Annotated in this window: 109 protein-coding genes, 1 other RNA gene and 1 riboswitch (2 of these 111 running past the window's edge); of the genes, 68 read left to right on the top strand and 42 right to left on the bottom strand. The window is 61.9% G+C overall.

The annotated features are described in order from the left end of the window. The 8 genes from mreB to tldD form a co-directional block, all read left to right on the top strand. Nucleotides 1-727: the 3' portion of a rod shape-determining protein MreB gene (gene mreB / locus ACXX81_RS18410; RefSeq protein ID WP_002555108.1), read on the top strand. Its footprint begins 311 nt before the window's first position; only the last 727 of its 1,038 coding nucleotides appear in the window; its start codon lies off the left edge, out of view; the stop codon is at nt 725-727. 139 nt (nt 728-866) lie between these two features. Further along, entirely contained in the window at nt 867-1,958 is a 1,092-nt protein-coding gene (mreC, locus tag ACXX81_RS18405) for a rod shape-determining protein MreC (protein ID WP_209990667.1), read from the top strand. Next, nucleotides 1,958-2,446 (top strand): rod shape-determining protein MreD, encoded by a 489-nt coding sequence (gene mreD / locus ACXX81_RS18400; RefSeq protein ID WP_209988618.1) that lies wholly within the window; start codon nt 1,958-1,960, stop codon nt 2,444-2,446. Before mreC ends, mreD begins: the two co-directional genes overlap by 1 nt. 51 nt (nt 2,447-2,497) lie before the next feature. After that, entirely contained in the window at nt 2,498-3,094 is a 597-nt protein-coding gene (locus ACXX81_RS18395) for a Maf family protein (RefSeq protein ID WP_231422524.1), read from the top strand. A 70-nt stretch (nt 3,095-3,164) separates the two neighbouring features. Next, the gene (rng, locus tag ACXX81_RS18390) at nt 3,165-4,622 is read left to right on the top strand and encodes a ribonuclease G (RefSeq protein WP_209988625.1); all 1,458 of its coding nucleotides are present in this window, start codon (nt 3,165-3,167) and stop codon (nt 4,620-4,622) included. Nucleotides 4,623-4,698: 76 nt separating this feature from the next. Continuing rightward, nucleotides 4,699-8,514 (top strand): YhdP family protein, encoded by a 3,816-nt coding sequence (locus ACXX81_RS18385; protein ID WP_458572165.1) that lies wholly within the window; start codon nt 4,699-4,701, stop codon nt 8,512-8,514. Nucleotides 8,515-8,560: 46 nt separating this feature from the next. Beyond that, a complete protein-coding gene (locus tag ACXX81_RS18380) occupies nt 8,561-9,409 on the top strand; it encodes a carbon-nitrogen hydrolase family protein (RefSeq protein WP_458572164.1) in 849 nt (282 codons plus the stop codon). 16 nt (nt 9,410-9,425) lie between these two features. After that, nucleotides 9,426-10,868, top strand: a complete 1,443-nt coding sequence (tldD, locus tag ACXX81_RS18375) for a metalloprotease TldD (protein WP_458572163.1) — start codon at nt 9,426-9,428, stop codon at nt 10,866-10,868. 45 nt (nt 10,869-10,913) lie between these two features. Here tldD and yjgA read toward each other — a convergent pair whose 3' ends face one another. Further along, complete coding sequence (gene yjgA / locus ACXX81_RS18370) at nt 10,914-11,435, bottom strand: ribosome biogenesis factor YjgA (RefSeq protein WP_004372117.1); 522 nt, start codon at nt 11,433-11,435, stop codon at nt 10,914-10,916. 108 nt (nt 11,436-11,543) lie between these two features. Here yjgA and pmbA point away from each other — a divergent pair, with 108 nt between their 5' ends. From pmbA to ACXX81_RS18340, 6 genes are all read left to right on the top strand, one after another. After that, nucleotides 11,544-12,890, top strand: a complete 1,347-nt coding sequence (gene pmbA / locus ACXX81_RS18365) for a metalloprotease PmbA (RefSeq protein ID WP_458572162.1) — start codon at nt 11,544-11,546, stop codon at nt 12,888-12,890. A gap of 150 nt (nt 12,891-13,040) precedes the next feature. Beyond that, nucleotides 13,041-13,436 (top strand): FagA protein, encoded by a 396-nt coding sequence (locus ACXX81_RS18360; RefSeq protein ID WP_209988639.1) that lies wholly within the window; start codon nt 13,041-13,043, stop codon nt 13,434-13,436. Beyond that, a complete protein-coding gene (locus ACXX81_RS18355; protein WP_209988642.1) occupies nt 13,429-14,805 on the top strand; it encodes a class II fumarate hydratase in 1,377 nt (458 codons plus the stop codon). Before ACXX81_RS18360 ends, ACXX81_RS18355 begins: the two co-directional genes overlap by 8 nt. Nucleotides 14,806-14,831: 26 nt before the next feature. Then, nucleotides 14,832-15,260: a DUF2753 family protein gene (locus tag ACXX81_RS18350; RefSeq protein ID WP_209988645.1), complete on the top strand. Its 429-nt coding sequence runs from the start codon at nt 14,832-14,834 to the stop codon at nt 15,258-15,260. A gap of 1 nt (nt 15,261) precedes the next feature. Continuing rightward, the gene (locus ACXX81_RS18345) at nt 15,262-15,873 is read left to right on the top strand and encodes a superoxide dismutase (RefSeq protein ID WP_209988648.1); all 612 of its coding nucleotides are present in this window, start codon (nt 15,262-15,264) and stop codon (nt 15,871-15,873) included. Nucleotides 15,874-15,906: 33 nt separating this feature from the next. Next, on the top strand, nt 15,907-16,800 hold the full coding sequence (locus ACXX81_RS18340; RefSeq protein ID WP_209988650.1) for a ZIP family metal transporter: 894 nt from the start codon (nt 15,907-15,909) through the stop codon (nt 16,798-16,800). A gap of 25 nt (nt 16,801-16,825) precedes the next feature. Here the strand turns inward: ACXX81_RS18340 and ACXX81_RS18335 are convergent, their stop codons facing one another. The 10 genes from ACXX81_RS18335 to ACXX81_RS18290 form a co-directional block, all read right to left on the bottom strand. Next, nucleotides 16,826-17,098: an HPr family phosphocarrier protein gene (locus tag ACXX81_RS18335; protein WP_209988654.1), complete on the bottom strand. Its 273-nt coding sequence runs from the start codon at nt 17,096-17,098 to the stop codon at nt 16,826-16,828. Nucleotides 17,099-17,114: 16 nt separating this feature from the next. After that, a complete protein-coding gene (gene rapZ / locus ACXX81_RS18330; RefSeq protein WP_209988657.1) occupies nt 17,115-17,972 on the bottom strand; it encodes an RNase adapter RapZ in 858 nt (285 codons plus the stop codon). A 2-nt stretch (nt 17,973-17,974) separates the two neighbouring features. Continuing rightward, on the bottom strand, nt 17,975-18,430 hold the full coding sequence (gene ptsN, locus ACXX81_RS18325; protein WP_004372099.1) for a PTS IIA-like nitrogen regulatory protein PtsN: 456 nt from the start codon (nt 18,428-18,430) through the stop codon (nt 17,975-17,977). A gap of 9 nt (nt 18,431-18,439) precedes the next feature. Further along, nucleotides 18,440-18,745, bottom strand: coding sequence for a ribosome hibernation-promoting factor, HPF/YfiA family (hpf, locus tag ACXX81_RS18320; RefSeq protein ID WP_003171804.1), 306 nt, complete (start codon nt 18,743-18,745; stop codon nt 18,440-18,442). 76 nt (nt 18,746-18,821) lie between these two features. Then, complete coding sequence (locus ACXX81_RS18315) at nt 18,822-20,315, bottom strand: RNA polymerase factor sigma-54 (protein ID WP_209988663.1); 1,494 nt, start codon at nt 20,313-20,315, stop codon at nt 18,822-18,824. A gap of 184 nt (nt 20,316-20,499) precedes the next feature. After that, complete coding sequence (lptB, locus tag ACXX81_RS18310) at nt 20,500-21,225, bottom strand: LPS export ABC transporter ATP-binding protein (protein ID WP_004372092.1); 726 nt, start codon at nt 21,223-21,225, stop codon at nt 20,500-20,502. Continuing rightward, a complete protein-coding gene (gene lptA / locus ACXX81_RS18305; protein ID WP_032870591.1) occupies nt 21,225-21,758 on the bottom strand; it encodes a lipopolysaccharide transport periplasmic protein LptA in 534 nt (177 codons plus the stop codon). The genes lptB and lptA overlap by 1 nt, the downstream gene beginning before the upstream one ends. Continuing rightward, nucleotides 21,745-22,317: an LPS export ABC transporter periplasmic protein LptC gene (gene lptC / locus ACXX81_RS18300; protein WP_004372088.1), complete on the bottom strand. Its 573-nt coding sequence runs from the start codon at nt 22,315-22,317 to the stop codon at nt 21,745-21,747. Before lptC ends, lptA begins: the two co-directional genes overlap by 14 nt. Nucleotides 22,318-22,325: 8 nt before the next feature. Beyond that, nucleotides 22,326-22,850, bottom strand: coding sequence for a KdsC family phosphatase (locus ACXX81_RS18295; RefSeq protein ID WP_057006865.1), 525 nt, complete (start codon nt 22,848-22,850; stop codon nt 22,326-22,328). Beyond that, nucleotides 22,851-23,825, bottom strand: coding sequence for a KpsF/GutQ family sugar-phosphate isomerase (locus ACXX81_RS18290; protein WP_209988666.1), 975 nt, complete (start codon nt 23,823-23,825; stop codon nt 22,851-22,853). A gap of 305 nt (nt 23,826-24,130) precedes the next feature. On the opposite strand from ACXX81_RS18290, the gene ACXX81_RS18285 reads away from it, so the two are divergent. The 10 genes from ACXX81_RS18285 to hisC all read left to right on the top strand — a co-directional run bounded on the left by ACXX81_RS18285 (nt 24,131) and on the right by hisC (nt 32,248). Then, a complete protein-coding gene (locus ACXX81_RS18285; protein WP_003216128.1) occupies nt 24,131-24,940 on the top strand; it encodes an ATP-binding cassette domain-containing protein in 810 nt (269 codons plus the stop codon). Next, nucleotides 24,940-25,737 carry a lipid asymmetry maintenance ABC transporter permease subunit MlaE gene (gene mlaE / locus ACXX81_RS18280; protein WP_005784853.1) on the top strand — a complete coding sequence of 266 codons (798 nt, stop codon included), beginning with the start codon at nt 24,940-24,942 and terminating at the stop codon, nt 25,735-25,737. Before ACXX81_RS18285 ends, mlaE begins: the two co-directional genes overlap by 1 nt. Beyond that, on the top strand, nt 25,737-26,204 hold the full coding sequence (gene mlaD, locus ACXX81_RS18275) for an outer membrane lipid asymmetry maintenance protein MlaD (RefSeq protein ID WP_003171814.1): 468 nt from the start codon (nt 25,737-25,739) through the stop codon (nt 26,202-26,204). The genes mlaE and mlaD overlap by 1 nt, the downstream gene beginning before the upstream one ends. Nucleotides 26,205-26,215: 11 nt before the next feature. Beyond that, nucleotides 26,216-26,863, top strand: a complete 648-nt coding sequence (locus ACXX81_RS18270) for an MlaC/ttg2D family ABC transporter substrate-binding protein (RefSeq protein ID WP_209988670.1) — start codon at nt 26,216-26,218, stop codon at nt 26,861-26,863. Continuing rightward, nucleotides 26,860-27,165: an STAS domain-containing protein gene (locus ACXX81_RS18265; RefSeq protein WP_209988673.1), complete on the top strand. Its 306-nt coding sequence runs from the start codon at nt 26,860-26,862 to the stop codon at nt 27,163-27,165. The genes ACXX81_RS18270 and ACXX81_RS18265 overlap by 4 nt, the downstream gene beginning before the upstream one ends. A gap of 114 nt (nt 27,166-27,279) precedes the next feature. Then, nucleotides 27,280-27,519, top strand: coding sequence for a BolA family protein (locus ACXX81_RS18260; RefSeq protein WP_209988675.1), 240 nt, complete (start codon nt 27,280-27,282; stop codon nt 27,517-27,519). 23 nt (nt 27,520-27,542) lie between these two features. Further along, a complete protein-coding gene (gene murA, locus ACXX81_RS18255; RefSeq protein WP_004372068.1) occupies nt 27,543-28,808 on the top strand; it encodes a UDP-N-acetylglucosamine 1-carboxyvinyltransferase in 1,266 nt (421 codons plus the stop codon). A gap of 301 nt (nt 28,809-29,109) precedes the next feature. Further along, complete coding sequence (hisG, locus tag ACXX81_RS18250) at nt 29,110-29,745, top strand: ATP phosphoribosyltransferase (protein ID WP_003188599.1); 636 nt, start codon at nt 29,110-29,112, stop codon at nt 29,743-29,745. Between the two features lie 127 nt (nt 29,746-29,872). Next, complete coding sequence (gene hisD, locus ACXX81_RS18245; RefSeq protein ID WP_057006862.1) at nt 29,873-31,192, top strand: histidinol dehydrogenase; 1,320 nt, start codon at nt 29,873-29,875, stop codon at nt 31,190-31,192. A gap of 3 nt (nt 31,193-31,195) precedes the next feature. After that, nucleotides 31,196-32,248 (top strand): histidinol-phosphate transaminase, encoded by a 1,053-nt coding sequence (gene hisC, locus ACXX81_RS18240; protein WP_458572161.1) that lies wholly within the window; start codon nt 31,196-31,198, stop codon nt 32,246-32,248. Nucleotides 32,249-32,373: 125 nt separating this feature from the next. Here hisC and ACXX81_RS18235 read toward each other — a convergent pair whose 3' ends face one another. Continuing rightward, on the bottom strand, nt 32,374-33,648 hold the full coding sequence (locus tag ACXX81_RS18235) for a uracil-xanthine permease family protein (protein ID WP_004372057.1): 1,275 nt from the start codon (nt 33,646-33,648) through the stop codon (nt 32,374-32,376). Nucleotides 33,649-33,650: 2 nt separating this feature from the next. Next, nucleotides 33,651-34,289 carry a uracil phosphoribosyltransferase gene (gene upp / locus ACXX81_RS18230; RefSeq protein WP_004372055.1) on the bottom strand — a complete coding sequence of 213 codons (639 nt, stop codon included), beginning with the start codon at nt 34,287-34,289 and terminating at the stop codon, nt 33,651-33,653. Nucleotides 34,290-34,454: 165 nt separating this feature from the next. Here upp and ACXX81_RS18225 point away from each other — a divergent pair, with 165 nt between their 5' ends. The 3 genes from ACXX81_RS18225 to ACXX81_RS18215 all read left to right on the top strand — a co-directional run bounded on the left by ACXX81_RS18225 (nt 34,455) and on the right by ACXX81_RS18215 (nt 35,836). After that, nucleotides 34,455-35,012 (top strand): hypoxanthine-guanine phosphoribosyltransferase, encoded by a 558-nt coding sequence (locus tag ACXX81_RS18225; RefSeq protein ID WP_004372053.1) that lies wholly within the window; start codon nt 34,455-34,457, stop codon nt 35,010-35,012. Nucleotides 35,013-35,015: 3 nt separating this feature from the next. Beyond that, nucleotides 35,016-35,483 carry a WbuC family cupin fold metalloprotein gene (locus ACXX81_RS18220; RefSeq protein ID WP_231422535.1) on the top strand — a complete coding sequence of 156 codons (468 nt, stop codon included), beginning with the start codon at nt 35,016-35,018 and terminating at the stop codon, nt 35,481-35,483. Between the two features lie 65 nt (nt 35,484-35,548). Continuing rightward, the gene (locus tag ACXX81_RS18215; RefSeq protein WP_458572160.1) at nt 35,549-35,836 is read left to right on the top strand and encodes a PA4642 family protein; all 288 of its coding nucleotides are present in this window, start codon (nt 35,549-35,551) and stop codon (nt 35,834-35,836) included. A 56-nt stretch (nt 35,837-35,892) separates the two neighbouring features. On the opposite strand, the gene mqo is transcribed toward ACXX81_RS18215, so the two are convergent. Beyond that, entirely contained in the window at nt 35,893-37,401 is a 1,509-nt protein-coding gene (mqo, locus tag ACXX81_RS18210) for a malate dehydrogenase (quinone) (protein WP_231422536.1), read from the bottom strand. 727 nt (nt 37,402-38,128) lie between these two features. Next, complete coding sequence (locus ACXX81_RS18205) at nt 38,129-38,362, bottom strand: hypothetical protein (RefSeq protein ID WP_231422537.1); 234 nt, start codon at nt 38,360-38,362, stop codon at nt 38,129-38,131. A 181-nt stretch (nt 38,363-38,543) separates the two neighbouring features. On the opposite strand from ACXX81_RS18205, the gene ACXX81_RS18200 reads away from it, so the two are divergent. After that, nucleotides 38,544-39,131, top strand: a complete 588-nt coding sequence (locus ACXX81_RS18200) for a YajG family lipoprotein (protein WP_209988702.1) — start codon at nt 38,544-38,546, stop codon at nt 39,129-39,131. Nucleotides 39,132-39,191: 60 nt separating this feature from the next. Here ACXX81_RS18200 and ACXX81_RS18195 read toward each other — a convergent pair whose 3' ends face one another. Further along, on the bottom strand, nt 39,192-39,401 hold the full coding sequence (locus ACXX81_RS18195) for a hypothetical protein (RefSeq protein ID WP_209988705.1): 210 nt from the start codon (nt 39,399-39,401) through the stop codon (nt 39,192-39,194). Nucleotides 39,402-39,580: 179 nt separating this feature from the next. On the opposite strand from ACXX81_RS18195, the gene ACXX81_RS18190 reads away from it, so the two are divergent. Further along, nucleotides 39,581-39,838: a hypothetical protein gene (locus ACXX81_RS18190; RefSeq protein ID WP_209988707.1), complete on the top strand. Its 258-nt coding sequence runs from the start codon at nt 39,581-39,583 to the stop codon at nt 39,836-39,838. Nucleotides 39,839-39,869: 31 nt separating this feature from the next. On the opposite strand, the gene ACXX81_RS18185 is transcribed toward ACXX81_RS18190, so the two are convergent. Then, nucleotides 39,870-41,033, bottom strand: coding sequence for a 1-acyl-sn-glycerol-3-phosphate acyltransferase (locus ACXX81_RS18185; protein WP_209988710.1), 1,164 nt, complete (start codon nt 41,031-41,033; stop codon nt 39,870-39,872). A gap of 133 nt (nt 41,034-41,166) precedes the next feature. Here ACXX81_RS18185 and ACXX81_RS18180 point away from each other — a divergent pair, with 133 nt between their 5' ends. The 4 genes from ACXX81_RS18180 to ACXX81_RS18165 all read left to right on the top strand — a co-directional run bounded on the left by ACXX81_RS18180 (nt 41,167) and on the right by ACXX81_RS18165 (nt 43,224). Further along, the gene (locus ACXX81_RS18180) at nt 41,167-41,349 is read left to right on the top strand and encodes a CPXCG motif-containing cysteine-rich protein (protein ID WP_458572159.1); all 183 of its coding nucleotides are present in this window, start codon (nt 41,167-41,169) and stop codon (nt 41,347-41,349) included. Between the two features lie 11 nt (nt 41,350-41,360). Next, nucleotides 41,361-41,621: a putative signal transducing protein gene (locus ACXX81_RS18175; protein ID WP_209988716.1), complete on the top strand. Its 261-nt coding sequence runs from the start codon at nt 41,361-41,363 to the stop codon at nt 41,619-41,621. Nucleotides 41,622-41,658: 37 nt separating this feature from the next. After that, nucleotides 41,659-42,279 carry an SOS response-associated peptidase gene (locus ACXX81_RS18170; protein WP_209988718.1) on the top strand — a complete coding sequence of 207 codons (621 nt, stop codon included), beginning with the start codon at nt 41,659-41,661 and terminating at the stop codon, nt 42,277-42,279. 126 nt (nt 42,280-42,405) lie between these two features. Then, nucleotides 42,406-43,224: a M48 family metallopeptidase gene (locus ACXX81_RS18165; RefSeq protein WP_209988721.1), complete on the top strand. Its 819-nt coding sequence runs from the start codon at nt 42,406-42,408 to the stop codon at nt 43,222-43,224. A 122-nt stretch (nt 43,225-43,346) separates the two neighbouring features. Here ACXX81_RS18165 and ACXX81_RS18160 read toward each other — a convergent pair whose 3' ends face one another. The 3 genes from ACXX81_RS18160 to ACXX81_RS18150 form a co-directional block, all read right to left on the bottom strand. Then, on the bottom strand, nt 43,347-43,931 hold the full coding sequence (locus ACXX81_RS18160; protein ID WP_004372026.1) for a TMEM165/GDT1 family protein: 585 nt from the start codon (nt 43,929-43,931) through the stop codon (nt 43,347-43,349). Nucleotides 43,932-44,018: 87 nt separating this feature from the next. Then, a riboswitch (yybP-ykoY riboswitch) is annotated at nt 44,019-44,139 on the bottom strand. A 50-nt stretch (nt 44,140-44,189) separates the two neighbouring features. Further along, nucleotides 44,190-45,188, bottom strand: coding sequence for a methyltransferase (locus ACXX81_RS18155; protein ID WP_458572158.1), 999 nt, complete (start codon nt 45,186-45,188; stop codon nt 44,190-44,192). 31 nt (nt 45,189-45,219) lie between these two features. Continuing rightward, a complete protein-coding gene (locus ACXX81_RS18150; RefSeq protein WP_458572157.1) occupies nt 45,220-46,182 on the bottom strand; it encodes a 2-hydroxyacid dehydrogenase in 963 nt (320 codons plus the stop codon). 88 nt (nt 46,183-46,270) lie between these two features. Here ACXX81_RS18150 and ACXX81_RS18145 point away from each other — a divergent pair, with 88 nt between their 5' ends. From ACXX81_RS18145 to ACXX81_RS18120, 6 genes are all read left to right on the top strand, one after another. After that, on the top strand, nt 46,271-46,903 hold the full coding sequence (locus ACXX81_RS18145) for a LysE family translocator (RefSeq protein ID WP_209988730.1): 633 nt from the start codon (nt 46,271-46,273) through the stop codon (nt 46,901-46,903). Between the two features lie 145 nt (nt 46,904-47,048). Continuing rightward, on the top strand, nt 47,049-48,731 hold the full coding sequence (locus tag ACXX81_RS18140; protein WP_231422540.1) for a fatty acid--CoA ligase: 1,683 nt from the start codon (nt 47,049-47,051) through the stop codon (nt 48,729-48,731). 331 nt (nt 48,732-49,062) lie between these two features. Continuing rightward, nucleotides 49,063-50,922: a DUF1302 domain-containing protein gene (locus tag ACXX81_RS18135; protein ID WP_209988735.1), complete on the top strand. Its 1,860-nt coding sequence runs from the start codon at nt 49,063-49,065 to the stop codon at nt 50,920-50,922. 44 nt (nt 50,923-50,966) lie between these two features. Beyond that, nucleotides 50,967-52,331: a DUF1329 domain-containing protein gene (locus tag ACXX81_RS18130; protein WP_209988739.1), complete on the top strand. Its 1,365-nt coding sequence runs from the start codon at nt 50,967-50,969 to the stop codon at nt 52,329-52,331. 223 nt (nt 52,332-52,554) lie between these two features. After that, entirely contained in the window at nt 52,555-55,284 is a 2,730-nt protein-coding gene (locus ACXX81_RS18125; RefSeq protein WP_209988745.1) for a winged helix-turn-helix domain-containing protein, read from the top strand. A 276-nt stretch (nt 55,285-55,560) separates the two neighbouring features. Then, on the top strand, nt 55,561-56,334 hold the full coding sequence (locus ACXX81_RS18120) for a YiaD family glycine zipper/OmpA-like lipoprotein (protein WP_209988747.1): 774 nt from the start codon (nt 55,561-55,563) through the stop codon (nt 56,332-56,334). A 69-nt stretch (nt 56,335-56,403) separates the two neighbouring features. On the opposite strand, the gene ACXX81_RS18115 is transcribed toward ACXX81_RS18120, so the two are convergent. From ACXX81_RS18115 to ACXX81_RS18100, 4 genes are all read right to left on the bottom strand, one after another. Further along, nucleotides 56,404-56,985, bottom strand: a complete 582-nt coding sequence (locus ACXX81_RS18115) for a BON domain-containing protein (RefSeq protein WP_004371998.1) — start codon at nt 56,983-56,985, stop codon at nt 56,404-56,406. Then, nucleotides 56,982-57,575, bottom strand: coding sequence for a phosphoheptose isomerase (locus ACXX81_RS18110; RefSeq protein ID WP_007904374.1), 594 nt, complete (start codon nt 57,573-57,575; stop codon nt 56,982-56,984). The genes ACXX81_RS18115 and ACXX81_RS18110 overlap by 4 nt, the downstream gene beginning before the upstream one ends. 92 nt (nt 57,576-57,667) lie before the next feature. Continuing rightward, nucleotides 57,668-58,039 (bottom strand): YraN family protein, encoded by a 372-nt coding sequence (locus tag ACXX81_RS18105; RefSeq protein WP_209988748.1) that lies wholly within the window; start codon nt 58,037-58,039, stop codon nt 57,668-57,670. After that, nucleotides 58,039-59,850 carry a penicillin-binding protein activator gene (locus ACXX81_RS18100; protein WP_458572156.1) on the bottom strand — a complete coding sequence of 604 codons (1,812 nt, stop codon included), beginning with the start codon at nt 59,848-59,850 and terminating at the stop codon, nt 58,039-58,041. Before ACXX81_RS18100 ends, ACXX81_RS18105 begins: the two co-directional genes overlap by 1 nt. A 175-nt stretch (nt 59,851-60,025) precedes the next feature. Between ACXX81_RS18100 and rsmI the strand changes: the two genes are divergently transcribed. The 21 genes from rsmI (at nt 60,026) to ACXX81_RS17995 (ending at nt 83,674) form a co-directional block, all read left to right on the top strand. Then, nucleotides 60,026-60,931 (top strand): 16S rRNA (cytidine(1402)-2'-O)-methyltransferase, encoded by a 906-nt coding sequence (gene rsmI, locus ACXX81_RS18095; RefSeq protein WP_209990670.1) that lies wholly within the window; start codon nt 60,026-60,028, stop codon nt 60,929-60,931. Between the two features lie 96 nt (nt 60,932-61,027). Further along, nucleotides 61,028-61,380, top strand: an RNA gene (gene rnpB, locus ACXX81_RS18090) — RNase P RNA component class A. A 354-nt stretch (nt 61,381-61,734) separates the two neighbouring features. Further along, nucleotides 61,735-62,190: a division/cell wall cluster transcriptional repressor MraZ gene (mraZ, locus tag ACXX81_RS18085; protein ID WP_004371993.1), complete on the top strand. Its 456-nt coding sequence runs from the start codon at nt 61,735-61,737 to the stop codon at nt 62,188-62,190. Beyond that, complete coding sequence (rsmH, locus tag ACXX81_RS18080) at nt 62,187-63,134, top strand: 16S rRNA (cytosine(1402)-N(4))-methyltransferase RsmH (RefSeq protein WP_373460486.1); 948 nt, start codon at nt 62,187-62,189, stop codon at nt 63,132-63,134. Before mraZ ends, rsmH begins: the two co-directional genes overlap by 4 nt. Beyond that, nucleotides 63,131-63,424: a cell division protein FtsL gene (gene ftsL / locus ACXX81_RS18075; RefSeq protein WP_004371991.1), complete on the top strand. Its 294-nt coding sequence runs from the start codon at nt 63,131-63,133 to the stop codon at nt 63,422-63,424. Before rsmH ends, ftsL begins: the two co-directional genes overlap by 4 nt. Next, nucleotides 63,424-65,166 carry a peptidoglycan D,D-transpeptidase FtsI family protein gene (locus ACXX81_RS18070; RefSeq protein ID WP_231422549.1) on the top strand — a complete coding sequence of 581 codons (1,743 nt, stop codon included), beginning with the start codon at nt 63,424-63,426 and terminating at the stop codon, nt 65,164-65,166. The genes ftsL and ACXX81_RS18070 overlap by 1 nt, the downstream gene beginning before the upstream one ends. Beyond that, on the top strand, nt 65,166-66,629 hold the full coding sequence (locus ACXX81_RS18065) for a UDP-N-acetylmuramoyl-L-alanyl-D-glutamate--2,6-diaminopimelate ligase (protein ID WP_458572155.1): 1,464 nt from the start codon (nt 65,166-65,168) through the stop codon (nt 66,627-66,629). Before ACXX81_RS18070 ends, ACXX81_RS18065 begins: the two co-directional genes overlap by 1 nt. Beyond that, entirely contained in the window at nt 66,622-67,992 is a 1,371-nt protein-coding gene (locus ACXX81_RS18060; protein WP_209988753.1) for a UDP-N-acetylmuramoyl-tripeptide--D-alanyl-D-alanine ligase, read from the top strand. The genes ACXX81_RS18065 and ACXX81_RS18060 overlap by 8 nt, the downstream gene beginning before the upstream one ends. Further along, nucleotides 67,992-69,074 (top strand): phospho-N-acetylmuramoyl-pentapeptide-transferase, encoded by a 1,083-nt coding sequence (gene mraY, locus ACXX81_RS18055; protein WP_004371987.1) that lies wholly within the window; start codon nt 67,992-67,994, stop codon nt 69,072-69,074. Before ACXX81_RS18060 ends, mraY begins: the two co-directional genes overlap by 1 nt. Before the next feature lie 6 nt (nt 69,075-69,080). Further along, complete coding sequence (murD, locus tag ACXX81_RS18050) at nt 69,081-70,427, top strand: UDP-N-acetylmuramoyl-L-alanine--D-glutamate ligase (protein WP_322212679.1); 1,347 nt, start codon at nt 69,081-69,083, stop codon at nt 70,425-70,427. Next, on the top strand, nt 70,424-71,647 hold the full coding sequence (ftsW, locus tag ACXX81_RS18045; RefSeq protein ID WP_004371985.1) for a putative lipid II flippase FtsW: 1,224 nt from the start codon (nt 70,424-70,426) through the stop codon (nt 71,645-71,647). Before murD ends, ftsW begins: the two co-directional genes overlap by 4 nt. After that, nucleotides 71,637-72,707 (top strand): undecaprenyldiphospho-muramoylpentapeptide beta-N-acetylglucosaminyltransferase, encoded by a 1,071-nt coding sequence (gene murG / locus ACXX81_RS18040; protein WP_209988756.1) that lies wholly within the window; start codon nt 71,637-71,639, stop codon nt 72,705-72,707. The genes ftsW and murG overlap by 11 nt, the downstream gene beginning before the upstream one ends. A 13-nt stretch (nt 72,708-72,720) precedes the next feature. After that, a complete protein-coding gene (gene murC, locus ACXX81_RS18035; protein WP_209990680.1) occupies nt 72,721-74,145 on the top strand; it encodes a UDP-N-acetylmuramate--L-alanine ligase in 1,425 nt (474 codons plus the stop codon). Then, entirely contained in the window at nt 74,142-75,098 is a 957-nt protein-coding gene (locus tag ACXX81_RS18030; RefSeq protein WP_458572154.1) for a D-alanine--D-alanine ligase, read from the top strand. The genes murC and ACXX81_RS18030 overlap by 4 nt, the downstream gene beginning before the upstream one ends. Before the next feature lie 3 nt (nt 75,099-75,101). Then, nucleotides 75,102-75,971 carry a cell division protein FtsQ/DivIB gene (locus tag ACXX81_RS18025; protein WP_231422546.1) on the top strand — a complete coding sequence of 290 codons (870 nt, stop codon included), beginning with the start codon at nt 75,102-75,104 and terminating at the stop codon, nt 75,969-75,971. Between the two features lie 15 nt (nt 75,972-75,986). Then, a complete protein-coding gene (ftsA, locus tag ACXX81_RS18020; protein ID WP_057006830.1) occupies nt 75,987-77,249 on the top strand; it encodes a cell division protein FtsA in 1,263 nt (420 codons plus the stop codon). A 132-nt stretch (nt 77,250-77,381) separates the two neighbouring features. Beyond that, entirely contained in the window at nt 77,382-78,578 is a 1,197-nt protein-coding gene (gene ftsZ / locus ACXX81_RS18015) for a cell division protein FtsZ (RefSeq protein ID WP_057006829.1), read from the top strand. Nucleotides 78,579-78,690: 112 nt separating this feature from the next. Next, nucleotides 78,691-79,602 (top strand): UDP-3-O-acyl-N-acetylglucosamine deacetylase, encoded by a 912-nt coding sequence (lpxC, locus tag ACXX81_RS18010; protein ID WP_003171886.1) that lies wholly within the window; start codon nt 78,691-78,693, stop codon nt 79,600-79,602. A gap of 481 nt (nt 79,603-80,083) precedes the next feature. Then, nucleotides 80,084-81,505, top strand: a complete 1,422-nt coding sequence (ltrA, locus tag ACXX81_RS18005) for a group II intron reverse transcriptase/maturase (protein ID WP_458572153.1) — start codon at nt 80,084-80,086, stop codon at nt 81,503-81,505. A 274-nt stretch (nt 81,506-81,779) separates the two neighbouring features. Further along, on the top strand, nt 81,780-82,514 hold the full coding sequence (locus ACXX81_RS18000) for a hypothetical protein (RefSeq protein WP_245229093.1): 735 nt from the start codon (nt 81,780-81,782) through the stop codon (nt 82,512-82,514). A 152-nt stretch (nt 82,515-82,666) separates the two neighbouring features. Beyond that, nucleotides 82,667-83,674, top strand: coding sequence for a hypothetical protein (locus ACXX81_RS17995; protein WP_458572152.1), 1,008 nt, complete (start codon nt 82,667-82,669; stop codon nt 83,672-83,674). Between the two features lie 43 nt (nt 83,675-83,717). On the opposite strand, the gene ACXX81_RS17990 is transcribed toward ACXX81_RS17995, so the two are convergent. The 6 genes from ACXX81_RS17990 to ACXX81_RS17965 form a co-directional block, all read right to left on the bottom strand. Next, nucleotides 83,718-85,214 (bottom strand): sensor domain-containing diguanylate cyclase, encoded by a 1,497-nt coding sequence (locus tag ACXX81_RS17990; RefSeq protein WP_458572151.1) that lies wholly within the window; start codon nt 85,212-85,214, stop codon nt 83,718-83,720. A gap of 87 nt (nt 85,215-85,301) precedes the next feature. Continuing rightward, nucleotides 85,302-86,618, bottom strand: coding sequence for an OprD family porin (locus tag ACXX81_RS17985; protein ID WP_209988759.1), 1,317 nt, complete (start codon nt 86,616-86,618; stop codon nt 85,302-85,304). 106 nt (nt 86,619-86,724) lie between these two features. After that, nucleotides 86,725-88,089 carry a heavy metal sensor histidine kinase gene (locus tag ACXX81_RS17980; protein ID WP_209988763.1) on the bottom strand — a complete coding sequence of 455 codons (1,365 nt, stop codon included), beginning with the start codon at nt 88,087-88,089 and terminating at the stop codon, nt 86,725-86,727. After that, the gene (locus ACXX81_RS17975; RefSeq protein WP_004371973.1) at nt 88,079-88,756 is read right to left on the bottom strand and encodes a heavy metal response regulator transcription factor; all 678 of its coding nucleotides are present in this window, start codon (nt 88,754-88,756) and stop codon (nt 88,079-88,081) included. Before ACXX81_RS17975 ends, ACXX81_RS17980 begins: the two co-directional genes overlap by 11 nt. 9 nt (nt 88,757-88,765) lie before the next feature. Then, nucleotides 88,766-91,852 (bottom strand): multidrug efflux RND transporter permease subunit, encoded by a 3,087-nt coding sequence (locus ACXX81_RS17970; protein WP_458572150.1) that lies wholly within the window; start codon nt 91,850-91,852, stop codon nt 88,766-88,768. Further along, entirely contained in the window at nt 91,849-93,015 is a 1,167-nt protein-coding gene (locus ACXX81_RS17965; protein ID WP_458572149.1) for an efflux RND transporter periplasmic adaptor subunit, read from the bottom strand. The genes ACXX81_RS17970 and ACXX81_RS17965 overlap by 4 nt, the downstream gene beginning before the upstream one ends. 212 nt (nt 93,016-93,227) lie before the next feature. On the opposite strand from ACXX81_RS17965, the gene ACXX81_RS17960 reads away from it, so the two are divergent. The 3 genes from ACXX81_RS17960 (at nt 93,228) to ACXX81_RS17950 (ending at nt 95,781) form a co-directional block, all read left to right on the top strand. Further along, nucleotides 93,228-93,461, top strand: a complete 234-nt coding sequence (locus ACXX81_RS17960; RefSeq protein WP_209988770.1) for a hypothetical protein — start codon at nt 93,228-93,230, stop codon at nt 93,459-93,461. A gap of 133 nt (nt 93,462-93,594) precedes the next feature. After that, entirely contained in the window at nt 93,595-94,422 is an 828-nt protein-coding gene (locus ACXX81_RS17955; RefSeq protein WP_231422993.1) for a transporter substrate-binding domain-containing protein, read from the top strand. A 201-nt stretch (nt 94,423-94,623) separates the two neighbouring features. Then, entirely contained in the window at nt 94,624-95,781 is a 1,158-nt protein-coding gene (locus ACXX81_RS17950) for a transporter substrate-binding domain-containing protein (RefSeq protein ID WP_458572148.1), read from the top strand. Between the two features lie 9 nt (nt 95,782-95,790). On the opposite strand, the gene ACXX81_RS17945 is transcribed toward ACXX81_RS17950, so the two are convergent. The 5 genes from ACXX81_RS17945 to ACXX81_RS17925 all read right to left on the bottom strand — a co-directional run bounded on the left by ACXX81_RS17945 (nt 95,791) and on the right by ACXX81_RS17925 (nt 100,486). Continuing rightward, on the bottom strand, nt 95,791-96,534 hold the full coding sequence (locus ACXX81_RS17945; RefSeq protein ID WP_231422995.1) for a YkgJ family cysteine cluster protein: 744 nt from the start codon (nt 96,532-96,534) through the stop codon (nt 95,791-95,793). 108 nt (nt 96,535-96,642) lie between these two features. Then, nucleotides 96,643-97,125 (bottom strand): GNAT family N-acetyltransferase, encoded by a 483-nt coding sequence (locus tag ACXX81_RS17940; RefSeq protein ID WP_458572147.1) that lies wholly within the window; start codon nt 97,123-97,125, stop codon nt 96,643-96,645. Nucleotides 97,126-97,128: 3 nt separating this feature from the next. Then, complete coding sequence (locus ACXX81_RS17935; RefSeq protein WP_209988784.1) at nt 97,129-98,031, bottom strand: chemotaxis protein CheV; 903 nt, start codon at nt 98,029-98,031, stop codon at nt 97,129-97,131. A gap of 136 nt (nt 98,032-98,167) precedes the next feature. Next, a complete protein-coding gene (locus tag ACXX81_RS17930) occupies nt 98,168-99,142 on the bottom strand; it encodes a 2-hydroxyacid dehydrogenase (protein ID WP_209988787.1) in 975 nt (324 codons plus the stop codon). A 375-nt stretch (nt 99,143-99,517) separates the two neighbouring features. Further along, complete coding sequence (locus ACXX81_RS17925) at nt 99,518-100,486, bottom strand: LysR family transcriptional regulator (RefSeq protein ID WP_209988790.1); 969 nt, start codon at nt 100,484-100,486, stop codon at nt 99,518-99,520. Between the two features lie 181 nt (nt 100,487-100,667). Here ACXX81_RS17925 and ACXX81_RS17920 point away from each other — a divergent pair, with 181 nt between their 5' ends. From ACXX81_RS17920 to ACXX81_RS17905, 4 genes are read left to right on the top strand one after another with little or no spacing between them, the layout of a single operon-like run. Further along, complete coding sequence (locus ACXX81_RS17920; protein ID WP_458572146.1) at nt 100,668-102,125, top strand: efflux transporter outer membrane subunit; 1,458 nt, start codon at nt 100,668-100,670, stop codon at nt 102,123-102,125. Further along, nucleotides 102,122-104,257, top strand: a complete 2,136-nt coding sequence (locus tag ACXX81_RS17915; protein ID WP_458572145.1) for an FUSC family protein — start codon at nt 102,122-102,124, stop codon at nt 104,255-104,257. Before ACXX81_RS17920 ends, ACXX81_RS17915 begins: the two co-directional genes overlap by 4 nt. After that, a complete protein-coding gene (locus ACXX81_RS17910; protein ID WP_209988799.1) occupies nt 104,247-104,447 on the top strand; it encodes a DUF1656 domain-containing protein in 201 nt (66 codons plus the stop codon). The genes ACXX81_RS17915 and ACXX81_RS17910 overlap by 11 nt, the downstream gene beginning before the upstream one ends. A 10-nt stretch (nt 104,448-104,457) precedes the next feature. Next, nucleotides 104,458-105,318, top strand: coding sequence for an efflux RND transporter periplasmic adaptor subunit (locus ACXX81_RS17905; RefSeq protein WP_458572144.1), 861 nt, complete (start codon nt 104,458-104,460; stop codon nt 105,316-105,318). A gap of 211 nt (nt 105,319-105,529) precedes the next feature. Here the strand turns inward: ACXX81_RS17905 and ACXX81_RS17900 are convergent, their stop codons facing one another. The 7 genes from ACXX81_RS17900 to ACXX81_RS17870 all read right to left on the bottom strand — a co-directional run bounded on the left by ACXX81_RS17900 (nt 105,530) and on the right by ACXX81_RS17870 (nt 111,618). Further along, nucleotides 105,530-106,432, bottom strand: coding sequence for an HlyD family secretion protein (locus ACXX81_RS17900; RefSeq protein WP_231423000.1), 903 nt, complete (start codon nt 106,430-106,432; stop codon nt 105,530-105,532). After that, on the bottom strand, nt 106,429-107,181 hold the full coding sequence (locus ACXX81_RS17895; RefSeq protein ID WP_458572143.1) for an ABC transporter ATP-binding protein: 753 nt from the start codon (nt 107,179-107,181) through the stop codon (nt 106,429-106,431). The genes ACXX81_RS17900 and ACXX81_RS17895 overlap by 4 nt, the downstream gene beginning before the upstream one ends. A gap of 7 nt (nt 107,182-107,188) precedes the next feature. After that, the gene (locus ACXX81_RS17890; protein WP_209988811.1) at nt 107,189-108,319 is read right to left on the bottom strand and encodes an ABC transporter permease; all 1,131 of its coding nucleotides are present in this window, start codon (nt 108,317-108,319) and stop codon (nt 107,189-107,191) included. Continuing rightward, complete coding sequence (locus ACXX81_RS17885; protein WP_458572142.1) at nt 108,319-109,692, bottom strand: TolC family protein; 1,374 nt, start codon at nt 109,690-109,692, stop codon at nt 108,319-108,321. Before ACXX81_RS17885 ends, ACXX81_RS17890 begins: the two co-directional genes overlap by 1 nt. A 232-nt stretch (nt 109,693-109,924) precedes the next feature. Next, nucleotides 109,925-110,326: a DUF4440 domain-containing protein gene (locus ACXX81_RS17880; RefSeq protein ID WP_209988815.1), complete on the bottom strand. Its 402-nt coding sequence runs from the start codon at nt 110,324-110,326 to the stop codon at nt 109,925-109,927. Then, the gene (locus tag ACXX81_RS17875) at nt 110,327-111,139 is read right to left on the bottom strand and encodes an SDR family oxidoreductase (RefSeq protein ID WP_209988818.1); all 813 of its coding nucleotides are present in this window, start codon (nt 111,137-111,139) and stop codon (nt 110,327-110,329) included. A 14-nt stretch (nt 111,140-111,153) separates the two neighbouring features. Beyond that, on the bottom strand, nt 111,154-111,618 hold the full coding sequence (locus tag ACXX81_RS17870) for a multidrug transporter (RefSeq protein ID WP_209988821.1): 465 nt from the start codon (nt 111,616-111,618) through the stop codon (nt 111,154-111,156). Between the two features lie 603 nt (nt 111,619-112,221). Here ACXX81_RS17870 and ACXX81_RS17865 point away from each other — a divergent pair. Then, on the top strand, nt 112,222-112,663 hold the 5' end (the start) of the coding sequence (locus ACXX81_RS17865) for a dermonecrotic toxin domain-containing protein (RefSeq protein ID WP_458572141.1). 2,072 nt of this gene lie beyond the right edge of the window; only the first 442 of its 2,514 coding nucleotides appear in the window; the start codon lies at nt 112,222-112,224; its stop codon lies off the right edge, out of view.

Raw genomic sequence — 112,663 nt, 5'->3', positions numbered from 1 at the left:
CAGCCCTCGTGTGCTGATCTGTGTTCCGTGCAAATCCACGCAGGTGGAGCGCCGTGCCATCCGTGAATCGGCCCTGGGTGCCGGTGCCCGCGAAGTGTTCCTGATCGAAGAGCCGATGGCCGCTGCAATCGGTGCCGGCCTGCCGGTGGAGGAAGCACGCGGTTCGATGGTGGTGGATATCGGTGGCGGTACCACCGAAATCGCCCTCATCTCCCTGAACGGTGTGGTATATGCCGAATCCGTGCGCGTGGGCGGCGACCGCTTCGACGAAGCGATCATCACTTATGTGCGTCGTAACTACGGCAGCCTGATCGGCGAATCCACCGCCGAGCGTATCAAGCAGGAAATCGGTACGGCCTACCCAGGCGGCGAAGTGCGCGAAGTCGATGTTCGCGGTCGCAACCTGGCCGAAGGCGTGCCACGCGCCTTCACCCTGAACTCCAATGAAGTGCTGGAAGCGCTGCAAGAGTCCCTGGCCACCATCGTTCAGGCAGTGAAAAGTGCGCTGGAGCAATCGCCACCGGAGCTGGCTTCCGATATCGCCGAGCGCGGCCTGGTACTGACCGGTGGTGGCGCCTTGCTGCGTGACCTCGACAAGCTGCTGGCCCAGGAAACCGGCCTGCCGGTGATCGTCGCCGAAGACCCGCTGACCTGCGTTGCCCGTGGCGGTGGTCGTGCACTGGAAATGATGGATAAACACACCATGGACCTGCTCTCCAGCGAATAAGATCGGCTGGTTGCGCCATGCTTCGCCCGCAGGCAGCACTTTGCAGTGCTGCCTGTCGGCGTTTATCTTCTTCAATCTGCATCCAGGCCGGTTTGATGCCGTATGAATAAAGAGAACATTTGCCCGGGAGGAGCGGCCTATTAAACCGCTTTTCGCCAAAGGCCCCTCATTGGGCGTGCGCTTGCTGGTGCTGGTCGTGCTTTCGGTCGCGCTGATGGTGGTCGACGCCCGCTTTGCGCTGCTCAAGCCCGTGCGCAGTCAAATGTCGCTGGTGTTGATGCAGACCTACTGGATCACCGACCTGCCGCAACGGCTTTATCAGGGGGTGGCAAGCCAGTTCGGCAGCCGCACCGAGCTTGTCGCCGAAAACGAAAAACTCAAGACTGAAAACCTGCTGCTGCAGGGACGCATGCAAAAGCTGGCGGCCCTCACTGAGCAGAACGTTCGGCTGCGCGAGTTGCTCAATTCTTCCGCGTTGGTCAACGAGAAGGTCGAAGTGGCCGAGCTGATCGGCATGGATCCCAACCCCTTCACCCATCGCATCATCATCAACAAGGGTGAGCGCGACGGTGTGGTGCTCGGCCAGCCGGTGCTCGATGCCCGTGGCCTGATGGGGCAGGTGGTCGAGTTGATGCCCTACACCTCCCGCGTCCTGTTGCTCACCGACACCACCCACAGTATTCCGGTGCAGGTCAACCGCAACGGCCTGCGTGCGATTGCCAGCGGCACCGGCAATCCCGAGCGCCTGGAGTTGCGTCACGTGGCTGACACCGCCGATATCAAGGAGGGCGACCTGCTGGTCAGCTCCGGTCTTGGCCAGCGGTTCCCAGCGGGTTACCCGGTGGCGACGGTCAAGGAAGTGATCCACGATTCCGGTCAGCCGTTCGCCATTGTGCGTGCCGTGCCGACTGCCGCCCTGAACCGCAGCCGTTACCTGCTGCTGGTGTTCAGCGATAACCGCACCCCGGAAGAGCGCGCCAACGATGCCGCGCAGGCCCAGGAAGCGGAAGACAAGCGCAACGGCACCCTGCCGGTCACGCCCGCCATCGTGCCCAAACCGGCCTTTGTAGGGCCACCGGCGCCGGCAAATCTTCCTGCAGCGGCGCCTGTGGCGACACCCGCCAAGCCCGCCACGCACAGCACTCGTCCGGCCAAACCGGCAGCCAGCACCACGCCTGCCGCGAAGCCGCCTGCCGGCGCTGCGACCACTACGCGACAGAGGGAGGAATAATGGCCAGTACTCATTCGCGCAATGGTTGGGTGGTGTGGCTGACGTTCGCCGTCGGCTTGCTGCTCAGCGTATCGCCGCTGCCGCAGTTCATGGAGATCCTGCGCCCGTTGTGGCTGGCCTTGCTGATGGCGTTCTGGGCGTTGCACCTGCCGCACAGGGTGGGCATGGTCACTGCGATGTTCCTGGGCTTGGCGGAAGATGTGCTCTATGGCACCTTGCTTGGCCAGAACGCGCTGATCCTGACCCTGATTACTTTTCTGGTGCTGTCGTTGCAGCAGCGTTTGCGCATGTTCCCGATGTGGCAGCAGTGCCTGGTGATTCTGGTGATCTTCGGCCTGGCGCAGTTGGTGCAACTCTGGCTCAGCGCCTTGACCGGCAACCGCCAGCCAACGCTGGCGCTGGTATTGCCGGCCCTGGTCAGTGCGCTGTTGTGGCCCTGGGTCAGTTTTGGCCTGCGTGGTCTGCGTCGCCGCTACAAAATCAATTGAATGGATTGCGAGGCTCTGCCTGGTTATCGAACCCCACAGGGAGAGTCTGCAATGAATTCGCTTTATCTGGCCTCGGGTTCTCCCCGACGGCGTGAACTGCTGACCCAGATCGGTGTGCCCTTCACTGTGGTCAGCGCCGCCATTGACGAAACACCTCTTACCAATGAATCACCCGTTTCCTACGTCGAGCGTCTTGCGCGCGGCAAGGCAACGGCGGGTTTCGCCGTGCTTGAAACACCCTTCAATGCCTGTGTGCTGGGGGCTGACACGGCGGTGATTGTCGATGGCCGGATTCTCGGCAAACCCGTGGACCAGGCCGATGCCCTGGCGATGTTGATGGCCCTCGCGGGAAATGAACACGAGGTGCTGACCGCCGTTGCCCTGACGGAGGGTCAGCGCTGCGAAACCCTATGCGTCAGCAGCCGTGTACGTTTTCGCGAGATTGGCGTCGAAGAGGCCACCGCCTACTGGCACAGTGGCGAACCCCGGGACAAGGCGGGTGGCTATGCTATCCAGGGGCTGGGGTCGGTGTTTGTTGCCGGGCTCAATGGCAGCTATTCCGCCGTGGTCGGGCTGCCGGTGTGCGAAACCGCGCAACTGCTTAGCCGATTCGGCATACCCTGTTGGCAAAACCTTACCGTGCGCTGAACGCCGTATTACAGCGCCAAGCCTTGAGCGATCGGTCACTATTGTGAAAACGCCAGAACGAGACCCAGCCATGAGTGAAGAGATTCTGATCAATATCACGCCGATGGAATCGCGCGTGGCAGTGGTAGAGAACGGTGTTCTGCAAGAAGTGCATGTCGAGCGCACCCAGAAGCGCGGGATCGTCGGCAACATCTATAAAGGCAAGGTGGTGCGCGTGCTGCCGGGGATGCAGGCGGCGTTTATCGACATCGGCCTGGACCGGGCGGCATTTATTCACGCGTCGGAGATTTCTCTGCGCGAAGGGCCCGCGGTGGAGAGCATCAGTGCCCTGGTGCATGAAGGGCAGAGCCTGGTGGTGCAAGTCACCAAGGACCCCATCGGCTCCAAAGGCGCGCGGCTGACGACACAGCTGTCGATTCCTTCGCGTTATCTGGTGTACATGCCGCGTACCGCCCATGTCGGCATTTCCTTGAAGATCGAAGACGAAGGCGAGCGCGAACGCCTGAAAAAAGTGGTCAGCGACTGCGTGGCGGCCGAAGGCATCAAGGAAGCCGGCGGCTTCATCCTGCGCACCGCCGCCGAGGGCGCCGGTGCCGATGAAATCCTCATGGACATCCGCTACCTGCGGCGTCTGTGGGACCAGATCGGCGAGCAGATCAAGACCATCGGCGCGCCCAGCGTCATCTATGAAGACCTCGGCCTGGCGCTGCGTACCCTGCGCGACCTGGTCAGCCCGAAAATCGAAAAAATTCGCATCGACTCGCGCGAAACCTTCCAGCGCACCACCCAATTTGTCGCCGAACTGATGCCGGAAATTGCCGACCGCCTGGAGCATTACCCTGGCGAGCGGCCAATCTTCGACCTGTATGGCGTCGAAGACGAGATCCAGAAAGCCCTTGAGCGCAAGGTGCCGCTCAAGTCCGGCGGCTATCTGGTGGTGGACCCGGCGGAAGCCATGACCACCATCGACGTCAACACGGGGGCCTTTGTCGGCCATCGCAACCTGGAAGAGACCATCTTCAAGACCAACCTTGAAGCGGCCACCGCGATTGCCCGCCAGCTGCGCCTGCGCAACCTGGGCGGGATCATCATCATCGACTTCATCGACATGGAAGATGAAGAGCACCAACGCCAGGTGTTGCGCACCCTTGAGAAGCAATTGGAGCGTGATCACGCCAAGACCAACATCATCGGCATCACCGTGCTGGGCCTGGTGCAGATGACCCGCAAACGCACCCGCGAAAGTCTCGAACAGGTGTTGTGCGAACCCTGCAGCAGTTGCCAGGGGCGCGGAAAATTGAAAACCCCGGAAACGGTTTGCTACGAGATTTTCCGGGAAATCCTGCGCGAGGCACGGGCCTACCAGGCTGAAGGTTATAGAGTGCTGGCTAACCAGAAAGTGGTCGATCGGCTGCTGGACGAAGAGTCCGGCAACGTCGCTGAGCTGGAGGTGTTTATCGGGCGCACGATTCGCTTCCAGGTCGAAACCATGTATTCCCAGGAACAATACGACGTGGTGCTGCTCTGATCCCCAATCGCTTGTTTTCTTCGAGCCCTGCAGACCTTGCTCTGCCGTCCGCCCACCGCTTTGAGGGTCGCCTGACATGGAGCGTCTGATACGCTTTTTTGCCGCTTTGACCCGCTGGGGCCTGGGCCTGTGTGCGCTGCTGCTGGTCTTGGCGGCGGTGTACGTGAGCCTGGGGCGTGAATTGACCCCGTTGGTGGCCGAATACCGTGCCGAGATCGAGGCCAAGGCCCAGTCGGCGGTGGGCATGCCCCTGCGTATCGGCAGCCTGGAAGGGCGCTGGAGCGGCTTTGCTCCCGTGTTGCTGGCTCACGATGTGATGGTCGGCGAGGGCAACAGCGCCTTGCGCCTGGACCAGGTCGAAGTGGTGCCGGATATCTGGGCCAGCCTGATTGCCCGTGAAGTGCACCTTGCCCACCTGCAAGTCAGCGGCCTGCAATTGAGCGTCAAGGAAGACAAGGATGGCCACTGGGCCCTGCAGGGCTTGCCGCTGCCGGACGACCAGCCGCTGGACCCGCAGCAGTTGCTCGAGCGCATGCAGCGGGTCAAGCGGGTGTCGGTGCTCGACAGCCAGGTCACCCTGCAACCCTTCGATCAGGCGCCGGCGACCCTCACCTACGTTGGCCTGAGCCTGCACACCGGCACCGATCGCCAACGCCTGGATGCGCGCCTGACCCTTCCCGATGGCCAGCCGCTGGCCCTCAACCTGCGCACGCGCATCCGTGCCAGCCAATGGCAGGACGGCGAAGTCCAGGCTTACCTGAGCCTGCCCCAGAGCGATTGGGCCAAGTGGATTCCCGCCCGCCTCACTCAGCAATGGACACTCAGCGAGTTCAAGTCCGGCGGAGAATTTTGGCTGACCTGGGCCAAGGGCACCGTGCAAAGCGCTGCGGCGCGTCTCAACGCTCCCGAGATAAAAGGCAGTTATGCCGGGCGCAAGCCGGTGCATATCGAGAATTTTGCCCTGACGGCGTACCTGCAGCGCAGTGACACAGGCCTTAAGGTGCTGTTTGATTCGCTGGCGATGAACCTCGGCGACAACCGCTGGGAATCGCGCCTGCAATTGCAGCAGGCGCTGGCGACCGACAAGGCTCCGGAAACTTGGAAGTTGCAGGCCGATCGTGTGGACCTGACCCCGATTACTCCCCTGTTGAATGCCCTGGCGCCGCTGCCTGAAGGCTTCGCCAAAACCATCGCACACCTCAAGGCCACCGGCCTGCTGCGCAATGTGCTGGTGGATTTCCGCCCGGAGGACAGCACCGACCAGAAACTCAGCTTCGCCGCCAATCTTGAGCGCGTGGGTTTCGATGCCTATTCCGGCGCGCCGGCGGCGCGCAACGTGTCCGGCAGCATCAGCGGCGACCTGGGCCAGGGCGAGTTGCGCATGGACAGCAAGGATTTTTCCCTGCACCTGGACCCGATCTTCGCCAAGCCCTGGCAATACATCCAGGCCAATGCGCGGCTGACCTGGAAGCTGGATAAACAAGGCTTCACCCTGATCGCCCCGTATATCAAGGTGCTGGGCGAAGAAGGCAAGGTGGCCGCCGACTTCCTGATTCGCCTGCATTTCGATCATAGCCAGGAAGACTACATGGACCTGCGGGTGGGCATGGTCGATGGCGATGGGCGCTTTACGCCCAAGTACTTGCCGGCGGTGCTGAGCCCGGCTCTGGATGAGTGGCTGCGCACTGCGATTCTCAAAGGCGCGGTCGACCAGGGTTTCTTCCAGTATCAGGGGTCGTTGAACCATAACGCGTTGCCGGCTTCGCGCAACATCAGTCTGTTCTTCAAGGTGCATGACGCCGAGCTGGCGTTCCAGCCGGGCTGGCCTCATGTCAGCAAGGTCAACGGCGAGGTGTTCGTCGAGGAAAGCGGCGTGCGCATTCTGGCCAGCAAGGGCCAGTTGCTCGACACAAAGGTCAAGGACGTCTACGTCAATATTCCCCATGCCCCTGCGGGCAAGGACAGCCACCTGCTGTTGACCGGTGGTTTTTCCGGCGGCCTGGGCGATGGCCTGAAAATTTTGCAGGAAGCGCCGATTGGTACGGCGTCGACCTTTGCCGGATGGAAAGGCGAGGGCGACCTGCAAGGCAAGCTGGACCTGGATGTGCCACTGGCCAAAGGCACCGAGCCGAAGATCGTGGTGGACTTCCAGACCGACAAGGCCCGCCTGCAGTTGGCCGATCCGACCCTGGACCTCAACCAACTGAAGGGGAATTTCCGTTTCGACAGTGCCAAGGGCTTGAGCGGCGATCAAATCAGCGCCCAGGCGTTCGATCGGCCCATCAGCGCGCAGATCTTCGCCGAAGGCAGGCCGGGTGCTATCAGCACCCGCGTGGTCGCCAAGGGTCAGGTCACGGTCAAGCGGCTGACTGACTGGCTGAACGTTACCCAGCCGCTGCCCGTATCCGGCGATATCCCCTACCAGTTACAAGTCATCCTTAATGGCGCAGACAGTCAGTTGATGGTCAATTCCGACCTCAAGGGTGTGGCGGTGGATCTGCCGGCGCCGTTTGGCATGCCAGCGAGCCAGGGCCGAGACAGCACGTTCCGCATGACCCTGCAGGGCGCCGAACGGCGTTACTGGTTTGATTACGGGGAGCTGGCGAACTTCACCTTTGCCGCACCCCCGGACAACTTCAATGAGGGGCGCGGCGAGTTGTTCCTCGGTGATGGCGATGCAGTGCTGCCGGGTGCGAAAGGCCTGCGCATTCGCGGCGTGCTGTCGGAGCTGGATATCGATCCGTGGAAGAAACTGGTTGGCCGTTACGCCGGTAATGACCCGGGTGGCAGCGCCAAGCAACTGCTCAGTGGCGCGGATTTCAAGGTCGGCAAGCTGACAGGCTTTGGCAAGCAGTTCGATCAGGTCAGCCTGCTGCTGGACCGCAAACCGGCGGCCTGGGGCCTGCAACTCGACAGCCAGCAGGCCAAAGGCTCGGTGAACCTGCCGGATGCGAAGGGCGCGCCCATCGCGATCAACCTGCAGTACGTAAAACTGCCTGCGGTTGACCCGACCGTGCAGGCGGATGAAAACGCGCCGGACCCGCTGGCCGACATCGACCCCAAGGACATTCCCGCGCTGGATATCAACATCGAGCAGTTGTTGCAGGGCCCGGACCTGATCGGTGCGTGGTCGCTGAAAATTCGGCCGACGGCCAAGGGCCTGGCCTTCAACAGCCTGGACCTGGGCCTCAAGGGCTTGCAGCTCAAGGGCGCGGGCGGTTGGGAAGGCACGGCCGGCGACAGCAGCAGTTGGTACAAAGGGCGCCTGGACGGCAAGAATATCGCCGATGTGCTCAAGGGCTGGGGCTTTGCGCCTACCGTGACCAGTCAGGAGTTTCACCTCGATGTGGACGGCCGCTGGCCGGGTTCGCCGGCGTGGGTCGGGCCAAAGCGGTTCTCCGGCATGCTCGATGCCGATTTCCGCCAGGGTCAATTTGTCGAAGTCGAGGGCGGTGCCCAGGCGTTGCGCGTGTTTGGGCTGCTCAACTTCAACTCCATCGGTCGTCGCCTGCGCCTGGACTTCTCCGACCTGCTCGGCAAGGGCTTGAGCTATGACCGGGTCAAAGGCCTGCTGGCGGCCAGTGATGGCGTGTTTGTAACGCGAGAGCCGATCACCATGACCGGGCCTTCGACCAACCTTGAACTCAATGGCACCCTGGACCTGGTGGCCGACCGCGTGGATGCCAAGCTGCTGGTGACCCTGCCGGTGACCAACAACCTGCCGATTGCGGCACTGATTGTCGGCGCGCCAGCCATCGGTGGTGCGCTGTTTCTGATCGACAAGCTGATCGGTGACCGCGTTTCGCGCTTCGCCAGCGTGCAATACACCGTGCAAGGGCCGTGGAAGGATCCGAAGATTACCTTCGACAAGCCTTTCGAAAAGGCCAAGTGAGACTTGATGGAGTAGCCTGTGGCTATTCTTTTATGGAGTATCGGCCATGACGTTTGCGGTAATTCAGATGGTCAGCCAGAGCGACGTGCTGGCCAACCTGGCCGAGGCCCGGCGCCTGCTGGAGCAGGCCGCCCAAGGCGGTGCCCGGCTGGCGGTGCTGCCGGAAAACTTCGCCGCCATGGGCCGCCGCGACGTGGCCGATATCGGCCGAGCCGAAGCCTTGGGCGAAGGCCCGATCCTGCCATGGTTGAAACAGGCCGCCCGCGACCTCACCTTATGGATAGTGGCCGGCACATTGCCGTTGCCGCCCAGGGATCAACCGAATGCCAAGTCCACTGCCTGCTCGCTGCTGATCGATGATCGCGGTGAGGTGGTTGCCCGTTACGACAAACTGCACCTGTTCGACGTCGACGTGGCGGATGCCCGGGGTCGCTATCGTGAATCCGACGACTATGCTTTTGGCAGCACTGTAATAGTGGCGGACACCCCCGTCGGGCGACTGGGCCTGACGGTGTGTTACGACCTGCGCTTCCCGGAGTTGTACAGCGAGTTGCGTGCGGCGGGCGCTGAGCTGATCAGCGCGCCCTCGGCCTTTACGGCGGTCACCGGCGCTGCGCATTGGGACGTGCTGATCCGCGCGCGGGCCATCGAAACCCAGTGCTATGTGCTGGCGGCGGTTCAGGGCGGCGTGCACCCGGGCCCAAGAGACACTCACGGACATGCCGCCATCGTTGACCCTTGGGGTCGCGTGCTGGCGCAACAGGACCAAGGCGAAGCGGTGTTGCTGGCCGCACGCGACAGCACGGAACAGGCGTCGATACGGGCGCGCATGCCGGTGGTGAATCACCGGCGCTTTTTCTCGCAGGGCGCGCAGCGACCTGCTTCAGAACGATGAATTTAAGGCCAAACCTATGAGCGAGTTGTTGTCCTCAGTCAGTGAACACCTCCTGGCACCCGGTGGCGTGACCATCGAAAGCTTGCAAACCGTGCTCGGTGACCTGGCCGGGCCAGGTATCGATGCGGCCGACCTGTATTTTCAGGGGCAGATTTCCGAGTCCTGGTCGCTGGAAGACGGCATCGTCAAGGAAGGCAGTTTCAACCTCGACCAGGGCGTGGGCGTGCGTGCGCAATCGGGCGAAAAGACCGGGTTTGCCTACAGCAACGCGATCACCCTCGAAGCGCTGGGCCAGGCTGCGCGTGCCGCGCGTTCGATCTCCCGCGCCGGCCAGAATGGCACAGTGCAGGCGTTCAGCACCCGGGATGTCGCCCAGTTGTACGGCCCGGATAACCCGCTCGAAGTGATCAGCCGTGCGGAAAAGGTCGAGCTGCTCAAGCGCATCGACGCCGCCACCCGTGCGCTGGACCCGCGAATCCAGCGAGTCACCGTAAGCATGGCCGGGGTGTGGGAGCGCATCCTGGTGGCGTCCACTGACGGCAGCCTGGCAGCGGATGTGCGCCCACTGGTGCGTTTCAATGTCAGCGTGATCGTCGAACAGAACGGCCGCCGCGAACGCGGAGGGCATGGCGGCGGCGGGCGCACCGACTACCGGTATTTCCTCGCCGACGACCGCGCCATGGGGTACGCCCGCGAAGCGCTGCGCCAGGCGCTGGTCAACCTGGAAGCCATTCCGGCGCCTGCGGGCACGTTGCCGGTGGTGCTGGGGTCCGGTTGGTCCGGTGTGCTGCTTCACGAAGCGGTGGGCCATGGCCTGGAAGGTGACTTCAACCGCAAGGGCAGTTCGGCCTATAGCGGGCGCATGGGCGAAATGGTTGCGTCCAAACTGTGCACGATTGTTGATGACGGCACGCTGGCCGGCCGTCGTGGCTCGTTGACGGTGGACGATGAAGGCACGCCGACCGAGTGCACCACCCTGATCGAGAACGGCGTGCTCAAGGGCTACATGCAGGACAAGCTCAATGCCCGCCTGATGGGCGTGGCGCGTACCGGTAACGGTCGTCGCGAGTCCTACGCTCACCTGCCGATGCCGCGCATGACCAACACCTACATGCTCGGCGGCGAAAGCGACCCGGCGGAAATCATTGCGTCGGTCAAGCGCGGGATCTATTGCGCCAATCTCGGCGGCGGCCAGGTTGATATCACCAGCGGCAAGTTCGTGTTTTCCACCAGCGAGGCGTACCTGATCGAAGACGGCAAGATCACCGCGCCGGTCAAAGGGGCGACCTTGATTGGCAACGGTCCGGAAGCGATGAGCAAGGTGTCGATGGTCGGTAACGACCTGTCGCTGGACAGCGGCGTGGGCACATGCGGCAAGGATGGGCAGTCGGTGCCGGTGGGTGTCGGCCAGCCAACGCTGAAGATTGATGCGATCACCGTGGGTGGCACGGGGTCGTAAGAGATGGAGCTTCGGGTGGCGCAGACCGCCACCCGGGGAAGAGGATCAGCGCAGGCCGCGTTGAGTCTCGTCCAGCTCACGGATGTACTTGAAGATTTTACGGCTGGTGGCTGGCGCCTTGTTATGCGCCTGCTCGTGCTGGGCCTGACGGATCAGGGAGCGCAGTTGCTGGCGGTCCGCGTCCGGGTAGTCCAGCACGAATTTCTCCAGCACGGCGTCATCGCCCGCAATCAGGCGGTCACGCCAACGTTCCAGGTTGTGGAAGCGTTCGTTGTACTGGCGAGTGGAGGCATCGGTTTGATCAAGCAGGGCCAGGATGGCGTCAATGTCCTGATCGCGCATCAATTTGCCGATAAACATGATGTGCCGTTTACGCGCGATATTCGCGCTGTGCTTGGGCGCATCGGCCAGCGCCCGGCGCATTTCGTCGGTCAGTGGCAGTTTGGCAATCAAATCTTTCTTGAGCGTTGTAAGGCGCTCGCCGAGGTCAACCAGCGCATGCAGCTCGCGTTTGACCTGGGTTTTGCTTTTCTCCCCATCGAGGGAGTCGTCGTAAGAATCAACCATGGTGGCAGTCCGCAAAGAAACGCCGCCATGATAACCAGTCGGGGGCCGCTTGTCCGGCCCGGTCGCTCGATGGCCTTAACCGAAAGCAGATTTTGAGTGGAGAAAACCATGAGTGCAGCCCAAAGCGTCGGTCCGCAAGCGTTACCGGCACTGCAGGAACAAGTCGAGCAGATCCTTGCCGAGGCCAGGCGCCAGGGGGCCGGTGCCTGTGAAGTGGCGGTGTCGCTGGAGCAGGGGCTGTCGACTTCGGTGCGTCAGCGGGAAGTGGAAACTGTCGAGTTCAACCGTGACCAGGGGTTTGGCATCACCCTGTACGTCGGTCAGCGCAAAGGCTCGGCGAGCACCTCGGCCAGCGGCCCGGACGCGATACGCGAAACCGTCGCCGCCGCCCTGGCGATTGCCAGGCACACTTCCGAGGACGAAAGCTCGGGCCTGGCCGACAAGGCGCTGATGGCCAGGGACGTGCAGGACTTCGATCTGTTCCACGCCTGGGACATCACGCCTGAGCAGGCGATCGAACAGGCGCTGACGTGTGAGGCCGCGGCGTTCGACGCAGATGCCCGCATCAAGAACGCCGATGGCACCACGTTGAGCACTCACCAGGGTTGCCGTGTGTATGGCAACAGCCATGGATTTATCGGTGGTTATGCGTCGACTCGTCACAGTTTGAGCTGCGTCATGATTGCCGAAGCCAATGGCCAGATGCAGCGTGACTACTGGTACGACGTAAATCGCCAGGGCGAGTTGCTGGCCGACCCGGTCAGCATCGGCCAGCGCGCAGCACAGCGCGCCGCGAGCCGCCTCGGTGCGCGCCCGGTGCCAACCTGTGAAGTGCCGGTGCTGTTTTCCGCAGAGCTGGCCGGGGGCTTGTTCGGCAGTTTCCTGGGGGCGATTTCCGGTGGCAACCTGTACCGCAAATCCTCTTTCCTTGAGGGGGCTATCGGTCAGACGCTGTTTCCGGAGTGGATGACCATCGATGAGCGTCCGCACCTGATGCGCGCGATGGGCAGTTCATCGTTCGACGGTGATGGCCTGGCCACCTATGCCAAGCCGTTCGTCGAGCAGGGTGAGTTGGTGTCCTATGTGCTGGGTACCTACGCCGGTCGCAAGCTCGGCCTGCCCAGCACCGCCAACGCTGGCGGCGTGCATAACCTGTTCGTGAGCCATGGCGATGAAGACCAGGCCGCGCTGTTGCGTCGTATGGGACGTGGCCTGCTGGTAACCGAACTGATGGGGCACGGCCTGAACATGGTCACCGGGGATTACTCGCGCGGCGCCGCGGGTTTCTGGGTGGAGAACGGCGAGATTCAGTTCGCGGTCCAGGAAGTCACCATCGCTGGCAACATGCGCGATATGTTCAAGCAGATCGTAGCGGTCGGGAATGATCTGGAGCTGCGCAGCAACATTCGCACAGGTTCGGTACTGATCGAGCGGATGACGGTGGCGGGCAGCTGACCCCCCTTTCGTCTCAAATAAAAAGCGCGCTATTCCACACGGATAGCGCGTTTTTTTTATGCCTGGATTGTCGACGGATCACGCTGCCGCCATTGCGTTGATTCTGATTATCATTTAATAATAAATATCATTACCGAATGAGAGTGGGTTATGAGTCGCGTCCTGCATGAAGATCCCTACCTCGAAAGTTGGCGCTGGATGAGCCGTCAGATTCGCTGCGGCCTCGATCCCAACGAGCCGCGCCTGATCGAGCATTACCTCAACGAGGGTCGTTACCTCGCGTGCTGTACGGCGACTCACCCGTGGACAATTGCTGAAACCTCATTCCGCTTGCTGATCGACACCGCCAGCGATATTGCCCTGCCGTGGCACTGGCGATCGCTGTGCCTGGATCAGGCCTGGCGCCCGCTGCGCGACCTGGAAAAACTTTCCAGCTGTGCCTGTCGCCTCAAGCGCTGGCAGGCGTTTGCCTGGCAATTGGCGACGTGCCAATTGCAGCCCTCCCTTTCTGTTTCTGACCTGGTGCAAGGATCCTCCGATGAGTAACACCCGTATCGAACGCGACAGCATGGGCGAACTGCACGTACCGGCCGAGGCTCTGTACGGCGCCCAGACCCAGCGCGCCGTGGACAACTTCCCGATCAGCCATCAGCGCATGCCGGCACCCTTCATTCGCGCGCTGATCCTGGCCAAGGCCGCCGCCGCCAAGGCCAATGTCGAGCTCAAACAGATCAGCGAAGGGCAGGGCAAGGCTATCGTCGACGCCGCCCAGGGTTTGCTCGAAGGCGACTTCATGCGCCACTTCCCGGTGGATATCTTCCAGACCGGTTCCGGCACCAGCTCCAACATGAACGCCAACGAAGTGATCGCCACCCTCGCCAGCCGCCTGCTGGGCGAGGGGGTCAACCCCAACGATCACGTCAACTGCGGGCAAAGCAGCAACGACATCATCCCCACCACCATTCACGTCAGCGCAGCAATGGTGTTGCATGAGCAAACGTTACCGGCGCTGCTGCATCTGGTGCAGGTTATCGAGCAGAAAGCCGAGCAGGTGCATCCGTTCATCAAGACCGGCCGCACCCATCTGATGGACGCCATGCCGGTACGCATGAGTCAGGTGCTCAACGGCTGGGCGCAGCAGCTCAAGGCCAACATCGGGCATCTGCAGGACCTGCTGCCCAGTCTGCAGGCCCTGGCCCAGGGCGGCACCGCCGTGGGCACGGGCATCAACGCACATCCCGAATTCGCCGCGCGCTTCAGTCAGCAACTGAGCAGCCTGACCGGCGTGAAATTCACCCCTGGCAAGAACCTGTTCGCGCTGATCGGCTCCCAGGACACCGCCGTTGCGGTGTCGGGCCAACTGAAGGCGACCGCCGTGTCACTGATGAAAATCGCCAATGACCTGCGCTGGATGAACTCGGGCCCATTGGCCGGCCTGGGCGAAATCGAACTGCAGGCTTTGCAGCCGGGTTCGTCGATCATGCCCGGCAAGGTCAACCCGGTAATCCCCGAGGCGACCGCCATGGTCGCCGCGCAGGTGATCGGCAATGACACGGTGATCACCATCGCCGGCCAGTCGGGCAACTTCGAACTCAACGTGATGCTGCCGATCATCGCCCAGAACCTGCTCAGCAGCCTCGAACTGCTGGGCAATTCCAGCCGTCTGCTGGCGGACAAGGCGATTGCCGGCTTCAAGGTCAACGAAGCCCGGCTCAAGGAAGCGTTGTCGCGCAACCCGATCCTGGTGACGGCACTCAACCCGATCATTGGTTACCAGAAGGCGGCTGAAATCGCCAAAAAGGCCTATCAGCAGGGTCGCCCGGTGATCGATGTCGCCCTTGAACACACTGACTTGCCGCGTAGCCAACTGGAGGTCCTGCTGGACCCGGAAAAGCTCACGGCCGGCGGCGTGTAATCACCGACCTGCTTTGGAGGCTCACCATGGAGCACTGGAAACGCACGATCGAACGGGCCAATCGCTGTTTTATGGCCGGTGAACTGGTTGACGCTCGCGAGGCCTACCTGCAAGCCTTGGCCCTGGCGCAAGTGTTGTTCGAACGCTGGGCGGATGCCGACGAAGCGGTGGCGGCCTGCGTCATTTCCCATCACAACCTGGCGGACCTGCACCTGCGCCTGAACCAGCCTGAGGAAAGCGCCGAATACCTCTGCGCGGTCCATCAGCGCCTGTTGCAGACCATGCAGGACCCGCGTCTGCCGCCGCAACTGCGTGAGGCGGCATTGCGCCAAAGCAGCAAAACCTACGTCGAACTGCTGAATTTCATCAGCGATCACGGTGAATACCCACGCACTCATCGCCTGCTGGGCGGTGCCGCGGTGCAACCGACCCCGTCTCAATACGGAGCACATTGATATGAGTTACACCTTGCCTGCCTTGCCCTACGCCTACGATGCCCTGGAACCGCACATCGATGCGCAAACCATGGAAATCCACTACACCAGGCACCATCAGACCTACATCAACAACTTGAACGCTGCGGTTGATGGTACTGAGTTTGCCGACTGGCCGATTGAAAAGCTGGTGTCCAGCGTCCAGCAGTTGCCCGAGAAGTTGCGCGCTGCGGTGATCAATCAGGGCGGGGGCCATGCTAACCACTCGTTGTTCTGGGCCGTCATGTCGCCCAAAGGTGGCGGCAAGCCCGAAGGCGCACTGGGCAAGGCGATTGATCAGCAATTGGGCGGCTTCGAAAGCTTCAAGGAGGCATTCACCAAAGCCGCGCTGACCCGCTTCGGCAGCGGTTGGGCCTGGCTGAGCGTTACTCCGCAAAAGACCCTGGTGGTGGAAAGCAGCGGTAATCAGGACAGCCCGCTGATGAACGGCAATACCCCGATCCTGGGTCTGGACGTTTGGGAGCATGCGTATTACCTGCTGTACCAGAACCGCCGCCCGGAATACATCAACGCCTTCTACAGCGTTATCAACTGGCCCGAAGTGTCTGCACGCTATCAGGCCGCCGTGGCCTGATATTTATCTCCATAACAAGACCTAAGGCCGACTATGGGTACTGGAACACTGGCGATCAGCAGCGTGCGATTGTTTCGCTATGCGTTTGGCTCGCTGCTGCTGCTGGCAGGCACTGCATTGCTGGTGGCCCACGGGCTGGCCTGGCTGGACCTGGAACCGCGCATCCTGCGTGCCCTGCAGGGCGGTGCGCTCTGCGCGCTCGGCACAGCTTTGGGCGCGGTACCCGTACTGGTAATCCGGCGCATGCCGGTGGCGTTGAGCGATACGCTATTGGGCTTCGGGGCGGGGGTGATGCTGGCTGCGACCGCCTTTTCGCTGGTGGTGCCGGGTATTTCCGCCGCCGAAAGCCTGGGGCTTTCGCCTTGGGCCGCCAGTGGCCTGATCAGTTTCGGCATCATGCTGGGCGCATTCGGGCTGTATTTGGTGGATCGCAAGGTTTCCGGCACCAGTCCGGAGATGTTGGTGGGCACACCGGATAAACCGGTCATCCCGCCTCGAATCTGGTTGTTTGTATTTGCCATCATCGCCCACAACATTCCGGAAGGCATGGCGGTGGGGGTGTCCGCCGGCGGCGGCATGCCGGATGCCGACAGCCTGGCGATGGGCATCGCGCTGCAGGATGTGCCGGAAGGACTGGTGATCGCGCTGGTACTGGCGGGAGCAGGTATGTCGCGGGTCAAGGCGTTCCTGATCGGCGCCGCTTCAGGCCTGGTGGAACCGGTGTTCGCCGTGCTCTGTGCCTGGCTGGTCACCCTTGCAGAAGTGCTGTTGCCATTGGGCCTGGCATTGGCTGCGGGCGCGATGCTGCTGGTGGTGACTCACGAAGTGATCCCCGAGTCGCGGCGCAATGGTCACGACAAGCTTGCCAGCCTTGGGTTGTGCCTGGGGTTTTGCTTGATGATGGTGATGGACACTGCCCTGGGTTAGGCCGCGCTGCTACTCAGGTTGGCGGTTATTCACCTTCGTCAAACTTGTTGTTGATCAACTCCACCAAGGCTGCCATCGCTTCCTCCTCCTGCTCACCTTCGGTTTTCAGATGAATCGTGGTGCCCTTGCTCGCAGCCAGCATCATGATTGCCATGATGCTTTTGCCATCGACCATCGACTCCGGTGTACGCCCGGCGCGGATCTGGCAAGGAAACTTCCCGGCAACGCCGACGAATTTGGCCGAAGCCCGGGCGTGGAGGCCCAGCTTGTTGATAATTTGAATTTCCAGAGCGGGCATCGCGGAGGTGTTCCTTTCAGCTTAGGTCGCGGTGGCGGACCTGAACGTTCTTGAGGGTTTGCTGCAGCACCAGGCCAAGACGTTCTGTCAGGTAGACGGAGCGGTGGTGACCGCCGGTGCAGCCGATGGCTATGGTGACATAAGCGCGATTGCTCGCGGCAAAGCGCGGCAGCCATTTGAGCAGGTAGGTGGAGATGTCCTGGAACATATCCTCCACATCCGGTTGCGCGGCCAGGTAATCGATCACCGGCTGATCCAGACCGGATTGTTCGCGCAACTCTGGCTTCCAGTAAGGATTGGGCAGGCAGCGCACGTCGAACACCAGGTCGGCATCCACCGGCATGCCGCGTTTGAAGCCAAATGACTCGACCAGAAAGGCGGTACCGGGCTCAGGCTGATTGAGCAGACGCAGCTTGATGGCGTCGCGCAGCTGGTACAGGTTCAGGTTGGTGGTGTTGATCTTGAGGTCGGCCAGATCAATGATCGGCCCCAGCAGCGTGGTCTCGTCTTCGATGGCCTCGGCCAGCGAGCGGTTCGGGCTGCTCAGCGGGTGGCGCCGGCGGGTTTCGGAGAAACGCTTGAGCAGCGTCTCTTCGTCGGCGTCCAGGTACAGCACATCACAATGAATATGCTTGCCGCGCACTTCTTCGAGCAGTTCAGGGAACCGCGAGAGGTGGCTGGGCAGGTTGCGTGCATCAATCGAAACGGCGACCAGCGGTTGCGCCAATTCGGTATGGATAAGCGCGCGTTCGGCCAGTTCCGGCAGCAGGCCGGCGGGCAAATTATCGATGCAATAAAAACCGCTGTCTTCAAGCACATTGAGTGCGGTGCTTTTACCCGAGCCGGAGCGGCCACTGACAATGATCAGGCGCATGGTTATTGCTCGTCCAGCACAACCTGATACAACGCCTCATTGCTGCTGGCGTTGCGCAGTTTATGACGTACTTCCTTGCGGTCGAGCATGCTGGCGATCTGCCGAAGCAGTTCCAGGTGAGCATCGGTGGCCGCTTCCGGGACCAGCAAAACGAAGAGCAGGTCGACCGGAGCGCCGTCGATGGCATCGAAATCAATGGGTCTTTCCAGGTGCAGCAAGGCGCTGACCGGTGTGTCGCAGCCTTTGAGTCGGCAGTGAGGAATGGCGATGCCGTTGCCAAAACCGGTGGAGCCCAGTTTTTCACGGTCGATCAGGGCCTTGAACACGACCTGCTCATCCAGCTCGGGCACTTCCCGGCTGATCAGGTTGGCAATGTGTTCGAGGGCTTTTTTCTTACTGCCACCCGGCGCGTTCACCAGGGAACGGCCGGGGGTCAGGATGGTTTCAAGTCGGATCATGGGGGGGAGTTAACGACCTGTACCTTGCATCAGGTGCAGATTCTTTTCCTTATGCTTTATGAGTTGGCGGTCGAGCTTGTCGTAGAGCGAGTCAATCGCCGCGTACATGTCTTCGTGTTCCGCATTGGCGACGAGCTTGGCATTCGGTACGTGCAGGGTGGCTTCGATTTTCTGCTTGAGCTTGTCGACCTCCATGATGACCTGCACATTGGTGATCTTGTCGAAATGCCCCGCAAGCTTGTTCAGCTTGCTCTCGGTGTATTCACGCAGGGGCTTGGTGACTTCCAGCTGGTGTCCACTGATGTTGACTTGCATACAGCTTCTCCTTCGTTGCCAGTGCATAAAGCGACAGGCGAAAAGCGCCTGCCACTGGAACGCTGTGGCCCGCCCGTCACATCAACCGCTTACGCTCGCTGGAAGGCGCGATCCCAAGGGATTCGCGATACTTGGCGACGGTTCGACGGGCGACCTGAATGCCTTGTGCCTCCAGTAAACCAGCGATCTTACTGTCACTCAATGGCTTTTTCTGATTTTCCGCGGCAACCAGTTTTTTGATGATTGCGCGAATCGCCGTGGACGAGCATTCGCCGCCTTCGGAGGTGCTGACGTGGCTGGAGAAAAAGTATTTCAGCTCATATATACCCCGCGGGGTATGCATGAATTTCTGTGTGGTGACCCGCGAAATCGTCGATTCGTGCATGCCCACCGCTTCCGCGATATCGTGCAGCACCAGCGGTTTCATCGCTTCGTCGCCGTACTCCAGGAAGCCGCGCTGATGCTCGACGATCTGGGTGGCCACTTTCATCAGGGTTTCGTTGCGGCTTTGCAGGCTCTTGATGAACCAGCGGGCTTCCTGCAACTGATTGCGCATGAAGGTGTTGTCGGCACTGGTGTCGGCGCGGCGCACAAAGCCGGCGTACTGCGGGTTGACCCGCAGGCGCGGCACGGATTCCTGGTTCAACTCCACCAGCCAGCGCTCGTTGTCCTTGCGGACGATCACGTCGGGGACCACGTATTCGGCTTCGCTGGATTCGATCTGCGAGCCCGGCCTCGGGTTGAGGCTCTGCACCAGCTCGATGACCTGGCGCAGTTCATCTTCCTTGAGCTTCATGCGACGCATCAGCTGGCTATAGTCACGGCTGCCCAACAGGTCGATGTAGTCGGTAACCAGGCGCTGGGCTTCAGCGAGCCATGGCGTCCTGGCGGGCAATTGACGCAATTGCAGCAGCAGGCATTCACTGAGGTTGCGCGCACCGATACCGGCGGGCTCGAACTGCTGGATACGGTGCAGGACGGCTTCAATCTCGTCCAGCTCGATATCCAGTTCGGGGTCGAAAGCCTCCAGAATTTCGTCGAGCGTCTCGTCCAGATAGCCCTGGTTGTTGATGCAGTCGATCAGGGTGACGGCGATCAGGCGATCAGTGTCGGACATCGGCGCCAGGTTCAACTGCCACAGCAGGTGGCTTTGCAAGCTCTCGCCGACGGAGGTGCGGGTGGTGAAGTCCCACTCGTCATCATCATTGCTGGGCAAGCTGCTCGCGCTGGTCTGGTAGACGTCTTCCCAGGCGGTGTCCACGGGCAGTTCGTTGGGAATGCGTTCGTTCCAGTCGCCTTCCTCGAGGTTGTCCACCGTGGGGGCAGTTTCCTGATAGGAGGGTTCCTGCACGTCCGGGTTGGGTTTTTGCTCGATGTTGTCGGCCAGTGGGTCTGCATTATCGAAGTCGTCGCCTTCTTCCTGGCGTTCGAGCATCGGATTGGACTCCAGGGCCTCCTGGATTTCCTGTTGCAGGTCCAGGGTCGACAATTGGAGCAGGCGGATGGCCTGTTGCAGCTGCGGTGTCATCGTCAGCTGCTGGCCCATTCTCAGGACTAGCGATGGTTTCATGGCAGGGGCTTAACACCTTATTCGCCGGCGCAATGCGCCATCCACGACAGGGCGCGCGAGCGCCAAACATAAGCAAATTATATGCCTGATATCAGGTGCTTTGCCTAGAGCGCGATGACAATAAAAATACTGAGGTTTTCATTGACTCGCGCGCTCGTCGGCGAACGCCCTGATACCACCGTGTCTACAGGCGGAACTCGTGACCCAGGTACACTTCCTTGACCAGTTCGTTGGCCAGGATAGTCGCCGAATCGCCTTCGGCGATCAGTTGGCCATCGTTGACGATATAGGCGGTCTCGCAGATATCGAGGGTCTCACGGACGTTGTGGTCGGTGATCAGCACACCGATACCCTTGGCCTTGAGATGATGGATGATCTGCTTGATGTCGCCGACCGAAATCGGGTCGACGCCGGCAAACGGTTCGTCCAGCAGGATGAACTTGGGTGCCGTCGCCAGGGCGCGGGCGATTTCCACGCGGCGACGCTCACCACCGGACAGACTCATGCCGAGGTTGTCGCGAATGTGGTTGATGTGGAATTCCTGCAGCAGGCTTTCCAGCTCCTGACGGCGGCCGTCGCGGTCGAGTTCCTTGCGGGTCTCGAGGATCGCCATGATGTTGTCGGCAACCGACAGCTTGCGGAAAATCGACGCTTCCTGTGGCAGATAGCCGATACCGGCGCGTGCACGACCGTGCATGGGCTGGTGGCTGACGTCGAGGTCGTCGATCAGCACACGCCCCTGGTCGGCCTGGACGAGGCCCACGATCATGTAGAAGCAGGTGGTCTTGCCGGCGCCGTTGGGGCCGAGCAAGCCGACGATCTGGCCGCTGTCGATCGACAGGCTGACGTCGCGCACGACCTGACGGCTTTTGTAGGCCTTGGCCAGATGCTGGGCTTTCAGGGTTGCCATTACTCGGCCTTCTTCTTCGGCTGGATAACCATGTCGATTCGCGGACGGGGTGCAGTGACCTTGGAGCCATTGGCGCGACCGGCGTTGGCGATCTGCTTCACGGTGTCATAGGTGATTTTTTCACCTTCCGTGGAGTTGCCATCGGGGCTCAGCACCTTGGCCTGGTCGATCAGCACGATGCGATTCTGCTGGGCGTGATACTGGATGGTCTTGCCGTAGCCCTTCATCGGGCCGGTATCGGCAGGGGCCTGCTTCTGCTCGAAGTAGGCCAGGTTACCCACCGACGTCACCACGTCGATGTCGCCAGCCGGGGTGCGGGTGAGGGTCACCGTGTTGCCGGTGATCTTCATCGAGCCCTGGGTGATGATGACGCCGCCGGTGTAGGTTGCGACGCCTTGCTTGTCATCGAGCTGAGCATCGTCAGCCGAGATGTGGATCGGTTGCTGGCTATCGTTCGGCAGAGCCCAGGCGCTCACGCTTCCCAGTGCTGCGCCCAGACCGAGCAAAATAGGGAGAGTTTTAACGAGCCTCATACTGTCCTCTTACGTTCGATAGCAGGTGTATCCTGCTTTCTTTCAAATACGCTTTCATTCCCTTGCCAGTCGATACACCGCCAGCGCCGTCGATTCTAACGTCTTGCTCGGTCTGCGCATATTGCCTTTGTGGGAATACGGTCATGCGACTGCTGGTAATGATGGTGTCGCGGTTCTGCGCGTCAGTTCGTGCGACGCGCACCGAGTCGATCAGTTCCACCTCGGTGCCGTCCGGGTTGACCTCGCCACGCTTGCTGGTCACGTGCCACGGGAACTCGGTGCCACGGTACAGATTCAGGTCCGGGTTGGTCAGCAGCGTGACTTCGGAAGCCTTCAAATGCTCGACCTTGTCCGATGTCATCTCGTACTGCACCTTGCCATCGGGCAGAAACTGCACGCTGTAGGCGTTGGTTGCGTAATAGTCGATAACCCCTTCGTCAACCTGCGCAACAGGCTGGTCGAGAAAGCGCTCCGGGCTGATATTCCAGTAGCCTACCGCGAGGAACAGCGCGGCAATGACCCCGAATAACAGGAAGTTGCGAATCTTTTTGCTCAGCATAAAACGCTCTATAGGTAGGCGGCGTGGGCCGCTTCAAGGCGGCCCTGGGCACGCAGGATCAGCTCGCAGAACTCGCGGGCGGCGCCTTCGCCGCCGCGGGCGGTCGTGACGCCATGGGCGTGTTCACGCACGAACGCAGCAGCATTGGCGACGGCCATGCCCAGGCCCACGCGGCGAATCACCGGCAGGTCCGGCAAGTCGTCACCCAGGTAGGCGACCTGCTCATAGCTTAGGTTGAGTTGGCCAAGAAGCTCGTCGAGCACCACCAGTTTATCCTCACGGCCCTGATACAGGTGAGGAATACCCAGGTTTTGTGCGCGGCGTTCCACAACGGGTGTTTTTCGACCACTGATAATGGCCGTTTGCACGCCTGCGGCCATCAACATCTTGATGCCCTGGCCATCGAGGGTGTTGAACGTCTTGAATTCGCTGCCATCTTCGAGGAAGTAAAGGCGGCCATCAGTCAATACGCCGTCCACGTCGAAAATCGCCAATTTGATGTGTTTGCCGCGTTGCAGCAGGTCGTCGCTCATTTACATCACTCCCGCACGCAGCAAGTCGTGCATGTTCAGGGCGCCAATCGGGCGGTCGTCGGCATTGACCACCACCAGCGCGCCGATCTTGTGGTCTTCCATGATCTTCAGCGCTTCGGCTGCCAGCATCTCGGGGCGTGCCGTCTTGCCGTGGGGCGTCATCACCGCATCAATGGTGGCCGTGTGGATATCGATGGTGCGGTCCAGGGTGCGACGCAGGTCGCCGTCCGTGAACACGCCGGCCAGTCGCCCGTCCGCTTCCAGAATAACGGTCATGCCCAGGCCCTTGCGCGTCATTTCCATCAGCGCATCCTTGAGCAGGGTACCGCGCTGGACGTGAGGCAGTTCATCCCCCGAATGCATCACATGTTCCACCTTGAGCAGCAGGCGACGGCCCAGGGCACCACCGGGGTGGGAAAACGCGAAGTCTTCAGCGGTGAACCCGCGCGCTTCGAGCAGCGCCACGGCGAGCGCATCGCCCATCACCAGGGTGGCGGTGGTGGAGGAGGTCGGCGCCAGGTTAAGCGGGCACGCTTCGTGGGTCACGTGTACGTTCAGATTGACGTCGGCGGCCTTGGCCAGCGTCGACTCCGGGTTGCCGGTGACACTGATCATCTGGATACCCAGGCGCTTGATCAGCGGCAGCAGGGTCACGATTTCGTTGGTGGTACCGGAGTTGGACAGGGCCAGGATCACGTCGTCGCGGGTGATCATGCCCATGTCGCCATGACTGGCTTCAGCCGGGTGCACGAAAAAAGCGGTGGTACCGGTGCTCGCCAGGGTGGCGGCAATCTTATTGCCGACATGGCCGGATTTGCCCATGCCGACCACCACAACGCGGCCCTTGCTGGCCAGAATCAGCTCACAGGCGCGTACAAAATCCGCGTCGATATGGGCCAGCAAGCCTTCTACGGCTTCAAGCTCCAGGCGGATCGTACGTTGTGCGGATTGAATGAGGTCGCTGGATTGGCTCATGTCTGAAGTCGTATAGCCTGACGAAAAGTCGGCGATTATAGCGGTAATGAACAATTCCCTCACGCTAGATCGTCAGGGTTTATTCGATAGGCGCAAATTTACACTCGGTTACATCCTCGCGGTTTTTTCGCTGTCCTGATTCTGAACGAGCGATGTTCCGGCCTTGGGGGCTCTGCACCAGCGGTGATATAGTTCGCCGCTTGTTCGGCCCGCCCAGCACACGCGGCTATTTATATTGCGCAAGCGTGTAAACGTTTGTCGTTCACGTGGTGTCTGAGTGTGAGTCCGCATCCCAAGGAGTTTAGATGAGTGCCGATAACGCCTACGCGGTCGAGCTGAAGGGCCTTTCCTTCAAGCGCGGGACGCGCAGCATCTTCAATAACGTCGATATTCGCATTCCCCGCGGCAAGGTCACGGGCATCATGGGGCCTTCCGGTTGCGGCAAGACCACCCTGTTGCGTCTGATGGGCATGCAGTTGCGGCCCAGCGCCGGCGAAGTGTGGGTCAATGGCCAGAACCTGCCGACGCTGTCGCGCAGTGATCTGTTCGACGCGCGCAAGCACATGGGTGTGCTGTTCCAGAGCGGCGCGCTGTTCACAGACCTGGACGTGTTCGAGAACGTGGCCTTCCCGTTGCGGGTGCATACCCAGCTGTCCGACGAGATGATTCGTGACATCGTGTTGTTGAAACTGCAGGCCGTCGGCCTTCGCGGAGCCATCGACCTGATGCCGGACGAACTGTCAGGCGGCATGAAGCGCCGTGTCGCGCTGGCGCGAGCCATTGCCCTGGATCCGCAGATCCTCATGTACGACGAGCCCTTCGTGGGCCAGGACCCGATCGCCATGGGTGTCCTGGTGCGCCTGATCCGTCTGCTCAACGATGCGCTGGGAATCACCAGTATCGTGGTCTCCCACGACCTGGCCGAAACAGCGAGCATCGCCGACTACCTGTATGTCGTCGGCGATGGCCAGGTGCTGGGGCAGGGCACGCCCGAAGAGCTGATGAACGCCGACAACCCGCGCATTCGCCAATTCATGACCGGTGATCCCGATGGTCCGGTGCCCTTTCATTTTCCGGCAGCGGATTACCGCTCAGACCTTCTGGGGAAGCGTTGATGCGCAAGACATCTCTTATCGAGAAGGTTCGCCTTTTCGGTCGGTCCGGCATCGATATCATCGAAGTGCTGGGTCGTTCGACCATTTTCCTGTTCCACGCCCTGCTGGGGCGCGGTGGCATCGGCGGTGGCTTTGGCCTGCTGCTTAAGCAATTGCACGCTGTGGGCGTGATGTCGCTGGTGATCATCGTGGTGTCCGGGGTTTTCATCGGCATGGTGCTGGCGCTGCAAGGCTTCAACATCCTTTCGAGCTATGGCTCGGAACAGGCGGTAGGCCAGATGGTTGCCCTGACGCTGCTGCGTGAGCTGGGGCCGGTGGTGACCGCGCTGCTGTTCGCCGGGCGCGCAGGTTCTGCACTGACCGCCGAAATCGGCAACATGAAATCCACCGAGCAGTTGTCCAGCCTGGAAATGATCGGTGTGGACCCGCTCAAGTACATCGTTGCCCCACGCCTGTGGGCCGGCTTCATTTCCCTGCCGCTGCTGGCGATGATTTTCAGCGTGGTGGGCATCTGGGGCGGCTCTTGGGTTGCCGTGGACTGGCTGGGCGTCTATGACGGTTCCTACTGGGCCAACATGCAAAACAGCGTGACCTTCACGGGTGATGTGCTCAACGGCATCATAAAGAGCATTGTCTTCGCGTTTGTCGTGACCTGGATCGCCGTATTCCAAGGCTATGACTGTGAGCCCACTTCAGAGGGGATCAGCCGTGCCACCACCAAGACCGTTGTGTACGCCTCGCTGGCGGTACTGGGCCTTGACTTCATTTTGACCGCCTTGATGTTTGGAGACTTCTGATGCAAAACCGCACTGTGGAAATCGGTGTCGGCCTTTTCTTGCTGGCTGGCATCCTGGCTTTACTGTTGCTGGCCCTGCGGGTCAGCGGTCTTTCGGCCAGCCCCACCGCCGATACCTATAAACTTTACGCGTACTTCGACAATATCGCCGGTTTGACTGTCAGAGCTAAAGTGACCATGGCCGGTGTCACCATCGGCAAGGTCACGGCAATCGATCTGGATCGCGACAGCTTCACCGGGCGAGTGACGATGCAACTGGACAAGAAGGTGGATAACCTGCCGACTGACTCCACAGCATCTATCCTCACTGCGGGTTTGCTCGGTGAGAAGTACATCGGTGTCAGCGTGGGTGGGGAAACAGCCCTGCTCAAGGATGGTTCGACCATCCACGACACGCAGTCGTCGCTGGTGCTTGAGGACCTGATTGGTAAGTTCCTGCTCAACACGGTCAATAAAGACGCCAAATGAGGAATCTGTTCATGATCTCTACCTTGCGACGTGGCCTGCTGGTACTGCTTGCAGCGTTGCCGCTGATGGCAAACGCGGCAGGTTCTGCCCACGACCTGGTGCAGGACACGACCAACAAGATGTTGGCTGACCTGACGGCCAACAAAGAAAAGTACAAACAGGACCCGAGCCAGTTCTACAACGCGCTCGACACCATCGTGGGCCCGGTCGTGGATGCCGAAGGCATCTCCCGCAGCATCATGACGGTGAAGTATTCGCGCAAGGCCACGCCGGCGCAGATGCAGACCTTCCAGGAAAACTTCAAGCGCGGGCTGTTCCAGTTCTACGGCAACGCCTTGCTCGAGTACAACAACCAGGGCATTACCGTGGCCCCGGCCGGCGACGAATCGGGTGACCGCACCAGCGTCAACATGAGCGTCAAAGGCAACAATGGCGCGGTGTACCCTGTGCAGTACACGCTGGAGAAGGTCAAGGGCGAGTGGAAGCTGCGCAACGTGATCATCAACGGCATCAACATCGGCAAACTGTTCCGTGACCAGTTCGCCGACGCGATGCAGCGCAATGGCAACGACCTGGACAAGACCATCAATGGTTGGGCCGGTGAAGTGGCCAAGGCCAAGGAAACCTCCGACAAAGAAGCCGGGAAGTCTGCGCAATGACCGAGTCGGCTGTTCGTATCGGCGCTGCCGGCGAGCTGTTCCTCAGTGGCGTGCTGGATTACCGTACCGGGCCTGACCTGCGCAAGCAGGGCCAGGCGCTGATCCAGGCCAGCAGCGCACCTGCGCTGGTGCTCGATTGCTCGGCGGTGACCAAGTCCAGCAGCGTAGGTTTGTCTTTGTTGCTGTGCTTCATGCGTGATGCCGAAGCGGCCAACAAGCCGCTCAGCATTCGTGCGCTGCCCGAGGACATGCGTGAGATCGCCGAGGTTTCCGGTCTGACCGAGCTGCTGGCGCATCCTTAATACACGTTATTACAGGAGCCCCCCGTCAGAGTCCTGCTATGCGGGGTTCGCAGGCGCGGGGCTTTTTTGTATGATGTGCGACCCGTGCGCACTGGGCGCCGATAGAGGTTGAACATGCAGGCCCTAGAAGTTAAGAGCTTTCTCGAAGGAAAGCTGCCGGGAATGACCGTAGAAGTTGAAGGCGAAGGCTGCAATTTCCAGCTGAACGTGATTAGCGATGAACTGGCGGCATTGAGCCCGGTCAAGCGTCAGCAGCAGATCTATGCCCATTTGAACCCATGGATCACCGATGGCAGCATCCATGCGGTCACTATGAAATTTTTCAGCCGCGCGGCCTGGGCCGAGCGCACCTGAGCCCCCAAGGCGTCGAGATTCTTATGGATAAATTGATTATTACCGGCGGTGCCCGCCTTGATGGCGAGATCCGCATCTCCGGTGCGAAAAACTCCGCCTTGCCGATCCTGGCAGCGACCCTGCTGTGTGATGGCCCGGTCACCGTGGCCAACCTGCCGCACCTGCACGACATCACCACCATGATCGAGCTGTTCGGTCGCATGGGCATCGAGCCGGTAATCGACGAGAAGCTCTCGGTCGAAATCGACCCGCGCACCATCAAGACCCTGATCGCCCCGTACGAACTGGTCAAGACCATGCGTGCGTCGATCCTGGTGCTGGGCCCCATGGTTGCCCGTTTCGGCGAGGCTGAAGTGGCCCTGCCTGGCGGTTGCGCCATTGGCTCGCGTCCGGTCGACCTGCACATCCGTGGCCTTGAAGCCATGGGCGCGGTCATCGACGTTGAAGGCGGCTACATCAAGGCCAAGGCGCCAGAAGGCGGCCTGCGTGGCGCCAATTTCTTCTTCGATACCGTCAGCGTCACCGGCACCGAGAACATCATGATGGCCGCGGCCCTGGCCAACGGCCGCAGCGTCCTGCAAAACGCCGCGCGCGAGCCGGAAGTGGTCGACCTGGCCAACTTCCTGATCGCGATGGGTGCCAATATCAGCGGCGCCGGCACCGACACCATCACCATCGACGGTGTAAAGCGTCTGCACTCGGCCACCTACAAAGTGATGCCGGACCGTATCGAGACGGGCACTTACCTGGTTGCCGCCGCCGTTACCGGTGGCCGCGTCAAGGTCAAGGACACCGATCCGACCATCCTTGAAGCCGTTCTGGAAAAACTCAAGGAAGCCGGTGCTGAAATCACCACCGGTGAAGACTGGATCGAGCTGAACATGCACGGCAAGCGGCCAAAGGCCGTTAACGTGCGCACTGCTCCGTACCCGGCGTTCCCGACCGACATGCAGGCGCAGTTCATCTCCCTGAACGCAATCGCCGAAGGCACCGGTGCGGTGATCGAGACGATCTTCGAAAACCGTTTCATGCACGTGTACGAACTGCACCGCATGGGCGCCAAGATCCAGGTTGAAGGCAATACCGCCATCGTCACCGGTATCGACAAGCTCAAGGGCGCGCCAGTGATGGCTACCGACCTGCGGGCGTCGGCCAGTCTGGTGATCTCGGCGCTGTGCGCTGACGGCGACACCCTCATCGACCGCATCTACCACATCGACCGTGGTTACGAGTGCATCGAAGAAAAACTGCAGATGCTCGGCGCGAAGATCCGCCGCGTACCGGGCTAGTCCTGGCGCCGTAAACACCGCCGCTGTTGTGGCAAGTGGGCTCCTGCGGCAAGCGGGCTTTTGTGGCAAGCGGGCTTTTGTGGCGAGCGGGCTTGCCCCGCGTTGGACTGCGCAGCAGTCCCGCTTTTTGCGATCGCTACGCAACCCAGCGCGTTGCAAGCCCGCTCGCCACAGTGAGGTGCTTGCCGTTAAGTGAGCGGTGTGCTGAATTTGTTTCAAGTCGAGGCTGTCACGGCCTCGATCTGTGTCTGGCGCCGTTTGCGACCAGACCGCAATTGCCTGATGAAGGACTGACGTTCCCATGTTGACCATCGCACTGTCCAAGGGCCGCATCCTTGACGACACGTTGCCCCTGCTGGCTGAAGCGGGCATCGTGCCGACCGAGAATCCGGACAAGAGCCGCAAGCTGATCATCCCCACGACCCAGGACGACGTGCGCCTGTTGATCGTGCGGGCTACCGATGTGCCGACCTACGTCGAGCATGGCGCGGCCGACCTCGGCGTCGCCGGCAAGGACGTGCTGATGGAATACGGCGGCCAGGGCCTGTACGAGCCGCTGGACCTGCGTATTGCCCTGTGCAAGCTGATGACCGCCGGCCGTGTCGGTGATGTCGAGCCTAAAGGCCGCTTGCGGGTGGCCACCAAGTTCGTCAACGTTGCCAAGCGTTACTACGCCGAACAAGGCCGCCAGGTCGATATCATCAAGCTCTATGGCTCGATGGAGCTGGCGCCGCTGATCGGCCTGGCCGACAAGATCATCGACGTGGTCGACACCGGCAACACCCTGCGTGCCAACGGGCTTGAACCCCAGGATTTCATTGCCGATATCAGCTCCCGGCTGATCGTCAACAAAGCATCGATGAAGATGCAGCATGCCCGTATCCAGGCGTTGATCGACACCCTGCGCAAGGCAGTGGAGTCGCGACACCGCGGTTGACTCACCCGCGCGGCCTTAGGTCGCGCCCGTCTATCCGCCTCATAGCCAGAATTCTCAGGTGCCCAAGCGGATCGACTGCTAACGTTCGGCGCCTGAGCATTTTTGCCAATCCTATGAGGCCCTCGCTATGACCACGTCCACTGCAATTGCCCGACTCAACGCTGCCGACCCGGATTTCGCCCATCATCTGGATCATCTGCTGAGCTGGGAAAGCGTGTCCGACGACTCGGTCAACGGGCGAGTGCTCGACATCATCAAGGCCGTGCGCGAGCGCGGTGATGCGGCGCTGGTGGACTTCACCCGCCAGTTCGATGGCCTGGACGTCAAATCCATGGCTGACCTGATCCTGCCGCGCGAGCGCCTGGAGCTCGCACTGACACGCATCACCGGCCCGCAGCGCGAAGCCCTGGAAGTGGCGGCGGCGCGGGTGCGCAGCTATCACGAAAAGCAGAAACAGGATTCCTGGAGCTACACCGAGGCCGACGGTACCGTGCTTGGCCAGAAGGTCACGCCACTGGACCGTGCGGGTCTGTACGTGCCGGGCGGTAAAGCCTCGTACCCCTCGTCGGTATTGATGAACGCGATTCCGGCCAAGGTGGCGGGCGTGACCGAAGTGGTCATGGTGGTGCCGACTCCGCGCGGCGAAATCAATGAGCTGGTGCTGGCGGCGGCCTGCATCGCCGGCGTTGACCGCGTATTTACCATCGGCGGCGCCCAGGCAGTTGCAGCCCTGGCCTATGGCACCGAGAGCGTGCCGAAGGTGGACAAGGTGGTCGGCCCCGGCAACATCTATGTGGCCACCGCCAAGCGCCATGTGTTCGGTCAGGTTGGTATCGACATGATCGCCGGCCCCTCGGAAATCCTGGTGGTGTGCGACGGCCAGACCGACCCTGACTGGATCGCCATGGACCTGTTCTCCCAGGCCGAGCACGACGAAGACGCCCAGGCGATTCTGGTCTGCCCGGACGCCGAGTTCCTCGACAAGGTCGCCGCCAGCATCGACAAGCTGCTGCCGACCATGGACCGCGCCGAGATCATCGAGAAGTCGATCAATGGTCGCGGCGCACTGATCCTGGTGCGCGACATGGAGCAAGCCATCGAGGTGGCCAACCGCATCGCGCCGGAGCACCTGGAGCTGTCCGTGGCCGATCCGCAAGCCTGGCTGCCGTCTATTCGCCACGCCGGTGCGATCTTCATGGGCCGCCACACCAGCGAAGCGCTGGGCGACTACTGCGCAGGTCCCAACCACGTGCTGCCCACCTCCGGCACAGCGCGTTTCTCGTCGCCGCTGGGGGTGTACGACTTCCAGAAGCGTTCGTCGATCATTTTCTGCTCGCCACAAGGCGCCTCCGAACTGGGCAAGACCGCCTCGGTGCTGGCCCGTGGTGAATCCCTCAGCGCCCACGCGCGCAGCGCCGAATACCGCATCCTTGAAGAGGGGAAATGACACATGAGCAAATTCTGGAGCCCCTTCGTCAAGGACCTGGTGCCTTACGTGCCTGGCGAGCAGCCCAAGCTGACCAAACTGGTCAAGCTCAACACCAATGAAAACCCCTACGGCCCATCGCCCAAGGCGCTGGCAGCAATGCGGGCCGAGTTGAACGACAACCTGCGCCTGTACCCGGATCCCAACAGCGACCTGCTCAAGCAGGCCGTGGCCAACCATTACGGGATCGATACCGACAAGGTGTTCCTCGGCAACGGCTCCGATGAGGTGCTGGCGCACATCTTCCATGGTCTGTTCCAGCACGACTTGCCGTTGTTGTTCCCGGATATCAGCTACAGCTTCTATCCGGTGTACTGCGGTCTCTACGGCATCACCTCCGCACCGGTGCCGCTGGACGAGCAGTTCCAGATTCGTGCGGCGGACTACGCCAGGCCCAACGGCGGGATCATCTTCCCCAACCCGAATGCCCCGACCGGCTGCGTGCTGGCGCTGGACGCCGTGGAGCAGATCCTCAAGGCCAACCCCGACTCGGTGGTAGTGGTCGATGAAGCCTATATCGATTTTGGCGGCGACACCGCCATCAGTCTGGTGGATCGCTACCCGAATCTGTTGGTCACTCAGACCCTGTCCAAATCGCGCTCACTCGCCGGTTTGCGCGTGGGCCTGGCCGTGGGCCACCCTGATTTGATCGAAGCGCTGGAGCGGGTCAAGAACAGCTTCAACTCCTACCCGCTGGATCGCCTGGCGATTGCCGGCGCGGCGGCGGCGTTCGAGGACCGCGAGTACTTCGCCAAGACCTGTCAACTGGTGATCGACAGCCGTGAGACGCTGGTGACGCAACTGGAAGGGAAGGGCTTTGAAGTGCTGCCGTCGGCGGCCAACTTCATCTTTGCCCGTCACCCACACCATGATGCTGCAGGCTTGGCTGCGAAGCTGCGTGAGCAAGGGGTGATCGTACGGCACTTCAAGCAGGCGCGGATTGCCCAGTTCCTGCGGATCAGCATCGGTACGCCTGAGCAGAACCAGGCGTTGATCGACGGGCTTGGCGAGCTCTGACAGGCGCTGAAATACAATGTGGGAGGGGGCTTGCTCCCGATGGCGGTGTTCCAGTCAAGTATGCATCGACTGACACTCCGCTATCGGGAGCAAGCCCCCTCCCACATTTGGTTTTGCGGTGTTAATTAGAGCAGCGGCTCATCCGGCTTCTTGTGCTTCCAGCCATCATTGCCCGGCAGCAGCAGGTTCAAACCAATCGCCACCACCGCACACAGGGCGATGCCCTTGAGGCCGAAGTCATCCGGGCCGGTGCCGGTGCCAACCAGCACGCCGCCAATGCCGAACACCAGGGTCACTGACACAATCACCAGATTGCGCGCCTCGCCCAGGTCGATCCGATGGCGGATCAGCGTGTTCATGCCCACCGCTGCAATCGAGCCGAACAGCAGGCACAGGATCCCCCCCATCACCGGCACCGGAATGCTCTGCAGCAGTGCGCCGAACTTGCCGATAAACGCCAGGCTGATAGCGAATACTGCCGCCCAGGTCATGATCTTCGGGTTGTAATTTTTGGTCAGCATCACCGCGCCGGTCACTTCGGCGTAGGTGGTGTTCGGCGGGCCGCCAAACAGGCCGGCGGCCGTGGTGGCAATGCCGTCACCCAGCAGGGTGCGATGCAGGCCGGGCTTTTTCAGGTAGTCGCGACCGGTCACGCTGCCCACCGCAATCACACCGCCAATATGCTCGATCGCCGGGGCCAGGGCCACCGGGACGATAAACAGGATCGCCTGCCAGTTGAACTCCGGCGCGGTGAAGTGGGGCAGGGCGAACCAGGGCGCGGCGGCGATTTTGGCCGTGTCGACCACACCAAAGTAGAAGGCCATGGCAAAGCCCACCAGCACGCCGGAAATGATCGGCACCAGGCGGAAAATGCCCTTGCCGAACACTGCAACGATCAACGTGGTCAGCAGCGCCGGCATCGAGATCATCATCGCCGTCTGGTAATGAATCAGCTCGGCGCCGTCGCCGGACTTGCCCATCGCCATGTTCGCCGCAATCGGCGCCATGGCCAGGCCGATGGAGATAATCACCGGGCCAATCACCACCGGCGGCAGCAGGCGATCGATAAAGCCGGTGCCTTTGATCTTCACCGCCAGGCCGAGAAAGGTATACACGAAACCGGCCGCCATCACCCCGCCCATGGTCGCCGCGAGCCCGAACTGGCCCTTGGCGAGAATGATCGGCGTGATAAACGCAAAGCTCGATGCCAGGAACACCGGCACCTGTCGCCCGGTGACCACCTGGAACAACAGCGTGCCCAGGCCTGCGGTGAACAGCGCAACATTTGGATCAAGGCCGGTGATCAGTGGCATCAACACCAGCGCGCCAAATGCCACGAAGAGCATCTGTGCGCCGGACAGGATCTGGCGCCAAAGCGGGTCGTTGAATTCATCCTGCATGTTCACGCGTCCTTCTGCTTGGTGCCGAAGATCTTGTCACCGGCATCGCCCAGGCCCGGGATGATGTAGCCGTGTTCATTCAGGCGCTCGTCGATGGACGCGGTGTAGATCTGCACGTCCGGGTGGGCTTTCTCGACGGCGGCGATGCCTTCGGGCGCGGCAACCAGCACCATGGCGCGAATGTCCTTGCAGCCGGCCTTTTTCAACAGGTCGATGGTGGCAACCATGGAGCTGCCGGTGGCGAGCATCGGATCGATGATCATCGCCAGGCGCTCGTCGATTTCCGGGACGAGTTTTTCCAGGTAGGTGTGGGCCTGCAGGGTTTCTTCATTGCGGGCCACGCCCACGGCGCTGACCTTGGCGCCCGGGATCAGGCTGAGCACGCCTTCGAGCATGCCGATACCGGCGCGCAGGATCGGCACTACGGTGATTTTCTTACCGGCAATTTTCTCCACCTGGACGGGACCGGCCCAACCGGGGATCTCGTAGGTTTCCAGGGGCAAATCCTTGGTGGCTTCGTAAGTCAGCAACGCTCCGACTTCCTGAGCAAGCTCACGGAAGTTCTTCGTGCTGATGTCGGCGCGGCGCATAAGGCCGAGCTTGTGCTGGATCAGCGGGTGGCGGATCTCGCGAGTGGGCATGGGAAAGGCTCCGGCGGCGGGCAAAAAAACCGGCCTAGATTAATCTATCCGAGGATGATGTCCTATAGACAATCAAGTACGTTAGTCCATAAAGGCTTGAACGTTGCCGCTCACATGCGTACCTTTGCCCGCTTTTCTTGCCACAGCACCCCCTTGGAGAGCGCCATGTCCGCTGATCTCGAGCATATCCGTCAAATCATGCGCGAGGCTGACTGCCTGTACAGCGAAGCGCAAGTCGAAGAGGCGATCGCCAAGGTTGGCGCGCATATCAGTCGCGAACTGGCCGATAGCAACCCGGTAGTGTTCTGCGTGATGAACGGCGGCCTGATCTTCGCCGGCAAGCTGCTGACCCATCTGCAGTTCCCGCTGGAGGCGTCCTACCTGCACGCCACCCGCTATCGCAATGAAACCAGCGGCGGCGACCTGTTCTGGAAGGCCAAGCCAGAAGTGTCGTTCATCGACCGCGACGTGCTGATCATCGACGACATCCTTGATGAGGGTCATACCCTGGGTGCAATCATCGACTTCTGCAAACACGCCGGTGCGCGTAAAGTGCACACCGCCGTGCTGATCGACAAAGACCACGACCGCAAGGCACGCCCGGACCTGAAAGCCGATTACGTCGGCCTGCCCTGCATCGACCGCTACATCTTCGGTTACGGCATGGACTACAAAGGTTACTGGCGCAACGCCAATGGCATCTACGCCGTCAAAGGGATGTAAGTCATGACCCGCTTTCTTGATCAGACGCTGTATGCCGAATTGGCCGAGAAGGCGGGCGCCAGCCCACGTGGCCGGCACCATCACAACTTTCACCAGATGGAAGAGCCGTGCCATCGCATGGCCGTCGGCCTGCAGCCCAGCACCTACGTGCCGCCCCATCGGCATTTGAGCGCCGATAAGGCGGAAACCCTGCTGGTGCTCAAGGGGCGCCTGGGTTTGCTGATCTTCAACGACACCGGTGAGGTGATCGCCAGGCGGGTGATGCAGGCCGGTGGCGAGTGCGCAGGTGTTGACTTGCCGCCGGGGGTTTTCCACGGGCTGGTGGTGCTGGAGCCCGACACGGTGATGTTCGAATGCAAGGCCGGACCGTATCGTCCGGTGGGCGAAGGTGAGCTGGCCAGTTGGGCGCCGCGTGAAGGCGATGCCGAAGTGGCGGCTTATCAAGCGTGGATGCTGGCCCAGTTCGACTAGGCGCTTCATCGCTTCCAAAGGTAGACTTCAGACCCCGTGAAAATGTCTGCAGGCTGGAGCCGGTAATGCGTAAAGATAAGAAACAGGTGATTGGTGACGAGATCGGCGACGACCAGATCAAGTTGTTCCTGGATTTCGAGCCGGTTGACGCGACTTCACCGTCTCTGCACAAGCTGATCAAGGCCTACCGTGGCCTGCGTATCGATGATTTCGAGCGCTTCCTTGGCTTTTTCAAGGCCGCCGGCCTGGATCTGGATGGCAAGGACGAGCATGGTCAGACCTTCGTCGACGTGATCAAGGACCAGCGCCACGCGCCCGAGTACATCGATCTGATCGAAAAAGCCCGCGGCTGATGACCCCGGCAAAAAAAAACGCCCCTGCGAGGGGCGTTTTTTATTGCGTTCAGGCCTCAAGCGTAGCTTTCAGCCTCGTCGCCTTGTTCAACCAGCTCCAGGCTGATGTTGTTCTGCGTGTTGATCCTGCGATACAGCTCGGCATCGGTTTCCAGCACTTTCTCACGTGCGGGGAAGATCTCGTGCAGCTTGACCGCCCATTCGCCGGCAGCTTTTTCCGGGAAGCAACGCTCAATCAGTTCCAGCATGATCGAAACCGTCACTGAAGCTCCCGGAGACGCACCCAGCAGTGCCGCCAGCGAGCCGTCTTTGGCTGCGACCAGCTCGGTGCCAAATTGCAGCACGCCGCCTTTCTTCGGGTCTTTCTTGATGATCTGCACCCGTTGGCCGGCCACTTCCAGGCGCCAGTCTTCAGCTTTGGCTTGCGGATAGAAGCGGCGCAGGGATTCCAGGCGCTGTTCCATGGACTGGCGCACTTCGCTGACCAGGTACCTGGTCAGGTCCATGTTGTCGCGCGCCACGGCCAGCATCGGGCCGATGTTGCCGGCGCGAATCGACATCGGCAGGTCGAGGAATGAACCGTACTTGAGAAACTTGGTGGTAAAGCCGGCGTATGGCCCGAACAGCAGGGATTTCTTGCCATCCACTACCCGGGTGTCCAGGTGTGGCACGGACATCGGTGGCGAGCCCACCGCCGCCTGGCTGTACACCTTGGCCTGGTGATGCTTGACCACGTCCGGGTTGTCGCAACGCAGCCACTGGCCGCTGACCGGGAAACCGCCGAAGCCTTTGCTTTCGTCGATGCCCGACGCTTGCAGCAGCGGCAGGGCCGCACCACCGGCGCCGAGGAACACGAACCTGGCGTCGACTTCGCGGCTTTCGCCGCTGTTCACGTCCTTGATGCTCACCGTCCAGCCGGCACCGTTGCGCTTGAGGCCGGTGACCCGCTTGCAGTACTTGACCTGGGCCTCAGGTGTACTGGTGAGGTGACCGAGCAACTGGTTGGTCAGGGCACCGAAGTTGACGTCGGTGCCGTTCATCACACGGGTGGCCGCGATTTTTTCATCCAGCGGGCGGCCGGGCATCATCAGCGGCATCCACTCGGCCATTTCGCCACGGTCTTCGGTGTAATGCATGTCCGAAAACGCATGGTGCTGCACGAGGGTTTCAAAACGCTTCCTGAGAAACGACACGCCGCTTTCACCCTGCACGAAGCTCAGGTGCGGCACCGGGCTGATAAAGGATCTGGCCGAGCCAAAGGTGCCCTTTTTGGTCAGGTACGCCCAGAACTGCTTCGACACCTCGAACTGGGTGTTGATATGCACGGCTTTCTTGATGTCGATGGAACCATCGGCAGCCTGCGGCGTGTAGTTCAGCTCACACAGGCCGGCGTGGCCGGTACCGGCGTTGTTCCACGGGTTGGAACTCTCCGCGGCACCCGAGTCCATCAGCTCAACGACTTCCAGCTTGAGGCCGGGGTCGAGCTCTTTGAGCAGCACGGCCAGGGTGGCACTCATGATGCCGGCCCCTACCAGTACTACGTCGACTGCTTCGTTATGCGCCATTTAACGCGTCTCCAAAATCTGCAGCACCAAATTGACGGCATGGCTGCCAGGAGTGACGGGGCGGTTCACGTGTTGCCCCAGGTTACCCATGGCCAGGATCGCCATGTCCGTTTCGCAATTCCTTGCAACTTCCAGCGCACGCTTGCTGCCGGGCTGATCTGCCTATGAACGCATTCATGGGCGCCTGTGGCAATTCGACTTATGGTCAAAGCGTGCGATTCGTGCAATCAATCCGTCGCGGACAGGCTCAAGCTCCGGTTATTGAGGCGTACTCGGTCCTGGGGGGTTGGGCTGTTCCAGACGCTGATGGTGCTTGTACAAACGCCAAACTATTCATTTGCTCGCCACACTCTTGTGAAGTTGTGAAAACCCGTTTTTTCACGCTCTTTTGAAGACGTGAACCTCAAAAAAGGGCTGCCTCAGCCTGGCACCTGGCCCGAAACACCTTTGCCGACACGCGGCAAAACGGGCAAACAACTCAAGTGGCCGAGCGCAATGGCAGCTCTGGCAGATGCGGTAAAGGCGGGTGGTCTGCAAGGAAAACAGCAAGCGCGCCAGCTTCACTCGATCTGTGTGGGCGGCTCTCTGTGGGCGATTCTTGGGTTAATGCCGAGGCATTAACGGTGCTGCGAGGCCCGATCAGGAGACGTCCTTATAATCGGGGGGAGATTGTAGCGAAGAACGCCGCAGAAATGGGCGTGTTTTATGACTTTTATTAGGCTTGTGGTCAGGAGGCCAACGCCTGGCGCGAATGTGCGTGCGCGACCCCCGGCCGAACCCGAGCGCTGGCGGGCAGTGGACGGTGCATCCAGCACAGGCGTGTCTCGGTGACTTCCACCCAGCCCTCGCCGACAGGTGGCAGGCTGCATTGCTTGAAGGCCAGGCAATGGCCCCTGGCGTCGAGCAGCGCGAACTGGCGATGGCGGGTGTGTGACATGAACAACGATTTGAGCAGGCGCATGGCGTGTACCGGTTGTGTTACATGCTTGAAGGTTGCCAGTCTGCCATGACACTGGAATGACGAATTTATGCGAAATTGTAATTTCGCCGTGGCTTCAGCTGCCGTTCAGGATCGCTGGTGAGTGGCGCGCGTGCACCGTTATACTGGCGGCCTGTTTGCATCTAGTCCTGGAGAAATGAGTATGTTGCAACGCCTGTTGTTCGGTTTGATCACTGTGACCAGTTTGACCCTGGTTGGCTGCGCCAACAGCCCGCAACAACTCAGCCCGCAACCCAAGATCACCACGCAGCTGGCGCCGGTGGGGCATGGTCAGCCGGTGTCGGTGCGTGTGGTGGACGGTCGTCCATCGCCAACCCTGGGCTCGCGCGGCGGCCTGTACCCGGAGACCGCATTGATTTCGGTGACCGGCCAGGACGTGCTGCCCAAGCTGCAGGCCCAGGCTGAAGCCGCCGTGCGCCTGCTGGGGTTCACGCCGACCACTTCGCCGGGTGCCCCCCAACTGACCGTTACCCTGGCCGAACTGAAATACCAGTCGCCCAAGGAAGGCCTGTACGTGACTGAAGCCTCCATCGGTGCCACGTTCAAGTCCGATGTCAGCGCCGGTACCCGTCGCTACAGCGGCCGTTACGCGGCGTCGCTCAACCAGCGCTTCGGCATGTCGCCGAACCAGGAAACCAACACCAAGCTGGTCAGTGACGTGCTCAGCGACGCGCTGACCCGTCTGTTCAAGGACCCCAGCATCGGCCAGTTGCTCAGCTCGCAGCAGTAAGCCGTTCACAAAAAAACCGGGCTCATCGCTGAGCCCGGTTTTTTTTCGCCGGGCGTTTCTTCACGCGGCGCTGTCGACGTGGAAGTCCAGCATGCTCACGCCCGTGAGCAGATCCATCTCCGGCCAATCCGCATGTTGATGCCCGCCCAGGGCGCAATACACCAGCCAGTGGCGGTCCTGAACGTTGAACGCCAAGCTGCCGATCAGCGCCTCCTGTTCATCACTTTGGGCGACCAGATACAACCGGTCCTGGTTCTGCGCATGCAACATGACAAGCTCCCGGGCGTTCGAAGGGCAACAGAATGGCTTGTTAAGGTGACGTTCAGGTGACGCTGTAAATTACTCGATACATTAATCGCAAGTGGACGGGATCGTTACAGGCGCAGGGCGCCACTACCGTTCAGGTGTGTCCGAATGGATATCAGCGTATGGGTTCACCGAGGTTTGCGATGGCGCTGCCCGCACTGTTGATCAATGTCATGGCTCTATTGCTGGCCGGCCTCGCGGCGGCGCTGCTGTTCGTTGCGCGTTTTTGCGAGCAGCGCGCAATGGCCGACCTCACCGCCCAGAGCGAAGAGCGCGCGATCGACCAACCCATGCTGTTTCTGGATGTGCGCATCGAGCGGGCGCATCGCCTGGCTTACCGTATAGGGTTTGCAGGTCTCGGGCTGGCGCTGGTCCTGTCCTGGCTCAGCACCCATTTTTAAGATCACTGCAATACCCCCTGTGTGAAGGTGCTTACAGAGGGATTCCGGCTTTGACGCGGTACTGGTTGCGCACCGGCGTTGCGTACTGCGTCACCAGGTAGGGCCGGTGTTCCGCTGGGCACTCATTCAAACGCCTTTCCCATTCCGTTTTCGCCTTGGCCAGCTCATCGGCCGGGAAGACTTCAGCCGCGGTCGGCACCTGCAACTGCGGGTCTGCATCGGCCCACTGCGCATACGCCAGGTAATGCACCGGGAACAACCGATAACCGCCGAGAATCTGCCGGTCCATTTCCACGGCCAGCAGCTTGGTGTCCTCGAAGCGCTCGGTGATCGGCGGTGCGAAGTTGATGTGCACGCGGCCCTTGTAGCCGGTGATACCCAGCGCGATGCTCACATCGTCCTCGCCCGGCGCCTTGCTGTAGGTGCCGGTGGTGGCGCGGATATACAGCTCGCGCGCCTTCGCGGTATCGCAGGGGTCGTACTCGTAGCTGATGGACACCGGCGTCAGGTTCAACGACTGGATGACCTCGGCAAACGGCTCATCCTTGCGGCTCACGTGGAACATCTTGAGGATCGCCGATTCAGTGCGATCATCCCCGTCCTTGGCGCGGCCTTCGGCCTGGGCGATCCAGATGGACTGGCAGTCATTGCGGATCGAATGATTGATGTAGGCCGACAGCAAATGATACGCCGCCATCTTTTCCTTTCGCCCGGTGATCGAGCGGTGCACGATGAAGCTCTTGTTCAGGCGCATCAGGTCGCTGACAAACGGCTTTTGCAGCAGGTTGTCACCGATGGCGATGCGTGGCGTCGGCAGACCGGCGTGGTACACGGCATAGTTGACGAACGCCGGGTCCATCACGATATCGCGGTGGTTGGCCAGGAACAGGTACGCGGTGCCGGACTTGAGCTGTTCGACGCCGGTGTAGGTCACGCCGTCGGTCGCGCGGTCGATGGTGTGGTCGACGTAGTACTCGACCTTGTCCTGCAGCGTGGCCACGGTGGTGACGCCGGCGAATTCACGGCGCAGCTTGCGGGCAATCATCGGCTTGAGCAGCCAGCCCAGGGTGCCGGCGAAGCGGGGGAAGCGGAAGTGGGTCAGGATGTCCAGAAAGGCCTTGTCGCTGAACAGACGTGCCAGCACTGCCGGGACTTCGCTGTCGTTGTAAGGTCGGATGGTATCGAATTCGCCCATCATGCTCTCTTGTTGGAAACGGCTAGGATAAGTAGAGGAAATACCAGGGTGCGGCGCGGGTAATTGGCCCGGCCGATCAATAGCCCTGTCAATAGACCGGCGATTATACGCACAAGTCACCTGGGAGACTGCGATGCTGGAAACTGAACCGTATGATTGTCCTTATTGTGGTGAGCCGGCGGAGGCGGTGCTGGATCTTTCCGGTGGCGATCAGCGCTATATCGAGGATTGCCCGGTCTGTTGCCGACCGATCAATTTCATCCTGCAAACGGATGGCCATGAATGGATGCTTGAAGTCCACGCCGAGAACGAATAGCAGGCACGCCCATGCAGCGAATCTACGAACCGGAAAACCTCATGGAAGGCGAGTTGCTGCAACAGATGCTCGCCAGCGAGGGCATCGAGGCACATCTGGTGGGGCGCCATCTGCTCGGGGGCACTGGCGAGTTGCCGATTTTCGGCCTGCTGGGTCTGGAGGTCGATAATGATCACGCTGCCTATGCCCGTGAGCTGATCACCGCCTATATCGGCGCGCAGCCCCTGCCCGGTGATGAACCCGACAGCTTTCCTGACGTGCTGGTCTGTTAGGCTGTCGGTCGGTTTACCCCAAGAGTCGTGTTGCCCCATGTGTGGACGTTATGCCCTGTTTCGCTGGAATCCCGGCTTTGCCGCCCTGCCGGGCTTTCCGGCGGACCAGCAGGCCCAGTGGAACATTTCCCCGAATGACTCAGTGCTGATCCAGCGCCAGAGCGAAGGCCAGCGCACCCTGGCGCGTGCCCGCTGGGGCCTGACCCCGCCGTGGCTGACTGATCTTTCCCGCACGCCGGCCCATGCCCGCGCCGAAACCCTGGCGGAGCAACCGATGTTCCGCGAGGCGTTTCGCCAGCGTCGCTGCCTGCTGCCGGCCAACGGTTTTTACGAATGGCGCGGTACCCAGCGCAAACGCCCGTACTGGTTGACGCCGGGGGAGGGCTCGACGCTGTTTTTCGCGGCGATCTGGGAAGCCTACCCGGTGCAGGAACAGGTGTGGCTGAGCACTGCGGTGGTCACCCAGGCCGCGCAAAGCCAGCGCCGGCCGCTGATCCTGGATGCTGCGGGCCAGGCGGCGTGGCTCGATCCCGAGACCCCGTTGCACGTATTGCAGGCGCTGCTGGCCAGTGAGCCCACCGCGTTGCGCGAAAGGGTCCTGGCCAATATGGTCAACGATCCCAAGCTCAACGGCCCGGAGTGCCTGACCCCGGCCTGACAGTTGCTGCCGTCGGTACACTCTTGTGGGATGTATCGGAAATACAGCAGTTAAACGTCGTGTGTATCTGGCGCGGATACACACGAGGGCCTACGATACGCGCCATGTTTTCAGGGAGCGTCTCGCATGAAAAAGTCATTGGCAGTAAGTGTATTGGCGGCGGCCATGCTGCTGGCCGGGTGTCAGTCGGTCAACACCACCAGCGGCGGCGCCGTGGGGGTTGAGCGCAAGCAATACATGTTCAGCATGCTGTCGAGTCAGGAAGTCGACCAGATGTATGCCCAGTCCTACCAGCAGACGTTGGGCGAAGCCAGTGGCAAAGGCCTGGTGGACAAAACCAGTGCCAACGCCAAACGCGTGCAGGCGATTGCCAATCGGCTGATCGCCCAGGCGCCCACCTTCCGTCCGGATGCGGCGCAGTGGAAGTGGGAAGTGAACCTGATCAAGAGCGACGAGATGAACGCCAACTGCGGGCCTGGCGGCAAAATCTTCGTGTACAGCGCATTGATCGACAATCTCAAGCTCACCGATGACGAGCTGGCCGCAGTGATGGGCCATGAAATTGCCCACGCCTTGCGCGAGCATGGCCGTGAAGCCATGTCCAAGGCCTATGGCATCCAGATGGCCAAGCAAGGCGCCGGTGCGATATTCGGCCTGGGCCAGGACAGCCTGGCGCTGGCCGATACCGTGGCCAACTACGGCATGACCTTGCCCAACAGCCGCAGCAATGAAAACGAAGCCGACCTGATCGGCCTGGAACTGTCGGCCCGCGCCGGCTACAACCCGAACGCGGCGATCACGCTGTGGAACAAGATGGCCAAGGCTTCCGAAGGCTCACCGCCCGAGTTCATGAGCACTCACCCGGCCTCCGATAGCCGGATCGCCTCGCTGCAGGCGGCCATTCCGAAAGTGATGCCGCTGTACCAACAGGCCAAAAAATCCTGATGTTCCAACGCTGATGAAGACCTGAGTGTGGGAGGGGGGTTGCTCCCGGTAGCAGTGGATCAGCCAAGGCATACCAGGCTGACGCACCGCAATCGGGAGCAAGCCCCCTCCCACATTTGGCGCTAGATCCACCCGCTGCTTTGCATGGCCTTGTACACCGCCACAATCGCCAGGATGAAAAACGCCGTCGCTGCCAACCGGCGAATCAGGGTCAGTGGCAGTTTCTCCGCGGCAAAATTCCCCGCCAGCACCACCGGTACGTTGGCAATCAACATGCCCAGGGTCGTGCCGATAATCACCAGCCATAGCTCCGGGTACTGCGCCGCCAGCATCACCGTGGCGATCTGCGTCTTGTCACCGATCTCCGCGAGGAAGAACGCAATCAGCGTGGTCAGAAACGGTCCGAACTTGCGCGTGGTGCTGGCCTCGTCATCGTCGAGTTTGTCCGGTACCAGCGTCCACAAGGCCGTGGCACAGAAGCTTGCGGCGAGAATCCAGTGCAGCACCGCGTCCGAGAAAAAGCTGCCAAACCAGGCGCCTACGGCACCGGCGGCCGCATGGTTGGCCAGGGTCGCGGCGACGATGCCGGCGATGATCGGCCAGGGTTTGCGAAAGCGTGCGGCAAGGATGAGCGCGAGCAGTTGCGTCTTGTCGCCAATTTCGGCCAAGGCAACGATTGCGGTGGGGACGAGCAGAGAATCCAGCATCAGGTAGGTTCCAGGGGCGGGTCGACACGGCTATGACACGAACAGCCTTCCCGCCCCGGGTAAGGTGTGCGTGTCATAGGTCTTGTCAAACCCCGGTCCGTCTGTGCGGACTCCTGGGTCGCATACGCCATGGTCTGTTGACCAAGTATGTTGACGTATGCCGGACGAGATTGAACTCGTGGGAGACTACTCCCCTAGGACGGAGCGGATTCTGCCTAGCCAGGACACATTCGGCAAGCCTTCTTTTTCAAACGCCCGTTAGGGACGCTTGGCGCGGTAAATGCGAAAACCGTTGCCCTCGGCCTTCACCGCACAGATGCCCAGGTGCTCTTCGATCAGCGGCTGATACTTCAGGAAGCTATTGGCGACAAGGCGAAGTTCGCCACCTTTTGCCAGGTGTTTTGCCGCTTTTCGCAGCAAGTTCTCGGTGGCGAAATAATCGGTGTGCACGCCGACGTGAAACGGCGGGTTGCTCAGGATCGCATTCAAACCCATCGGCGCGGCGTCGATTCCGTTGCCGGTCAGCACCTCGGCTTCCAGGCCGTTGGCCGCCAGGGTGAGGCGACTGCTGGCGGTGGCGAAGGCGTCTACATCCAGCATCGTCACGCTGTTGTGCGGGTAGCGACGCTTGACCGCAGCCCCCAGCACACCAGCGCCGCAACCGAAGTCCAGCAGATGGCCGCTCGGCAGCTTGTCCAGATGCGCCAGCAGCAACTCGGTGCCGCGATCAAGGCGCCCGTGGCTGAACACGCCTGGCAGGCTGACCACTTTCAGCGGGCCCTCGGCCAGCGGCACCTCGAACACCTGTGCCAGGCTTTCCAGTTCAACGGCCGGCGGCGCATTGACCACGGTGATCTGCCACAGTTGGCAATGCCGTGCGTTGTCCAGCTTGCGCGGTTTGCCGAATGGGGCCAGCTGCTTGGCGGCACTTTCGATACCGCCTTTTTTCTCTCCCACCAGAAACAGCTCGGCGCCGGGCAGGCGTGCGGCCACCGCATTGAGCAGGTAATCGGTGAGGTCCTTGGACTTGGGCAGGAAGATTACCGCCGCGTCGAACGCGCGCTCGGGTACATTCACGCCAAACGCGCTGCGCTCCGGGAAGCGTGCGTCGAGCGCCGCCTGGTCACCGGCGTGCCAGCACCAGCCGTGGGCATTGGGCAGACGACCGAGCAAGTCGTCAGCCGGCAAACCGACCAGCAGCAGGTTGCCTTGAAAAAGTTCGGGCTGGCGAAGCAGCACTTCACTGCGCGGATCCATGGTCTGCTCCTTGAAAAAAGGGCGCAGTCTATCAACTGACGACCCGCAGCGGGGCGCCGTCGAAAAAGCCTCGGGCGTTTTCCGCCAGTTGGCCGACGATGCGCTGGCGCGCCTCGCGGCTGCCCCAGGCGTTATGCGGCGTGACGATCAACCGAGGAATATCGCCGGCCAGCAGCGGGTTGCCATTGGCCGGCGGCTCCACGCTCAGCACATCCGTGGCGGCACCGCCCAGATGGCCGCTGCGCAACGCGTCGGCCAGCGCCTGTTCATTGATCAAACCGCCGCGCGCTGTGTTGACCACCAACGCGCCGGGCTTGAGCAGCGCCAGCTCGCGAGCGCCGATCATGTTGCGGGTGTGCTCGTTGAGCGGGCAGTGCAGGGTCAGCGCGTCGACCTGCGCCAGCAACTCATCCAGCGGCACCCGATCGGCTCGGGCAGGGCGGCCAGGAATGGCGCCCAGCAGCACGCGCATGCCAAAGGCTTCGGCCAGTTGCGCAACGGCGCCGCCCAGTTCGCCATGGCCGAGCAGGCCGAGGGTTTTGCCTTGCAGCTCGACAATCGGATGGTCCAGCAGGCAAAACTGCGTGGCCGCCTGCCATTTGCCGGCGGCCACGTCGCGCTGATAGTCCTGCAGGCGCGTGGCCAGGTTGAGCAGCAGCATCAGCGTGTGCTGCGCCACCGACGGCGTGCCGTAGCCCTGGCAGTTGCTCACGGTGATGCCGTGGGCGCTGGCGGCCGCAAGGTCAACGTTGTTGGTGCCGGTGGCCGCTACGAGGATCAGCTTGAGCTCGGGGCAGGCGGCCAGCGTGTCGGCGTCGAGCGCGACCTTGTTGCTGATGGCGACCTGGGCATCCTGCAGGCGCTCGATCAGATTCTGCGCGGTGGTCCGCTCGAACAGCTGCAGGTCGCTGAAGCAGGCCTGCAAACCGCTGAGGTCGAGGTCGCCCAGGTCGAGGGAAGGATGATCGAGGAAGACGGCGCGGCGATTGTTCATGCTCAACTGTACCTTTTGCGACGAAGTTCGAAGGCGTACTCTGCCGAGACTATCAGATGAAATAATCCGTTACGTAAAGGGAGCGAACATGTACCTCGCCGAGTTTTTGACCGTGGCTCTGATTCACCTGTTGGCGGTGGCCAGCCCTGGCCCTGACTTCGCCGTGGTGGTGCGCGAAAGCGTGACCCACGGCCGTCGCGCCGGAACCTGGACTGCGCTGGGTGTCGGTTCGGCGATTTTCCTGCACGTGGGTTACTCGCTGCTGGGCATTGGCTTGATCGTGTCCCAATCCATCGTGCTGTTCAACGCGCTCAAATGGGCGGCGGCGGCCTACCTGCTGTACATCGGCTTCAAGGCCCTACGCGCACAGCCGGCCAAACCGCCGGCCGAAGGCGAGTTGCACCGAGAAGTGGGCGAGCGCACGCCGCGTGGAGCGTTTACCGCCGGGTTCGTGACCAATGGCTTGAACCCCAAGGCCACGTTGTTTTTCCTCTCGTTGTTCACCGTGGTGATCAACCCGCACACACCGTTGGCGATCCAGGCCGGTTACGGCGTGTACCTGGCCGTAGCGACCGCGTTGTGGTTCTGCCTGGTGGCGATGCTGTTCAGTCAGCAGCGCGTGCGCGCGGGGTTTGCGCGGATGGGCCACTGGTTTGATCGGACGATGGGCGCGGTGTTGATTGCGATTGGGGTGAAATTGGCGTTTACCAGCGTGAAATAACCCGCTTGAGCGCCTCAACTGCTGGCGCAAAGCTAGCATTTGCAGCGCTCTGCAAATCATTCCTTTGGCTGATTTGGTTGAAACACAAGGTCTCTACAGTGCAAGTCTTCAAGCCAAGACCGTGCAGTCATAAAAAGGGATTCGTATGTTGCAGACCCGTGTTATCCCACCCGCCGAAGGCGCTTACCAATACCCGTTGTTGATCAAACGCCTGTTGATGTCCGGCACCCGCTACGAAAAGACCCGGGAAATCATCTACCGCGACAAACTGCGCTACACCTACCCGACGCTGATCGAACGCGTCGCGCGGCTGGCCAATGTGCTCACCGACGCCGGGGTCAGGGCCGGTGACACCGTCGCAGTGATGGACTGGGACAGCCACCGCTACCTGGAATGCATGTTCGCCATCCCGATGATCGGCGCGGTGGTGCATACCATCAACGTGCGCCTGTCGCCGGAACAGATCCTCTACACCATGAACCATGCCGAGGACCGCTTCGTGCTGGTCAACAGCGAGTTCGTCGAGCTCTACCAGGCCATCGCCGGGCAGCTCACCACGGTGGACAAGACCCTGCTGCTCACCGACGGCGACGCCCACACCGCAGAGTTGCCCAACCTGGTAGGCGAGTACGAAACCCTGCTGGCCGCTGCCAGCCCCACGTACACCTTCGAGGATTTCGACGAACACTCGGTCGCTACCACCTTCTACACCACCGGCACTACCGGCAATCCCAAGGGTGTGTACTTCACCCATCGCCAACTGGTGCTGCACACCATTGGCGTGGCGACCATCATGGGCAGCGTCGACAGCGTGCGCCTGCTGGGCACCAGCGACGTGTACATGCCGATCACACCGATGTTCCATGTGCATGCGTGGGGCCTGCCATACGTGGCGACCATGCTCGGTTTGAAGCAGGTGTACCCCGGCCGCTACGACCCGGAATACCTGGTGGAGTTATGGCACAAGGAGCGCGTTACCTTCTCCCATTGTGTGCCGACCATTCTGCAAATGCTGCTCAACGCCAAGGCTGCCCAGGACGTGGACTTTGGCGGCTGGAAAATCGTCATCGGCGGCAGCGCCCTCAACCGCACCCTGTATGAAGCGGCCAAGGCGCGGGGCATTCAGCTGACTGCCGCCTATGGCATGTCCGAGACCGGGCCGCTGGTGTCCTGCGCCCACCTCAACGATGAGTTGATGGCCGGCAGCGAAGATGAACGCACCACCTATCGCATCAAGGCCGGTGTGCCGGGGCCACTGGTGGATGCGGCGATTGTCGACGCCGATGGCAACTTTCTGCCCGCCGATGGCGAGTCCCAGGGCGAACTGGTGCTGCGTGCGCCGTGGCTCAGTGAAGGCTATTTCAACGAGCCGCAAAAGGGCGCCGAGCTGTGGGCCGGCGGCTGGATGCACACCGGCGACGTGGCCACCCTGGACGCGTTTGGCGTGATCGATATTCGCGACCGCATCAAGGATGTGATCAAGACCGGCGGCGAGTGGGTCTCGTCCCTGGCCCTCGAAGACCTGGTCAGCCGTCACCCGGCGGTGCGCGAAGTCGCCGTGGTGGGCATCGCCGATCCACAGTGGGGCGAGCGCCCGTTTGCGTTGCTGGTGGTGCGCGATGGCCATGAGATTGGCGCGCGCGAACTCAAGGAACACCTCAAGCCGTTCGTGGAATTGGGCCACCTGAGCAAGTGGGCGATTCCGAGCCAGATCGCCGTTGTTACGGAAATTCCCAAGACCAGCGTCGGCAAACTCGACAAAAAACGTATCCGCGTCGACATCATCGAATGGCAGGCCAACAACAGCACGTTCCTGTCCACCCTCTGAGTGCGTTCGCCGTGCCCGTTCGGGCACGGCACTGCTCTATCTTGCGGCTTTACTTGTGATTTGCCGATTTTCAGCCATCCTTCCCGCGTCGGCCTTCGCCGACGTGGCGAAAGGACTGTGGCAGACGGGTTGGTGATGCAAATCACACTTTAGAGGGATCAAGCGGTATGCCCTGCTGGCTATAGTCACTCACAGAGTTTTTCAAGGATGTTGCACTTCAGGCCATGGGGGCCTGGTTGCCGGGCGGCATTGGAATCGTTGTATTCCGGCCGTTACACGCATCAACGAAAAAACTCACTGCCATAACAATAATGCACATGGAGTAGCGTCGATGACCTCAGTAAACCAGTTCTGGCGCCGGGCAAAACTGCCCCTGGCCGTCAGTCTCGCCTCTACGCTCGCCGGGCCTGCATTCGGCGTCAGTTTCAATATCGGTGAAATCGAAGGGAGCTTTGACTCGTCGCTGTCCGTGGGCGCCAGTTGGTCCACTGCCAAGGCCAATCGTGACCTGATCGGCGCCAACAACGGCGGCCGGGGTTTGTCCCAGACGTCCGATGACGGCCATCTGAACTTCAAGCGCGGCGAGACCTTCTCGAAGATCTTCAAGGGCATTCACGACCTGGAACTGAAATACGGCGATACCGGCGTGTTTGTGCGTGGCAAATACTGGTATGACTTCGAGCTCAAAGACGAAAGCCGGCCATTCAAGGACATCAGTGACAACAACCGCAAAGAGGGCGCCAAGTCCTCGGGCGGGCAGATTCTCGATGCGTTCATCTACCACAACTACAGCATTGCCGATCAGCCGGGTAACGTGCGGTTCGGCAAGCAGGTGGTGAGCTGGGGTGAAAGTACCTTCATCGGCGGCGGCATCAACTCCATCAACCCGATCGACGTGTCTGCGTTCCGTCGTCCGGGCGCCGAGATCAAGGAAGGCCTGATCCCGGTCAACATGTTCTATGTGTCCCAGACACTCACCGACAACCTGTCGGCCGAAGCGTTTTACCAACTGGAATGGGACCAGACCGTTACCGATAACTGCGGCACCTTCTTCTCCCAGCCTGACGTGATTTCCGACGGCTGCAGCAATAACCTGCGCGTGCTGAACAAGCGCTCGACCATTCCGGGCGCAGCATTGCCGACCCTGAATGCGCTGGGCGTGGACGTCAACGGCGAGGGCGTGCTGGTGCGCCGTGGGCCGGACCGTGATGCGCGCGACAGCGGCCAGTTCGGCATGGCCATGCACTACAACTTCGAGCCGCTGGACACCGAGTTCGGCGCGTACTTCATGAACTACCACAGCCGTGCGCCGATCTTCAGCGCCCAGGGCGCGCCGGCGTCGGCGTTCACTCGACCACTGGGGCCGCTGGCGGCACTGCGTCCGCTGATCGTGGCGGGCAGTTCCAACTACTTCGTCGAATACCCGGAAGATATCCGTCTCTACGGCCTGAGCTTCTCCACCACGCTGCCTACCGGCACCGCCTGGAGCGGTGAGCTGAGCTACCGTCCGAATGCACCGGTGCAACTGAGCACCACCGACATTCTGTTCGCCGGCGTCACGCCGATTCCGGGCTTTGGCAATGCGTCCGTGCTCAAGGGCAGCCCGGGCCAGGACCTGCACGGTTACAACCGCAAGGAAGTGACGCAGTTCCAGACCACCTTCACGCACTTCTTCGACCAAGTGATGGGCGCCAGCCGCCTGACCACCGTCGGTGAAATCGGTGTAACCCATGTGGGCGGGCTGGAGAGCAAGTCCCAGGCCCGTTATGGCCGTGATCCGGTCTTCGGCCCGGGCACCTTGCCGGGCGGCTTCTGCAATGCGCTCAACGCTTCCACCGCCAACGGCGCCGGTCTGCCCAATGCGGCCGGCCTGAACACCAACTGCAGCAACGACGGCTACACCACCGCCACCTCCTGGGGCTACCGCGCACGCGCCATCTGGGAATACCCGGATGTGTTCGCCGGGGTCAACCTCAAGCCGAACGTGGCCTGGTCCCATGACGTCAAGGGTTACTCCCCGGGCCCTGGCGGCAACTTTGAAGAAGGTCGCAAGGCGGTCAGCCTGGGCCTGGATGCCGAGTACCAGAACACCTACACCGCGAGCCTGGCCTACACCAACTTCTTTGGTGGCAAGTTCAGCACCGTGGATGACCGCGACTTCGTGGCCTTGAGCTTCGGCGCCAACTTCTAAGCACACTTTTCCAAGCGGCATGCATTTTCAGGAAGAACAACAACATGAAAATAAGCAAAAGTCTGTTGCACATCGGGGTGCTGGGGCTGTCGATCATGGCGAGCCACGTCATGGCGGCCGTCTCGGCGGATGAAGCCGCCAAGCTGGGCACAAGCCTGACGCCAATGGGCGCCGAAATGGCCGGTAACGCAGCCGGCACCATTCCGAAATGGTCGCCCATGCCAACCAACGCCGGTGCGGTCGATGCCCGTGGTTTCCTGGCCAACCCCTACGCCAGTGAGCAACCACAATTCACCATCACCGCGCAGAACGTCGAGCAGTACAAGGACAAGCTGGCGCCGGGGCAGTACGCGATGTTCAAGCGCTACCCGGAAACTTTCAAAATGCCGGTTTACCCGACCCATCGTGGCGCCACCGTGCCGGCTGATGTGTTCGCCGCGATCAAGAAGAACGCTACCACCACCAACCTGGTGTCCGGCGGCAACGGCCTGGAAAACTTCTCAACGGCCGTGCCGTTCCCGATTCCGAAGACCGGCGTTGAGGTGATCTGGAACCACATCACCCGCTATCGCGGTGGCAGCGTGACGCGTCTGGTCACCCAGGCTACGCCGCAAACCAACGGTTCCTACAGCCTGGTGTATTTCCGCGACCAGTTCGTGTTCCGCGACAAGATGAAGGACTTCGACCCGAAAAACCCGGGCAACGTGTTGTTCTACTTCAAGCAGCAAGTGACCGCGCCGGCGCGTCTGGCCGGTGGCGTGCTGTTGGTGCACGAAACCCTGGACCAGGTGAAGGAGCCGCGTTCGGCGTGGGTCTATAACGCCGGTCAGCGCCGCGTGCGCCGGGCGCCGCAAGTGTCCTATGACGGGCCGGGCACTGCCGCCGACGGCCTGCGTACCTCCGACAACCTCGACATGTACAACGGCGCACCGGATCGCTACGACTGGAAGCTGGAAGGCAAGAAAGAAATCTACATCGCCTCCAACAGCTACAAGATCGACGACCCCAAGCTCAAGTACGCCGACATCATCAAGGCCGGCCACATCAACCAGGACCTGACGCGTTATGAACTGCGCCGTGTCTGGCACGTGGTCGCCACCCTGAAGGAAGGCCAGCGCCACATCTATGCCAAGCGTGACTTCTTCATCGACGAAGACACCTGGCAGGCTGCGGTGATCGACCATTACGACGGGCGTGGCCAACTGTGGCGCGTCGCCGAGGCCCATGCCGAGAACTACTACGACAAGCAAGTGCCGTGGTACGCCCTGGAAACCCTCTACGACCTGCAGTCCGGCCGCTACCTCGCGCTGGGCATGAAGAACGAAGAGAAACAGGCCTATGACTTCGGCTTCACCGCCACCACCAGCGACTTCACTCCGGCGGCTCTGCGTCAGGATGGTGTTCGCTAAGCGGTAACGGTAACCACTGTGGGAGGGGGCTTGCTCCCGATGGCGTTGGATCAGTCGGTACATCTGTTGACTGATCCGCCGCCATTGGGAGCAAGCCCCTTTCACATTTCTTGTCGCAGTTCTTTTTAAGGCAAATGTTGCAAAGATCTACAAGGCAGGCGCTTTTACCGCTAGTCTGCGGACATCTGCAATGCCGACAACAGCCTTCTACAAGAGCCCGGCGATGACTGATCTGTCCCGAATCCAGGGGCCTGCCAATGCGGTCATGCCGCCTCTGGAAGGTCGCTTTTACAGGCCTCCGCTGCCTGACGGCTACGTGCCGCGACCCCGCTTGTGCGAACGGCTGAGCGCGGGGCTCGAAGGGCGGTTGCTGCTGGTCAGCGCGCCTGCGGGGTTTGGCAAGAGTTCGTTGGCGGTGGAGTTCTGCCAGGCGTTGCCGCCCCATTGGCAGAGCCTGTGGCTGGGATTGAGCGCGAGGGACAGTGACCCGGGCCGATTCCTCGAACGGCTACTCGAAGGTTTGCAGCACTATTTCCCGCACATTGGCGCCCAGTCCCTTGGCCTGCTGAAAATGCGCCAGCGTCATCAGCCCTTCGCCTTCGAAGAATGGCTCGACGGCCTGCTCGATGAGCTTGCACTGCACCTGTCCACCGGTGCGCCGCTGTTGCTGGTGCTGGATGACTACCATCTGGCCCAGGGCCCGGTGCTGGACCGCTGCCTGCAATTTTTCCTCAACCACTTGCCCGAGGGCCTGGTGGTGTTGGTCACCAGTCGCCAGCGTCCCGACTGGCACCTGGCGCGATTGCGTTTGTCCCGGCACTTGCTGGAGCTCAACGAGCAGGATCTGCGCCTGACCCATGCCGAATCCCTGGCAGTACTGGACCACCACAGCAGCTCACTGCGCGGCGAGGCGCTGGAGAACCTGATTCGCCGCAGCGAAGGCTGGGTGGCCGGCCTGCGATTCTGGCTGCTGGCCGCGTCCGAAGCCGGCAGCGAAGAGGCGTTGCCGCAGAGTCTGCACGGCGGCGAGGGGCTGATTCGCGACTACCTGCTCGAAGAGGTGATCGACTGCCTGCCGCCTGAAGTGCAGGCCTTTTTGTTCGATACCGCCCCCCAGGAACGCTTCTGCAGCGAACTGTGCGACGCCGTGCGCGAAGCCCACGACAGCGCGGAAATCCTGCGCTACCTGCAATCGCACCAGGTGTTTCTCGTCCCGCTTGACGATCAGGGCCACTGGTACCGCTATCACCATTTGTTCTCCGACCTGTTGCGCACCCGGCGTGCCAGTGCCGCCGTGCTGCCGGCGGCGAGCCTGCACCTGCGTGCCTGTCGCTGGTTCAATGCCCAGGGCTTGATCGACGAGGCCGTGGAGCAGGCGCTGCGCGCGGGCCATCTGGATGTAGCGGCCAATCTGGTGCAGAACCTGTCCGAAGAACAGCTATTGGCCGAGCAGAATATCGGCATGTTGCTGCGCTGGAAAATGGACCTGCCCGACAGCCTGCTGATCAGCACGCCGCGCCTGATCGTGCTGTACAGCTGGGCATTGGGCCTGGCCTGCCAGTTGGATGCGGCGGAAGAATTGTCCAGCTACCTCAGCCGCTTTCTGCCGGCGCCGTCGGCCACGGCGCAAAGGTCGATGCTGGCGCAGTGGCTGGCGCTGAGCGGGATCATCGCTCGGGGTCGGGGCGACCGCGAGTTGACCCAGCGTTATTGCAGTGAAGCGCTGGAAAGCCTTCCGCAGCGGCGTTATGGCCAGCGTCTGATGTGCCTGTCGACGCTGTCCAACCTGGCCATCGTCGACGCCGATCTGTGGCGTGCCCGTGGTCTGAACCGAGAGTCCCTGGAGCTGGCGCAACGCGTCGGCAACCCGTTGTTCGAGGCGCTGGCCCATTACGACCGCGCGCGGGTATTGCAGGCGCGCGGCGAGGTCCTGCGGGCCCTTGATGAAGTGCACCAGGGGCTGCAGCGCTTGAACGGCCTTGCGCCGCAACGGTTGTATGCGGTGCGCGCGCGGCTGTCGTTGTACGAAGGGTATCTACTGCTGATGCGTAATCAGCCCGACGCCGGTATCGCGCGCCTGCGCGCCGGCCTGACCGAGGCGCGGGCGTGCCGCGATATCAGCGTACTGATCGGTCATTGTGTGATCGCCAGTTTCGAAGGGCGCCGCGCGGATTTCGCCAAGGCCTTTGCCGAGCTGGCCGAGGCCGAGCGCCTGATGCATATCTGGGACGTGCCGCCGATCTACTACCTGGCAATGATCACCCTGATCAAATGCGAACTGTGGCTGGCCCAGGGCCGCACTGACCTGGCCGAAGCCTGGCTGGCGCGGCTCGCGCAAACCTACAGCGGTGAGCAGGCGGCCGCTGCGCCGGAATTTCATCCGCACCTGGCGCAGCATATCGAGCTGCAGCAGGCCACCCTCGATGCGATCCGCCATCAGCCCGATGCCGCACTGCAACGTCTCGACGATCTGGCGCAACACGCCCACGACAGCGGGCGGCAGATGATCGCCCTGCTGGCGCTGACCCAGCAGGCGCAATTGCTGCTCGACTGCGGCCAGGAAGTCAAGGCGCGGCCGGTACTGTCGCGTGCGCTCGAAGCGGGGGCGGGCGGCGCGCTGCTGCCATTCCAGCGACTGCTGGACGCGTACCCGGAGTGGATGCGCGAGCAACTGGGCAAAGACGCCCACGGCGTACTCAATCAGAGCTTGCTGGCGCTGCTGCCGGCAACGCTGGCGCCAGACGCCACGCCTGCTCATGAAACCCTGAGCAGCCGAGAGTTGGCGGTGCTGCAATTGATCGCCCAGGGCTGCTCGAACCAGGAGATCAGCAACCGGCTGTTTATTTCCCTGCACACGGTCAAGACCCATGCGAGCCATATCAACAGCAAGCTGGGGGTGGAGCGCAGGACGCAGGCCGTGGCGCGGGCGCAGGCGTTAAGATTGATTGGTTAGCGGAAAAGGGGGAGGGGGACAACCGGTTTCATCGCGCAATTATTCTGGCGACATTCGTCCGAAAACGGTATCGCCTTGCGCGCAGCGTTGCAGCAAAACCGCAGGCCGCGTTCAGCCTGGGTCTGCTACGGTCTGTAAAGCGACAAGAACGGGTTGCCCTCGATGCACCTCGGTGAGCCGCAACGGAATCTTTACCATTTGTCGCGATCCAAACTCGGCACAGGCCAGTTGCCAATGTCCTCTGCATCACAGAATGCAAAAGTAGGAGCTCTCTTCATGTTCACTCCGCGTCGTCTGCTTGTTGTCGCCACCGCCGTAGCCCTTTTGTCCGGCTGCGCCTCTCCCAATCCCTACAGCGGCAATCAGGGGCAGGCCAGCAGTGGTTCCGAGGGCGGTATGAGCAAGACCGCCAAATACGGCGGCCTTGGTGCCTTGGCCGGTGCCCTGGCCGGTGCCGCCATTGACCACAACCATCGTGGCAAGGGCGCGCTGATCGGTGCGGCGGTTGCCGGTGCCGGCGCTGCCGGTTATGGCTACTACGCCGACCAGCAGGAAAAGAAACTGCGTGAAAGCATGGCCAACACCGGGGTTGAAGTGCAGCGCCAGGGTGACCAGATCAAGCTGATCATGCCGGGCAATATCACCTTCGCCACCAACTCGGACGCGATCGCCAGCAGCTTCTATCAGCCGCTGAACAACCTGGCCAACTCGCTCAAGCAGTTCAGCCAGAACACGATCCAGATCGTCGGCTACACCGACAGTACCGGCAGTCGCCAGTTGAACATGGACCTGTCCCAGCGTCGCGCCCAGAGCGTGGCCAACTACCTGACCTCCCAGGGCGTCAGCCCGACCAACCTGAGCGCACGCGGTGCCGGCCCGGATAACCCGATTGCCAGCAACGCCGACGTGAATGGCCGGGCGCAAAACCGTCGCGTCGAGGTCAACCTCGGCCCGATCCCAGGTCAGCAATACGGCCAACCTGCCGGTCAGCAGCAGGCGCCACAACAAAACAACCAGTTCCAGGGCAATCCGTACCAGCAGTACCAATAAACGCTGGCCACTAAAAAGGGCGCCGTGCAGTCAATGCACGGCGCCCTTTTTTATGGCGGCGGGTTCATATCAGTCGATGTATTCGAACACCTTCACGATCTTCTGTACGCCGGACACGCCCTGTACCAGGTTGGACGCGCGGGTCGCTTCCGCCTGGGTCAACAGACCCATCAGGTAAACGATGCCGTTGTCGGTGACCACTTTGATCCGCGAGCCTGGCACCGCATTGTCGGTGAGCATCTGCGCCTTGATCTTGGTGGTCAGCAGGGCGTCGTTGCTGATGGCCAGCAGCGTGATCGGGTCCATGACCTGCAGTTCATTGTGCACTTTCTTGACCCGCTGCACCGCCGAGGCGGCCTGTTCGGCCTGGGCCTTGAGGTCGGCGCGCGGCGTTTGTCCTGCCAGCAGTACAACGCCGTTGAAGCTGGTCACCACAATGCGCGAGGCGCCATTGCCCAGGTCGGTCGCGGCTTTGGCCACATTGACCTTGACCTTGGTTTCGATCAGCGAGTCATCAATGGTGCTGCCGAAGGTACGCGTGCCCCTGTCGTCCTGGATGGGGGTATCCCTTGTCGCGGTGATGGCCGTGCTGCAACCGCTGATGCCGAGGCACAGCGCAATAGTCACCAGGCTGAGTCGTTTAACGGTCATTCTTCGCTCCCGAACAGTTGACTGTCGATCAGATCGCACAGGCAGTGGATCGCCAACAGGTGGACTTCTTGAATACGTGCGGTGACATTGGCCGGGACGCGAATCTCCACGTCTTCGGGCAGCAGTAGCGAGGCCATGCCGCCGCCGTCGCGTCCGGTCAATGCTACGACAATCATTTCGCGATCATGTGCGGCCTGGATCGCCTGAATAATGTTCGCCGAGTTGCCGCTGGTGGAAATCGCCAGCAGCACATCACCCGGTTGGCCCAGAGCACGGATCTGCTTGGAGAAGATTTCGTTGTAGCTGTAATCGTTGGCGATCGAGGTGATCGTCGACGAATCGGTGGTCAAGGCAATGGCCGGCAGGCTCGGGCGCTCACGCTCGAAGCGGTTGAGCAGCTCGGAAGAGAAATGCTGGGCATCGCCGGCCGAACCGCCGTTGCCGCACGAAAGCATTTTGCCCTCGTTGAGCAAGGCGTTGACCATGACCTGACTGGCTTGCTCGATGTGCGGTGCAAGTACGTCCATCGCCTGTTGCTTGGTGTCGATGCTGGCCTGGAAAAGCTGGCGAATTCGGGATTGCATGTCCATCTGTGTGACCTTAAGTAGCGCGGCTGTTTGGCACAGAAATGTGCAGCCCGCAAAGCAAAGAGCAAAAATGTGGGGTGAAGATGCCGGGCGAATCAGCTGTCGAAGGCACTTTTGATCCAGTTCAGATCAGCCTTGCCAGACCGTGTGCTTTCTATGGCAACCACGTCGAAACGGCAGGGGGCGTCTGACCAGCGATGCTCCTTGAGCAGGAAAAACTGCGCGGCGAGTATCAGCTTCTGACGTTTGCGCCCGTCGATACTGGCGAGCGCGCCACCCCATTGTGCGTGTTTTCTGTAGCGGACTTCGACGAATACTACTGTATCGCCGTCAAGCATGACCAGATCAAGCTCTCCGCGTTTACACAACCAGTTCTGCGCCAGCAGGCGCAGACCCTGTTGCTGCAGGTAATTCAGAGCTTGCAGTTCGGCATCCTTGCCGCTTTGTGCGCTGGACCGCTCGGGCATCAGCGTGGGGTATCGGGAAGGCGCTGGACCTCGCCACCGACGAACTTCGCCCATGGCAGTTGACGGTCGACGCGTTGGTTGGTGCTGATGCCCAGGCTGCCCGACAGGCCGTCAATGCGGCTGTCCGGCAGTGCCTTGAGCTGGCCCAGGCGCGGCGCCAGGCGGTAGGCATCGACGCCCATCGCGTACAGACGGCCAAGGCTGCCATTGGCTTGCGGCCATTGTGCCGCCACCTGGTTGCGCAGCGGGTCAGTGGTGTTGAGCAGCCATGGTGTTTCGCAGAACATCACGTTGGTCATGTCCAGGTACTGGTTTTTGTCACCGCTGGCGCTGAACACGTGGGACGTGGCATACACCGGCACATCGCCGGCGTACTGGAAGTTCAGGGTCGGCTTGATCTGCTGGGCCAGTTGCGGCGGCACAGCCAGGAAAATGAACTCGATGTCCTGACGACGCGAAGGCTGGGCTGCGACGTCAGTGCCTACAGTGTTCTGCAGGCTCTTGGCGCGGCCTTCGCTTTTGCGCAACTGGAACAGTTCGGCGATCTGCTGGGCGAGGGCGACCGGTTGATCGACGTACTCGACGCCCAGCACGGTGCCGCCATTGGCTTCCCAATCCTGACGGAAGGCCTTGTAGACACGCTCGCCCCATTCGCCGCGAGGCACCATCGCAGCGGCGCGGTGCAGGCCGTCGGCGCGGGCGCGGCGCGACACTTCGCGGGCTTCGTCCTCAGCCGCCAGACCAAACTGGAACAACTGCGCCGGGCTTTGATCGGCTTCGCTGTAGTTCAGCGCCAGGGTGGTGATTGGCAATTGAGGACGCGCGCTGAGCTGCTTGACCAGCGGCTTCTCCAGCGGACCGACCACCAATTGCACGCCGGCGGCCTGAGCCTTGGCATAGAAATCATCAAGGGAGGTCAAGCGCGAACTGTCGTAGAACTCGATCACCGGCGCTTTTTGCCCGGCCTGTTCAGCCTGGTAGTGCGCAGCCATGAAGCCTTCACGCAGCGCCTTGCCGACGGCGGCCAGCGGGCCATCCTGGGGCAGCAGCACGGCGATCTTGTTCAGGGGCTGGCTGGCCAGTTCCTTGAGCTTGGTCAGTGGCGTCGGCAACTGCACGGCGGCTGGGTGGCCAGGGTTCTGTGCGCGCCAGGTGTCGATTGCCGCCTGTTGTTGCTCCAGGGTGCCAGCACCCTTGACCGCCTTGGCCAGGCTGATCCAGCCGTCCAGCGTCGGATTGCCACTGGCTTGCAGTTGCTCTGCCGGCAGTGCGGCAATCAGGGCCCAGATCGCGTCGTGGTTGCTGCTGGCGGCATCGCCTTTGAGCAATGGCGCCATTGCCACGCGCTCGCGCGCAGCAGCCAGGGTCTGGCCATCGGCTTCATAGGCACGTGCATGCACGGTGCCGGTACGCACCTGTTGCTCTGCGGGCAGTTGATTCAGGTTTTGCAGGCTTGGATGGTTCAGCGCGGCCAACGCAGCCTTTGGCTGGTTGCGCGCCATCGCCAGTTCGGCCGCCAGGGTGCTGGCAAAGACTTGCGGGGCCGGTTTGAGGGCATCCAGGGGCACCTGCGCAAGAATCTGCGCCGAGCGGCCGGGGTTGTTCTGCCTGTAGGCCAGGTCGGCCGCGCTCAGGCGCAGCAGCGCAGCCTGTTCGGGCGTTTTGGCGGTAGTCGCCTGTTCGAGCAGTTGCTCGATACTGGCGTCCGGGGTCCGTGGAAGGTCGCCAAGGCTGGACGAGGGCGAGCTGGCACACGCGGCCAATAAGGCGGCGAGGCAGAGGGCGGAGAGCAGCCGCAGGCAAGCGATCATGTAAGTGTCCTGATACCGATCAAATTAGCGTGGAAGTGTACCCAAGCACTGGCCCAGGCGCGATGTTAGTGGCGTTAAAGCGTTGAATAAGGTCGTGCAAAAGGTGTTCATGACCACCCGCTGTCGAGTACGGGCAGGCCGTGATGGCACATTCTCAAGGCATCTACGCGCTACAATGCGGCTTTTGCCAAACATCGAGGTGTGCGTTTTGACTGCTCCAGGTCCTTTGAATTCCACTGCCGGCTCGCTTTTTGTGGTGGCGACGCCTATTGGCAACCTGGACGACATCAGTTCCCGGGCGCTGAAAATCCTGCGCGAGGTTAAATTGATCGCGGCAGAAGACACGCGGCACTCCCAGCGGTTGATGCAGCACTTTGGTATCAGCACGCCTTTGGCGGCGTGCCACGAACACAACGAACGGGAAGAGGGCAGCCGTTTTATCACCCGACTGCTGGCTGGGGATGATGTTGCACTGATCTCCGACGCGGGCACGCCTCTGATTTCCGATCCGGGTTACCACCTGGTTCGTCAGGCGCGTGCCGCTGGTATTACTGTAGTGCCTGTTCCCGGAGCGTGCGCGCTGATTGCTGCATTATCTGCCGCAGGTCTGCCATCGGACCGCTTCATCTTCGAGGGTTTCCTGCCGGCCAAGACGGTGGGGCGTCGGGCGCGTCTTCAGGCGGTAAGGGAAGAGCCGCGCACGTTGATTTTCTATGAGGCGCCGCACCGCATCCTTGAATGCCTGCAGGATATGGAGCTGGTATTCGGCGGTGATCGCCTGGCGCTGCTGGCGCGGGAACTGACCAAGACGTTCGAAACCCTCAAGGGCTTGCCGCTCGAAGAGCTGCGCGCCTTCGTTGAGGGCGACAGCAACCAGCAGCGCGGCGAGTGCGTGGTTCTGGTCGCGGGGTGGACCGCACCGGAGAGCGAGGATGCTGTCGGCAGTGAAGCCATGCGCATCCTCGACCTCCTGCTCAAGGAGATGCCGCTCAAGCGGGCGGCAGCTTTGGCAGCCGATATTACCGGGCTGCGCAAGAATGTTCTGTATCAGGTGGCGCTGGATAAACAGAAAGCCGAATAGTTCCGGGGGGTAGCCGGCATTTCGTCAGAACGTGATGGCATTGCTGCACTTTTAATACTTGTCCTGAGGCCGCCGGGCCGTTAACCTTCTCGGCGGAGAGTCGATTGGACAGTCGCTGCCCTCTATGAAAATTAGGGGGGGAGGAAAGTCCGGGCTCCATAGGGCGAAGTGCCAGGTAATGCCTGGGAGGCGTGAGCCTACGGAAAGTGCCACAGAAAATAACCGCCTAAGCACTTCGGTGCCGGTAAGGGTGAAAAGGTGCGGTAAGAGCGCACCGCACGACTGGTAACAGTTCGTGGCTAGGTAAACCCCACTTGGAGCAAGACCAAATAGGGTCCCAAGGCGTGGCCCGCGCTGGGACCGGGTAGGTTGCTAAAGATGTCCAGTGATGGCCATCGTAGACGAATGACTGTTCAAGACAGAACCCGGCTTACAGATCGACTCTCCACCTTTTTCCTTCTGTCCGACTCCAGGGCAGAAAACCAGTAGTAACGCAAGAATCCCTCCCTGCCAAATCATTGGCAGATGCGTCTTCGTAATACCAAAAAAATCTTACTCTTAATAAATCACTTTAACTTTTGGCTCTAGTTCTTTGAGCTACTTACGCTTGATTAGCCAAAAACACCGTCGAACTCTGATTTCTCCTCCTTTAACGCTCCTAAATCTCCGTTCTGTAAGGCTTTTCCGCGTATTCGCGCCTTGACGGTGTGGTGGGCGCATTCCTATAGTGTGCGCAAGTGGCGGAAAGTGGCACAAAGTGGGTTTTTTGAACGTAAAACGCTAAAATTTGGAGAAACGCACCTGTGTTTCGCGGAGCTAATGCAATCAGTCTCGATGCAAAAGGCCGTCTCGCTATGCCGAGCCGGTATCGTGACGAGCTGATTTCGCGAAGTTCAGGGCAGTTAATCATCACGATTGACGCTGTTGACCCTTGTTTGTGTGTTTACCCGCTCGATGAGTGGGAGCTGATCGAAACCAAGCTGCGTGCCCTGCCTTCATTGCGTGAAGAAAACCGCCGTCTGCAGCGTTTGCTGATTGGTAATGCCGTCGACCTCGAGCTCGATGGCAGTGGTCGTTTCCTGGTGCCTCCGCGTTTGCGCGAATACGCCAGGCTTGACAAGCGCGCAATGCTGGTCGGCCAACTGAACAAGTTCCAATTGTGGGACGAAGATGCCTGGGATGCTGTTTCCGCAGCTGACCTGGCGGCTATTCAACAACCGGGTGCCATGCCCGACGAACTGCGTGATCTGATCCTGTGACTATTGATAGCGGCTTTAACCACATCACCGTACTGCTTGACGAAGCCGTTGAGGCTCTCGCCGTACGCGCGGATGGCTGCTATCTGGACGGCACGTTCGGCAGGGGCGGGCATAGCCGCCTGATACTCAGCCAGCTCGGGCCCGATGGCAAACTCCTCGGGTTCGACAAAGACCCTCAAGCGATTGCCACCGGGCAAGCGCTAGCGGCCGAAGACGGCCGCTTTGTCGTTGTGCAGCGCAGCTTTGCCGAGCTGGGTGCCGAAGTGGCCGAGCGCGGCATGGCGGGCAAGGTGGCCGGGGTTTTGCTCGACCTGGGCGTGTCTTCGCCGCAGCTCGACGATCCGGAGCGCGGCTTCAGCTTCATGAATGACGGCCCGCTCGACATGCGCATGGACCCTACCCGTGGCGTCAGCGCTGCGCAGTTCATCGCCACTGCCCCGGTGGAAGAAATCGCCCGCGTATTCAAGGAATACGGTGAAGAGCGCTTCGCCGGCCGCATGGCGCGTGCCGTGGTCGAGCGTCGGGAGATCCAGCCGTTCGAGCGCACCGCAGACCTCGCCGAAGTGCTGAAAGTCGCCAACCCCGCGTGGGAAAAGGGCAAGAACCCGGCGACCCGTGCGTTCCAGGGCTTGCGTATTCACGTCAACAACGAATTGGGCGATCTGGAAGCCGGCCTCGAAGCCGCTCTGGAAGCGCTGGAAGTGGGCGGTCGCCTGGTGGTGATCAGCTTCCACTCCCTGGAAGACCGAATCGTCAAACTGTTCATGCGCCGCCTGGTCAAGGGCGAGTCCGACAACCTGCCGCGCAACCTGCCGGTGCGGTTCGAAGCCTTTGTGCCGAAAATCAAAGTCCATGGCAAAGCGCAGTTCGCCTCCGAAGCCGAACTCAAGGCCAACCCACGTTCCCGTAGCGCCGTTATGCGCGTCGCGGAGAAGTTGCGGTGAGCAAGCTTTTCGCCAAACCCCTGCCGGGCGGCAGCTTCTTTATGTTGCTGCTGTTTGTCGGCGTGCTGGTGTCCGCTATTGCGGTGTCCTACAGCGCGCACTACAACCGTCAATTGCTCAATACCCTCTACGGGGAGCTGAGCGTGCGTGACAAGGCGCAGGCCGAATGGGGTCGCTTGATCCTGGAACAAAGCACCTGGACGGCCCACAGCCGTATCGAAGTGCTGGCCACCGAACAATTGAAAATGCACATCCCCGGCGCGGCTGACGTGCGCATGGTGGCGCCATGATGAAGCTCGAGGGTGCACTCTACCCATGGCGCTTTCGCCTGATGCTCGGCCTGCTGGCCTTGATGGTGGGCGCCATCGCCTGGCGAATCATCGACCTGCAGGTGGTCGACCGTGACTTCCTGATCGGCCAGGGCGACGCTCGCAGCCTGCGGCATATCCCGATTCCAGCGCACCGTGGGCTGATCACCGACCGTAACGGCGAGCCGCTGGCCGTGAGTACGCCGGTGACCACCCTGTGGGCCAACGCCAAGGAATTGCAGGTAGCCAAGGACAGGTGGCCGCAACTGGCCGCCGCCCTGGGGCAGGACCCGAAAGCCCTGGCCGAACGGCTTGAAGCCCAGGCCAATAAGGAATTCATCTATCTGGTGCGCGGCCTCACGCCCGAGCAGGGCCAGCAGGTGCTCGATCTTAAGGTCCCCGGTGTCTACGGCATCGAGGAATTTCGTCGTTTCTACCCTGCCGGTGAAACCACCGCGCACATGGTCGGCTTTACCGACATCGACGACCACGGCCGCGAAGGCGTCGAGCTGGCCTACGATGAGTGGCTGGCGGGCGTGCCCGGCAAGCGCCAGGTCATCAAGGACCGTCGCGGTCGGCTGATCAAGGACGTCCAGGTCACCAAGAACGCCAAGGCCGGCAAGCCGCTGGCGTTGTCGATTGACCTGCGCCTGCAATACCTGGCCAACCGCGAGCTGCGCAACGCGATTATCGAGAATGGCGCCAAGGCCGGCAGCCTGGTGATCATGGACGTGAAGACCGGCGAGATCCTCGCCATGGTCAACCAGCCCACCTACAACCCCAACAACCGTCGCAACCTGCAACCGGCGATGATGCGCAACCGCGCGATGATCGACGTGTTCGAGCCGGGTTCGACCATGAAAGCCATCTCCATGAGTGCCGCCCTGGAAACCGGACGCTGGAAACCCAGCGACAAGGTCGAGGTGTACCCGGGCACATTGCAGTTGGGCAAATACACCATTCGCGACGTATCTCGCACCGAAGGCCCGGTGCTGGACCTGACCGGTATCCTGATCAACTCCAGTAACGTCGGCATGAGCAAGGTCGCCTTCGATATCGGTGGCGAAACCATCTATCACCTGGCACAGAAGATCGGCCTGGGCCAACCCACCGGCCTCGATTTCCCCGGTGAGCGCGTCGGCAACCTGCCGAACTACCGTGACTGGAAAAAAGCCGAGACCGCCACGCTGTCCTACGGCTACGGCCTGTCGGTGACCGCGATCCAATTGGCTCACGCTTTCTCTGTATTGGCCAATAACGGCCGCATGGTTCCGTTGAGCCTGATCCACGTCGATGAGGCACCGAAAGCCACCCAGGTGATTCCGGAGAAAGTTGCCAAGACCATGCAGGGCATGCTGCAACAGGTGATCGAAGCGCCGCGCGGTGTATTCCGCGCCCAGGTGCCGGCGTATCACGTGGCCGGCAAGTCCGGTACCGCGCGTAAAACGTCGGTGGGCACCAAGGGTTACGCCGAGAACTCCTACCGCTCGCTGTTCGCCGGCTTCGGTCCGATGAGTGACCCTCGCTACGCCATCGTCGTAGTGATCGATGAGCCGAGCAAGGCTGGCTACTTCGGTGGTCTGGTCTCGGCGCCGGTGTTCAGCAAAGTGATGTCCGGCACCCTGCGCCTGATGAACATCACCCCGGACAACCTGCCGCCGACCCAGCAAGCCAACGCCGCACCTCCGGCCGCCGCTGTCAAAGCCAATGGAGGGCGCGGCTGATGTCTCTTAGCCTGAACAAGATTTTTGCCCACGCCGGCCGCGATCTGCTGATTCGCGAGCTGACCCTGGACAGCCGTAATGTCCGTGCCGGTGACCTGTTCCTGGCCGTGCCGGGTGGCAAGTTCGATGGCCGTGAACATATTGCCGATGCCTTGCAGCGTGGCGCCGCAGCTGTTGCCTATGAAGTGGAAGGCGCCACCGTGCTGCCGATCACCGACGTGCCGCTGATTCCGGTCAAGGGCCTGGCCCGACAACTGTCGGATATCGCCGGGCGGTTTTACGGTGAGCCAAGTCGTCACCTCAATCTGGTGGGCGTCACCGGCACCAACGGCAAGACCAGCGTGACCCAACTGGTCGCCCAGGCCCTTGACCTGCTGGGTCAGCATTGCGGCATCGTCGGCACCCTGGGCACCGGCTTTTATGGCGCGCTGCAAAGCGGTCTGCACACCACGCCGAACCCGATTGCCGTGCAGGCAACCCTGGCCGACCTGAAAAAGGCCGGGGCCAGGGCCGTCGCCATGGAAGTGTCATCCCACGGCCTCGACCAGGGTCGCGTTAGCGCGCTGGCCTTTGATGTGGCCGTGATGACCAACCTGTCCCGCGACCATCTTGACTACCACGGCACCATGCAAGCGTACGGTGCCGCCAAGGCCAGGCTGTTTGCCTGGAACGACCTCAAGTGCCGGGTGATCAACCTGGACGATGACTTCGGCCGGCAACTGGCTGCGCAGCACAGCGAAGCGCGCCTGATCACCTACAGCCTGGAAGATTCCAGCGCGTACCTGTATTGCCGTCAGGCCCAATTCAACGACGAAGGTGTGCGCGCCACCCTGGTGACGCCGCAAGGCGAGCACCACCTGCGCAGCACCTTGCTCGGCCGTTTCAACCTGAGCAACGTGCTCGCCGCTGTCGGCGCCTTGCTCGGACTGGATTACGCCCTCGACGAAATTCTCAACGTGCTGCCAATGCTTGAAGGCCCGGCCGGACGCATGCAGCGCCTGGGCGGCGGCACGCAGCCGCTGGTGGTGGTCGATTACGCGCACACTCCCGATGCGCTGGAAAAAGTCCTGTTGGCCCTGCGCCCGCATGCCAAAGGCAAGCTGCTGTGCCTGTTCGGCTGTGGCGGTGACCGTGATCGCGGCAAGCGCCCGCTGATGGCCGGCATTGTCGAGCGCCTGGCGGACGGCGTGCTGGTGACCGATGACAACCCGCGCAGCGAAGACCCCGCGCGGATTTTCGATGATATTCGCCAAGGCTTCAAAGACCCCGCGAACGTGACGTTCATCGCCGGTCGTGGCGCCGCCATTGCCCAACTGATCGCCAGCGCCAGCGCGGACGACGTGGTGGTACTGGCCGGCAAAGGTCATGAGGACTATCAGGAAATCAACGGCGAGCGCCATGCCTTCTCCGATCTGGTCGAGGCTGATCGCGCCCTGACTGCCTGGGAGGCCGCCCATGCTTAAAGCCATGACGTTCCGCGAACTGGCCCAGGCCCTGTCGGCCCGTGTACTGTCCGGCGACTGCCGTTTCGACGGCGTCAGTATCGACAGCCGTAACATCACCCCCGGGCAACTGTTCGTGGCCCTGACCGGCCCGCGTTTCGACGGCCACGACTACCTGAACGACGTGGCCGCCAAAGGTGCCGTTGGCGCTCTGGTCGAGCACGAAGTGACTGACGCTGCCTTGCCGCAACTGCTGGTCGCCGACACCCGTCTGGCCCTGGGCCAGTTGGGTGCGCTGAACCGTGCCGCATTCGATAAACCCGTGGCGGCCATCACCGGCTCCAGCGGCAAGACCACGGTCAAGGAATTGCTCGCCGGCGTGCTGCGTACGCGCGGCCCGGTGCTCGCCACCCGTGGCAACCTGAACAATGATTTCGGCGCACCCCTGACCCTGCTCGAACTGGCCCCGGAACATACCGCCGCCGTGATCGAGCTGGGCGCCTCGCGCGTCGGCGAAATCGCCTACACCGTGGCGCTGACCAAGCCCCACGTTGCCGTGATCAACAACGCCGGCACCGCCCACGTCGGTGAGTTCGGCGGCCCGGAAAAAATCGTCGAGGCCAAGGGTGAAATCCTTGAAGGCCTGGACGCGTCGGGTACGGCCGTGTTGAACCTCGACGACAAGGCCTTCGAGACCTGGCGCATCCGCGCCGACGGTCGCAAGGTGCTGACGTTTGCGGTGCTCAACGCCGCAGCGGATTTTCACGCCTCCAGCATCGCCGCCGATGCGCGTGGCTGCCCGTCCTTCACCTTGCACACGCCACAAGGCAGCGCGCAGGTGCAACTGAATCTGCTGGGCAACCATAACGTCGCCAACGCCCTGGCTGCCGCTGCCGCCGCCCATGCCCTGGGCGTCTCGCTGGCCGGTATTGCCAGCGGCCTGGGCGCGGTGCAGCCGGTCAAGGGCCGCACGGTCGCGCAATTGGCCGGCAACGGCATGCGCGTGATCGATGACACCTACAACGCCAACCCGTCTTCCATCAATGCGGCGGTCGACCTGCTCAACGGCTTTGCCGGGCGCAAGGTGCTGGTGCTGGGGGATATCGGCGAGCTGGGCGACTGGGCCGAGCAAGGCCATCGCGAAGTCGGCGCGTATGCCGCCGGCAAGGTCGACGCGCTCTACGCCGTGGGCCCGAATATGGCCCACGCCGTCGCGGCCTTTGGTGCCGGCGCGCAGCATTTCACGACTCAGGGTGAGTTGATCCAGGCGCTGACGGCGGCTGAACAAGACCCACAGACAACCCTTTTGATCAAGGGATCGCGCAGCGCGGTGATGGAAAACGTCGTCGCAGCCTTGTGCGGTTCCAGTACGGAGAAACATTAATGCTGCTGCTGCTGGCTGAGTATCTGCAACAGTTTCACAAAGGCTTCGCGGTCTTTCAGTACCTGACCCTGCGCGGGATTCTCGGTGTGCTGACCGCGTTGTGCTTGTCGCTGTTCCTGGGGCCGTGGATGATCCGCACCCTGCAGAACCTGCAAATTGGTCAATCGGTGCGCAATGACGGCCCGCAGTCGCACCTGTCCAAATCCGGCACGCCCACCATGGGCGGCGCGTTGATTCTGTCGTCCATCGGCATCAGCACCTTGCTCTGGGCCGACCTGCACAACCGCTACGTGTGGGTGGTGCTGCTGGTGACCCTGTTGTTCGGTGCCATCGGCTGGGTCGATGACTACCGCAAGGTGATCGAGAAAAACTCCAAGGGCCTGCCGAGCCGCTGGAAGTACTTCTGGCAGTCGGTGTTCGGCCTGGCCGCGGCGATCTTCCTGTACACCACTGCGCCAAGCGCCGTGGAAACCACCCTGATCATCCCGATGCTCAAGGACGCCAGCATCCCGTTGGGCATTGGCTTCGTGGTGCTGACCTACTTCGTGATCGTCGGCTCCAGCAACGCGGTCAACCTGACCGACGGCCTCGACGGTTTGGCGATCATGCCGACGGTGATGGTGGGCGGCGCGCTCGGCATCTTCTGCTACCTGTCGGGCAACGTGAAATTCGCTGAGTACCTGCTGATTCCCTACGTGCCGGGCGCGGGTGAGCTGATCGTATTCTGTGGCGCGCTGATCGGCGCGGGCCTGGGGTTCCTCTGGTTCAACACCTACCCGGCGCAGGTCTTCATGGGCGATGTCGGCGCACTGGCGCTGGGCGCCGCCCTGGGCACCATCGCCGTGATCGTGCGCCAGGAAATCGTGCTGTTCATCATGGGCGGTGTGTTCGTGATGGAAACCCTGTCGGTGGTCATCCAGGTGGCGTCCTTCAAGTTGACCGGGCGCCGCGTGTTTCGCATGGCGCCGATTCACCACCACTTTGAACTCAAGGGCTGGCCCGAGCCACGCGTGATCGTCCGTTTCTGGATCATCACCGTGATTCTGGTCCTGGTCGGCCTTGCCACCCTGAAACTGAGGTAGAAACGAGTGTCCCTGATCGCTTCAGACCACTTCCGCATCATTGTCGGCCTCGGCAAGAGCGGCATGTCCCTGGTTCGCTTCCTGGCGAACCGGGGCACGTCGTTTGCCGTGGCCGACACGCGGGAAAATCCACCGGAGCTGGTCACGCTGCGCCGTGACTACCCGCATGTGGAAGTGCGTTGTGGCGAACTGGACGTCGAGTTCCTGTGCCGCGCCGATGAGCTCTACGTGAGCCCCGGCCTGGCCCTGGCGACCCCCGCCCTGCAAGCGGCGGCGGCACGTGGTGTGAAGCTGTCCGGCGATATCGACCTGTTTGCGCGTAACGCCAAAGCGCCGATCGTGGCCATCAGCGGTTCCAACGCAAAAAGCACCGTGACCACCCTGGTGGGCGAAATGGCCGCTGCGGCCGGCAAGCGCGTGGCGGTAGGCGGCAACCTTGGCGTGCCGGCGCTGGATTTGCTCAGCGACGACGTCGAGCTGTACGTAATGGAACTGTCGAGCTTCCAGCTGGAAACCACCCACGACCTGGGCGCCGAAGTCGCCACTGTGTTGAACGTGAGTGAAGACCACATGGACCGCTACAGCGGCCTGCCGGCCTATCACCTGGCCAAGCACCGGATCTTCCGCGGTGCACGGCAAGTGGTGGTCAACCGCCAGGATGCCCTGAGCCGTCCACTGATGGGCGAAGGTCTGCCGTGCTGGACCTTCGGCCTGGGCAAACCCGACTTCAAGGGCTTCGGCATTCGTGAAGAGAACGGCGAGAAATACCTGGCCTTCGAATTCCAGAACCTGATGCCGGTGCGCGAGCTGAAAATCCGTGGCGCCCATAACCAGTCCAACGCCCTCGCGGCCCTGGCGCTGGGGCATGCCGTGGGCCTGCCGTTCGACGCCATGCTGTCGAGCCTGCGCACCTTCGGCGGTCTCGAGCATCGCTGCCAATGGGTGCGCGACCTCGACGGCGTCGGCTATTACAACGATTCCAAGGCCACTAACGTCGGTGCGGCACTGGCGGCCATCGAAGGCCTGGGCGCCGACATCGATGGCAAGCTGGTGCTGATCGCCGGTGGCGACGGCAAGGGCGCCGACTTCAAGGACCTCAAGGCGCCGGTCGCCGCCCATTGCCGCGCCGTGGTGTTGATGGGTCGGGATTCGGACCTGATCGCCGCCGCCCTCGGCAACGATGTACCGCACGTACGTGCCGCCTCCCTGGACGACGCGATTGCCCGGTGCAAGGCGCTGGCCCAACCGGGCGATGCGGTGCTGCTGTCGCCGGCGTGCGCCAGTTTCGACATGTTCAAGAACTATGAAGAGCGCGGCCAGTTGTTCGCCCGCGCCGTGGAGGCTTTGGCATGAGCCTCAACCTGAGAAACATCATCAAGCCGTACCCGTCGCCGATCATCACCGGGCGCGGCATCGACCTCGATTTCCCGATGCTCGCCGGCTGCCTCGCGCTGCTGGGCCTGGGCCTGGTGATGATCACCTCGGCGTCGTCCGAAGTGGCCGCCGTGCAGTCGGGCAACACGCTGTACATGATGATCCGTCACCTGGTGTACCTGGTGATCGGCCTCGGCGCGTGCATCGTCACCATGATGATCCCCATCGCCACCTGGCAACGCCTGGGCTGGCTGATGCTGATCGGCGCGTTTGGCCTGCTGATCATGGTGATCCTGCCCGGCATCGGGCGCGAGGTGAACGGTTCGATGCGCTGGATCGGCTTCGGCGCGTTCAACGTGCAACCGTCGGAAATCGCCAAGGTGTTCGTGGTGATCTACCTCGCCGGCTACCTGGTGCGTCGCCAGAAAGAGGTGCGCGAAAGCTGGATGGGCTTCTTCAAGCCGTTCATCGTGCTGCTGCCGATGGCCGGCCTGTTGCTGATGGAACCCGACTTCGGCGCCACCGTGGTGATGATGGGCGCGGCGGCGGCGATGCTGTTTCTTGGCGGAGTCGGTCTGTTCCGCTTCACCTTGATGGTGGTGCTGGCGGTGGCTGCGGTCACCGTGCTGGTGCAGGCGCAACCCTACCGGATGGCCCGTCTGATTACCTTTACCGATCCCTGGTCCGATCAGTTCGGTTCCGGCTACCAGTTGACCCAGGCGCTGATTGCCTTCGGTCGCGGCGAGTGGCTGGGCGTGGGCCTGGGCAACAGTGTGCAGAAACAGTTCTACCTGCCGGAAGCCCACACCGACTTCGTGTTCTCGGTACTCGCCGAAGAGCTCGGCGTGGTCGGTTCGCTGTGCACCGTCGCGCTGTTCGTGTTCGTCTGCGTTCGCGGCATGTACATCGGCTTGTGGGCCGAGAAGGCCAAACAGTATTTCGCCGCTTATGTGGCGTACGGCCTGTCGTTCCTGTGGATCGGCCAGTTCCTGATCAACATCGGCGTGAACGTCGGCCTGCTGCCGACCAAGGGCCTGACCTTGCCGTTCCTCAGTTACGGTGGCAGTTCGTTGGTGATTTGCTGCGCGTGCCTGGGCCTGTTGCTGCGCATCGAGTGGGAGAGTCGAACCCACCTGGGCAGCGAAGAGATGGAGTTCAGCGAAAGCGACTTCGCCGAGGAGCCGACCCATGGGCGCTAATGTGCTGATCATGGCGGGCGGCACCGGGGGCCACGTGTTCCCGGCCCTGGCGTGTGCGCGTGAGTTCCAGAGCCGTGGCTACAGCGTGCACTGGCTCGGCACACCGCGTGGCATCGAAAACGAACTGGTGCCCAATGCCGGCTTGCCGTTGCACCTGATCAATGTCACCGGCCTGCGCGGCAAGGGCAAATTGTCCCTGCTCAAAGCGCCGTTCGTCTTGCTCAAGGCGGTGTGGCAGGCACGCAAGGTCATCCGTCAATTGCAGCCGGTGTGCGTGCTCGGTTTTGGCGGTTATGTGACCGGCCCCGGCGGCGTGGCGGCAAAACTCGCCGGCGTGCCGGTGATCGTGCACGAACAGAATGCCGTCGCCGGCACCGCCAATCGCCTGCTGGTGCCGCTGGCGGCGCGTGTGTGCGAGGCCTTCCCGAAGACCTTTGGTGCCTCGGACAAATTACGCACCACCGGCAACCCGGTGCGCACCGAGCTGTTCATGGGCATTGCCCGTCAGGCACTCGCAGGGCGCAAGCCGCACCTGTTGATCCTTGGCGGCAGCCTGGGTGCTGAACCGCTGAACAAATTGCTGCCTGAAGCGCTGGCGCAACTGCCCGTGGACCTGCGTCCCGAAGTGTTTCATCAGGCCGGCAAACATCACGATGAAGTCACCGCCCAGCGTTATCGCGAAGCGGGTGTGGAGGCTGATGTGCAGCCCTTCATCAAAGACATGGCCCATGCCTATGGCTGGGCCGACCTGGTGGTCTGCCGCGCTGGTGCGCTGACCGTCAGTGAACTGGCCGCCGCCGGTCTGCCGTCGTTGCTGGTGCCTTTGCCCCATGCCATCGACGATCACCAGACCCGCAACGCCGAATATTTGGCCGGGGAGGGCGCTGCCTTCCTGCTGCCGCAAAGAACGACTGGCGCCGCCGATTTGGCCGCACGCCTGACCGAGGTTTTGATGCAACCGGAACGACTCAACAGCATGGCGAGCACCGCAAGCCGCCTGGCCAAACCTGACGCAACCCGCACCGTGGTCGATATCTGCCTGGAGGTGGCCCGTGGTTGAGAATCAGAAAGCCATGCCGCAACCCGAAATGCGCCGCATCCGTCGTATCCACTTCGTCGGCATCGGCGGTGTGGGCATGTGTGGTATTGCCGAAGTGTTGCTGAACCTGGGCTACCAGGTGTCCGGCTCGGACTTGAAAGAGTCGCCGGTGACTGATCGCCTGAAAACCTTCGGCGCGCAGATCTTCATCGGCCACCGTGCCGAGAACGCTGCCGAGGCTGACGTACTGGTGGTGTCCAGCGCCGTGAACACGTCCAACCCGGAAGTGGCCACTGCCCTTGAGCGCCGCATCCCGGTGGTGCCGCGTGCCGAGATGCTTGCCGAGTTGATGCGCTATCGTCACGGCATCGCCGTGGCCGGCACCCATGGCAAGACCACCACCACCAGCCTGATCGCCTCGGTGTTCGCTGCCGGTGGCCTGGACCCGACATTCGTTATCGGTGGCCGCCTGAATGCAGCCGGCACCAATGCCCAGCTCGGCACTAGCCGCTACCTGATCGCCGAAGCCGATGAAAGCGATGCGAGCTTCCTGCACTTGCAACCGATGGTCGCCGTGGTCACCAATATCGACGAAGACCACATGGCCACCTACGACGGTGACTTCAACAAGTTGAAGAAAACCTTCGTCGAGTTCCTGCACAACCTGCCGTTCTACGGGCTGGCGGTGCTGTGCCTGGATGATCCGGTGGTGCGTGAAATCCTGCCGCAGGTGAAACGTCCGACCGTGACCTATGGCTTCAGCGAAGATGCCGACGTGCGTGCGATCAACGTGCGCCAGGAAGGCATGCAGACCTACTTCACCGTACTGCGTCCCGACCGCGAGCCGTTGGATGTATCGGTCAACATGCCGGGCAACCACAACGTGCTCAACTCCCTGGCAACCATCTGCATCGCCTCCGATGAGGGCGTCAGCGATGAAGCCATCGTCGAAGGCCTGTCGCGCTTTGCCGGCGTGGGCCGCCGCTTCCAGGTCTACGGCCAACTGCCGGTGGAAGGCGGCGACGTGATGCTGGTGGATGACTACGGTCACCACCCCACCGAAGTGGCAGCCGTGATCAAGGCCGTGCGCGGTGGCTGGCCGGAGCGCCGCCTGGTGATGGTCTACCAGCCGCATCGCTACAGCCGCACCCGCGACCTGTATGACGATTTCGTCAATGTATTGGCCGACGCCAACGTGCTGCTGTTGATGGAAGTCTACCCGGCCGGTGAAGAGCCGATCCCGGGTGCCGACAGCCGCAAACTGTGCAACAGCATCCGCCAGCGTGGGCAGTTGGACCCGATCTACATCGAGCGTGGCGTGGACCTGGCGCCGATCGTCAAGCCGCTGCTGCGTGCCGGCGACATTCTGCTGTGCCAGGGTGCCGGTGACATCGGTGGCCTTGCCCCGAAATTGCTCGCGAGCCCGCTGTTTGCGTCCGCCAAGGGGGCGTCGAAATGATCACCGACTACGCCTCCCTGTTCTCCACCATCACGCCTGCCGACTTCGGCCGCGTGGCCGTGTTGTTCGGCGGCAGGAGCGCCGAGCGTGAAGTGTCGCTCAAGTCCGGCAACGCGGTGCTCCAGGCGCTGCAGAGCGCCGGTGTGAATGCGTTCGGCATCGACGTCGGCGATGATTTTCTCACGCGTCTGCAGGCCGAAAAGATCGACCGTGCCTTCATCATCCTGCACGGCCGTGGCGGTGAAGACGGCAGCATGCAGGGCCTGCTGGAATGCGCCGGCATCCCTTACACCGGCAGCGGGATCCTCGCGTCGGCACTGGCGATGGACAAGCTGCGTACCAAGCAGGTGTGGCACAGCCTGGGCATTCCGACGCCGCGTCACCGAGTGCTGCGCAGCGAAGACGATTGTATTTCTGCAGCCAAGGAACTGGGCCTGCCTTTGATCGTCAAACCAGCCCATGAAGGCTCCAGTATCGGCATGGCCAAAGTGAACTCGGCCGCCGAATTGATCGACGCATGGAAAGCGGCCAGTACCTACGATTCGCAAGTGATGGTTGAACAGTGGATCCAGGGTCCCGAGTACACCATCGCCACCCTGCGTGGCCAGGTATTGCCGCCCATCGCATTGGGCACGCCCCACACCTTTTACGACTACGACGCCAAGTACGTGGCTTCCGATACCCAGTACCGGATCCCGTGCGGCCTTGACGCAGACAAAGAACAGCAATTGATGGACCTCACGGCCAAAGCCTGTGAGGCGCTGGGTATCGCCGGTTGGGCGCGGGCAGACGTGATGCAGGATGACCAGGGCAACTTCTGGTTCCTGGAAGTCAACACGGCGCCGGGCATGACCGACCACAGCCTGGTCCCCATGGCAGCCCGTGCCGCCGGTCTGGATTTCCAGCAGTTGGTGCTGGCGATCCTTGCCGAAAGTATTGAGCCAAGAGGCTAAGACATGAAAGGCGCATCGCTTCGTCATCAGCCCTCCCAAGCACCGAGCCGCAAGCCGGTGCCACGGGGTGCCAGCCGCATGGTGGCTAAAGAGCCGATGTCGGCGCGCCTGCCGAAAGCCAATTTTGCTTTCCTCAAGGCGCTGTTCTGGCCGGTGCTGCTGGTGGTGCTGGGCTTTGGCACCTATGAAGGTGCGCAGCGGCTGTTGCCGTATGCCGACCGGCCGATCACCAAAATCAGCGTGCAGGGTGACTTGAGTTACATCAGCCAGCAGGCGGTACAGCAGCGCATCGGCCCGTACCTGGCGGCGAGCTTCTTTACCATCGACCTGGCCGGGATGCGCTCGGAGCTGGAGCAGATGCCGTGGATCGCCCACGCCGAGGTGCGCCGCGTCTGGCCGGACCAGGTGACGATACGCCTGGAAGAACAATTGCCGGTGGCGCGTTGGGGCAACGAGGCGCTGCTGAACAACCAGGGCCAGGCGTTTACCCCGCGTGAGCTGGCCAACTATGAGCATCTGCCGCAGCTGTTCGGGCCGCAGCGGGCGCAACAGCAAGTGATGCAGCAGTACCAGGCCTTGAGCCAGATGCTGCGGCCGCTGGGCTTCTCCATTGCACGCCTGGAACTGCGTGAGCGGGGCAGCTGGTTTTTGACCACCGGGGCAGGCAGTTCCGGCCCGGGTATCGAGTTGTTGCTGGGACGCGACCGCTTGGTGGAGAAGATGCGCCGTTTCATTGCCATCTACGACAAGACCTTGAAAGAACAGATTACGAACATTGCGAGCGTCGACCTGCGTTACGCCAACGGCCTTGCCGTCGGCTGGCGTGAACCGGCTGCGCCGACGACAGACAAACCCGCTGTCGCGAAGAATTAAGAAGAGGCAGGACCCATGGCAAACGTGCAAAGCGGCAAAATGATCGTCGGTCTCGATATCGGCACCTCCAAGGTGGTGGCGCTGGTCGGTGAGGTCGGTGAAGACGGCGTGATCGAGATCGTCGGTATTGGCACGCATCCGTCCCGGGGCCTGAAGAAGGGCGTGGTGGTGAACATCGAGTCCACCGTGCAGTCGATCCAGCGCGCCATCGAAGAAGCGCAACTGATGGCCGGTTGCCGAATTCACTCGGCGTTCGTCGGCGTGGCCGGCAACCATATCCGCAGCCTGAACTCCCACGGCATCGTGGCGATCCGCGACCGTGAGGTCAGCGCCGCCGACCTTGAGCGCGTACTCGACGCTGCCCAGGCCGTGGCGATCCCGGCGGACCAGCGTGTGCTGCACACCCTGCCGCAGGACTACGTGATCGATAACCAGGAAGGCGTGCGTGAGCCCCTGGGCATGTCGGGCGTGCGTCTGGAAGCCAAGGTCCACGTGGTGACCTGCGCCGTCAACGCCGCACAGAACATTGAAAAATGTGTGCGTCGCTGCGGCCTGGAAATCGACGACATCATTCTGGAGCAACTGGCTTCGGCGTATTCGGTACTCACCGACGACGAGAAAGAACTGGGCGTGTGCCTGGTCGATATCGGCGGCGGCACCACTGACATTGCAATCTTCACCGAGGGTGCGATCCGTCACACCGCCGTGATCCCGATTGCGGGCGATCAGGTCACCAACGACATCGCGATGGCGTTGCGTACACCGACCCAGTACGCCGAAGAAATCAAGATTCGCTACGCCTGCGCTCTGGCCAAACTGGCCGGCGCCGGCGAGACCATCAAGGTGCCGAGCGTGGGCGACCGGCCACCGCGTGAGCTGTCGCGCCAGGCCCTGGCCGAAGTGGTCGAGCCGCGCTACGACGAGCTGTTCACCCTGATTCAGGCTGAACTGCGCCGCAGCGGCTACGAAGATCTGATCCCGGCCGGCATCGTGCTGACCGGTGGCACCTCGAAGATGGAAGGCGCGGTCGAACTGGCCGAGGAAATCTTCCACATGCCGGTGCGCCTGGGCGTGCCCCATGGCGTCAAAGGCCTCGGCGATGTTGTGCGCAACCCGATTTATTCCACCGGTGTGGGCTTGCTGTTGTACGGGCTGCAAAAGCAGACCGACGGCATCTCCATGTCGGGCCCGAGTATCCGCGACAGCTACCGCAGCGACGACGAAGCGAAAGCACCGTTGTTCGAGCGCTTGCAGGCTTGGGTCAAAGGAAACTTCTGACGAAGTTAGCTTCAAGCGACAAGTTTTAAGCTTCAAGTAACACGCTTCAAGCTTGCAAGCTCATGGCTTGCAACTTGTAGCTGATGTAAAGCAGTAGGCGAAAAAACTAGAGAAAATGAAAGGAGAGGGAACATGTTCGAACTCGTAGACAACATCCCCGCTAGCCCGGTTATCAAAGTAATCGGTGTCGGCGGTGGCGGCGGTAACGCTGTCAACCATATGGTCAAGAGCAACATTGAAGGCGTTGAATTCATCTGCGCCAACACTGATGCCCAGGCGCTGAAAAGCATCGGCGCGCGGACCATCCTGCAATTGGGCACAGCCGTGACCAAGGGCCTCGGCGCTGGCGCCAATCCGGAAGTCGGCCGTCAGGCCGCCCTGGAAGACCGCGAGCGTATTGCCGAAGTGCTGCAAGGCACCAACATGGTGTTCATCACCACCGGCATGGGCGGCGGTACCGGTACCGGTGCTGCGCCGATCATTGCCGAAGTGGCCAAGGAAATGGGCATTCTGACCGTTGCCGTGGTAACGCGTCCGTTCCCGTTCGAAGGCCGCAAGCGCATGCAGATCGCCGACGAAGGTATCCGTCTGCTGTCTGAAAGCGTCGACTCGTTGATCACCATCCCCAACGAGAAGCTGCTGACCATCCTGGGCAAGGACGCAAGCCTGCTGTCCGCGTTCGCCAAGGCTGACGATGTACTGGCCGGTGCCGTGCGCGGTATTTCCGACATCATCAAGCGTCCAGGCATGATCAACGTCGACTTTGCCGACGTACGTACCGTCATGAGCGAAATGGGCATGGCGATGATGGGCACTGGCTGCGCCAGCGGTCCGAACCGTGCGCGTGAAGCCACCGAAGCGGCCATCCGCAACCCGCTGCTCGAAGACGTGAACCTGCAAGGTGCACGCGGCATCCTGGTGAATATCACTGCCGGCCCTGACCTGTCCCTGGGTGAGTACTCCGACGTGGGTAGCATCATCGAAGCCTTCGCGTCCGAGCACGCCATGGTCAAGGTCGGTACCGTTATCGATCCGGACATGCGCGACGAGCTGCACGTAACCGTGGTTGCCACCGGCCTGGGTGCGAAAATCGAGAAGCCTGTGAAGGTCATCGACAACACCCTGCACAGCAGCCAGGCGAGCCAGTCGGCTGCCGCTCCAGCGCCTGCGCGCCAGGAACTGCCGTCGGTGAATTACCGTGACCTGGACCGTCCGACCGTGATGCGCAACCAGGCTCAGGCCGGTGCTGCTGCGTCCCGTAGCCCGAATCCGCAAGATGATCTGGATTACCTGGACATCCCGGCATTCCTGCGTCGTCAGGCCGATTAATGGAATGTATCAGGGCTATGAAGGTGATTGGTGTTCAGCAAAGGTCTGGTCTGCTATTATCGCCAGCCTTTGTTGATACCAGTTCGCAATTTGCGCTGAAGCGGTCCAAGCCATGATTAAACAACGCACTCTGAAGAATATTATTCGTGCCACAGGTGTAGGTCTGCACTCCGGGGAAAAGGTCTACCTGACCCTCAAGCCTGCACCTGTCGACACCGGCATCGTGTTTGTGCGTGCCGACCTGGACCCTGTCGTGCAGATACCTGCGCGCGCGGAAAACGTTGGCGAAACAACCATGTCGACCACGTTGGTCAACGGTGACGTCAAGGTGGACACGGTGGAGCACTTGCTCTCGGCCATGGCCGGTCTGGGCATCGATAACGCCTACGTCGAGCTCTCCGCGTCCGAAGTCCCGATCATGGATGGCAGCGCTGGACCCTTCGTATTCCTGATTCAATCTGCCGGCCTGGAAGAACAGGACGCAGCCAAGAAGTTCATTCGCATTCTGCGGGAAGTGACAGTAGAAGACGGCGACAAGCGCGCCACCTTCGTCCCGTTCGAAGGCTTTAAAGTGAGCTTTGAGATCGATTTCGATCACCCGGTATTCCGTGACCGCACACAAAGTGCAAGCGTGGATTTTTCCAGCACTTCGTTCGTAAAAGAAGTCAGCCGCGCCCGTACCTTTGGTTTCATGAGTGACATCGAGTACCTGCGCAAGCACAACCTCGCACTCGGCGGCAGCGTTGAAAATGCCATTGTGGTCGACGCGGACGGTGTACTGAACGAAGACGGCCTTCGCTACGAAGACGAATTCGTGAAGCACAAGATCCTCGATGCAATCGGTGACCTCTACCTGCTGGGCAATAGCCTGATAGGCGAGTTCAAAGGCTTCAAGTCGGGCCACGCCCTTAATAACCAGCTGCTGCGCAAGTTGATTGAGCAGACAGACGCCTGGGAAGTCGTGACCTTCGAAGATGCCAGCACCGCACCGATCTCTTACATGCGTCCCGTTGCGGCGGTGTAAGTAACAACTCTCTTTCTTTAGTTTTTAAAGGCTGCCTTCGGGTGGCCTTTTTTTTGGTGCGCCAGGCATGGCGCGTTGCGCGAAGCGCAACCAGTTTGGCTGTGGTGGCCACGCTGGTGACTTGGAGGTGAAAGTCCTCTACACACCCGGCAAGGGGAAGTGTTAGCCAGAGGCAAGGGTGTCGCGGGTGACTGCGAATCTGAAGGAAGCCCGAGGCAAACTGTTGGCCTGACGAACAGGAAGCGGATTAGGCGGTGCAGCGGGGTAAGGTAGCCAGAATTGCCAAAGCCCAATACTTGCACGGAAAGCTGTGACGTAGATCCGACAGGCATAAGCAGGAAGGTCGCGCGAATTACCCTGGGAGATCTGTGCGTTTGCCACTGTGCTACCGAGCGCCGCGAGGCGACGGGATGAGCGTGCAGAAGTCAGCCGAGGCCGTAGTAAGTGACGAATAACCACGTCACCAAGGGCTGAACAGGTTATGTCGCCAGTAGGCGTCAGAGTCTCGTTGAATACCGGAATGCAGAAATTTCTCCCAGAGAAGACTGTTACTCCGAGTCCCGGACAGAATCCGAGGATGACGGCTGACAGCGCACAGGTACCGACGGCGTCTGTGACGTGGACGAACGCGGAGCCGGACACGCTGATGGAACGGGTGCTTGCACCTGCCAACCTCAGACGTGCGTATCAACGTGTGGTCAGCAACAAGGGCGCACCGGGTGCCGATGGCATGACGGTCGACCAATTAGCGGACCACGTGAAACAGTATTGGCCGATCCTCAAAGCTCGGTTGCTGGCTGGCGAGTATCACCCGCAAGGTGTGCGCGCCGTCGAAATCCCCAAACCCAAAGGCGGCACCCGCCAGTTGGGTATCCCCTGCGTCGTGGATCGCCTGATCCAACAGGCTCTGCTGCAACAGCTCACACCGATCTTCGACCCTCTGTTCTCGGACCATAGCTACGGTTTTCGTCCGGGCAGAAGCGCTCATCAGGCCATCGAAACAGCCCGCGCCCATGTGGCGGCAGGCTACCGCTGGTGCGTGGAACTCGATCTTGAGAAGTTCTTTGATCGGGTCAACCACGATGTCTTGATGGCTTATGTTGAGCGTCAAATCGCAGACAAGCGTGTGCTCACGCTGATCCGGCGTTATCTCGAAGCGGGATCGATGTCAGGCGGGATCGCCAGTCGCCGGCAGGAAGGGACGCCGCAAGGCGGCCCGCTCTCGCCGTTGCTGTCGAACATCCTGCTCAACGAACTCGATCGTGAATTGGAACGGCGAGGCCATCGTTTCGTACGCTACGCTGACGATGCGAACATTTATGTGCGCAGTCGTCGTGCGGGTGAACGAGTGATGACAGGCGTCGAGCGGTTCTTGAGGCAGCGTTTGAGACTGACGCTGAATCGAGAAAAGAGCCGGGTAGCCGGGTCATGGGTGTGTGATTACTTGGGCTATGGGATGAGCTGGCATCAACAGCCGAGACTGAGGGTGGCGACGATGAGTCTGGGTCGCTTGCGCGACCGACTCGCAGAGCTGCTACGCGGCGCGCGAGGCCGCAAGATGGCATATGTCATCGAGCGGATAAACCCCGTACTGCGCGGTTGGGCTGGGTACTTCAAGTTAACCCAAGGCAAGCGAGCGCTGGATAAACTTGATGGCTGGGTGCGCCACAAACTTCGCTGCGCCGTATGGCGTCAATGGAAGCAGCCCTCGACGAGGGCGCGCAACTTGATGCGCCTGGGGCTCGACGAAGGACGCGCTTACACATCAGCGTCCAATGGCCGAGGCCCATGGTGGAACTCGGGAGCGCCCCACATGAATCAGGCGCTACCGAAGAAACTTTGGGATCAACTCGGGCTGGTCTCGATACTGGATACGATAAACCGACTCAACCGCATAGCCTGAACCGCCGTATACGGAACCGTACGTACGGTGGTGTGAGAGGACGGCGGGAGTAATCCCGCCTCCTACTCGATCTGAAAATTCGGCGCAGATGATATTTTTTTGAAAGCAGTCATTGTTTTTGTGGGAACTGATACAGCTATACGTACCACAAGTTAAATATCAGATCGTCGAATAATCCAATATGCAAGTAGGGATGAGCTATTAATGGAGTGTGAATGTTGGATAAAGGTCGATATGGAAAATAAACTATTAGTAACAACTAAAGAGGTTGTTTATGAATGGCGTGTCTGCAGCTCAAATTTGTCGTCCCGCTAATATTCGGTCACGCATTGAGGGCGATATAGGAAAACAGCAAATAAATTCCGACGCCATCCAGGCACCGCGCGCTTTGACTGCCGCCTATACCGCGAATGTTTTCGGTGGCCAGGCCTCGTTTCAGCCAATCCCCACGCTTGTTTTTCGCCCTAAGACTTATCTCACGCTCAATGCGACAGCCAACCTGATTCCTGGTCTTGTCAGCGCGGGCGCCAGCAAGACCATTCGATTCGATCCGTTGATCAGGATCAGCCCGACAGACACTGGCGGCGTCACTGTGGGCTTCGCTCCACGGCTGGAAGTGGAATTAAGCGGAGCCGTCCGTGCAGGCCTGACGAATATCTTTAATACTGGACTGGGCGTGAATGGGGGGCTGGGTGGCGCACAGAAGTTTACGTTTGGTGCTCCGCAATTCAGGGCCAATCTCGAACCGACGGGCGTATTCAAAGCCAAGGCCGATTTACATCCCACGTTTGGCAGTGAGCAAACATTAAGCGTGAATGCTGGCGCGAACTTTGGTGCGGGCGCTGTCAGTGTCGGTGCGGATCAGCGTTTTTCACACAGTCTTGCCCAGCAGTTAAAAGTCGGTGGACCGGGCGTTCAGTTTCAGTTGAGTTCCACCGGCCAGCCAAGAATATCCAGCAATTTCGACAGAACGGTATCGATCTCGGGTGCAAGCACGTCTTCCTCGTGACATTTGTTGAAACTACCTACGCAGTATTTGTAGGAACTGTTACTTCGCTGTGTCCCACATAGTTTGCGTAGACCCGTTGAATTACGACATTCGAATAGTTAATCGTCAATTCATCAGGGGCTGCACAAACCAATAAAGCGAGTGTATTAGCCATGAACCAGATTTCTGCAAATTCTCCGTATCGTTCGCCTACCCCACAGCCACAAAACAATAGTGAGGTGAATAAACAACACCCTTCGCGGGCCTTCACTGCCCCCTATACCGCCAATGTGTTTGGAGGCGAGGCTAAGTTTCAACCCATTCCCACCGTCACTTTTGTGCCCGCTACGTCTGCCACCATTGCGGCCAGAATCACTCCGTTGCCTGGCGGCCCGAGCGTGGGTGCAAGCGCGACGGCGAAGTTTCTACCCGAAATCGTCTTGCGTCCAAACGATGCGGGCGGCCTCAATGTCAGCGTAACGCCCAAGATGCAGCTCGAACTGAACGCCGATTTAACGGCTGGCATTCCCAATATCCTGGGGACGGGGATTGGCGTGAGGGGCGGCGGCAGTGCTTCCAAGTGGTTTACGTTCAATGCTCCGCAGGCCAGCTTCAATCTGAATCCGGACCTTTCATTTAACGTAAGCGCCAATCTCAATCCAGCACTGACAACTACCCAGCGTATTGGGCTTAATGGTGGGGTGCAGGGCCGTGTTTCAGCCTCGGGATTTGGCGCTGGCGCTGGGGTGGATCAGGCTTTTACGCATCAGACGCAGCAAGAGTTCAAGCTCGGCGGTCCAGGCGTCAAGTTCGAAATGACACCTGCTGGAAGGCCGACGATAACGCAGAACTTTGATAAAACGGTGTCCATCTCCAACAGTTACAGCTTCCTGCCGCGAACGTCCGTCAACGCGAACGCCCAGGCCGGTCCTATTACGGTCAATGCGGGGGCCAGGGTCTCACCGGGTGTTACGGTCAAGTACAAAGTGACGTTCAGCACTGACCTTGCGAGCAAGACGCCCCCCAAAACTGAAGTGTCCGTGTCACCCGGAGTGCGGGTGGACGGGGACCTTAGCGTCGGCGTGTCGTTGTTACCCCGCGATTGGCCGGTCAGTCTCAGCGCTTCCGTTGCAGCCCAACCCTATGTCAGGTTCTCTGCCGACGCCAGCTATACGGTTTAAACGCCGGCACTCAGAAAACGCCTGTGCCAAAGGCAGGCGTTTTTCAACCCAGGGCTGCAGCATCCACAATCCGGTTGCGGCCCGTGTGCTTGGCTTCATACAACGCCTGATCCGCACTGAGCAGCAACGCCTCCAGGGAGGTTCGACTGCGCTTGTTCCAGGTGCTCATGCCGATGCTCACGGTGATGGGGCGGCCATCTTCGGCCACCCTGGGCAAATGCTCCACGCCGCTGCGGATATGCTCGGCAATCACCCAGGCGCCCTTGGCGTCGGTATGCGGCAGCACCACTGCAAACTCTTCCCCGCCATAGCGCGCCGCCAGATCGGCCGGGCGACGAATGTTGCTGCCGATCACCTGGGCCACGTTGCGCAGTGCCTCGTCGCCGCCGTTATGGCCATGCCGGTCATTGAAGGCCTTGAAGTGGTCCACATCGATCATCAGCAGCGTAAGCGACTCGGTTGAGCGCTGGGCGCGGTCCCATTCCAGGCGCAGGCGCTCATCGAGAATGCGACGGTTGGGCAGACCGGTCAGCGCATCGGTGGCGGCCAGTTCCGACAGCACGCGTTCGGCGCGATGCCGACGTCGCAGTTCGCGGCGCAGCATCCAGCTCAGCCACAGCACGCCAATGCACAATATGCCGGTGGCCCCACCGGTCAGCAGCGCCGCGCGGTGCCATTGGGCGAAGACATCCTCGCTGGACAGCGCCACCACCACGATCAGTGGCAGCGCGCCGACACTGGTGAAGGTGTACAGGCGCTCCTTGCCGCTGATGGCGGAAATCGCCTGGAAACTGCCCATGCCCTCACGCAGTATTCGCTTGAAGTTGGGACGGTCGCTCAGGTCCTTGTCGATCATGTCGCGCTCCATCAGCGGCTGTTGGGCCAACAGGACGCCTTTGCTGCTCAACAGGTTGATGCTGCTGCCGTTGCCGATGGTCAGGCTGCTGAACAACTGGTCGAAGTAGGCCAGGCGCATGGTCGCCACCGCGACGCCGGCGAACTCACCGTTGGGCCCCGACACACGCCGGCTGAATGCCATGCGCCAGACCTGGTCGCAGTTGCAGTGAATCCTGAAAGGGCGGCTGATGAACAAGCCGGTCTTTGCGTCGCTGGCGTGCGCCTGGAAATAATCACGTTTGGCAAAATTACGCGGCGTGGGCTTGAGGGTCGAGGAGTCCGCGATCACGTCGCCCTTGGCGTCCAGTAACAGCACTTCGCCCTTGTAAGGCGCGGCAGTAGACAGATCAAACTGCAGCCGATGGCGAATGTCCGCGGCTACCCCGGACAAGTCTCCGCGCTGCCTGGCCTCGATCAAACCGGTGAGGGCCAGGTCGTACAGCTCGACGTTGCGCAGCACATCGGCATTGATCAACTGGGCAATGTTGGTGGTCGAGCGCGTGGCCGCCATCAGCGTGCTGGCATGCTCACGGATCAACAGCGCCGTGACGATGATCATAATCAGCGCGACGGTAAGACCGCTGCCCAACATCAGCAACAGTTCCGGGCGAGCAGGCGGGGTGCGACCAGAGCGTTTATTCATCGGGCAGACTTCAGCAGCGCAGATGCTGGCAGTTTAGTTCTACCCGATAAAAAGTGAATGCTCTGCTAAAAAGAAAGATTTGGTGCGTCAGAACACTTCGAATGGATAGTCGAGAATCATGCGGTACTCATCCACGTCCCGGTCCACCGCCGAGTAGCCGTTGCTACCCCGGTGGGTAGCCCATTGCAGACGCACGGCGAGGTCCTTGGCCTTGCCGCTCTGCACCACATACTTCAAATCGATATCCCGTTCCCAGTGCCTGGCATCCTTGCCGTCGGCGCTGTACCACGCGCTGTAGCCACGGCTCTGCGGGTCGACGCTGGTCAGGTCGGTCTGGCCGCTGATGTAGGACACGGCCGAGGTCAGGCCGGGCAGGCCCAGGCCACCGAAGTTATAGGCGTACTTGAGTTTCCACGAGCGTTCGTTGGGGCCGTTGAAGTCCGAGTACTGCTGGGAGTTGTCGAGGAACACGCTGTCGCCCTGGGCAATGTAGTCGAACGGGGTGTTGCCGTTGACCCGCTGGTACGCGGCAGTGACGCTGTGATGGCCGGCAGCGACGGTGAAGTGCAGGCTGTAGGTGTTGTTGTCGATAGCCCCCAGCAGCGACTGTCCGGTGTCCTGGGTATGGTAATAGTGCAGGCCGGGATTGAGACTGATCATCTCGTTCACCACATAGGTGTAGTCCAGGTCGTAGTAGTACTGCTGCCATACGTCCTTGAGTTCGGAGGCATAGAGGTTGCTGGTTACACTGGGAATGGCGCTGAACGATACGCCCGCCCAGTTCAGGTGCTGGCTGTCGGTGTTCAGCGGCAGCGCGCCGTAACTGGTGCCGATGCGTCGGTGGCCGCTCTGGTTGTAGGGCTTGGTGAAACTGGCCTGGCCGCCTTCGAGCAGCCAGCCGTCGATGCTGTGGTTGGTCAGGCTGACGCCACGGAAGGTCTGGGGCAGCATACGGGTCATGCCGCCGGCGATCACCGGGTTGTTGAGGAACAGGTCGCCGGCCTTGAGCTCCGTATCGAACGCGCGCATTTTCAGGGTGCCGCCAGCGGTCGAGAACGCGCCGGGCGCCTTGCCGTTGCCGCCGCCGTAGGGAAGGATGCTGGAACCGTCGGTGCCACCACCGCCGTCCAGCTTGAGGCCGAGCATGGCATGGGCGTCGAGGCCAAAACCCACGGGGCCCTGGGTATAACCTGATTCGAACGTGCCGAGAAAGCCCTGGCCCCACTCCTTGCTGTCGTCGGTATGAATGTCGCGACGGTCGCGGTTCATGTAGTAGTTGCGGGCATTGAGCGTGAGGCTGGAGCCTTCGACGAAGCCGTCGGCGGGAGTGGTATCGGCTGCGTGGGCAAGGGGGCTGATCGTTGCTGCAATGGCGAGGAATAACGGGGTGAGCGAGGTCTGCACCGGTGGGCTCCTGAATGGATGGCAAAAAAAAACCGCTGAAGAGCAGCGGCTTTTGGAAGCGAGGAGTGTAACAAGATAATGACTGTTGCCCAAACCGCAACAGTGCTTAGAGGGGCAGGGTGATGCCGAAGGTATTCGCACCACTTTCGCTGCGCACGAACACATCGCCGCCGTGCATCAACGCAATCGCCTTGACGATGGCCAGCCCCAGCCCGTGATTGGCCCCGCTGTTGCTGCGCGACGCGTCCACCCGATAGAAACGCTCGAACAGCCGTGGCAGATGCTCGTCGGCAATCGCCTCGCCGGGGTTGGTCACGCCAATCACCACGTGATCCTGTTGCACATCGATATTGACCTCAATGACCTGTCCCGGCGTGGTGTGTTGCACCGCATTACTCAGCAGGTTGATCAGTGCACGGCGCAGGTGGGCTTTTTCAATCTGCACCTGGGCGTCGCCCTGTACCCGCACCTGCACCTGGGCGTCTTCGAGGATGAAGTCCAGGTAGTCGAGCGTGGTCGCAACTTCATTGGCCAGGGAGCTTTCGATCAGTTTGGTGGCCTTGCTGCCCTGGTCGGCGCTGGCCAGGAACAGCATGTCGTTGATGATCGAACGCAGACGCTCGAGCTCTTCCAGGTTCGATTGCAGCACCTCGAAGTAATGCTCGGCCGAGCGGCCGCGTGTAAGGGCCACCTGGGTCTGGCCGATCAGGTTGGTCAGCGGTGAGCGCAGCTCGTGGGCCACGTCGGCATTGAACGATTCCAGGCGTGAATAGGCCTGTTCGACGCGGTCGAGGGTGGCGTTGAACGAGTTGACGAACTGACTCAGCTCCGGCGGCAGCGGCGACAGTTGCAGGCGTCCGGAAAGTTTGGGCGGCGCCAGCTTGCGCGCTTCGCCCGAGAGCCTTTCCAGCGGCTTGAGGCCGATACGCGCCACCCAGAAACCCAGCAGCGAGGCCAGCACCACGCCGGCCAGCGCCAGGCTGACCAATGCCACCAGCAGGTGGTGCTGGGTGGCGCGAAAGTTCTCGGTGTCGATGGCAATCATGAAACGCAGCGGCGGGCGCTGGTCCCGGGCGGCGAACTGGCTCACCAGCACTTTGAACGGGTAGGCATGGCCCGGCAGGCGCAAATCGCGCTTGCCGACGGGGCCTGCGGCGAATGCGCGAATCTGCGCGTCCGGTTCGCCGTACTCGTAGTTGGGGTCACTGCTGACCACCCAAAAGCGGATGCGCTTGTCTTCTTCACCGAGCAGCTTGAGCTTGGCGCGGATCTTCACCCAGTGCTCCGGCGTGCCGAAGCGATTGACCGAGGACTCCAGCACGCTGTAACGCGCGTCCAGCTCCGCCCCTGGCAACAGGCCCAGGCCGCGATCCACCTGCTGATACAGCACGCCGCCAATCAACAGAAAAATCAGCGCCGCCACCAGGGTGAACAGGCCGCTCAGACGCACGGCAATCGAGTTAACCGACACTGCGGTTCTCCAGCACATAGCCCATGCCACGAATGGTGTGCAGCAGTTTGTGCTCGAACGGCCCGTCGAGCTTGGCGCGCAGGCGCTTGATCGCCACTTCGACCACGTTGGCGTCGCTGTCGAAATTGATGTCCCAGACCATTTCGGCAATCGCCGTCTTGGAGAGGATTTCACCCTGGCGCCGGGCCAGCACGCTGAGCAGCGAAAACTCTTTGGCGGTAAGGTCCAGGCGCACGCCGTTGCGGCTGGCCTTGCGGCTGATCAGGTCGATCCACAGGTCGGCGACCGTCACCTGCACCGGCTCGTGGCCGCCGCTGCGCCGGGTCAGCGCCTGCAGGCGCGCCACCAGCTCAAGGAAGGAAAACGGCTTGCCCAGGTAATCGTCGGCGCCTTCACGCAGGCCGCGAATGCGGTCTTCCACACGTTCGCGGGCAGTCAGCATGATCACCGGTGTCTGCTTGCGCGCGCGCAACGCCCGCAGCACGCCGAAGCCGTCGAGGCCGGGCAGCATCACGTCGAGCACGATCACCGCGTAATCGTTCTCCAGCGCCAGGTGCAAACCCTCGACGCCCTCGCGCGCCACGTCCACCGTGTAGCCTTGCTCGGTGAGGCCGCGGTGCAGGTAGTCCGCGGTTTTTTCTTCATCTTCGATAATCAGGACGCGCATGACACCGCCTCAGCGTGTGGTCGCCAGCTCGGCAGCTGGTTTGGGCCGGTGGAAAAACTTCTCGAGGTACAAGTATATGACCGGCGTGGTGAACAGCGTCAGTGCCTGGCTCACCAGCAACCCGCCGACCACCGCGATGCCCAGTGGCTGGCGCAACTCGGCACCGGGGCCGGCACCCAGCATCAACGGCACGGCGCCGAGCAGGGCGGCGAGCGTGGTCATGATGATCGGCCGGAACCGCGTGACACAGGCCTCGTAAATCGCCTCGTGGGGCGGCAGGCCGCGTACACGTTGTGCCTCCAGGGCGAAATCGATCATCAGGATGCCGTTTTTCTTGACGATACCGATCAGCAGCACCAGGCCGATCAGCGCCATGATCGAAAAGTCCTGGCCCATCAACGTCAGCATGATCAGCGCCCCCAGCCCGGCTGACGGCAAGGTGGAAATAATCGTCAGTGGGTGCACGAAGCTTTCGTACAGCACCCCCAGGATGATGTAGACCGCCACCAGCGCCGCGAGGATCAGCCAGGGCTGGCTGGCCAGCGAACTCTGGAACGCCTGGGCCGCGCCCTGGAAGTTGCCGATGATCGTGGTCGGCATACCGATTTCATTCTTGGCCTGCTCAAGCATGATCACCGCGTCGCCCAGGGCCACGCCGGGCGCAAGGTTGAACGACAGGTTGGCGGCCGGGAACATGCCGTCATGGCTGATCGACAACGGCCCGACCGTGGGCGCGTCGACCTTGGCCAGCGCCGACAGCGGCACCATTTCATTGGTCAGTGGCGAGCGCAGGTAAAAGTAGTGGAGGCTTTCGGCCTTGCCGCGTTGCCGAGTGTCCAGCTCCAGCACCACCTGGTACTGGTTGGTCTCGGTCTGGAACTCGTTGATCTGGCGCTGGCCGAACGCGTCGTACAGCGCCTGGTCGACATCGGTGGCGGTGAGGCCGAAGCGCGCGGCGGCCTGGCGGTCGATGCTGATGTGGGTGATGCTGCCGCCCAGTTGCAGGTCGTTGGACAGGTCGCGAAACGCCGGATTGCCACGCAGTTTTTCGGTGAGCCGCTGGGTCCAGGTGTTCAGCGTCGCACCGTCGTTGCTCTTGAGCACGTACTGGTACTGGGCGCGACTGGGGCCGGAGCTGAGGTTGATGTCCTGCCCCGCGCGCAGGTACAGGACGATGCCCGGCACCTTCGCCAGTTTCGCGCGGATACGGTCGATGAACTGGCTGGCGGACACATCGCGCTCGCCGCGGTCCTTCAAGGCGATCCAGAAGCGGCCGTTGGCGATGGTCTGATTGCTGCCGGTAACGCCCACCGAATGGGAAAACGCCAGCACCGCCGGGTCGTCCTTGACGATCTCGGCCAGGGCCTTGTGCTTGGCAACCATGTCCGGGTACGACATGTCGGCCGCTGCTTCGCTGGTGCCGAGCACAAAGCCGGTGTCCTGCACCGGGAAAAAGCCCTTGGGGATAAACACGTAGCCGATCACGGCCAGCGCCAGCGTTACCAGAAAGAGTGCCGCCATGCTGCGCTGATGGGCCAGTGCGCGGCGCAGGTTGCGCGCGTAACCGGCCAGCAGGCGTTCGCTGAAGCCCGGTTTGTCGTGGGCCGGGTGCGTGGGCGCGCGCATGAACAGCGCGGCGAGGGTGGGCGCCAGCGTCAGCGAGACCACCACCGAAATCAGGATGGTCGAGGTCGCCGTCAGCGCGAACTCCTTGAACAGCCGCCCGACCACACCGCCCATGAACAACAGCGGAATAAACGCCGCCACCAGCGAAAAGCTGATGGACACCACGGTAAAGCCGATCTCGCCGGCGCCCTTGATCGCCGCTTCACGCTGGCCCAGTCCGGCCTCGAGGTGACGGTGGATGTTCTCCACCACCACGATTGCATCGTCCACCACAAAGCCCACGGCGATCACGATCGCCACCAGCGTCAGGTTGTTCAGGCTGAAACCCATCAGGTACATCAAGGCGAAACTGGCGATCAGCGACACCCCCAGCACGCTGGACACAATCAGTGTGGCCGACAGCTGGCGCAGGAACAGCGCCATCACCGCCACCACCAGCAGGATGGCGATCAGCAGCGTTACTTCCACTTCATGCAGCGAGGCGCGAATGGTCCGGGTGCGGTCGGTCAACACGCTGACCTGCACCGACGCCGGCAACATCGCCTCCAGGCGCGGCAACTCGGCCTGGATGCGGTCCACGGTCTCGACGATGTTGGCGCCGGGCTGGCGCGAGATCACCAGGTTGACGCCGGGCGTATCGCCGGACCAGGCCTGCACGTAGGCGTTTTCCGAACCATTGACAACGTTGGCGATGTCGCGCAGTTGAACCGGTGCACCGTTTCGGTAGGACACAATCAGTTGGGCGTAGTCCTCGGGTTGAAACAGCTGGTCGTTGGTCGACAGGGTCGACACGCTGTCCTTGCCGTAGATCGCGCCCTTGGCCAGGTTGAGGCTGGACTGCTGGATGGCCAGGCGCACGTCGGCCAGGGTCAGGCCGATGGCAGCGAGTTTGTCCGGCGAGGCCTGCACACGAATCGCCGGGCGTTGCTGGCCGGTGATATTGATCTGGCCGACCCCGTCGATCTGGCTGATCTGACGCGCCAGCAGGGTTTCCACGTAGTCGCTCAGCTCGGTGCCGGGCATGCTGCTGGAGCTGACGCTGAGGATCAGCACCGGGCTGTCGGCCGGGTTGACCTTCTTCCAGGTCGGCAGGTTGGGCATGTCACGGGGCAACTTGCCGGCTGCAGTATTGATTGCCGCCTGCACTTCCTGCGCGGCGGTGTCGATGCTCTTGCTGAGGGTGAACTGCAGGGTCAGCAGGCTTGAGCCCAGTGCGCTGCTGGAGGTCATCTGGGTCATGCCGGGGATGGCGCTGAACTGCACCTCCAGTGGCGTTGCCACCGATGAGGCCATGGTGTCGGGGCTGGCGCCGGGCAGTTGCGCGGTGACCTGGATCGTCGGAAATTCCGCCTCCGGCAGTGGGGCGATGGCCAGGCGCGGGAAGGCAATGATCCCGAGCAGCACCAGGGCGAAAGTCAGCAGCAGGGTGGCGACCGGGTGGTCGACGCACCAGGCCGAGGGCGACTTCATGGCTGCACCTTGGCATCGACGGTCTGGATCACCTGCGGCGGCTCCTTGAGGACGTCCACCTGGGCGCCGGCCTTGAGCCGCGATTGCCCGTCGCTCACCAGCACGTCGCCGACCTGCACGCCCTTGATGATGTTGAGGTCGCTGTTCTGATAGGTCACTTGCACGGGCACCGCTTCAACCTTGCCCGCGTTGACCCGGTACACAAAGTGCGTGTCCAGCCCGCGTTGCACCACGGTAGGCGGCACCACCAGGGCATTTTTGTCGAGGGCGGTCTGGATCTTGATGGTCACCAGTTGACCCGGCCACAGGCGTTGCGTGGCGTTATTGAACTCGGCCTTGGCGCGCAGGGTGCCGGTGGTGGAGCTGATCTGGTTGTCGATCAGGCTCAAGTGGCCGGCGCCGAGCAGGTCACCGGTCTGGCCGTCGGTGTCGGCGCCCAGATACGCGTCGACGCTGGCTTTGTCGGGGGCAGCGATCAGGGCCTGCAAGGTCGGCAGCATCTGTTGCGGCAGGGAGAACTCGACGGCAATCGGGTCGATCTGGGTGACCGAGAACAATCCCTGAGTGTCGCTTGTGCGCAGGAAGTTTCCTTCGTCGACGGTACGAATCCCCACGCGACCGCTGACCGGCGAACGAATTTGCGTGTAGGAAAGCTGCACCTGCGCCGCATCAATCGCCGCCTGGTTGCCTTGCGCAGTGGCCCTGAGCTGGTTGACCAGGGCCTGTTGCTGGTCATAGGTCTGCTTCGACACGCCATTATCGACGCTCAGTTCCTTGTAACGCTTGAGGTTGATCAACGCCACTTGCAACTGGGCCTGGTTCTCGCCCAATTGCGCCCTGGCCTGGGCGAGGCTGGCGCGGATCGAGCGGTCGTCGAGGGTGGCAAGCAGGTCGCCGGCCTTGACCCGTTGGCCTTCCTTGACCAGCAATTGGGTAAGAATGCCGTCCACCTGGGGCCGAATGACCACGCTGTGCAACGACAGCACCGTGCCGATGCCGCTGACAAAGCGCGGAACGTCCTGCTGCGCCACGGTCACCACCCTTACGGGTATGGCGCTGGGCGCTGCCAGCCGGGTTTTGGCCGGGCGGGTCAGGGCCCAGGCGGTCACGGCCAGCACCGCGAGGAGGCCGACGACAAGAGCGGTTTTGCGTTGATTGGGCATCAGGTAGGCGCGCCGGGGCAAGGAGGGAGACGTGAGCGTTCTTTATAGCCGGGCAATCGGGTCAGCACGGTGACTGCTAACTGACAGCGCTGTCAGTAAACACCGACCATTCGTACGGACGTGCTTAAACATCTGAACCGCGCAGGTATACTGCGCGCCAACGTGGCCCGCAAGCCGGCCTCGCATCATTTTTTGCACGCCCGGAGCGCCCCATGACTTCCCCGACACAACCCCCTGTTGAAGCGACTAATCTCGTCGATCCGGCCAGCGCTGACGGCGTTGAAAAAACCGGGATTGCGCCGTTCAAATTCCCGTTCAAACCGGGTGAACTGGCCGGCGCCAAGCAGACTGCCCAGCCCTGGTACAAGAACGGTGCCAAAAACGGTCACACCAAGTCGCCGGGCATGGCGCCACCGGGTACGCGTCGGTCAATGGGTAAACGTTGAGAATATTCGGCTGAGCACTTTATCGGCCTTTGCCTACAAAGCTGGCTGATATTTCCGCTTGTAGGTCCACGTCCGTTTCTTGAAAGCTTGCACGGCATTTGCCCATGGCCCCACCTGAAAGGGGCCGTTACCCATGCCGATCTCTCTGGAAAAGGACGTTCCCGTGGCCCAGATACGCACCTGCGTAGTGTTTGCCTTAGCGCTATCGACGGGTATTTTTCCCTTCGCCCTGGCGGATGATTCGCCGCGAAACGAAATCCGTTTTGCCGTCGTCGCACAATTTCCGCCCTTCCAAAGCCGTAATCGGCAGGACCAGTTGGTAGGGCTGCATATCGAACTGGGCAGTGCCTTGTGCCAGCAGCTCAATGTGCGGTGCACCTGGGTCGACCAGGTGTTGTCAGAAAATTTCTCGGGCCTTGAGGCCAGGCAATTCGACGCGATCATGGGCATCGCCCCGACACCGCAGCGTCGCCGACAGGTGAGCTTCACCGACGACCTCTATCCGTTCACCACGCGCCTGGTTGCGCGCAAAAACTCCGGCCTGATGCCCTCCGCGCGCGCGCTCAAGGGCAAGTGCGTGGGCGTGTTGCTGGGCAGCAATCGCGAGGCCTTCGCCTTGGCCGAGTGGGCCCCCAAGGGGGTCAGGGTCAAGAGTTACTGGCTCAACGATCAACTGATTCGCGCGCTGGTGGCGGGGGATATCGACGCTACATTGCAAGGCACCGTGGAAATTCGCGAGGTGCTGCTCGACACCGCTGTTGGCCAGGATTTCGGCTTTCTCGGCCCGGTTGTCTCGTCGAGCCTCCTTGGCAACAGCGTAGCGATCGCGGTGCGCAAGTCCGATAGCGCGTTGCGGCGCGATCTCAACGGCGCGCTTGAGCAGTTGATGCACAACGGCGAGTACCAGCGGATCGTCCAGCCTTACCGCCTTGATGCGCTCGCTCCCCAGGGTGATGGCTGAGTGATCTGTGACGATGGACCCATGCCTTTCGGTGTCTCTGGGAAATTCCCTACGCGGTAAACGGACACGTCGCGCTTGGACATTGTCGGGTGCCTGCTAAAAAGTGTCTGCTGGAAAGTTATCTTCTGGAAAGTTGAGTGCGTTCGGGCCTGATCGGTTGAGCCGCGACGCCTCCCACCCTCTTTGCGCAGGACAGTTTGTATGACTAGACGAATACTGGCGCTTAGCCTGGCATTGTTTGCCGGGAGCGGATGTGCGGTTCCCCCGCCGCCTGCAGCTTCGTGGAGCGAAATACGTTTTGGCGTCGAAGCCGATGTGAAACCGTTCGAGTACCGGGATGAGCGAGGCGAGCTCAAGGGCCTGGATATCGAATTGGGCAATGCGCTGTGTGCCGAACTCAACGCACGCTGCGTGTGGGTCGATCAGCCCTATGCCACCAATATTGCGGCGCTGCAGAGCGGGCGCTTCGATGCAATCATGCCGATGACGCCGACCCCGGCGCGGCGCGAAACCCTCGACTTCACCCACCTGCTTTATCCATTGGAAAGCCGCCTGGTAGCGCGTACCGGGGCCAATCTGTTGCCCGATGCGCAATCGCTCAAGGGCAAGCGTGTCGGCGTATTGGCCGGCACCAGCCGGGAAGCCTTCGCCCAGGCACGCTGGGCGCCCCAGGGCGTGGTGGTACGCAGCTTCAACCTCAATGGTGAGTTGATCGCCAGCCTGTTCAAAGGCGAGTTGGACGCGACCTTGCAGAACACCATCGAAATCACCGAAGCCTTGTTGAACACCCCGAAAGGCGCTGCGTTTGCCTTCGCGGGCCCCAGCATTGTCGATGAAATGCTCGGCGGCGGTGTTGCGATTGCCACACGCAAGACTGACCCCGCTTTGACGGAAGCCCTCAACCGTGCCCTGCAAAACTTGAAAGACAACGGCAAATACGCGGCGATCACCCAGTCGTACCTGGCGCCGGCGGCCGCCAGGCCACAGCAGGCCAAGATGGTTTACGTACCGGCAGGCGCTGGTCTGCCGTTTTCGCAAACCGTGCAACTGGGGCAAACCCTCTACCTCTCCGGGGTGCTGGGGCAGGATGAAAGCGGCAAGCTCGTGCGCGGTGGCATTCGCGCAGAAACGGCCCAGGCCCTTGAGACCCTGCGCAATACCCTCAAGAGCAGAGGCTTGGGAATGGACAGGGTGGCCAAGTGCACGGTGATTCTTGCCGACATCAACGATTTTTCGGCGATGAACAGCGTCTACACCCGCTATTTCCCGTCCGATCGCCTGCCGGCGCGTACCACGTTCGCCGCCGGCAAGCTGTTGGACGATGCCCGCATGGAAATCGAATGCCTGGCCGGGCTGTGAGCTGGCGCGCTAGGACGCGCGCAATGAAATAAAGGCGTAATTGGCCGGCACTTGTGTGGCAATCCGGGCGCCGGAATCGAGCATCTGTTCGGCAATGTCCATTGCCGACACATGAAACACCCACTCGTTGCTCTCTGCCGGCTGTTGCATCGCCAATTCGATCGCCTGGGCAAAGGCGTTCATATCCGGCAGGTACGCGGTAAATCCATCCCCTTTCAGGGCGGTGGTGCAGATGCCCAGCAGCGCGCACACCGCCTCCTTGGTCTGCACGTCATCGCGGTCGGCCTGGCGTGAACGCTTGATCAGCTCGGCCAATTCCCCATCTACCAGTTCACCGCCAACGATCAGTGCAGGGCCCTGTTCCCAGGATTCCGGCGGGCAGTCCTTGGCACCGGGGTTGAGCGGGATGTGCGGGTTGATCTCCATCGGGTAGATACGGCACACCAATGGACGACGTTCATAGATGCCGCAGCGGTTGTCTTCGTCAAGATTCCGGCAGCGTCCGGCGTTGTAGGCGGCGAAGGTGATCGCCACGAACGCCTCGGCCGTGCCGCTGGGCACCACCACCGAACGGCGCTCGGCATGCTCGCGCTGGTCTGTCGGAAGGCCCAGGCCATTGCCGAGAAAAGCTTCCACCAGGATGATGACATTGCCGCCATCGGCCGCCCACTGGCGGGCCTCGGCGAGGGTGAGAGGCACGTGATGGTCAGTGCAGCACTTGCCGCAACCGACGCAGGAAAAGTGAGTGTTCATGGCGTATCTGTCACCAGGCAAGGTCAGAGGGCGCTCTTGAACGGCGGCGGTTTTTTACCGCTACCCAGCGTTCAGACTCTCTGGAAGCAAGTTATGCGCCAGTGGTTGTCAGGCGTCAGGCACCACGTCGCGCAGGACGAATCTCATGCCGACGCTTTCATACAGCTGTCGAGCGCGCAGGTTGCTTTCGCGTACCTTGAGGTCGACACAGGGTTCGCCGCGCTGCTTGAACACTGCAAAAGCGTGCAGCAACAAGGCCCGGCCCAGCCCCTGGCCCTGGGCGCAAGGGTGTACGGACAGGTTCTTGATAAACGCGCTGGTCCAGCATTGCGCCACGCCGAGGACGGAATTCGCGCGACTGACCACCAGGCACAACGCAGGATCGAACTCGGCATCGGTGAAAAACGACTGGCGCCATTGCGCCAGGCTGGCGACACGACCACCGCCCTGGTCTTCGGTCAGGCGCAACAGCGCATGAATTGCCGGCGCCAGCTCGTCGCGGTAAGGCTCCAGCCGCATAGCCGGCGGCCACTGCGGCGCGGGCAAGTTGCCCATGAGGTCGCGCCGCAGCAACTGGTAATACTCGGTCACCCTTTACAGGCCTTTTTGCGCCACGGTCTGTGCGGCCACCACCAGGCACTTGGTCAGCTCGGGCGAGGAGAACTTGGTCAGCACCGCGTCGGCGCCGGCCAGGCGGGCTTTTTCGCTGTTCATCGCGCTGTCCAGGGAGGTGTGCAGCAGCACGTAGAGGTTCTGGAAGTCCGGCGTTTCACGCAGGGTGCGGGTGAGGGCGTAGCCGTCCATTTCCGACATTTCGATGTCGGACACCACCACATTGATCTGCTCGACGGTGCCTTGCAGCTCCAGCAGCACATCGATGGCTTCCTTGGCGCTGCGCGCGGTGTGGCAGGTCAGGCCGAGGTTGCGCAGGGTGTGCACCGATTGCTGCAGGGCCACCTGGCTGTCGTCCACCACCAGAATGCGGGCGTTGCCGAGTACTTCGGCTTCGTCCATGGTCAAGTCGGTAGGCGCCGCTTCAATCGGTGCCGGCGCGATGCCGTGGATCACCTTCTCGATATCCAGCACCTGCACCAGGCCGCCTTCCACCTGAGTCACCCCGGTGATAAACGCACGGTTACCGCCCGAGCCGTAGGGCGGCGGACGGATGTCGGTGGTCAGGCAATGCACGATCTTGCTCACTGCCTGTACATGCAGGCCCTGCTTGGAACGGCTCACATCGGTGACGATCAGGCAGCCACCGTCGGGGTCCGCCAGGGGCATTTCACCCAGCGCCCGGCTCAGGTCGATCACTGCCAGCGAGTTACCGCGCAGGGTGGCGATGCCTTTGACGTGCGGGTGCGACTCCGGCAGCTTGGTCAGCGGCGGGCAGGGGATGATTTCGCTGACCTTGAGCAGGTTGATCGCCATCAGCTTGCCGCTGCGCAAGGTAAAGAGCAGAAGCGAGAGTGAGTCTGCGCGGGCTTTGGTGGTGGGCATAAAAACCTTCTGTGGATCAGGGAAGACAGTCTATGAACCTTTATCGACTTGAAGAAGCCAGCCTTTAACCGATTTTTCGTTCATGTGGCGACCCAATGTGGGAGGGAGCAAGCCTCCTCCCACACTGTGTGTGCTGTCAGCCCTTCCACACCTGCGGGTTCACCAGATCCTGCGGGCGCTGGCCCAGCAGGGCGCTGCGCAGGTTGTCGAGGGCGCGGTTGGCCATGGCTTCGCGGGTTTCATCGGTCGCCGAGCCAATGTGCGGCAGCGTCACTGCATTGCTCAACTGGAACAGCGGCGACTCGGCCAGCGGTTCCTGCTCGTACACATCCAGCCCGGCGCCGCGAATGGTCTGGTTCTGCAAGGCCTGGATCAACGCCGGCTCATCCACCACCGGGCCTCGGGAAATGTTGATCAGGATGGCACTGGACTTCATCAGCGCCAGCTCCCGGGTGCTGATCAGATGACGCGTCTTGTCGCTCAACGGCACTACCAGGCAGACAAAGTCCGCCTCGGCCAGCAGTTGCTCCAGGCTGCGAAACTGCGCACCCAGCTCCTGCTCAAGGGCGGTCTTGCGGCTGTTGCCGCTGTACAGGATCGGCATGTTGAAACCCAGGCGCCCGCGCCGCGCCACGGCGGCGCCGATATTGCCCATGCCGACGATACCCAGGGTCTTGCCGTGCACATCGCAGCCAAACAGCGGTGCGCCAACGCTGGCTTTCCACTGCCCGGCCTTGGTCCAGGCGTCCAGCTCGGCCACCCGGCGTGCGCTGCTCATCAGCAGCGCAAAAGCGAGGTCAGCAGTGCTTTCGGTCAGCACATCCGGGGTGTTGGTGAGCATGATCCCGCGCTCATTGAAATACGCCACGTCATAGTTGTCGTAGCCCACCGACACGCTGGACACCACCTCCAGTTTGCTCGCGCCCTGCAACTGCTCGCGGCCCAGCTTGCGCCCCACGCCGATCAGACCGTGGACATGGGGCAGGGCTTCATTGAACTGCGCGTTGATGTCGCCGAGCTTGGGATTGGGCGCGATCACCTCGAAATCCTGTTGCAGGCGTTCGATCATGGGCGCGGTGATACGGCTGAAGGCGAGGACAGTCTTTTTCATGGCAGGCGGGCTCATCGACTACGGAAGAATGCCAGGCACGCTAACATCCCCACTGACAATTGTCAGGCCGCGCAGCCAGCACGAGCGGGCTTTGTTGTGGCAAGCCCTAATGCCGTTCAGTCAAGGAACATGTGTGGGCTTATTGTGGCGAGCGGGCTTGCCCCGCGTTGGGGTGCGAAGCGCCCCCAATCAAGAAACCCTCGGTATACCTGATACTACGCGGAGGCTGGCTTTGGGCCTGCTGCGCAGCCCAACGCAGGACAAGCCTGCTCGCCACAGGGAATCTGCGCTTAACTGAACGGCCTTGTGGCAAGCCCGCTCGCCACAACAAGCCCTTAAGCCATAGCGATCTGGTCACCTGAAATAGCGGACAGCTCAGTTAGCCAGCCGCGCCCCGCTGAGGCTGCCGCTCAGCTCATACGCCACCAGCTCCGCCTGATGCGCCGCCAGAATCTCCGGCAACGAACCGCGCAGGTATTCCACCCAGGTCTTGATCTTCGCATCCAGGTACTGGCGCGACGGGTAGATGGCGTACAGGTTCAGCTCCTGGGAGCGGTAGTTGGGCATCACCCGCACCAGCGTGCCGTTGCGCAGGCCCTCGATGGCCGCATACACCGGCAGCAGGCCGATGCCCATGCCGCTGGTGATCGCGGTTTTCATTGCGTCGGCGGAGTTCACCAGAAACGGCGAACTGTTGATCGCCACGCTTTCCTGGCCTTCGGGGCCGTTGAAGATCCATTTGTCCAACTGGATCACCGGGCTGACCAGGCGCAGGCAGGCGTGGTTGAGCAGGTCATGGGGGCGATGGGCGCAGCCCTTGGCCTTGACGTAGTCCGGCGAAGCGCAGGCGATGCTGTAGGTGATGCCCAGGCGCTGGGAGACGAAGCCCGAGTCCGGCAGTTCGCTGGCCAGCACGATGGACACGTCGTAGCCCTCGTCCAGCAGGTCGGGCACGCGGTTGGCGAGGGTCAGGTCGAAGGTCACGTCGGGGTGCGTGCGGCGGTAGCGGGCGATGGCGTCAATCACGAAATGCTGGCCGATACCGGTCATGGTGTGCACTTTCAATTGCCCTGCGGGGCGCGCATGGGCATCGCTGGCTTCGGCCTCGGCTTCCTCGACATAGGCCAGGATCTGTTCGCAGCGCAGCAGGTAGCGTTTGCCGGCTTCGGTGAGGGCGATGCGGCGGGTGGTGCGGTTGAGCAAGCGGGTTTGCAGGTGGGCCTCAAGGTTGGAGACCGCGCGCGAGACGTTGGCGGTGGTGGTGTCCAGTTGCACGGCGGCGGCGGTGAAGCTGCCGGCTTCGGCCACGCAACTGAACGCGCGCATGTTTTGCAAAGTGTCCATGGAGAGTTCTCAGGGGAGATGACAAATTGTGACAGAAAGTGGCCCCGTCCAGTGATCCCTACCAACGGATTATCGCGTGAACGGTAACAAAGATTCACAGGAATGCCAGCTTATCCTCCTCCAACGCCCCGCCTAGAATTGCGCCGCCTCTCCCGCACCCCACCTCAGGAATTCGCTTGCCGTGCCGCGTCGCATCAGCAGAGAGCTGAAGACTCTCAGTGTTTGGGCTTTATCGTTAGCAATCAGCGGCTGTATCGGAACCGGAGGCATCGCCCCCCAAGGCCAGTCCTTGAACGCCAATGACCTGGCCACCGATGAGGCGATCCAGCACGCCGCCCGAGACGCGCACTGGCCCACCGCGCAATGGTGGCAGGCCTACGGCGATCCTCAGCTCAACCGCTGGGTCGAGCTTGCCACCCACAGCAGCCCGAGCATGGCCATGGCCGCCGCCAGAGTGCGTCAGGCGCGTGCGCTGGCCGCAATTGCCGAGTCGGCAGAATCCCTGCACATCAACAGCGACACCACCCTCAAGCGCCACCATTGGCCGACGGATCAGTTCTATGGCCCTGGCGAGCTGAGCGGGTCGACCACCTGGGACAACACTTCATCCCTGGGCCTGAGCTACGCCCTTGACCTGTGGGGCCGCGAAAGCAATGCCACCGAGCGTGCCGTCGACCTGGCCCATATGCGCGCGGCCGAGGCGCGCCAGGCTCAACTCGAGCTGCAAAACAACGTGGTGCGCGCCTATATCCAGTGGTCGTTGCATTACGCCAACCGCGATAGCGTGGCGGCCACGCTGGCCCAGCAACAGCAAATTCTCGACCTGGCCAATAAGCGTCTGGACGCGGGTATCGGCACGCATCTTGAGGTTAGCCAGGCTGAAACCCCATTAGCGGAAACCCGTCGCCAACTGGACGCTCTCGACGAAGAAATCGCCCTCGGCCGCAACCAGCTGGCGGCGCTTGCCGGTAAAGGACCCGGCGACGGCGCGCAGTTGCAGCGCCCGACGCTGTCACTCGCCGCGCCGCTGAAGTTGCCATCGCGCCTGCCTGCGCAGTTGCTCGGTCAGCGCCCGGACGTGGTCGCCAGTCGCTGGCAGGTCGCGGCGCAGGCACGTGGCATTGATGTCGCGCAGGCCGGTTTCTACCCCAATGTCGACCTGGTCGGCGGCCTTGGCTACATGGCCACCGGCGGCGGTTTGCTGGCCTTTCTGGCCGGCCACACATTCAACTACACCCTCGGGCCGGCGATCACCTTGCCGATCTTCGACGGCGGGCGGTTGCGTGCCGAGCTGGGGGAGGCCAGCGCCGGGTATGACATCGCCGTAGCGCACTACAACCAGACCCTGGTCAATGCACTCAAGGGCATCAGCGACCAATTGATCCGCCGCGAATCCATGGACAAGCAAGCCTCTTTCGCCGCGCAATCGGTGGCGTCAGCGCAGAACACCTATGACATCGCGACCATCGCCTACCAACGCGGCCTCACCGACTACCTCAATGTGCTGAACGCGCAGACCCTGCTGTTTCGCCAGCAGCAGGTCGAGCAGCAGGTGCAGGCCGCACGCCTGAGTGCCCATGCCGAACTGGTGACGGCACTGGGCGGTGGCCTCGACGCCGGGCAGGACGCGCCGCAATGAAATACCTGCAGTCCCTTGAATGGCGCCGTGGTTTCTTCGACTGGGCGCGCAGCGACGGCGTGACCTGGGTATCTATCTTCAAGGTGCTGATCGCCGCGTTCCTCACGTTATGGCTGGCCATGCGCCTGGAATTGCCGCAGCCGCGCACGGCCATGATCACCGTGTTTATCGTGATGCAGCCGCAGAGCGGCCAGGTGTTCGCCAAGAGTTTCTATCGCTTGCTCGGCACCCTGGCCGGCTCGGCGGTGATGGTGTTGCTGATTGCGCTGTTTGCGCAGCACACCGAACTGTTCCTCGGCGCGCTGGCGATCTGGGTTGGCCTGTGCACGGCGGGCGCGACGCGCAACCGCAACTTTCGCGCTTATGGTTTTGTGCTGGCCGGCTACACGGCGGCGATGGTCGGCCTGCCAGCGCTGGCGCACCCGGACAGCGCCTTCATGGCGGCGGTGTGGCGCGTGCTGGAAATCTCCCTGGGGATCCTCTGCTCCACGCTGGTCAGCGCCGCGATCCTGCCGCAAACCGCCAGCGCCGCGATGCGCAATGCGCTGTATCAGCGTTTTGGCATGTTCGCGCTGTTTGTCACCGACGGCCTGCGTGGGCGCTACCAACGCGATGGGTTCGAAACCGCCAATGTGCGTTTTATCGCCGAGGCCGTGGGCCTGGAAGGGCTGCGCAGCGTCACGGTGTTCGAAGACCCGCACATGCGTCGGCGCAACGGTCGGCTCAACCGCCTCAACAGCGAATTCATGAGCCTGACCACGCGCTTCAACGCCCTGCATCAGTTGCTCGCGCGACTGCGGGCGGGCGCCGCCGATCATGCGGTGGATGCAATCAAACCGGGCCTGCAGGACCTCGCAGAACACCTCGATGGTTTCTCGGGCCGCGCCCTCACCAGTGCCGACGCCGCACGCCTTGCCGAGCAACTGCGCGCCTATCGGCAAGACCTGCCCACTGCGCTGCGCAGCCTGCGTGCGCGCTTTGAGCAGGGCAGCCCAGGCGACGCCGAGCAACTGGACTTCCATACCGCCTGCGAGCTGCTCTATCGCTTTGTCGACGACCTGCACAACAACGCGCAAACCCACGCGTCCCTGGCCGATCATCGCCATGCGCGCGAACAAGGGAACGAACCCTACAGCCCAAAAACCAACTGGCTGGCCTGCGCCGCTTCGGGCATTCGCGCGGCGTTTATCCTGATTGTTCTGGGCAGTTACTGGGTGGCCACCGCCTGGCCCAGCGGAGCTACCATGACGCTGATCGCCGCTGCGACGGTCGGCCTTTCCGCCGCCACGCCCAACCCCAAACGCATGGCGTTCCAGATGGCCTGCGGCACCTTGATCGGCGCGCTGGTGGGGTTTGTCGAAATGTTCTTCATCTTCCCCTGGATCGACGGTTTCCCGCTGCTGTGCGTGGTGCTTGCGCCGGTGATCGTATTGGGTGCCTTCCTCGCCTCACGCCCGCAGTACGCCGGGGTGGGCCTTGGCCTGCTGATTTTCTTCAGCACCGGCTCGGTGCCGGACAACCTCACGGTCTACAACCCCTACACCTTTATCAACGATTACCTGGCCATGGTGATCGGCATGCTGGTGTGCGCGGCGGCCGGGGCGATCATCCTGCCGCCGAACAGCCGCTGGCTGTGGCGCCGCCTCGAACAGGACCTGCGCGAGCAAGTGGTGTATGCCATCGGTGGCAAACTCAAGGGCCTGGCCGCACGGTTTGAAAGCCGCACCCGTGACCTGCTGCACCAGGCCTACGGCCTCGCCGTCGCGCAGCCGCAGGTGCAACGCGACCTGCTGCGCTGGATGCTGCTGGTGCAGGAAGTCGGCCACGCGATCATTGAGTTGCGCAACGAGCAGGCGATGCTGCCGGTGCACCCGGCCTACGCCGAGTCCCAACCCTGGCGCCAGGCCATCCGCGTGATGGGCCGTGCGCTGATGCGCCTGTTCCTGCAACCCAACGCCGGCAATCTGGAGCGCGGGTTGATCGCCGTCGACCACGCGATCAGCCGCGTGCAGGCCACCGACGAACCCTTCGCCCCGCACTTCGACACCTCGGCCCTGCGCCGGATCAAAAGCTACCTGCACTTTATCCGCACCTCGTTGCTCGACCCGCAAGGACCGCTGCATGCCTCGTGAAATCGCGTTCCACGGCCTCTACATGCCAAGCATCACCCTGATGTTCCTGATCGCGGCGGGCCTTGCCTGGGCGCTGGATCGCTGTATGGCGGGGTTTGATCTGTACCGTTTCTTCTGGCACCCGGCGTTGCTGCGCCTGAGCCTGTTCGTCTGCCTGTTCGGCGCCTTGGCGCTCTGCATCTACCGTTGAGAATGCCCCGATGAAAAAGTTTTTCAGCCTGCTCGCCACCTTGCTGGTATTGGCGCTGGCGATCTGGATTGGCCGCACGCTGTGGGTGCACTACATGGACACACCCTGGACCCGCGACGGCCGCGTGCGTGCCGACATCATCAACGTCGCGGCCGACGTGACCGGCGAGGTGATCGAGGTGCCCGTGCGCGATAACCAGCTGGTCAAAAAAGGTGACCTGCTGATGCAGATCGACCCCGAGCATTACCGCATTGCGGTCAAGCAGGCGCAGTCCCTGGTGGCCTCCCGCAAAGCCACCTGGGACATGCGCAAGGTCAACGCCCACCGCCGCGCCGACCTCGACGCGCTGGTGATCTCCAGGGAAAACCGCGACGACGCCAGCAACATCGCCGACGCGGCCCTGGCCGATTACCAGCACGCCCTGGCGCAACTGGAGGCCGCCGAACTCAACCTCAAACGCACCCGGGTGCTCGCGGCGGTCGACGGCTACGTCACCAACCTCAACGTGCACCGCGGCGACTATGTACGCATCGGCGAAGCCAAAATGGCCGTGGTGGACATGAACTCGTTCTGGGTCTACGGCTTCTTTGAAGAAACCAAGTTGCCCCATGTGAAGGTGGGCGACAGCGCCGATATGCAATTGATGAGCGGCGAGACCTTGAAAGGCCATGTGGAAAGCATTTCGCGCGGCATCTACGACCGCGACAACCCCGAGAGCCGGCAGCTGATTGCGGATGTGAATCCGACCTTCAACTGGGTGAGACTGGCCCAGCGCGTGCCGGTGCGCATTCATATCGATCAAGTGCCGGAGGGTGTTGTGTTGGCGGCCGGGATCACCTGCACCGTGATCGTGACGCCAGTGCGGCACTGAACCTTGGCGAACTGTGGCGAGCAAGCTGTGACGGCGGTCTTTTGTGGCGAGCGGGCTTGCCCCGCGTTGGGGTGCGAAGCGCCCCCAATCCAGCAAATGCGGTGTACCTGATACGCCTCAGCGCCTGGTTTTGGGGCTGCTGCGCAGCCCAACGCAGGACAAGCCTGCTCGCCACAGTGCCCGTCTGCCACAGGGGAGCCTTTGCCGATAGCTAAGGCCCAAACCGCACCAGCATGCGCTGCCCCACCCGCAGCGATGCCGGCGGTGGTTGGTCGAACGCGAGTATGCATTCGACCGTGCGCATATTGGCTCTGACCTGGGGGTCGTCTTCCAGGGTGCTGCTGCCCAGCACTGAGCTGATGCGCACCACGTGGGCGGTCAGCGGCGTGGAGCCGTTGACGCTGTCGTCGGTGACCTCGGCTTTCATCCCCGGGACCACCACGCCGGTGAATGACTCATTCAGCTCGGCGCGCACGATGCGTGGCTGGTTGGGCAGCAACACGAATGCTGCGCCCGATTGTGCGGAGACGGCGGCGCCAGGCTGGATCAGGCGGCGGACCACTTCGGCGTCGATGGGCGCACGCAGGCTGCGCCGGGTCAGTTCGTAGCGGGCCGCCGTCAGTTTTCTTGCGGCTGCCTGGGCGTCGCCCTGATTCTTTTCAAGCGCGTCGCGTAACCGCGCGGCGCTCTCGCGGGCCTCGTCGGCGCTCTGGCTATCGCCAGCACCGGCGGCAGCGGCCGTGCTCAGGCGCGTGGCCGTCTGCTCGGCGAACGTGAGTTGCCTGGCCAGTTGCCTGGCCTGGACCTCCACCTGCTGTTGTTCCCCCAACGCGGCAGCCACCGCCAGTTGCGCGGCCTCACTGTCCAGCGTGGCGAGCAGTTGGCCCTGCTTGACGGACTCGCCTTCATTGACCTTGACCTCGGCCACCACGCCGTCACGGGTGACGCCCAGCCTGAGCAGGCCGCCTTCCACGTCGATGCGGCCGCGCGCCACCGCGAGATAGGTCGGGGGCGCCGCAGCGGGCTTGGCCGGGACGTCTTCACGGGAGCAGGCACTCAGCACCAGCAGTGCGCTGCTCAACAACAGCCAGGGGCGAAACAGACGTGGGTTCATGCGCTGGGTTCCTGGGCACCGGCGATCGTCGCCGGCTGGAAGGGAGAAGGGGTGTCGTTGAGGATGCGGCCGTCTTCAATGGTCAACACCCGGTCGGCATTGCTGATCAACCGCGGGTCGTGACTGACGCACAGCACCGTGGTGCCCCGGGTGCGGGCGATGCGGTGCAGGATGTCGATCACGATGTGGCCATTGGCGGCGTCCAGCGCACTGGTCGGTTCGTCGGCGAACAACAACTCGGGCGCCTTGGCCACTGCCCGCGCAATCGCAACGCGCTGCTTTTCGCCGCCGGACAATTCGGCCGGGCGCAGTTTCAGGCGCGCACCCAGGCCGACCTCTTCCAGCGCTTCGATGGCGCGTTGCTGGATTTCCCTGGCCGGCAGCCCGAGGTAGCCCAACGGCAGCGCCACCTGCTGCAGCGCGGTCAACGCCGGAAACAGGTTGAAGCCCTGGAACACAAAGCCGGTGTGCCGTAGGCGAAACTGCTCCAGGGCGCGTGCGTCGAGGCTGGCCAAGTCGTGCCCGAGTGCGCTGGCGCTGCCGCGGTCGGGCCGCTGCAGGCCGCTGAGAATCGCGAGCAGGGTGCTTTTGCCGCAGCCGGACGGGCCGGAGATCAGGGTCAGTTCGCCGGGGCGTATCGCCAGGGTGATGTCGTTCAGCACGGGGGTCACCACCCGTCCCGAGGTGAAGGATTTGCTGATCCCGCTGGCGTGCAGGGTGATAGGGGCTGCCGAGGTCAGGATGCGCATGGGCGGGTCATCTCAAAAGGCTCGCCGGGTCGGCGTGACGTAAAGTGCGGATGGCCGCCAGGCCTGACACCAGGGCCAGGGTCATGCTCAGCAGCAGGCACGCCAGGGCTGCGATGGGCGAGAGCTGCAGTGGCACGTTGTAGTAGCCGGCCAGCACGAAGAACAGCCCGGCCAGCAGCGAACTGCCGAGCAGGCCCAGGGCCCCGACCCAGAACGCCTGCTCCATCACCACTTTGCGCAAGGCCGTGACGCCGACGCCGAGGGCGTTCAAGGTGGCGTATTCGCGGATCGAGCCGACGACCGCAGCCACCAGCGTCTGGCTGGTGATCACGGCGCCCACCAGAAATACGATGGCCGCCAGAAACAGCACGCCGGCCCCGGCGCCCGTGTCGAACATCCAGTACCACTGCGAGCGCTGGGCGAACTGTTGTGCCGTCCACACCGCGTAGCTGCCGAACGCGGCGCCGTCGCCCAGGCGTGTGGCAACCGCCTCGGCCTGAGCCGGGTCGCGCACCTTGGCCACGAGGTAGGTAATGCGGTCTGCGGGAGCGGTGGTGTCGAGTTGTCGCGCGGTGGTCAGCGACGCCAGCACGTTCACCCCGCCCAGCGCGCGCAGGCCGCTGGCGATGCCGACCACGCGCACGCGATGGCCGTTGATGGTTGCGGCGTCCCCCAGGTTGACGCCCAGGCTGTCGAGGTCGGCGCGGTCGACGATCACGGCGCCGGGTTCGTCCAGGCGTGCGCGCAGATCGGTCGATAGCACGCGTTCAAACATCAGGCCTTGGGGACCCGCGTCGATACCCGACACAAACACCGACACGCCGCCGGTGTCCCGTGCGCCGCGCCAATCGGCGTCGACCCAGCGAAACGGTTCCACCCGCACCACATCGGCGTCCATGCGCAAGCGCATCTCTACGCCGGCGTCGATGGGCCTGCCGAGGTTGACGCTCTGGGTGCCGGGGTAACCGACCCACAGGTCGGCCGTGGAGCCGGTGATATACACGCTGGCGCTGCCAAAGATGCCCAGCACCAGTGCGGCCTGCAGCAATTGCAGCAACCCGGCGAAGCCCACGGCAATGATTGCCGGCAGGAAGCGGCGCCATTCATGGATCAGGGTCAGGCGGGCGAGCGCAACCATCAGTCCGTTTCCTTGATTGCGCTGGCCGGCAACGGCGCGCCACCAAGCGCCTTGTACAGCGCGATGTAGGCGATACCCCGTTCAGTGCTGGCAGCGTCGGCCTGTTGCCGGGCCTGCTGCGCCTGCACCTCGGCGCCCGCCAGCTCCAGCGTGCTCATCAACCCCAGCTGCGTGCGCTGTCGCAAGGCGTGCAGGCGTGCTTGCGTCGCTGCCTGTGCCTGGCGGGATGCCTGTTCACGCAAGCGTGTCTGTTCCAGGTCCCCCAGCGCCATTTCCACCTGAGTGACGCCTTGCAGGACGGCCTGGCGATAATCCAGCAGGGCGGCCTGCAGCAGGTGGTCGCTGGCGCGAGCGGCGCTGGCGCGTTGGCCCCAGTCGAACAGCGGAATGCTGATGCCCGGTCCGGCCGAGAAAATGCCGTTGCCGCTGGGCGTGCGTTTGCGGTTGCTGGCGATGTTCACCGACCACTGCAACGAGGCGCCCAGGCTCAGGCGTGGGTACATGTCGGCGCGGCTCATGCCCAGCTCACCGGCGGCGACCAGCACCTGGGCTTCGGCGCTGGCGATTTCCGGGCGTGTGCGCAGCAGGTCCGCCGGCAGGTTGTCGAGTTGCCACGGGCCAAGGGTGGGCAGCGGTCGCGGTTGCAGCCAGCGCGGTTCAGGTTCGGATTGGCCCGCCAGCAGCGCCAACTGTTGCGCGTGGCGGTTGATCAACTGACGCGGCGTGCTCAGGCTCATCTCGGCCTGCGCCAGTTCCACTTCAGCGGCGGCCACTTCGGCGGGCGAGGCCAGGGCCAGGTGCTCGCGCACCCGCAGCAGCGCCAGTTTTTCCCGCTGGGTGTCGCGCTGGCGGGTCAGGCTGAGCTGCGCCTGTTGCGCCGAACGCAGCTCCAGCCACTGCCGCGTGAGTTCGGCCACCAGTGACACTTGCACGCTGCGCACCTCGGCCTGCAGCAGCGTTTCATGGCCCTGGGCCAGGCGCTCGGCACTCTGCCGGGCACCGAACAGGGGCAACTCCCACTGTGCATCGAAGCCGATCAGAAAGTACGAGGTGCTGGTGTCAGGGCTGATCGCATCATGGGTCTTCACGCCCAGCGACGGCAGGTAAGGTGCCTGCGCGCTGCGGCTGAGCACGCGGGTGGCACGCAACCGCTCGATGGCCGCGCCCGCCTCCAGATTGTTGTGCAGGGCACGCACCACCAGGGCATCGAGTTCGGGGTCGTTGAAGGCGCGCCACCACTGATTGACGTCGGGCTTGCGCGGCGCCAGGTCTGGCGGGGTGTTGCGCCAGGCCTGCGGCGTGGACGGTTTCAAGGCCGGCAGGGGGGCTACCGAACAGCCGGCGATCAACACCAGGGACAGGGTGCATAGCATGCGACACGAGCGCGATCTGCTAGGAAACTTGATAGGGGTCACCCAAGGGCGTGATTGGATCGAGGCGGACTACGATCAACGACAAACGCGAGAGGGGTCTGAGGATGCTGAGTCTGGATTCAGGACGCGACTGTACCCATAGCGCCCGTTCAGTTCTGTAGCGAAATTGTATTGCAGCGCAATGAGCGGGCTGGCGACCGCGCGCGCGGGCCAGCCTTGGGGAAGTGGCCGATCAGGCCTGGCAGTAGGTCTCGTGCAAATGGCGCCACAGCAGGGCGCCGCTGGCCAGCTTCTCGAACACCACCGTGGCCCGGCGGTCTGTCTGGGTGCCGCTGTCATCGACCTGATGCTCGCGGTAACTGACGATGGCCCCGCGTGCGTGCCGGTCAATGCCGGTCAGCTCGCTCAAGGTGATCTTCAACCCCGGCCGCTGCCCGCCGAGCCGCGTAAACAGATAATTGACCCCGGCCGCATTCATGCGCGTACCGGTGGACGGCGCAATCATGGTGAACTCCGGCGAGAAGCGCGCCAGCAACTGTTGCAGCGTGCCCTGCGGCGCGACACCGGCGAACCATTGCTCGATCTCGATGTGGGTCTGAATCACTTCTTCGAAAAAGTCGCTGTAGTCGATCATTTATAAACTCCCATTCAAGCCAAAGCGTTTCTTCAATGCTTTTTCCAATAAGCCCCTGGGCAACAACGCCGCCATCAGCGGCAACACCCGGCTGCCATTGCCCGAGCGCAGCAGGCGCGGGGGCTGTTGCCGCTGCGCGGCCTGGAGCACATGCGCCGCGAATACGCCGGCGGGTGTCGGCTTGTCCTGTGAGGCCTGGGTGCGGGCGCGGATGCTTTCGCGCAGGGGCCACCAGGGTGATTGTTCGTTGATCAACTGTTCGGCCTGGGCGCCGGCGTTTTTCGCAAATTGGGTATTGATCGCGCCGGGTTGCACTTCCATCACACGGATGCCGAACGGTGCCAGTTCCATGCGCAGGGCATCGCTCAGGGCGTGCACGGCGGCTTTGGAGGCGCAGTAGGCGCCGGCAAACGGGGTGACCAGCACACCGGAGACGCTGCCGATGTTCACCACCAGGCCCTTGCTGCGCCGCAGGGCGGGGAACAGCGCCTGGGTCACGCCGACAATGGAAAACACATTGGTCTCGAACTGGCGCTGCATGGCTTCGGTGCCGCCGTCGAGCAGCGGCCCCATGCCGCCGTAGCCGGCGTTGTTGACCAGCACATCCAGCTCGCCCAGTTGCTCGGCCAGGTGCTGCAGGGCGGCGCTGTCGTTGACGTCCAGTTGCACGGCCCGCAAGCCTGCGGCAGCGAGGGCGGCGACATCGTCCGCGCGGCGGGCGCTGGCCCACACGTCGAAGCCTGCGCTTTTAAACGCGTCGGCCAGGGCGCGGCCGATGCCGCTGGAGCAGCCGGTGATGAGTACGTTGGGCATGGGTCAATCCTTTGTCAGTCCGAGAAACTGCCTTGCAGGTGCTCGGCACGAAATTCCAGGGTTTGCGCGCGGTAACCGGGGCGCAGTGGCGGGGTGGGCAGGCAGTCGTCCCAGGTGGCGCCGGCCTGCAGTTCGCCGGGGCCGCGATAGCGCGGAGCGGCGTAGACGTTGTCGGCCAGGTTCACGCTGTCGCCCGGTGCGTAGGCGGCGACGCGCCAGCGCAGTTCGGTGAGGGGTACGTCGTTGCCGTTGTTCAGGGTCAGTTTCAGTGGGCGGTCGGCGGGGCATTCCTGGGGTGCGTAGACGATGCGCAGTTCAAGGCGCGCCAGTTGCGAGGCTTCGCGGTTGTCCAGCCACACCACCCACACCGCGACCAGACCCAGGCCTGCGGCGGCGGCCAGGGACACCGGCAAGGCTTTGGCCGGGTAGCGCAGCAGCAGGATCAGCCAGGTGATGATCAGGAGAACGCCGAAGAACATGGAAACCGCCTCGCGAATGGATGGACCATCCTACTGTGGGGGAGGCGGGTTGACTATCCGGTGTGCTTTCGCACGCCATCGCAGGCAAGCCAGCGCTTATCAAACTTATTGATTTTAAAACCTGAAGTTTCAGGCAGCCACCTTCCCGTGGCGAGCGGGCTTGCCCCGCGTTGGGGCGCGGAGCGCCCCCAATCAAAGAAAACGCGGTGTACGTGACACTACGCAGAACATGGTTTTGGGGCTGCTGCGCAGCCCAATGCGGGGCAAGCCCTGATGCCGTTCAGTCAAGTGCAGATGCTCTGTGGAAGCGGCGGTGCGACTTGCTCGCGAACGCTTACTGACTGAACAGCCAGTGTGAGTACACGGGCAATGCCTGATACGTCGCTGGTGCGTTCGCGTGCATGTTTGATGGGGATGCCACCACACGTCCCAAAAAAAGCGGTGTCCAACTCGCTGCGGATGACGGGCGCAATGTTCTGCAATAGACATTAATCCTAACGGAGTGTGTTCGCGTTTTTTTGCTCGGATTGACACTCAGGTCATGACGTCCTTTCGGATAATTCCCAGACCAGATGGTCTGTCAACGTATATGAGCCCCCGCCAATGATCACCGCTCCTCAGCGTTCGCAACATCAGACAGCTCCCATTGAGCCTGCCTATCCGCCAGAGCCGGTGGCGGTGCGGTCTATGCCGCAAGAGCCTGTCCGTTCTGTCCCGTTGACTGCACGCTCAAATGCCCCTGTGGTCGATACCGGGCAAGCCGCCAGGGCCTCGCTCGAGAAAGACAAGTTCAGCAAGCTTGCAATGAGTGCGGCGGCTGCACTCCCGGATGTGCGCGCCGAAGCCAGGCGATGCGCTGAAGCAATTGTGTTCGACCTGACCGGCTTGCATGTGGATGCCGACAAGACCTACCTGAACCGTTTTCATGGTTCGCAATCGGCCTCGACCGCATCCGGTTGGGAACATCTGGATGAGGAGCCAGCCTCCTCAATCAGCTTGACCGACGCAGTATTGAACAACTTTTCCGAGCATGATTGGGTTCCGG

This window comes from Pseudomonas sp. GNP013, from assembly GCF_054343995.1.
The sequence above is the reverse complement of the archived record's forward strand: the minus strand, read 5'-3'. Positions and strand labels throughout refer to the sequence as shown.

Bases quoted from the DNA above. Each gene is read 5' to 3' on its own strand.
- ACXX81_RS17900 (WP_231423000.1), bottom strand. From the start codon at position 106,432: ATGAACCCACGTCTGTTTCGCCCCTGGCTGTTGTTGAGCAGCGCACTG.
- ptsN (WP_004372099.1), bottom strand. From the start codon at position 18,430: ATGATCCGACTTGAAACCATCCTGACCCCCGGCCGTTCCCTGGTGAAC.
- ACXX81_RS18290 (WP_209988666.1), bottom strand. From the start codon at position 23,825: ATGAGCCAATCCAGCGACCTCATTCAATCCGCACAACGTACGATCCGC.
- mraY (WP_004371987.1), top strand. From the start codon at position 67,992: ATGCTGCTGCTGCTGGCTGAGTATCTGCAACAGTTTCACAAAGGCTTC.
- ACXX81_RS17950 (WP_458572148.1), top strand. From the start codon at position 94,624: ATGACTAGACGAATACTGGCGCTTAGCCTGGCATTGTTTGCCGGGAGC.
- murC (WP_209990680.1), top strand. From the start codon at position 72,721: ATGCCGCAACCCGAAATGCGCCGCATCCGTCGTATCCACTTCGTCGGC.
- ACXX81_RS18360 (WP_209988639.1), top strand. From the start codon at position 13,041: ATGAGTCGCGTCCTGCATGAAGATCCCTACCTCGAAAGTTGGCGCTGG.
- ACXX81_RS18150 (WP_458572157.1), bottom strand. From the start codon at position 46,182: ATGAACAATCGCCGCGCCGTCTTCCTCGATCATCCTTCCCTCGACCTG.
- ACXX81_RS17885 (WP_458572142.1), bottom strand. From the start codon at position 109,692: ATGCTATGCACCCTGTCCCTGGTGTTGATCGCCGGCTGTTCGGTAGCC.
- ACXX81_RS17905 (WP_458572144.1), top strand. From the start codon at position 104,458: ATGAAAAAGTTTTTCAGCCTGCTCGCCACCTTGCTGGTATTGGCGCTG.
- rsmI (WP_209990670.1), top strand. From the start codon at position 60,026: ATGCGGCTTTTGCCAAACATCGAGGTGTGCGTTTTGACTGCTCCAGGT.
- ACXX81_RS17930 (WP_209988787.1), bottom strand. From the start codon at position 99,142: ATGAAAAAGACTGTCCTCGCCTTCAGCCGTATCACCGCGCCCATGATC.
- lptC (WP_004372088.1), bottom strand. From the start codon at position 22,317: ATGCTGAGCAAAAAGATTCGCAACTTCCTGTTATTCGGGGTCATTGCC.
- ACXX81_RS18115 (WP_004371998.1), bottom strand. From the start codon at position 56,985: ATGACCGTTAAACGACTCAGCCTGGTGACTATTGCGCTGTGCCTCGGC.
- ACXX81_RS18125 (WP_209988745.1), top strand. From the start codon at position 52,555: ATGACTGATCTGTCCCGAATCCAGGGGCCTGCCAATGCGGTCATGCCG.
- ACXX81_RS18155 (WP_458572158.1), bottom strand. From the start codon at position 45,188: ATGGATCCGCGCAGTGAAGTGCTGCTTCGCCAGCCCGAACTTTTTCAA.
- ACXX81_RS18205 (WP_231422537.1), bottom strand. From the start codon at position 38,362: ATGCGCCTGCTCAAATCGTTGTTCATGTCACACACCCGCCATCGCCAG.
- ACXX81_RS17880 (WP_209988815.1), bottom strand. From the start codon at position 110,326: ATGATCGACTACAGCGACTTTTTCGAAGAAGTGATTCAGACCCACATC.
- ACXX81_RS18145 (WP_209988730.1), top strand. From the start codon at position 46,271: ATGTACCTCGCCGAGTTTTTGACCGTGGCTCTGATTCACCTGTTGGCG.
- ACXX81_RS18260 (WP_209988675.1), top strand. From the start codon at position 27,280: ATGCAGGCCCTAGAAGTTAAGAGCTTTCTCGAAGGAAAGCTGCCGGGA.
- ACXX81_RS18285 (WP_003216128.1), top strand. From the start codon at position 24,131: ATGAGTGCCGATAACGCCTACGCGGTCGAGCTGAAGGGCCTTTCCTTC.
- mlaE (WP_005784853.1), top strand. From the start codon at position 24,940: ATGCGCAAGACATCTCTTATCGAGAAGGTTCGCCTTTTCGGTCGGTCC.
- ACXX81_RS17970 (WP_458572150.1), bottom strand. From the start codon at position 91,852: ATGAAGTCGCCCTCGGCCTGGTGCGTCGACCACCCGGTCGCCACCCTG.
- ACXX81_RS18215 (WP_458572160.1), top strand. From the start codon at position 35,549: ATGCGTAAAGATAAGAAACAGGTGATTGGTGACGAGATCGGCGACGAC.
- ACXX81_RS18355 (WP_209988642.1), top strand. From the start codon at position 13,429: ATGAGTAACACCCGTATCGAACGCGACAGCATGGGCGAACTGCACGTA.
- ACXX81_RS17895 (WP_458572143.1), bottom strand. From the start codon at position 107,181: ATGCGCATCCTGACCTCGGCAGCCCCTATCACCCTGCACGCCAGCGGG.
- ACXX81_RS18100 (WP_458572156.1), bottom strand. From the start codon at position 59,850: ATGATCGCTTGCCTGCGGCTGCTCTCCGCCCTCTGCCTCGCCGCCTTA.
- ACXX81_RS18180 (WP_458572159.1), top strand. From the start codon at position 41,167: ATGCTGGAAACTGAACCGTATGATTGTCCTTATTGTGGTGAGCCGGCG.
- hisD (WP_057006862.1), top strand. From the start codon at position 29,873: ATGACCACGTCCACTGCAATTGCCCGACTCAACGCTGCCGACCCGGAT.
- ftsZ (WP_057006829.1), top strand. From the start codon at position 77,382: ATGTTCGAACTCGTAGACAACATCCCCGCTAGCCCGGTTATCAAAGTA.
- ACXX81_RS17870 (WP_209988821.1), bottom strand. From the start codon at position 111,618: ATGTTCTTCGGCGTTCTCCTGATCATCACCTGGCTGATCCTGCTGCTG.
- tldD (WP_458572163.1), top strand. From the start codon at position 9,426: ATGAGCGAGTTGTTGTCCTCAGTCAGTGAACACCTCCTGGCACCCGGT.
- ACXX81_RS18345 (WP_209988648.1), top strand. From the start codon at position 15,262: ATGAGTTACACCTTGCCTGCCTTGCCCTACGCCTACGATGCCCTGGAA.
- lpxC (WP_003171886.1), top strand. From the start codon at position 78,691: ATGATTAAACAACGCACTCTGAAGAATATTATTCGTGCCACAGGTGTA.
- ACXX81_RS18225 (WP_004372053.1), top strand. From the start codon at position 34,455: ATGTCCGCTGATCTCGAGCATATCCGTCAAATCATGCGCGAGGCTGAC.
- mlaD (WP_003171814.1), top strand. From the start codon at position 25,737: ATGCAAAACCGCACTGTGGAAATCGGTGTCGGCCTTTTCTTGCTGGCT.
- ACXX81_RS17910 (WP_209988799.1), top strand. From the start codon at position 104,247: ATGCCTCGTGAAATCGCGTTCCACGGCCTCTACATGCCAAGCATCACC.
- ACXX81_RS18120 (WP_209988747.1), top strand. From the start codon at position 55,561: ATGTTCACTCCGCGTCGTCTGCTTGTTGTCGCCACCGCCGTAGCCCTT.
- ACXX81_RS18110 (WP_007904374.1), bottom strand. From the start codon at position 57,575: ATGGACATGCAATCCCGAATTCGCCAGCTTTTCCAGGCCAGCATCGAC.
- upp (WP_004372055.1), bottom strand. From the start codon at position 34,289: ATGCCCACTCGCGAGATCCGCCACCCGCTGATCCAGCACAAGCTCGGC.
- ACXX81_RS18000 (WP_245229093.1), top strand. From the start codon at position 81,780: ATGAATGGCGTGTCTGCAGCTCAAATTTGTCGTCCCGCTAATATTCGG.
- ACXX81_RS18340 (WP_209988650.1), top strand. From the start codon at position 15,907: ATGGGTACTGGAACACTGGCGATCAGCAGCGTGCGATTGTTTCGCTAT.
- ACXX81_RS18380 (WP_458572164.1), top strand. From the start codon at position 8,561: ATGACGTTTGCGGTAATTCAGATGGTCAGCCAGAGCGACGTGCTGGCC.
- murG (WP_209988756.1), top strand. From the start codon at position 71,637: ATGGGCGCTAATGTGCTGATCATGGCGGGCGGCACCGGGGGCCACGTG.
- rapZ (WP_209988657.1), bottom strand. From the start codon at position 17,972: ATGCGCCTGATCATTGTCAGTGGCCGCTCCGGCTCGGGTAAAAGCACC.
- ACXX81_RS18200 (WP_209988702.1), top strand. From the start codon at position 38,544: ATGTTGCAACGCCTGTTGTTCGGTTTGATCACTGTGACCAGTTTGACC.
- lptA (WP_032870591.1), bottom strand. From the start codon at position 21,758: ATGAGGCTCGTTAAAACTCTCCCTATTTTGCTCGGTCTGGGCGCAGCA.
- ACXX81_RS18335 (WP_209988654.1), bottom strand. From the start codon at position 17,098: ATGCCCGCTCTGGAAATTCAAATTATCAACAAGCTGGGCCTCCACGCC.
- hisG (WP_003188599.1), top strand. From the start codon at position 29,110: ATGTTGACCATCGCACTGTCCAAGGGCCGCATCCTTGACGACACGTTG.
- ACXX81_RS18385 (WP_458572165.1), top strand. From the start codon at position 4,699: ATGGAGCGTCTGATACGCTTTTTTGCCGCTTTGACCCGCTGGGGCCTG.
- ACXX81_RS17890 (WP_209988811.1), bottom strand. From the start codon at position 108,319: ATGGTTGCGCTCGCCCGCCTGACCCTGATCCATGAATGGCGCCGCTTC.
- ACXX81_RS18295 (WP_057006865.1), bottom strand. From the start codon at position 22,850: ATGAGCGACGACCTGCTGCAACGCGGCAAACACATCAAATTGGCGATT.
- ACXX81_RS18065 (WP_458572155.1), top strand. From the start codon at position 65,166: ATGTCTCTTAGCCTGAACAAGATTTTTGCCCACGCCGGCCGCGATCTG.
- mreD (WP_209988618.1), top strand. From the start codon at position 1,958: ATGGCCAGTACTCATTCGCGCAATGGTTGGGTGGTGTGGCTGACGTTC.
- ACXX81_RS18060 (WP_209988753.1), top strand. From the start codon at position 66,622: ATGCTTAAAGCCATGACGTTCCGCGAACTGGCCCAGGCCCTGTCGGCC.
- ACXX81_RS17935 (WP_209988784.1), bottom strand. From the start codon at position 98,031: ATGCCCACCACCAAAGCCCGCGCAGACTCACTCTCGCTTCTGCTCTTT.
- ACXX81_RS18270 (WP_209988670.1), top strand. From the start codon at position 26,216: ATGATCTCTACCTTGCGACGTGGCCTGCTGGTACTGCTTGCAGCGTTG.
- lptB (WP_004372092.1), bottom strand. From the start codon at position 21,225: ATGGCAACCCTGAAAGCCCAGCATCTGGCCAAGGCCTACAAAAGCCGT.
- murA (WP_004372068.1), top strand. From the start codon at position 27,543: ATGGATAAATTGATTATTACCGGCGGTGCCCGCCTTGATGGCGAGATC.
- ACXX81_RS18185 (WP_209988710.1), bottom strand. From the start codon at position 41,033: ATGGGCGAATTCGATACCATCCGACCTTACAACGACAGCGAAGTCCCG.
- ACXX81_RS18030 (WP_458572154.1), top strand. From the start codon at position 74,142: ATGATCACCGACTACGCCTCCCTGTTCTCCACCATCACGCCTGCCGAC.
- mqo (WP_231422536.1), bottom strand. From the start codon at position 37,401: ATGGCGCATAACGAAGCAGTCGACGTAGTACTGGTAGGGGCCGGCATC.
- ACXX81_RS17990 (WP_458572151.1), bottom strand. From the start codon at position 85,214: ATGAATAAACGCTCTGGTCGCACCCCGCCTGCTCGCCCGGAACTGTTG.
- ACXX81_RS18135 (WP_209988735.1), top strand. From the start codon at position 49,063: ATGACCTCAGTAAACCAGTTCTGGCGCCGGGCAAAACTGCCCCTGGCC.
- ACXX81_RS18105 (WP_209988748.1), bottom strand. From the start codon at position 58,039: ATGCCCGAGCGGTCCAGCGCACAAAGCGGCAAGGATGCCGAACTGCAA.
- ACXX81_RS17875 (WP_209988818.1), bottom strand. From the start codon at position 111,139: ATGCCCAACGTACTCATCACCGGCTGCTCCAGCGGCATCGGCCGCGCC.
- ACXX81_RS18130 (WP_209988739.1), top strand. From the start codon at position 50,967: ATGAAAATAAGCAAAAGTCTGTTGCACATCGGGGTGCTGGGGCTGTCG.
- ACXX81_RS17955 (WP_231422993.1), top strand. From the start codon at position 93,595: ATGCCGATCTCTCTGGAAAAGGACGTTCCCGTGGCCCAGATACGCACC.
- ACXX81_RS18140 (WP_231422540.1), top strand. From the start codon at position 47,049: ATGTTGCAGACCCGTGTTATCCCACCCGCCGAAGGCGCTTACCAATAC.
- ACXX81_RS18195 (WP_209988705.1), bottom strand. From the start codon at position 39,401: ATGTTGCATGCGCAGAACCAGGACCGGTTGTATCTGGTCGCCCAAAGT.
- pmbA (WP_458572162.1), top strand. From the start codon at position 11,544: ATGAGTGCAGCCCAAAGCGTCGGTCCGCAAGCGTTACCGGCACTGCAG.
- rng (WP_209988625.1), top strand. From the start codon at position 3,165: ATGAGTGAAGAGATTCTGATCAATATCACGCCGATGGAATCGCGCGTG.
- ACXX81_RS17965 (WP_458572149.1), bottom strand. From the start codon at position 93,015: ATGCCCAATCAACGCAAAACCGCTCTTGTCGTCGGCCTCCTCGCGGTG.
- ftsW (WP_004371985.1), top strand. From the start codon at position 70,424: ATGAGCCTCAACCTGAGAAACATCATCAAGCCGTACCCGTCGCCGATC.
- ACXX81_RS17925 (WP_209988790.1), bottom strand. From the start codon at position 100,486: ATGGACACTTTGCAAAACATGCGCGCGTTCAGTTGCGTGGCCGAAGCC.
- ACXX81_RS18235 (WP_004372057.1), bottom strand. From the start codon at position 33,648: ATGCAGGATGAATTCAACGACCCGCTTTGGCGCCAGATCCTGTCCGGC.
- ACXX81_RS18025 (WP_231422546.1), top strand. From the start codon at position 75,102: ATGAAAGGCGCATCGCTTCGTCATCAGCCCTCCCAAGCACCGAGCCGC.
- ACXX81_RS18190 (WP_209988707.1), top strand. From the start codon at position 39,581: ATGGCGCTGCCCGCACTGTTGATCAATGTCATGGCTCTATTGCTGGCC.
- hisC (WP_458572161.1), top strand. From the start codon at position 31,196: ATGAGCAAATTCTGGAGCCCCTTCGTCAAGGACCTGGTGCCTTACGTG.
- ACXX81_RS18350 (WP_209988645.1), top strand. From the start codon at position 14,832: ATGGAGCACTGGAAACGCACGATCGAACGGGCCAATCGCTGTTTTATG.
- ftsA (WP_057006830.1), top strand. From the start codon at position 75,987: ATGGCAAACGTGCAAAGCGGCAAAATGATCGTCGGTCTCGATATCGGC.
- ACXX81_RS17960 (WP_209988770.1), top strand. From the start codon at position 93,228: ATGACTTCCCCGACACAACCCCCTGTTGAAGCGACTAATCTCGTCGAT.
- ACXX81_RS18070 (WP_231422549.1), top strand. From the start codon at position 63,424: ATGAAGCTCGAGGGTGCACTCTACCCATGGCGCTTTCGCCTGATGCTC.
- ACXX81_RS18315 (WP_209988663.1), bottom strand. From the start codon at position 20,315: ATGAAACCATCGCTAGTCCTGAGAATGGGCCAGCAGCTGACGATGACA.
- ACXX81_RS18165 (WP_209988721.1), top strand. From the start codon at position 42,406: ATGAAAAAGTCATTGGCAGTAAGTGTATTGGCGGCGGCCATGCTGCTG.
- ACXX81_RS18395 (WP_231422524.1), top strand. From the start codon at position 2,498: ATGAATTCGCTTTATCTGGCCTCGGGTTCTCCCCGACGGCGTGAACTG.
- ACXX81_RS18265 (WP_209988673.1), top strand. From the start codon at position 26,860: ATGACCGAGTCGGCTGTTCGTATCGGCGCTGCCGGCGAGCTGTTCCTC.
- ACXX81_RS17995 (WP_458572152.1), top strand. From the start codon at position 82,667: ATGAACCAGATTTCTGCAAATTCTCCGTATCGTTCGCCTACCCCACAG.
- ACXX81_RS18160 (WP_004372026.1), bottom strand. From the start codon at position 43,931: ATGCTGGATTCTCTGCTCGTCCCCACCGCAATCGTTGCCTTGGCCGAA.
- yjgA (WP_004372117.1), bottom strand. From the start codon at position 11,435: ATGGTTGATTCTTACGACGACTCCCTCGATGGGGAGAAAAGCAAAACC.
- ACXX81_RS18175 (WP_209988716.1), top strand. From the start codon at position 41,361: ATGCAGCGAATCTACGAACCGGAAAACCTCATGGAAGGCGAGTTGCTG.
- ltrA (WP_458572153.1), top strand. From the start codon at position 80,084: ATGTCGCCAGTAGGCGTCAGAGTCTCGTTGAATACCGGAATGCAGAAA.
- hpf (WP_003171804.1), bottom strand. From the start codon at position 18,745: ATGCAAGTCAACATCAGTGGACACCAGCTGGAAGTCACCAAGCCCCTG.
- ACXX81_RS17975 (WP_004371973.1), bottom strand. From the start codon at position 88,756: ATGCGCGTCCTGATTATCGAAGATGAAGAAAAAACCGCGGACTACCTG.
- ACXX81_RS17915 (WP_458572145.1), top strand. From the start codon at position 102,122: ATGAAATACCTGCAGTCCCTTGAATGGCGCCGTGGTTTCTTCGACTGG.
- ACXX81_RS18220 (WP_231422535.1), top strand. From the start codon at position 35,016: ATGACCCGCTTTCTTGATCAGACGCTGTATGCCGAATTGGCCGAGAAG.
- ACXX81_RS17945 (WP_231422995.1), bottom strand. From the start codon at position 96,534: ATGAACACTCACTTTTCCTGCGTCGGTTGCGGCAAGTGCTGCACTGAC.
- ACXX81_RS18170 (WP_209988718.1), top strand. From the start codon at position 41,659: ATGTGTGGACGTTATGCCCTGTTTCGCTGGAATCCCGGCTTTGCCGCC.